At 60.4% G+C, this 115,343-nt stretch carries 105 protein-coding genes and 1 tRNA gene (2 of these 106 running past the window's edge); 59 read left to right on the forward strand and 47 right to left on the reverse strand.

All coding sequences use genetic code 11. The features are described from left to right. Positions 1-938, reverse strand: partial view of a tyrosine--tRNA ligase gene (gene tyrS / locus J3P79_RS24155; protein WP_434606149.1) — the 5' portion only. 262 nt of this gene lie to the left of the window's left edge; 938 of the gene's 1,200 nt are visible here — the first part of the coding sequence; it begins with the start codon at positions 936-938; the stop codon falls past the left edge of the window. A gap of 210 nt (positions 939-1,148) precedes the next feature. On the opposite strand from tyrS, the gene J3P79_RS24160 reads away from it, so the two are divergent. Together J3P79_RS24160 and J3P79_RS24165 are read left to right on the forward strand one after the other, a co-directional pair. Further along, positions 1,149-2,567, forward strand: coding sequence for a peptidoglycan DD-metalloendopeptidase family protein (locus tag J3P79_RS24160; RefSeq protein WP_434606152.1), 1,419 nt, complete (start codon positions 1,149-1,151; stop codon positions 2,565-2,567). 2 nt (positions 2,568-2,569) lie between these two features. Then, positions 2,570-3,661, forward strand: a complete 1,092-nt coding sequence (locus tag J3P79_RS24165; RefSeq protein WP_434606154.1) for an anhydro-N-acetylmuramic acid kinase — start codon at positions 2,570-2,572, stop codon at positions 3,659-3,661. Between the two features lie 68 nt (positions 3,662-3,729). Here the strand turns inward: J3P79_RS24165 and erpA are convergent, their stop codons facing one another. Both erpA and argC read right to left on the reverse strand, forming a co-directional pair. Next, on the reverse strand, positions 3,730-4,080 hold the full coding sequence (gene erpA / locus J3P79_RS24170) for an iron-sulfur cluster insertion protein ErpA (RefSeq protein ID WP_039590836.1): 351 nt from the start codon (positions 4,078-4,080) through the stop codon (positions 3,730-3,732). Positions 4,081-4,229: 149 nt separating this feature from the next. Next, positions 4,230-5,264, reverse strand: coding sequence for an N-acetyl-gamma-glutamyl-phosphate reductase (argC, locus tag J3P79_RS24175; protein ID WP_434606157.1), 1,035 nt, complete (start codon positions 5,262-5,264; stop codon positions 4,230-4,232). Between the two features lie 134 nt (positions 5,265-5,398). On the opposite strand from argC, the gene hemJ reads away from it, so the two are divergent. The 6 genes from hemJ (at position 5,399) to coq7 (ending at position 9,830) form a co-directional block, all read left to right on the forward strand. Beyond that, on the forward strand, positions 5,399-5,830 hold the full coding sequence (gene hemJ, locus J3P79_RS24180; protein WP_434606159.1) for a protoporphyrinogen oxidase HemJ: 432 nt from the start codon (positions 5,399-5,401) through the stop codon (positions 5,828-5,830). Between the two features lie 33 nt (positions 5,831-5,863). Continuing rightward, a complete protein-coding gene (locus tag J3P79_RS24185) occupies positions 5,864-6,832 on the forward strand; it encodes an NAD(P)H-dependent flavin oxidoreductase (protein WP_434606162.1) in 969 nt (322 codons plus the stop codon). Between the two features lie 42 nt (positions 6,833-6,874). Next, a complete protein-coding gene (locus J3P79_RS24190) occupies positions 6,875-7,837 on the forward strand; it encodes a DUF805 domain-containing protein (RefSeq protein WP_434606164.1) in 963 nt (320 codons plus the stop codon). 62 nt (positions 7,838-7,899) lie between these two features. Then, positions 7,900-8,688 carry an SDR family NAD(P)-dependent oxidoreductase gene (locus J3P79_RS24195; RefSeq protein ID WP_434606166.1) on the forward strand — a complete coding sequence of 263 codons (789 nt, stop codon included), beginning with the start codon at positions 7,900-7,902 and terminating at the stop codon, positions 8,686-8,688. A gap of 81 nt (positions 8,689-8,769) precedes the next feature. Then, the gene (locus tag J3P79_RS24200; protein ID WP_305498431.1) at positions 8,770-9,108 is read left to right on the forward strand and encodes a histidine triad nucleotide-binding protein; all 339 of its coding nucleotides are present in this window, start codon (positions 8,770-8,772) and stop codon (positions 9,106-9,108) included. A 74-nt stretch (positions 9,109-9,182) separates the two neighbouring features. Then, positions 9,183-9,830 (forward strand): 2-polyprenyl-3-methyl-6-methoxy-1,4-benzoquinone monooxygenase, encoded by a 648-nt coding sequence (gene coq7, locus J3P79_RS24205; protein WP_045157088.1) that lies wholly within the window; start codon positions 9,183-9,185, stop codon positions 9,828-9,830. A 73-nt stretch (positions 9,831-9,903) separates the two neighbouring features. Here the strand turns inward: coq7 and speD are convergent, their stop codons facing one another. Both speD and J3P79_RS24215 read right to left on the reverse strand, forming a co-directional pair. Continuing rightward, positions 9,904-10,698, reverse strand: a complete 795-nt coding sequence (gene speD / locus J3P79_RS24210; RefSeq protein ID WP_434606169.1) for an adenosylmethionine decarboxylase — start codon at positions 10,696-10,698, stop codon at positions 9,904-9,906. 238 nt (positions 10,699-10,936) lie between these two features. Beyond that, the gene (locus J3P79_RS24215; RefSeq protein ID WP_039590822.1) at positions 10,937-11,359 is read right to left on the reverse strand and encodes an OsmC family protein; all 423 of its coding nucleotides are present in this window, start codon (positions 11,357-11,359) and stop codon (positions 10,937-10,939) included. Positions 11,360-11,594: 235 nt separating this feature from the next. Here J3P79_RS24215 and crp point away from each other — a divergent pair, with 235 nt between their 5' ends. Then, complete coding sequence (gene crp, locus J3P79_RS24220; protein WP_434611598.1) at positions 11,595-12,239, forward strand: cAMP-activated global transcriptional regulator CRP; 645 nt, start codon at positions 11,595-11,597, stop codon at positions 12,237-12,239. On the opposite strand, the gene J3P79_RS24225 is transcribed toward crp, so the two are convergent. Genes J3P79_RS24225 through J3P79_RS24240 form a run of 4 tightly spaced genes read right to left on the reverse strand, consistent with a single transcriptional unit; the run spans position 12,236 to position 15,416 of the window. Beyond that, positions 12,236-12,928 (reverse strand): lipoate--protein ligase family protein, encoded by a 693-nt coding sequence (locus J3P79_RS24225; RefSeq protein ID WP_434606171.1) that lies wholly within the window; start codon positions 12,926-12,928, stop codon positions 12,236-12,238. The two genes, crp and J3P79_RS24225, sit on opposite strands and share 4 nt — an antisense overlap. A 2-nt stretch (positions 12,929-12,930) precedes the next feature. Beyond that, on the reverse strand, positions 12,931-13,767 hold the full coding sequence (gene trpC, locus J3P79_RS24230) for an indole-3-glycerol phosphate synthase TrpC (RefSeq protein ID WP_434606173.1): 837 nt from the start codon (positions 13,765-13,767) through the stop codon (positions 12,931-12,933). Further along, on the reverse strand, positions 13,764-14,813 hold the full coding sequence (gene trpD, locus J3P79_RS24235; protein WP_039590815.1) for an anthranilate phosphoribosyltransferase: 1,050 nt from the start codon (positions 14,811-14,813) through the stop codon (positions 13,764-13,766). The genes trpC and trpD overlap by 4 nt, the downstream gene beginning before the upstream one ends. A 9-nt stretch (positions 14,814-14,822) precedes the next feature. Continuing rightward, on the reverse strand, positions 14,823-15,416 hold the full coding sequence (locus J3P79_RS24240; protein ID WP_434606175.1) for an aminodeoxychorismate/anthranilate synthase component II: 594 nt from the start codon (positions 15,414-15,416) through the stop codon (positions 14,823-14,825). 409 nt (positions 15,417-15,825) lie between these two features. Here J3P79_RS24240 and estP point away from each other — a divergent pair, with 409 nt between their 5' ends. After that, the gene (estP, locus tag J3P79_RS24245) at positions 15,826-17,733 is read left to right on the forward strand and encodes an esterase EstP (RefSeq protein WP_434606177.1); all 1,908 of its coding nucleotides are present in this window, start codon (positions 15,826-15,828) and stop codon (positions 17,731-17,733) included. Positions 17,734-17,802: 69 nt separating this feature from the next. Here the strand turns inward: estP and trpE are convergent, their stop codons facing one another. The 10 genes from trpE to J3P79_RS24295 form a co-directional block, all read right to left on the reverse strand. Continuing rightward, complete coding sequence (gene trpE / locus J3P79_RS24250; RefSeq protein ID WP_434606179.1) at positions 17,803-19,284, reverse strand: anthranilate synthase component I; 1,482 nt, start codon at positions 19,282-19,284, stop codon at positions 17,803-17,805. 70 nt (positions 19,285-19,354) lie between these two features. Further along, positions 19,355-20,173, reverse strand: coding sequence for a phosphoglycolate phosphatase (locus tag J3P79_RS24255; protein WP_039590808.1), 819 nt, complete (start codon positions 20,171-20,173; stop codon positions 19,355-19,357). Continuing rightward, entirely contained in the window at positions 20,170-20,844 is a 675-nt protein-coding gene (gene rpe, locus J3P79_RS24260; RefSeq protein WP_039590807.1) for a ribulose-phosphate 3-epimerase, read from the reverse strand. Before rpe ends, J3P79_RS24255 begins: the two co-directional genes overlap by 4 nt. A gap of 78 nt (positions 20,845-20,922) precedes the next feature. Then, the gene (locus tag J3P79_RS24265) at positions 20,923-22,071 is read right to left on the reverse strand and encodes an iron-containing alcohol dehydrogenase (protein WP_039590804.1); all 1,149 of its coding nucleotides are present in this window, start codon (positions 22,069-22,071) and stop codon (positions 20,923-20,925) included. Between the two features lie 140 nt (positions 22,072-22,211). Continuing rightward, positions 22,212-23,036, reverse strand: coding sequence for an ABC transporter permease (locus tag J3P79_RS24270; protein WP_434606182.1), 825 nt, complete (start codon positions 23,034-23,036; stop codon positions 22,212-22,214). A 12-nt stretch (positions 23,037-23,048) separates the two neighbouring features. Continuing rightward, complete coding sequence (locus tag J3P79_RS24275) at positions 23,049-24,296, reverse strand: ABC transporter permease (protein WP_434606184.1); 1,248 nt, start codon at positions 24,294-24,296, stop codon at positions 23,049-23,051. 118 nt (positions 24,297-24,414) lie between these two features. Then, positions 24,415-25,458 (reverse strand): ABC transporter substrate-binding protein, encoded by a 1,044-nt coding sequence (locus tag J3P79_RS24280; protein WP_434606186.1) that lies wholly within the window; start codon positions 25,456-25,458, stop codon positions 24,415-24,417. 51 nt (positions 25,459-25,509) lie between these two features. Next, positions 25,510-26,634: an ABC transporter ATP-binding protein gene (locus J3P79_RS24285; protein ID WP_434606188.1), complete on the reverse strand. Its 1,125-nt coding sequence runs from the start codon at positions 26,632-26,634 to the stop codon at positions 25,510-25,512. A 259-nt stretch (positions 26,635-26,893) separates the two neighbouring features. After that, complete coding sequence (locus J3P79_RS24290) at positions 26,894-27,523, reverse strand: response regulator (RefSeq protein ID WP_003206156.1); 630 nt, start codon at positions 27,521-27,523, stop codon at positions 26,894-26,896. Positions 27,524-27,584: 61 nt separating this feature from the next. Continuing rightward, positions 27,585-29,990, reverse strand: coding sequence for a PAS domain-containing sensor histidine kinase (locus J3P79_RS24295; protein WP_434606190.1), 2,406 nt, complete (start codon positions 29,988-29,990; stop codon positions 27,585-27,587). Between the two features lie 74 nt (positions 29,991-30,064). Here J3P79_RS24295 and J3P79_RS24300 point away from each other — a divergent pair, with 74 nt between their 5' ends. Beyond that, positions 30,065-31,060, forward strand: a complete 996-nt coding sequence (locus J3P79_RS24300; RefSeq protein ID WP_434606192.1) for an alpha/beta hydrolase family protein — start codon at positions 30,065-30,067, stop codon at positions 31,058-31,060. 31 nt (positions 31,061-31,091) lie between these two features. Here the strand turns inward: J3P79_RS24300 and J3P79_RS24305 are convergent, their stop codons facing one another. The 3 genes from J3P79_RS24305 to J3P79_RS24315 are packed head-to-tail and all read right to left on the reverse strand — an operon-like array spanning position 31,092 to position 33,554. Then, a complete protein-coding gene (locus J3P79_RS24305) occupies positions 31,092-31,859 on the reverse strand; it encodes a TerB family tellurite resistance protein (RefSeq protein WP_434606194.1) in 768 nt (255 codons plus the stop codon). Between the two features lies 1 nt (position 31,860). Next, a complete protein-coding gene (gene murU / locus J3P79_RS24310; RefSeq protein WP_434606196.1) occupies positions 31,861-32,532 on the reverse strand; it encodes an N-acetylmuramate alpha-1-phosphate uridylyltransferase MurU in 672 nt (223 codons plus the stop codon). Next, entirely contained in the window at positions 32,529-33,554 is a 1,026-nt protein-coding gene (locus tag J3P79_RS24315; RefSeq protein ID WP_434606198.1) for an aminoglycoside phosphotransferase family protein, read from the reverse strand. The genes murU and J3P79_RS24315 overlap by 4 nt, the downstream gene beginning before the upstream one ends. Before the next feature lie 130 nt (positions 33,555-33,684). On the opposite strand from J3P79_RS24315, the gene J3P79_RS24320 reads away from it, so the two are divergent. The 11 genes from J3P79_RS24320 (at position 33,685) to J3P79_RS24370 (ending at position 47,776) form a co-directional block, all read left to right on the forward strand. Further along, the gene (locus J3P79_RS24320; RefSeq protein WP_434606200.1) at positions 33,685-36,483 is read left to right on the forward strand and encodes an LPS-assembly protein LptD; all 2,799 of its coding nucleotides are present in this window, start codon (positions 33,685-33,687) and stop codon (positions 36,481-36,483) included. After that, the gene (surA, locus tag J3P79_RS24325) at positions 36,464-37,780 is read left to right on the forward strand and encodes a peptidylprolyl isomerase SurA (protein ID WP_434606202.1); all 1,317 of its coding nucleotides are present in this window, start codon (positions 36,464-36,466) and stop codon (positions 37,778-37,780) included. The genes J3P79_RS24320 and surA overlap by 20 nt, the downstream gene beginning before the upstream one ends. Continuing rightward, positions 37,777-38,766 (forward strand): 4-hydroxythreonine-4-phosphate dehydrogenase PdxA, encoded by a 990-nt coding sequence (gene pdxA, locus J3P79_RS24330; protein ID WP_434606204.1) that lies wholly within the window; start codon positions 37,777-37,779, stop codon positions 38,764-38,766. The genes surA and pdxA overlap by 4 nt, the downstream gene beginning before the upstream one ends. After that, positions 38,763-39,581 carry a 16S rRNA (adenine(1518)-N(6)/adenine(1519)-N(6))-dimethyltransferase RsmA gene (gene rsmA, locus J3P79_RS24335; protein WP_434606206.1) on the forward strand — a complete coding sequence of 273 codons (819 nt, stop codon included), beginning with the start codon at positions 38,763-38,765 and terminating at the stop codon, positions 39,579-39,581. Before pdxA ends, rsmA begins: the two co-directional genes overlap by 4 nt. A 108-nt stretch (positions 39,582-39,689) precedes the next feature. Beyond that, positions 39,690-40,070 carry a Co2+/Mg2+ efflux protein ApaG gene (apaG, locus tag J3P79_RS24340; RefSeq protein WP_039590780.1) on the forward strand — a complete coding sequence of 127 codons (381 nt, stop codon included), beginning with the start codon at positions 39,690-39,692 and terminating at the stop codon, positions 40,068-40,070. Then, the gene (locus tag J3P79_RS24345) at positions 40,070-40,945 is read left to right on the forward strand and encodes a symmetrical bis(5'-nucleosyl)-tetraphosphatase (RefSeq protein WP_434606208.1); all 876 of its coding nucleotides are present in this window, start codon (positions 40,070-40,072) and stop codon (positions 40,943-40,945) included. Before apaG ends, J3P79_RS24345 begins: the two co-directional genes overlap by 1 nt. A 33-nt stretch (positions 40,946-40,978) precedes the next feature. Beyond that, on the forward strand, positions 40,979-41,308 hold the full coding sequence (gene glpE, locus J3P79_RS24350; protein WP_434606211.1) for a thiosulfate sulfurtransferase GlpE: 330 nt from the start codon (positions 40,979-40,981) through the stop codon (positions 41,306-41,308). 300 nt (positions 41,309-41,608) lie between these two features. Continuing rightward, positions 41,609-43,531 carry a PrkA family serine protein kinase gene (locus J3P79_RS24355; RefSeq protein WP_420764878.1) on the forward strand — a complete coding sequence of 641 codons (1,923 nt, stop codon included), beginning with the start codon at positions 41,609-41,611 and terminating at the stop codon, positions 43,529-43,531. A gap of 120 nt (positions 43,532-43,651) precedes the next feature. Beyond that, positions 43,652-44,923, forward strand: coding sequence for a YeaH/YhbH family protein (locus J3P79_RS24360; RefSeq protein ID WP_434606213.1), 1,272 nt, complete (start codon positions 43,652-43,654; stop codon positions 44,921-44,923). Continuing rightward, entirely contained in the window at positions 44,920-46,485 is a 1,566-nt protein-coding gene (locus J3P79_RS24365) for a SpoVR family protein (protein WP_434606216.1), read from the forward strand. Before J3P79_RS24360 ends, J3P79_RS24365 begins: the two co-directional genes overlap by 4 nt. A gap of 64 nt (positions 46,486-46,549) precedes the next feature. Continuing rightward, positions 46,550-47,776, forward strand: coding sequence for a multifunctional CCA addition/repair protein (locus tag J3P79_RS24370; RefSeq protein ID WP_434606219.1), 1,227 nt, complete (start codon positions 46,550-46,552; stop codon positions 47,774-47,776). Between the two features lie 113 nt (positions 47,777-47,889). Here J3P79_RS24370 and folK read toward each other — a convergent pair whose 3' ends face one another. Both folK and folB read right to left on the reverse strand, forming a co-directional pair. Beyond that, a complete protein-coding gene (gene folK / locus J3P79_RS24375; protein WP_434606222.1) occupies positions 47,890-48,408 on the reverse strand; it encodes a 2-amino-4-hydroxy-6-hydroxymethyldihydropteridine diphosphokinase in 519 nt (172 codons plus the stop codon). Beyond that, positions 48,399-48,752, reverse strand: a complete 354-nt coding sequence (gene folB / locus J3P79_RS24380) for a dihydroneopterin aldolase (RefSeq protein ID WP_039590767.1) — start codon at positions 48,750-48,752, stop codon at positions 48,399-48,401. The genes folK and folB overlap by 10 nt, the downstream gene beginning before the upstream one ends. Positions 48,753-48,826: 74 nt before the next feature. On the opposite strand from folB, the gene plsY reads away from it, so the two are divergent. Next, positions 48,827-49,396, forward strand: a complete 570-nt coding sequence (gene plsY / locus J3P79_RS24385; RefSeq protein ID WP_434606224.1) for a glycerol-3-phosphate 1-O-acyltransferase PlsY — start codon at positions 48,827-48,829, stop codon at positions 49,394-49,396. A 7-nt stretch (positions 49,397-49,403) separates the two neighbouring features. On the opposite strand, the gene tsaD is transcribed toward plsY, so the two are convergent. Next, on the reverse strand, positions 49,404-50,429 hold the full coding sequence (tsaD, locus tag J3P79_RS24390) for a tRNA (adenosine(37)-N6)-threonylcarbamoyltransferase complex transferase subunit TsaD (protein ID WP_434606226.1): 1,026 nt from the start codon (positions 50,427-50,429) through the stop codon (positions 49,404-49,406). Positions 50,430-50,627: 198 nt separating this feature from the next. On the opposite strand from tsaD, the gene rpsU reads away from it, so the two are divergent. From rpsU to J3P79_RS24425, 7 genes are all read left to right on the forward strand, one after another. Further along, the gene (gene rpsU / locus J3P79_RS24395; protein WP_002551877.1) at positions 50,628-50,843 is read left to right on the forward strand and encodes a 30S ribosomal protein S21; all 216 of its coding nucleotides are present in this window, start codon (positions 50,628-50,630) and stop codon (positions 50,841-50,843) included. Positions 50,844-51,322: 479 nt separating this feature from the next. After that, positions 51,323-53,281, forward strand: a complete 1,959-nt coding sequence (gene dnaG, locus J3P79_RS24400) for a DNA primase (protein WP_434606228.1) — start codon at positions 51,323-51,325, stop codon at positions 53,279-53,281. A 67-nt stretch (positions 53,282-53,348) separates the two neighbouring features. Continuing rightward, positions 53,349-55,196 carry an RNA polymerase sigma factor RpoD gene (gene rpoD, locus J3P79_RS24405; RefSeq protein ID WP_434606230.1) on the forward strand — a complete coding sequence of 616 codons (1,848 nt, stop codon included), beginning with the start codon at positions 53,349-53,351 and terminating at the stop codon, positions 55,194-55,196. Positions 55,197-55,320: 124 nt separating this feature from the next. Then, entirely contained in the window at positions 55,321-59,064 is a 3,744-nt protein-coding gene (locus J3P79_RS24410; RefSeq protein WP_434606233.1) for a bifunctional diguanylate cyclase/phosphodiesterase, read from the forward strand. 15 nt (positions 59,065-59,079) lie between these two features. Continuing rightward, positions 59,080-59,156 (forward strand) — tRNA-Ile (locus J3P79_RS24415). Between the two features lie 384 nt (positions 59,157-59,540). Then, positions 59,541-60,041: a hypothetical protein gene (locus J3P79_RS24420; RefSeq protein WP_434606236.1), complete on the forward strand. Its 501-nt coding sequence runs from the start codon at positions 59,541-59,543 to the stop codon at positions 60,039-60,041. Between the two features lie 10 nt (positions 60,042-60,051). Further along, complete coding sequence (locus J3P79_RS24425; RefSeq protein WP_054594326.1) at positions 60,052-60,294, forward strand: hypothetical protein; 243 nt, start codon at positions 60,052-60,054, stop codon at positions 60,292-60,294. A gap of 333 nt (positions 60,295-60,627) precedes the next feature. Here J3P79_RS24425 and J3P79_RS24430 read toward each other — a convergent pair whose 3' ends face one another. From J3P79_RS24430 to J3P79_RS24445, 4 genes are read right to left on the reverse strand one after another with little or no spacing between them, the layout of a single operon-like run. Continuing rightward, on the reverse strand, positions 60,628-61,101 hold the full coding sequence (locus tag J3P79_RS24430; RefSeq protein ID WP_434606239.1) for a DoxX family protein: 474 nt from the start codon (positions 61,099-61,101) through the stop codon (positions 60,628-60,630). 26 nt (positions 61,102-61,127) lie between these two features. After that, positions 61,128-61,883, reverse strand: a complete 756-nt coding sequence (locus tag J3P79_RS24435) for an HvfC/BufC family peptide modification chaperone (RefSeq protein WP_434606242.1) — start codon at positions 61,881-61,883, stop codon at positions 61,128-61,130. After that, positions 61,880-62,734: an MNIO family bufferin maturase gene (gene bufB / locus J3P79_RS24440; protein WP_434606244.1), complete on the reverse strand. Its 855-nt coding sequence runs from the start codon at positions 62,732-62,734 to the stop codon at positions 61,880-61,882. The genes J3P79_RS24435 and bufB overlap by 4 nt, the downstream gene beginning before the upstream one ends. A gap of 26 nt (positions 62,735-62,760) precedes the next feature. Beyond that, entirely contained in the window at positions 62,761-63,033 is a 273-nt protein-coding gene (locus J3P79_RS24445; protein ID WP_039590731.1) for a BufA1 family periplasmic bufferin-type metallophore, read from the reverse strand. Between the two features lie 230 nt (positions 63,034-63,263). Here J3P79_RS24445 and J3P79_RS24450 point away from each other — a divergent pair, with 230 nt between their 5' ends. From J3P79_RS24450 to J3P79_RS24515, 14 genes are all read left to right on the forward strand, one after another. Further along, positions 63,264-63,836 (forward strand): sigma-70 family RNA polymerase sigma factor, encoded by a 573-nt coding sequence (locus J3P79_RS24450; protein ID WP_434606247.1) that lies wholly within the window; start codon positions 63,264-63,266, stop codon positions 63,834-63,836. Next, a complete protein-coding gene (locus J3P79_RS24455) occupies positions 63,833-64,474 on the forward strand; it encodes a DUF1109 domain-containing protein (protein WP_434606250.1) in 642 nt (213 codons plus the stop codon). The genes J3P79_RS24450 and J3P79_RS24455 overlap by 4 nt, the downstream gene beginning before the upstream one ends. Positions 64,475-64,715: 241 nt before the next feature. Continuing rightward, a complete protein-coding gene (locus tag J3P79_RS24460; RefSeq protein ID WP_434606252.1) occupies positions 64,716-65,528 on the forward strand; it encodes a hypothetical protein in 813 nt (270 codons plus the stop codon). 35 nt (positions 65,529-65,563) lie between these two features. Then, entirely contained in the window at positions 65,564-66,025 is a 462-nt protein-coding gene (locus J3P79_RS24465) for an Lrp/AsnC family transcriptional regulator (protein WP_434606254.1), read from the forward strand. Between the two features lie 301 nt (positions 66,026-66,326). Beyond that, positions 66,327-67,274, forward strand: a complete 948-nt coding sequence (locus J3P79_RS24470; protein ID WP_434604829.1) for an IS110 family transposase — start codon at positions 66,327-66,329, stop codon at positions 67,272-67,274. Between the two features lie 200 nt (positions 67,275-67,474). Continuing rightward, complete coding sequence (locus tag J3P79_RS24475; RefSeq protein WP_434606256.1) at positions 67,475-69,157, forward strand: flavin monoamine oxidase family protein; 1,683 nt, start codon at positions 67,475-67,477, stop codon at positions 69,155-69,157. Between the two features lie 10 nt (positions 69,158-69,167). Further along, on the forward strand, positions 69,168-69,962 hold the full coding sequence (locus J3P79_RS24480; protein ID WP_039590723.1) for a carbon-nitrogen hydrolase family protein: 795 nt from the start codon (positions 69,168-69,170) through the stop codon (positions 69,960-69,962). A gap of 48 nt (positions 69,963-70,010) precedes the next feature. Then, positions 70,011-72,455, forward strand: a complete 2,445-nt coding sequence (pqqF, locus tag J3P79_RS24485) for a pyrroloquinoline quinone biosynthesis protein PqqF (protein WP_434606259.1) — start codon at positions 70,011-70,013, stop codon at positions 72,453-72,455. Between the two features lie 157 nt (positions 72,456-72,612). Beyond that, positions 72,613-72,687, forward strand: coding sequence for a pyrroloquinoline quinone precursor peptide PqqA (gene pqqA, locus J3P79_RS24490; protein ID WP_003177660.1), 75 nt, complete (start codon positions 72,613-72,615; stop codon positions 72,685-72,687). Positions 72,688-72,766: 79 nt separating this feature from the next. Further along, positions 72,767-73,678 carry a pyrroloquinoline quinone biosynthesis protein PqqB gene (pqqB, locus tag J3P79_RS24495; RefSeq protein WP_434606262.1) on the forward strand — a complete coding sequence of 304 codons (912 nt, stop codon included), beginning with the start codon at positions 72,767-72,769 and terminating at the stop codon, positions 73,676-73,678. 11 nt (positions 73,679-73,689) lie between these two features. Next, on the forward strand, positions 73,690-74,442 hold the full coding sequence (gene pqqC, locus J3P79_RS24500) for a pyrroloquinoline-quinone synthase PqqC (protein WP_434606264.1): 753 nt from the start codon (positions 73,690-73,692) through the stop codon (positions 74,440-74,442). After that, positions 74,439-74,714, forward strand: a complete 276-nt coding sequence (gene pqqD / locus J3P79_RS24505; RefSeq protein ID WP_434606266.1) for a pyrroloquinoline quinone biosynthesis peptide chaperone PqqD — start codon at positions 74,439-74,441, stop codon at positions 74,712-74,714. The genes pqqC and pqqD overlap by 4 nt, the downstream gene beginning before the upstream one ends. Further along, a complete protein-coding gene (pqqE, locus tag J3P79_RS24510; protein WP_434611600.1) occupies positions 74,707-75,837 on the forward strand; it encodes a pyrroloquinoline quinone biosynthesis protein PqqE in 1,131 nt (376 codons plus the stop codon). The genes pqqD and pqqE overlap by 8 nt, the downstream gene beginning before the upstream one ends. Further along, positions 75,803-77,629, forward strand: coding sequence for a prolyl oligopeptidase family serine peptidase (locus J3P79_RS24515; protein WP_434606268.1), 1,827 nt, complete (start codon positions 75,803-75,805; stop codon positions 77,627-77,629). The genes pqqE and J3P79_RS24515 overlap by 35 nt, the downstream gene beginning before the upstream one ends. A 131-nt stretch (positions 77,630-77,760) precedes the next feature. On the opposite strand, the gene J3P79_RS24520 is transcribed toward J3P79_RS24515, so the two are convergent. From J3P79_RS24520 to bioB, 11 genes are all read right to left on the reverse strand, one after another. Next, positions 77,761-77,919 carry a YqaE/Pmp3 family membrane protein gene (locus tag J3P79_RS24520; protein WP_003177654.1) on the reverse strand — a complete coding sequence of 53 codons (159 nt, stop codon included), beginning with the start codon at positions 77,917-77,919 and terminating at the stop codon, positions 77,761-77,763. 344 nt (positions 77,920-78,263) lie between these two features. After that, positions 78,264-80,042: an acyl-CoA dehydrogenase C-terminal domain-containing protein gene (locus tag J3P79_RS24525; protein WP_434606273.1), complete on the reverse strand. Its 1,779-nt coding sequence runs from the start codon at positions 80,040-80,042 to the stop codon at positions 78,264-78,266. Between the two features lie 173 nt (positions 80,043-80,215). Continuing rightward, complete coding sequence (locus J3P79_RS24530) at positions 80,216-82,012, reverse strand: acyl-CoA dehydrogenase C-terminal domain-containing protein (RefSeq protein WP_434606275.1); 1,797 nt, start codon at positions 82,010-82,012, stop codon at positions 80,216-80,218. A 92-nt stretch (positions 82,013-82,104) separates the two neighbouring features. Beyond that, positions 82,105-83,394, reverse strand: coding sequence for a diguanylate cyclase (locus tag J3P79_RS24535; protein WP_434606277.1), 1,290 nt, complete (start codon positions 83,392-83,394; stop codon positions 82,105-82,107). Positions 83,395-83,616: 222 nt separating this feature from the next. Continuing rightward, the gene (locus tag J3P79_RS24540; protein WP_039590703.1) at positions 83,617-85,422 is read right to left on the reverse strand and encodes a phenylacyl-CoA dehydrogenase; all 1,806 of its coding nucleotides are present in this window, start codon (positions 85,420-85,422) and stop codon (positions 83,617-83,619) included. Positions 85,423-85,698: 276 nt separating this feature from the next. Further along, positions 85,699-85,995, reverse strand: coding sequence for a hypothetical protein (locus J3P79_RS24545; RefSeq protein WP_039590701.1), 297 nt, complete (start codon positions 85,993-85,995; stop codon positions 85,699-85,701). A 118-nt stretch (positions 85,996-86,113) separates the two neighbouring features. Continuing rightward, positions 86,114-86,794 carry a dethiobiotin synthase gene (gene bioD, locus J3P79_RS24550; RefSeq protein ID WP_434606282.1) on the reverse strand — a complete coding sequence of 227 codons (681 nt, stop codon included), beginning with the start codon at positions 86,792-86,794 and terminating at the stop codon, positions 86,114-86,116. Continuing rightward, the gene (gene bioC, locus J3P79_RS24555) at positions 86,791-87,603 is read right to left on the reverse strand and encodes a malonyl-ACP O-methyltransferase BioC (protein WP_434606285.1); all 813 of its coding nucleotides are present in this window, start codon (positions 87,601-87,603) and stop codon (positions 86,791-86,793) included. The genes bioD and bioC overlap by 4 nt, the downstream gene beginning before the upstream one ends. Further along, complete coding sequence (locus J3P79_RS24560; protein ID WP_434606288.1) at positions 87,596-88,327, reverse strand: alpha/beta fold hydrolase; 732 nt, start codon at positions 88,325-88,327, stop codon at positions 87,596-87,598. Before J3P79_RS24560 ends, bioC begins: the two co-directional genes overlap by 8 nt. Beyond that, entirely contained in the window at positions 88,320-89,498 is a 1,179-nt protein-coding gene (gene bioF, locus J3P79_RS24565) for an 8-amino-7-oxononanoate synthase (protein WP_434606291.1), read from the reverse strand. Before bioF ends, J3P79_RS24560 begins: the two co-directional genes overlap by 8 nt. Before the next feature lie 185 nt (positions 89,499-89,683). Beyond that, on the reverse strand, positions 89,684-90,739 hold the full coding sequence (gene bioB / locus J3P79_RS24570) for a biotin synthase BioB (RefSeq protein ID WP_039590691.1): 1,056 nt from the start codon (positions 90,737-90,739) through the stop codon (positions 89,684-89,686). Between the two features lie 90 nt (positions 90,740-90,829). On the opposite strand from bioB, the gene J3P79_RS24575 reads away from it, so the two are divergent. The 5 genes from J3P79_RS24575 to rarD all read left to right on the forward strand — a co-directional run bounded on the left by J3P79_RS24575 (position 90,830) and on the right by rarD (position 96,536). After that, positions 90,830-91,570 carry a double zinc ribbon domain-containing protein gene (locus J3P79_RS24575; RefSeq protein ID WP_434606295.1) on the forward strand — a complete coding sequence of 247 codons (741 nt, stop codon included), beginning with the start codon at positions 90,830-90,832 and terminating at the stop codon, positions 91,568-91,570. 56 nt (positions 91,571-91,626) lie between these two features. After that, positions 91,627-92,391 carry a TOBE domain-containing protein gene (locus tag J3P79_RS24580; protein ID WP_434606297.1) on the forward strand — a complete coding sequence of 255 codons (765 nt, stop codon included), beginning with the start codon at positions 91,627-91,629 and terminating at the stop codon, positions 92,389-92,391. Between the two features lie 67 nt (positions 92,392-92,458). Continuing rightward, the gene (locus tag J3P79_RS24585; RefSeq protein ID WP_434606300.1) at positions 92,459-94,354 is read left to right on the forward strand and encodes a PhoX family protein; all 1,896 of its coding nucleotides are present in this window, start codon (positions 92,459-92,461) and stop codon (positions 94,352-94,354) included. A 182-nt stretch (positions 94,355-94,536) separates the two neighbouring features. Next, on the forward strand, positions 94,537-95,511 hold the full coding sequence (locus tag J3P79_RS24590; protein ID WP_039590683.1) for a serine/threonine protein kinase: 975 nt from the start codon (positions 94,537-94,539) through the stop codon (positions 95,509-95,511). 137 nt (positions 95,512-95,648) lie between these two features. Further along, positions 95,649-96,536, forward strand: coding sequence for an EamA family transporter RarD (gene rarD, locus J3P79_RS24595; RefSeq protein WP_434606303.1), 888 nt, complete (start codon positions 95,649-95,651; stop codon positions 96,534-96,536). A gap of 217 nt (positions 96,537-96,753) precedes the next feature. Here rarD and J3P79_RS24600 read toward each other — a convergent pair whose 3' ends face one another. Then, positions 96,754-97,272, reverse strand: coding sequence for a glycine cleavage system protein R (locus tag J3P79_RS24600; RefSeq protein WP_434606305.1), 519 nt, complete (start codon positions 97,270-97,272; stop codon positions 96,754-96,756). Between the two features lie 439 nt (positions 97,273-97,711). Between J3P79_RS24600 and J3P79_RS24605 the strand changes: the two genes are divergently transcribed. Then, positions 97,712-99,889, forward strand: coding sequence for a malate synthase G (locus tag J3P79_RS24605; RefSeq protein WP_434606308.1), 2,178 nt, complete (start codon positions 97,712-97,714; stop codon positions 99,887-99,889). 78 nt (positions 99,890-99,967) lie between these two features. On the opposite strand, the gene J3P79_RS24610 is transcribed toward J3P79_RS24605, so the two are convergent. Further along, positions 99,968-100,414, reverse strand: a complete 447-nt coding sequence (locus J3P79_RS24610) for a response regulator (RefSeq protein WP_434606310.1) — start codon at positions 100,412-100,414, stop codon at positions 99,968-99,970. Between the two features lie 252 nt (positions 100,415-100,666). Between J3P79_RS24610 and J3P79_RS24615 the strand changes: the two genes are divergently transcribed. The 8 genes from J3P79_RS24615 (at position 100,667) to J3P79_RS24650 (ending at position 109,770) form a co-directional block, all read left to right on the forward strand. Beyond that, entirely contained in the window at positions 100,667-102,607 is a 1,941-nt protein-coding gene (locus J3P79_RS24615) for a putative nucleotidyltransferase substrate binding domain-containing protein (protein ID WP_434606313.1), read from the forward strand. Then, positions 102,604-103,311, forward strand: a complete 708-nt coding sequence (locus J3P79_RS24620; protein ID WP_434606316.1) for a 3'-5' exonuclease — start codon at positions 102,604-102,606, stop codon at positions 103,309-103,311. The genes J3P79_RS24615 and J3P79_RS24620 overlap by 4 nt, the downstream gene beginning before the upstream one ends. Before the next feature lie 150 nt (positions 103,312-103,461). After that, on the forward strand, positions 103,462-103,980 hold the full coding sequence (locus J3P79_RS24625) for an RNA polymerase sigma factor (RefSeq protein WP_434606319.1): 519 nt from the start codon (positions 103,462-103,464) through the stop codon (positions 103,978-103,980). After that, the gene (locus J3P79_RS24630; RefSeq protein ID WP_434606322.1) at positions 103,977-104,957 is read left to right on the forward strand and encodes a FecR domain-containing protein; all 981 of its coding nucleotides are present in this window, start codon (positions 103,977-103,979) and stop codon (positions 104,955-104,957) included. The genes J3P79_RS24625 and J3P79_RS24630 overlap by 4 nt, the downstream gene beginning before the upstream one ends. 176 nt (positions 104,958-105,133) lie before the next feature. Further along, positions 105,134-107,572: a TonB-dependent siderophore receptor gene (locus tag J3P79_RS24635; RefSeq protein ID WP_434606324.1), complete on the forward strand. Its 2,439-nt coding sequence runs from the start codon at positions 105,134-105,136 to the stop codon at positions 107,570-107,572. Positions 107,573-107,720: 148 nt separating this feature from the next. Then, a complete protein-coding gene (locus J3P79_RS24640) occupies positions 107,721-108,851 on the forward strand; it encodes a PepSY-associated TM helix domain-containing protein (RefSeq protein WP_434606327.1) in 1,131 nt (376 codons plus the stop codon). Then, a complete protein-coding gene (locus J3P79_RS24645; RefSeq protein WP_225936074.1) occupies positions 108,848-109,027 on the forward strand; it encodes a hypothetical protein in 180 nt (59 codons plus the stop codon). Before J3P79_RS24640 ends, J3P79_RS24645 begins: the two co-directional genes overlap by 4 nt. Positions 109,028-109,140: 113 nt before the next feature. Beyond that, complete coding sequence (locus J3P79_RS24650) at positions 109,141-109,770, forward strand: glutathione S-transferase (RefSeq protein WP_434606330.1); 630 nt, start codon at positions 109,141-109,143, stop codon at positions 109,768-109,770. A gap of 181 nt (positions 109,771-109,951) precedes the next feature. Here J3P79_RS24650 and creD read toward each other — a convergent pair whose 3' ends face one another. The 4 genes from creD to J3P79_RS24670 all read right to left on the reverse strand — a co-directional run bounded on the left by creD (position 109,952) and on the right by J3P79_RS24670 (position 114,109). Continuing rightward, a complete protein-coding gene (gene creD / locus J3P79_RS24655) occupies positions 109,952-111,325 on the reverse strand; it encodes a cell envelope integrity protein CreD (protein ID WP_434606332.1) in 1,374 nt (457 codons plus the stop codon). A gap of 109 nt (positions 111,326-111,434) precedes the next feature. Then, entirely contained in the window at positions 111,435-112,853 is a 1,419-nt protein-coding gene (gene creC / locus J3P79_RS24660) for a two-component system sensor histidine kinase CreC (protein ID WP_434606335.1), read from the reverse strand. Further along, entirely contained in the window at positions 112,853-113,533 is a 681-nt protein-coding gene (gene creB / locus J3P79_RS24665) for a two-component system response regulator CreB (RefSeq protein WP_434606337.1), read from the reverse strand. Before creB ends, creC begins: the two co-directional genes overlap by 1 nt. A gap of 69 nt (positions 113,534-113,602) precedes the next feature. Beyond that, a complete protein-coding gene (locus tag J3P79_RS24670) occupies positions 113,603-114,109 on the reverse strand; it encodes an ATP-dependent zinc protease family protein (RefSeq protein ID WP_434606339.1) in 507 nt (168 codons plus the stop codon). Positions 114,110-114,375: 266 nt separating this feature from the next. On the opposite strand from J3P79_RS24670, the gene J3P79_RS24675 reads away from it, so the two are divergent. Beyond that, the gene (locus J3P79_RS24675; protein WP_434606341.1) at positions 114,376-115,263 is read left to right on the forward strand and encodes an acyltransferase; all 888 of its coding nucleotides are present in this window, start codon (positions 114,376-114,378) and stop codon (positions 115,261-115,263) included. On the opposite strand, the gene J3P79_RS24680 is transcribed toward J3P79_RS24675, so the two are convergent. Continuing rightward, positions 115,264-115,343 carry the 3' end of a DUF2780 domain-containing protein gene (locus tag J3P79_RS24680; RefSeq protein ID WP_434606343.1) on the reverse strand. 490 nt of this gene lie beyond the right edge of the window, so only the last 80 of its 570 coding nucleotides appear in the window; its start codon lies beyond the right edge, outside the window — the gene reads right to left on this strand; its stop codon occupies positions 115,264-115,266.

Raw genomic sequence — 115,343 nt, forward strand, 5'->3', positions numbered from 1 at the left:
CCCGCTGCACGATGAGCATTGGCCGCAGCTTCTTCGCCATGGAAACGAGCAACGATTTCCTCAGCCAGCTTGATCTTGATATCTCGCGGATTCGCCCCCGCCTCAACATCGGCACGGAACGCATTGATCTCATCCATGGACCGGAAGCTCAGCAGCTCGAAGTAGCGCCACATCAGCGCATCGGGAATCGAGACCAACTTGCTGTACATGACGCCCGGCGCTTCCTGGATGCCCACATAATTGCCCAGGGACTTGGACATCTTCTTCACGCCATCCAGCCCTTCCAGCAGAGGCATGGTCAGGATGCATTGCGCCTCCTGGCCATAACCACGCTGCAGTTCTCGCCCCATCAACAGGTTGAACTTCTGGTCAGTACCGCCGAGCTCGACGTCCGCCCGCAGCGCAACCGAGTCATAACCCTGAACAAGCGGGTACAGGAATTCATGGATGGCGATTGGCTGGTTGCTGGTATAGCGCTTATCGAAATCATCACGCTCGAGCATACGAGCGACCGTGTATTGAGACGTCAGCCGGATGAAATCAGCCGGCCCCATCTGATCCATCCAGGTGGAGTTGAAAGCCACCTCGGTCTTGGCCGGATCCAGGATCTTGAAAACCTGGGTCTTATAGGTCTCGGCATTATCAAGAACCTGCTCGCGGGTCAGCGGCGGGCGCGTCGCGCTCTTGCCGCTCGGATCACCGATCATCCCCGTGAAGTCGCCTATAAGGAAGATGACCTGATGCCCTAGATCCTGGAACTGACGCAGCTTATTAATAAGCACGGTATGCCCCAGGTGCAGGTCGGGCGCAGTTGGATCGAAACCAGCCTTGATGCGCAGCGGCTGCCCGCGCTTGAGCTTCTCGATCAGCTCGGACTCCACCAACAATTCTTCCGCACCACGCTTGATCAGCGCTAGCTGCTCTTCAACCGACTTCATAACAGACCCGTAAGGCTCAGATTCAAAGGGCCCCAACCATACAAGATCGCTCACCAAATACAAGGTTCGCCGGGCGCGCAGGCGCCAATCCACAGAACAGAAGGGTCGCGGGCTTGCTTCGCAGGGGTTTTGGTTATATTTTATACAGTTATTTCATCTTCATCATGTCATTCATCTTTTCCAATTCATTTTTTAAAAGTCAAATTACTTATGATCACAAAACCGTCTAAAGCGCCGCCGCTTTACCCGAAGACCCACCTGCTCGCCGCAAGCGGTATCGCAGCCCTCCTTAGCCTGGCACTCCTGGTATTTCCCTCCAGCGATGTTGAAGCCAAAAAGACGACCCTGAGTCTTGAACTGGAAAGCCCCGCTGAACAACTGACACAAGAACAAGACGCCGCTGAAGCCACTCAAGCCACAAACGAAGCGGCAGCGTCTCCATTTGCCCAGATTGAAAACAGCACGGAAGACACTGCCCAAGCCGCCGCCCAGGCAGAAGCACCTGTTGCCGAAGAAAAGAAAGGACCTGACCATCGTGAAGTGATCGTCGCCAAGGGCGACACACTTTCCACCCTGTTCGAAAAAGTTGGCCTGCCCTCGACCTCGGTCCATGAAGTCTTGGCCAGCGACAAGCAAGCCAAGCAATTCGCTCAATTGCAGCGCGGCCAGAAGCTTGAATTCGAGATCAATACCGAAGGCCTGTTGACCAACCTGCACACAAAGCTGAGCGAGCTGGAAAGCATTACCCTGACCAAGAACGGCACGGGTTATGTATTCAACCGTATTACCGCCAAGCCTACCGTTCGCTCAGCTTACGCCCATGGCGTCATCAACAATTCGCTGTCCCAGTCGGCCGCACGCGCCGGCCTTTCCCATAGCCTGACCATGGACATGGCCAATGTATTCGGGTACGACATCGATTTCGCTCAGGACATACGCCAGGGTGACGAGTTCGACGTGATCTATGAGCAGAAAGTCGTGAACGGAAAGAGCGTCGGCAACGGTCCGATCCTTTCCGCGCGCTTCACCAACCGCGGCAAGACGTATACCGCCGTGCGCTACACCAACAAGCAAGGCAATAGCAGTTACTACACCGCCGACGGTAACAGCATGCGCAAGGCATTCATCCGCACACCGGTTGATTTCGCCCGCATCAGCTCGAAGTTTTCCGCCGGACGCAAGCACCCGATCCTGAACAAGATTCGCGCCCATAAAGGTGTCGACTACGCCGCCCCCCGTGGCACGCCAATCAAGGCCGCCGGCGACGGCAAAGTGTTGCTGGCCGGACGTCGGGGCGGTTATGGCAACACCGTGATCATCCAGCACGGCAATACCTATCGTACGCTGTACGGTCACATGCAGGGCTTCGCCAAAGGCGTGAAGACAGGCGGCACCGTCAAGCAGGGTCAGGTTATTGGGTACATCGGGACAACCGGCCTGTCCACTGGACCGCACCTGCACTATGAATTCCAGGTCAATGGCGTCCACGTCGACCCGCTTGGGCAGAAACTGCCGATGGCCGACCCGATCGCCAAGACCGAGCGCGCGCGCTTCCTGGCTCAAAGCCAACCCCTGATGGCTCGCATGGATCAAGAAAAAGCCACCATGCTGGCCTCGAGCAAGCGCTGAGCATGGCGTTCTATATCGGTGTGATGTCCGGAACCAGCCTCGATGGCCTGGATATCGCACTGGTCGACCTGAGCCCGGCGATCAGATTGATCGCCACCCATTACATCCCTATGCCCGCCGCCCTGCGCACCGAACTGCTTGAACTGTGCAGCAGCGGGCCCGATGAGATTGCCCGCTCTGCCATTGCCCAGCAAAGCTGGGTCAAATTGGCTGCACAAGGCATCCATGCCCTGCTCAACGAACAGCAACTCAAGCCTGCAGACATCACGGCAATTGGCAGCCACGGTCAGACAATTCGCCATGAACCAGCCCGCGGATTTACCGTGCAGATCGGCAATCCAGCGCTATTGAGCGAATTGACCGGCATCACCGTCGTCGGCGACTTCCGCAGCCGTGACGTTGCTGCCGGCGGACAAGGCGCCCCTCTGGTCCCGGCGTTTCACGAAGCGCTGTTCGAAGAGCGGGTCGGTAATCGCGCCGTTCTGAACGTAGGCGGTTTCAGCAATCTCAGCCTGATAGAGCCCGCGAAACCTGTAACCGGTTTCGACTGCGGCCCAGGTAACGTACTGCTCGATGCCTGGATATATCAGCAACGAGGCGAACATTTTGATCGCGATGGCCAATGGGCGGCCACCGGGAAAGTCGAACCGATCCTACTCAACACACTGCTCAGCGACCCCTTCTTCGTCACCAAGGGACCGAAAAGCACCGGCCGCGAAGTCTTCAACCTGCCGTGGCTGAGCCATCATTTGTCGAAGCTGCAGCCCTTCGCTCCGGAAGACGTACAGGCGACGTTGCTCGAGCTGACTGCGCTGACCATCGTTGAATCACTGCAGCATGCCCAATCAAATACTCAGGAATTGCTGGTCTGCGGCGGCGGCGCGCACAACCAGACGCTCATGAAGCGCCTGGCTGACTTACTGCCCGATACCAACGTCAGCAGCACCGCGGCGTACGGCGTGGACCCGGACTGGGTTGAAGCGATGGCTTTCGCCTGGCTTGCCTATTGCTGCCTTGAAGGCATCCCAGGCAATCGTCCAAGCGTCACGGGTGCCCGGGGCCTGCGCGTGCTCGGCGCCATCTACCCGGCCTGAGAGCTGATCACTGCAGGCAAGAAAAAACCGCAGGGCCGTGAGGCACTGCGGTTTTTTTGTTGAAGCACTTAGATCGAAAACGAAGAACCGCAACCACAAGTAGTAGTCGCGTTGGGATTCTTGATCACGAAACGCGACCCTTCCAAGCCTTCCTGGTAATCCACCTCTGCACCCGCCAGGTACTGGAAGCTCATCGGATCGACTACCAGGCTGACGCCTTCGCGCTCGACAATGGTGTCATCCTCAGCCACGTCTTCATCGAAGGTGAAGCCGTACTGGAAACCTGAACAACCGCCGCCCGTCACGAATACGCGCAGCTTCAAACGATCATTGCCCTCTTCATCGACCAGGCTCTTCACCTTGTGCGCAGCACCTTGGGTGAATTGCAAAGCCGTGGGGGTGAAGGTTTCGACGCTCATGCTGAATATCTCCCGGCGTTTACGCCGCCATAATGCGTAATGGCGGGCATTATCCGCTTCTCCTACAAAATTGGTCAACTATTTAGAAGAGCCGCGGCGAGCTACAAGCTTCAAGCCTGGAGCCGCCAACGTAACGCTTATGGCTGCCGTTACGGCAGCATCCCCGCGTGTGACAGCCCCAGGCGCTCATCCAGCCCGAACAGGATGTTCAAGTTCTGGACTGCCTGCCCGGACGCGCCCTTGACCAGGTTATCGATGACCGACAACACCACCACCAGATCACCATCCTGCGGACGATGCACGGCGATGCGGCAAACGTTCGCACCACGCACGCTGCGGGTCTCAGGGTGGCTGCCGGCGGGCATCACGTCGACGAACGGTTCGTTGGCGTAACGCTTTTCGAACAACGCCTGCAGGTCCACCGAACGGTCGACCACCGTTGCATAAAGAGTGGAATGGATGCCACGTATCATCGGGGTCAGGTGCGGCACAAAGGTCAGGCCGACATCCTTGCCCGCTGCCCGGCGCAATCCCTGGCGAATTTCAGGCAGGTGACGGTGCCCCTTGACCGCGTAGGCCTTCATGCTTTCCGAGGTTTCGGAATACAGCGAACCTACACTGGCGCCACGCCCGGCACCGCTGACACCGGACTTGCAGTCGGCAATCAGCCGCGAAGCATCGGCAAGACCGGCTTCCAACAATGGAAGGAATCCCAGCTGCGTTGCAGTCGGGTAGCAACCCGGAACCGCGATCAAGCGCGCCTGCCTGATTTTTTCCCGATTGACTTCGGGCAAGCCATAGACCGCTTCATCAAGCAGCTCTGGTGCTCCGTGAGGCTGGCCGTACCACTTGGCCCATTCCTGGGCATCCTGCAGTCGGAAGTCCGCCGACAAGTCGATGACCTTGGTCCTGGCGGCCAGCAATTCGCCGGCCAGGGCGTGAGCAACACCATGGGGCGTGGCGAAGAACACCACGTCGCACGCGCCTAGGGTCTTGATGTCCGGGACGCTGAATGCCAGGCCATCGTAATGACCTCGCAGGTTCGGATACATGTCGGCGACGGCCAGTCCAGCCTCTGATCGGGAAGTGATGACCACCACCTCAGCCTGCGGATGCTGTGCCAGCAGACGCAGCAGTTCGACACCGGTGTAACCCGTGCCGCCGACGATACCGACCTTGACCATAAACCTGCCCTCACCGAACCCACTGGAAAGCCGTCGATGATAGGGGCCGCGGGGCGCCGCGACAACCGTCAAGGTGACGTGTGGCCGCTCTAACCTCTACTATCGGGCTACCGTGAATCTGGGAATAACTAAAAATGCTCTATCTGTGGCTCAAAGCGCTTCACATTGTCAGCATGGTCTGCTGGTTCGCCGGCCTGTTCTACTTGCCTCGCCTGTTCGTCTATCACGCCCAAAGCGAGGACAGCGTCAGCAAAGAGCGTTTCAGTGTCATGGAGCGCAAGTTGTATCGCGGCATCATGGGGCCGGCGATGATTGCCACCTTGGTATTCGGCATCTGGCTGCTCAGCCTCAACGCCAGTGCCTACTTCACTCAAGGAGGCTGGATGCACGCCAAGCTGACCCTGGTCGTGCTGCTGATCGGTTACCACCATATGTGCGGCGCACAGCTGAAGCGCTTCGCCCGTGGCGAAAACACCCGCAGCCATGTCTTTTATCGCTGGTTCAACGAAGTGCCGGTTCTTATATTGCTGGCTATCGTAATTCTCGTCGTGGTCCGGCCGTTCTAATTCCAACCGCATACTGACCAGGGGTGCCATCCAATGTCGCTGCCCGCTTTGCTTGAACAACGTCTGCGACTGCCCGTCGTGGCCGCACCGATGTTTCTCATTTCCAACCCCCAGTTGGTGCTGGCCTGCTGTCGCAATGGTGTTGTCGGCAGCTTCCCGGCACTGAACCAACGCGAAAGCAGTGGTTTCAAGGCGTGGCTGGAAGAAATCGAAGCAGGCCTGGCCAAGCTGGAAAACCCGGCACCCTATGCGGTCAACCTGATCGTCCATAACAGTAATCCGCGACTTCAGGCCGACCTGGCGATCTGCATCGAACATAAGGTGCCGATCGTCATCACCAGCCTGGGCGCGGTGAAAGAACTGGTCGACGCAGTCCACAGCTATGGCGGACTGGTATTCCACGACGTGACCACCCGCCGCCATGCCGAAAAAGCCGCCGAGGCAGGCGTCGATGGCCTGATCGCCGTTGCAGCCGGCGCCGGTGGACATGCCGGCACTTGGAGCCCGTTCGCATTGCTCGCGGAAATCCGGCAGTTCTTTGATAGAACCCTGCTGCTCGCAGGATGCTTGAACCATGGCCATCAGATATTGGCGGCTCAACTGCTCGGCGCGGATTTGGCCTACTTCGGAACGCGCTTTATCGGCACGATCGAAAGTCACGCGCCCGACGCTTATAAAGAGATGTTGCTCACATCCAGAGCTGCCGACATCGTGCATACTCCCGCTGTGTCCGGAGTGCCCGCCAGCTTCATGCGCCAGAGCCTGGAAAATGCCGGCTTCGACCTTTCCGCCCTGCACGGCAAGGACACGACGGACTCCGGCTCGAAACTCAAACCGCTGAATGATGAAGCCAAGGCCTGGAAAACCGTATGGTCCGCAGGTCAAGGCGTGGGTGAGATCCATGATTTGCCAAGCGTCGATCAGTTGATCGCACGCCTGGATGAAGAATACCGCCAGGCGCAAGCAAGGGCGGCACAGCTTGGCGGCCATTGGCCCCGCTGAAACCAACCAAAAAAACCAACTTGAAAGACAAGGATGCCAGGCATGAGCGAAAACCGTTTCAACATTGTATTCGACGGGGCTTTGCTGCCTGGCGTTGATACGACGACCGCCAAGCTCAATCTCGCCGAACTGTTCAAAAGCGATGTCAGCGCGATAGAGCGCCTGTTCAGTGGCCGCAAAGTGTCCCTGAAAAACAACCTGTCCCAGAATGAAGCGCAGCAGTATCTCGAAGCGCTCCATAAAACCGGGATTGATGCACGGATCGAAACCGAACCGTCCCTCCAGTTGAATCTTGGCGAAGTGCAGGAATCGCCCCAGCCGAGTGCTCGGCATCCTGAGTCGGTCATCGACCCTGCCTCTCCCTACGCGCCTCCACGAGCACAAGTAGGCGAGGCATTGGCCGAATATGGCACGCTAAAGCCCTTCAGCTTCGAAGGACGTATTGGGCGCCTCCGCTACCTGGCCTGGACCATGACTCTGACCCTGGCCATGCTGCCACTTGTCGGCCTGGGCTTCTGGCTCGCCACAACCTGGCTCCTCGTTTCCGACTCGATAGCGGGGCTGATCGTCGGCGGCCTGGTCGCAGCGGTCGTCGTGCTGGCGTTTGCCTTCGTGAGCATCCAGTTCAACGTCCAACGCTTGCATGACCTCGGCTGGTCAGGGTGGTTGTGGCTGATCAACCTTGTGCCATTCGTGGGCAGCATCTTCCCGTTCATCCTCATCATCGCTCCAGGCAATACCGGCGCTAACCAGTACGGCCCGCCGCCTCCGCGCAATACCACAGGGGTCAAAGTGCTGGCGTCGCTTTGGCTGGTGATGATTGTCTTGATTTTCATGGCCACGTTCGCCGGTATCTTCGGAGCCCTCCAGGAGGATTACGACAGCAGCGACGTGAGCAGCTATGAAAGCAGCGAATATAGCGACCAGAGCGCCGAAGAACCCGCCGCGGAGGCAGCCGAGCCCGCCTCGCCTTCTGTAGACTACCAAGAAGAAGAGGAACAATAAGCGTACTTCGCGCCGGTGACTGCCCCGTCCACCGGCGCGAAGCCGTTGCGATGGAGAACTGCATGACCCGTTACGCTCTAATCACTGGCGCCTCCAGTGGTATCGGCCTGGCCATGGCCGAAGCACTGGCTCGGCGCGGGCGCAACCTGTTACTGGTAGCTCGACAGCGTGATCGGCTGGAAAGCATTGCAATCGAACTGACCCAACGATTTGGCGTAGAAGTTCTGTTTCGGGCTTGCGACCTGAGCGAGCCCTTGCGGCTCTCAGGTTTCCTCCTGGAATTGGAGGACGGCGAGCGCCAGATCGACCTGCTGGTCAATTGCGCCGGCATCGGCACCTGCGGTCCGTTCCTGGGCCAGGACTGGATGACCGAACAAGACCTGATCGAAGTGAATATCCTTGCCCTGACCCGCCTCTGTCATGCAGTAGGCAACAGCATGGCGCTGCACGGAGGCGGTCAGATCCTTAACGTCGCCTCTATCGCGGCGTTCCAGCCCGGGCCCTGGATGAGCACCTATCACGCCAGCAAGGCCTATGTGTTGCACTTCTCCGAAGCCTTGCGGATAGAGCTGAAAAAATGCGCAATCAAGGTATCGGTTCTTTGCCCGGGTCCAAACCATGCAGCTTTTTTCGCCAAGGCCCAGCCGGACGAGCAGAACCAGCGTAGTAGCGAAAAGTCGATGAGCCCTGAAGAAATTGCGCTGTATGCCGTCCGCGCGTTGGACCGGGACCGCGCCATTATCATACCTGGGCGTCGCAATCGCTTGATCGCCATGCTGCCACGACTCGCGCCGCGCTGGCTGGTTCGAACCCTTGCCGGCATAGTCAATAAAGCCTGCTACTCACGTTGAACCCCTCCGAACTTAAAACCCGGGCTCGCTGACCGAGCCGGCGGTACACTCGAACTCAAACAATCCAATGGAGATACTGCTGTGGATACTCTGTTCACCAAGATCATCAACCGGGAAATCCCGGCCAGGATCATCTACGAGGATGATCAGGTCCTGGCCTTCCATGACATTGCTCCGCAGGCACCGGTGCACTTCCTGGTCATCCCGAAAAAGCCGATCCGCACCCTCAACGACCTGACCGAGGAAGACAAGGGACTGGCCGGACACATCCTGTTCACCGCCCAGCGCCTGGCGCTAGAACTTGGTTGCGAGGAAGGCTTCCGCGTGGTGATGAACTGCAATGAACTTGGCGGGCAGACTGTCTATCACATTCATATGCATGTGCTGGGACAGCGCCAGATGAACTGGCCGCCGGGTTGATACCCTGACCCAACGCAAATCCTCAGCGGCCGATTGAGTTAAACTGGCCGCCGTGATTTTTTCCGGAGGTACGCATGACTACCCAACGTCACTACTCGCCCATTGACCGTTTGCTGCTGCAGGCCGATACCGCGATGCGCACGCTGCTGCCCTTCAGTGGCCAGCCGTACCGCCCATCGCCGGCAATCGTGCAGCCGGACGTGCAGATGAGCGACGAAGAGACTCGCCATGTCGCTGGGCTGATGCGCATCAACCACACCGGTGAAGTTTGCGCCCAGGCCCTTTATCAAGGGCAGGCGCTGACGGCAAAACTGCCGCAGGTCCGCGAGGCGATGGAACAGGCCGCCGAAGAAGAAATCGATCACCTGGTCTGGTGTGAGCAACGCATCCGCCAGCTGGGCAGCCATACCAGCGTGCTGAATCCGTTGTTCTATGGGATGTCTTTCGGGATCGGCGCGGTCGCCGGTTTGATCAGCGATAAAGTCAGCCTCGGTTTCGTAGCGGCAACCGAGCATCAAGTGTGCAAGCATTTGAATGAACACCTGCAGCAGTTGCCGGCCGAGGACGAGAAATCCAGGGCGATTCTCGAACAGATGCGCCAGGACGAGGAACACCACGCGGAAAGCGCGCTCGATGCAGGTGGCTTCCGCTTCCCCGCCCCCGTCAAGTTCGGCATGAGTCTGTTGGCCAAGGTGATGACCAAGAGCACCTATCGGATCTGACAGCGGAACCAGCCTCCAAAACCAAAAAAGGCGACCGTCCCCAAGGGCAGTCGCCTTTTTTCGTAGCCGAAACTTATCGCGGCATGTTACGCGCGTAGAAGATTTCCAGCATTTCGTGTTTCACACGCTCTTCCACCTGCCCACGCTGCTCGAGAGACAGGTTGCTGGTGGCGTCACCGAACAGGTAGTTATCCAGTTCGAAATCCTTGAGGAGCATTTTCGTGTGGAACAGGTTTTCCTGGTACACGTTCACGTCGGTCATCTGGTACGCGTCGCGAGTGTCTTCGGACAGGTAGTTCTGAATCGAGTTGATCTCATGATCGATGAAGTGCTTGTGCCCTTCCACGTCCCGGGTAAACCCACGCACGCGATAATCCACGGTCACAATATCGGAATCGAACTGGTGAATCAGGAAGTTGAGTGCCTTGAGCGGTGAAATGACGCCACAGGTAGACACATCGATGTCCACTCGGAACGTCGCGATACCGTCCACCGGATGGATTTCCGGATAGGTATGGACCGTGATGTGGCTCTTGTCGAGGTGTGCCAGGATAATTTCAGGCAACGGACCCGGCGACTCTTCGATCTGGCTGTCGGTCGGTGTCACCGGCTCTTCCGAGATCAGAATGGTCACGCTGGCGCCCTGGGGTTCATAGTCCTGACTCGCGATGTTCAGGATGTTGGCACCAATGATATCGACAACTTCAGTGAGGATCTGCGTGAGGCGCTTGGCGTTGTACTCTTTATTGATGTACTCGACGTAGGCCTGCTGGTCTTGCGGGGTTTCCGCATAGCAGATGTCATAGATGTTGAAGCTCAAGGTCTTTGTCAGGTTATTGAACCCATGGAGCTTGAGTTTGCTTTTCACCGTTTGAAAACTCTCTGTGTATTGCGGCCCGGCCGCGTGATCAAGCATGCCCGTCAGATGCGAACGACGCACCTGCGTAGGACGGTTAACACCTCTTCGCGATGGCGATTTTGGTTGTCTGTCCAGGCATATGACCGACCACTGGCCGATCACCGCCCTGAAAAAAGTGGCGCATTATGCAGACGTCAGCTTCTGATCGCCAGAGCTTGCACCGCTTTTGTGATGGTTGGATGTCGATTCAACCCAATTCGATGATTTCATAATCGTGAGTGATTTCAACACCTGCTGCGCCGAGCATGATCGAAGCCGAGCAGTACTTCTCCGCCGACAACTCAATGGCGCGCTTGACCTGGGCTTCTTTCAGCCCCCGTCCCTTAACCACGAAATGCATGTGGATCTTGGTAAATACTTTTGGGTCTTCGGTCGCACGCTCTGCTTCAAGGAACGCTTCGCAACTCTCGACCGCCTGGCGCGATTTCTTGAGGATGCTGACCACGTCGAAGTTACTGCAGCCACCCACACCCAGCAGCAGCATTTCCATCGGCCGAACACCCAGGTTACGACCTCCGGCTTCTGGCGGGCCATCCATGACGACCACATGACCGCTGCCCGATTCACCGAGGAACATGGCTTCGCCAGCCCATTGGATGCGTGCCTTCATCGCCAAGACTCCACTGTCAAAAAAAGGGGGCGTCAGCTTAGCACACCCCCCTGCCAGGGCAGCTGTCGCCTTGGGACAGCGTGAGCGGATACAGCTAAGTAAATTCTCGAATCAATTTTGGACGCCTCTGTTAAGCTGGCGCCCACTCACTGGCGTATTGCCAGCTTTTAGCGAAAGCTATTCGCATCCACAAAAAATCAAACCAACACACCGCGCAGTTTTCCGGGACACAACCATGGTTGCCATTACTCCCACGTCCAAGATCAAGAACCTCGACAAGCTCTTGATGCATTGCCAGCGTCGCCGCTACCCCGCCAAGCACAACATCATCTGCGCGGGCGATCGTTCCGACACGCTGTTTTTTATCATCAAGGGCTCGGTCACTATCCTGATCGAGGATGATGAGGGACGAGAGATGATCATTGCCTACCTCAACTCCGGGGATTTTTTTGGCGAGCTGGGGTTGTTTGAGCAGGCGGGGAGAGAGCAGGTACGCAGTGCCTGGGTGCGAGCCAAAATCGAATGCGATGTTGCAGAAATCAGCTACAGCAAATTCCGGGAACTGTCACAGCAGGACCCGGATATCCTTTACGTCCTCAGCGGACAAATCGCACAGCGCCTGCGCAACACCACGCGCAAAGTCGGCGACCTCGCCTTCTTTGACGTCACCGGCCGCGTCGCTCGCTGCTTATTGGAGTTGTGCAAGCAGCCCGACGCGATGACCCATCCGGACGGCATGCAAATCAAGGTGACCCGCCAGGAAATCGGCCGGATCGTAGGCTGTTCGCGGGAAATGGTTGGCCGTGTGCTCAAGGATCTTGAAGAACGCAACCTGGTCAGCGTCAAAGGCAAGACCATGGTGGTGTTCGGAACCCGCTAAAGGCTGTCGAGCAGGTCCTGGTATAGCGTTTCGAGCCGCTCCAGCGCATGAGGTGCCGGGTATTTTTCATGGAGGGCGATGTGGCTCTCGGCGCGCACGCGCTGCTCCAGGCCACACGCCTCGTTGAAACGATTGACCGCCGCGACCATGCTCTCGCGTTCGTCCTCCAGCAGGAGCGCGCCATGGACCAGCCCTACCGGGCGTTGCCCGCCTTTGCTCTGTCGCCAGCGCTGCGCGGTGCCGACCATCTTCCGCCCGTCAAGATTGACGTTGAAACGCCCGTCACAAAACGCGCCCTCCACTTCACCCAGCGAAGCGACCCCGCCCAGCTCATCGAGCAACTGGCAGATGGGATCACACAACCGACGATAGCCGGTTTCGATACGACCGTGGTCACCCTCGCTTCGCGGTGGTGCATAGACCAGGGCGATATTGACGGTAGCGGCTGACTGAGGCACCGGCTCACCACCGGTTTCGCGCAGAAGCACCGGCCACCCATTGGCGGCCGAAACCTCACAGGCCAGTTCGAAGCCCGGCAAGCGGCTCAAGCGCCGCGGCATGACCAACGCACGGTCGCTGGGCTGCCAGAACAGCAAGCCGAATTCCGCGTCGCCGGCGCAAATGCTGGCTAGCAGATCCTGTTCGGCTTGCAGGCCGTTTTCGACTGTGAAGGCAATGGCTGGAGGCATCATCAGTCCAGCGTCGAACCGCTCACCGGAACGCCGCGCTCGGGAAAAAACAACCGCTGCAGCTCCATGCCAGGGCTTTCGGCCCGCATGAACGCTTCGCCTACCAGGAACGAATAGACATCACTGACTTCCATCAACTCGACATCGGCCCGGTTAAGGATGCCGCTCTCCGTGATGACCAGACGATCACGCGGAATGCGTGGCAGCAGGTCCAACGTGGTTTCCAGGCTGACTTCAAAAGTATGCAGATTGCGATTATTCACCCCTACCAGCTTGGTATCCAGGGTCTTGAGGGCCCGTTCCAACTCGTCGCCGTCATGGACTTCCACCAGTACATCCAGTCCGACGTCCTTGGCGACCGCAGCCAACTCGGCCATTTTCACGTCGTCCAGCGCAGAGACGATCAACAGCACGCAATCGGCGCCCAACGCCCGGGCCTCGACGATCTGGTAGGGATCGATCATGAAGTCCTTGCGGATCACCGGCAGCCTGCATGCAGCCCGAGCCTGCTTGAGGTAATCGTCGGCACCCTGGAAAAAATCGACATCGGTCAGCACCGAAAGACAGGTCGCGCCGCCTTTTTCGTAGCTCTTGGCAATGTCGGCCGGGACGAAGTTCTCTCGGATCACGCCCTTGCTGGGAGAAGCCTTTTTTATCTCGGCAATCACCGCCGGCTGCTTTCTTTTCGCCTGGTCGATCAGTGCCTGGGCAAAGCCGCGAGGCGCATCTGCCGAACGCGCGAGGGTTTCCAACTCGGCCAGACTGACCCGGGCACTGCGCTCGGCGACCTCCTGCCTTTTGCGAGCCAGAATGTTTTCCAGAACTGTTGGCACGCTCATCCTTCATTCTCCACTTTGAATACGGCGGTAAACGCGCCCAATTCTTCCAGTTTTTCCCTGGCCAGGCCGGTGTGCAACGCATCGTGGGCGAGTTCTACACCTTGCTTGAGGCTGCTGGCGTGATCGGCGGCATACAACGCGGCACCCGCGTTGAGCATGATCATTTCCGCAGCTTTCTGGCCATTCTCGGTTTTACGGCGCCCCAAGGCGTCGCGAATCAACTCCAGCGACTGGGCCGGCCCATCCACTGCCAGGCCATGCAGGCTCTGGCTCTTCATGCCCAGGTCTTCAGGTTCGACCCAATATTCGGTGATCTGATCATTTTTCAGCTCAGCCACGAAGGTCGGCGCCGCCAGGCTGAATTCATCCAGGCCATCCTTCGAATGGACCACCAGCACATGCTTGCTGCCCAGGCGCTGCAGGACCTCGGCCAAAGGGCGGCACAACGCCTGGCTGAATACCCCGACGACCTGGTGCTTCACACCGGCCGGATTCGTAAGCGGGCCGAGCATGTTGAACAGTGTGCGCAAACCCAGTTCGCGACGGGGCGCAGCGGCGTGTTTCATGGCGCTATGGTGGGTCTGGGCGAACATGAAGCCGATGCCGACGTTATCGATACACCGGGCCACCTGGACCGGCGTCAGATTCAGGTAGATACCGGCAGCCTCCAGTAGGTCGGCGCTGCCGCTCTTGCCCGAGACCGCTCGGTTGCCATGCTTGGCGACGGTGCAACCAGCTGCTGCAACGACAAACGACGCGGCGGTGGAAACGTTGAAGATATTGGCGCCATCACCGCCGGTACCCACCACGTCCACCACGCCGTCCAGCGTCTTGAGTTCGACCTTGTCTGCCAGCTCTCGCATGGTCGTGACCGCACCGACGATTTCATCGATGCTCTCGCTCTTCATGCGCATGGCCATCATGAACGCGCCGATCTGCGCGTCTGTACACTGGCCAGTCATGATCTCGCGCATCACGTCGCGCATCTCGTCGGTACTCAGGTCGAGCTGGCCGACGATACGGTTCAGGGCTGTCTTGATGTCCATGAAAAGTCCTTAGCGCGTGCCGCCGGTTTGTTTGAGGAAGTTGGCGAACAGCTCGTGGCCCTGTTCAGTGAGGATAGACTCGGGGTGGAATTGCACACCTTCGATATTTAACGTCTTGTGTCGCAGGCCCATGATTTCATCCACCGAGCCGTCTTCGAGCTGGGTCCAGGCGGTCAACTCCAGGCAATCCGGCAACGTCTCACGCTTGACGATCAGGGAATGGTAGCGCGTGACGGTAAGCGGATGGTTCAGGCCCTCGAAAACACCCTTGTCTTCGTGGAAAACCGGACTGGTCTTGCCATGCATGACTTGTCGGGCGCGCACGACGTCGCCACCAAACGCCTGGCCGATGGACTGATGGCCCAGGCAGACGCCGAGTATTGGCAACTTGCCGGCAAAATACTTGATAGCCTCGATGGAGACGCCCGCTTCGGTCGGCGTGCATGGGCCAGGCGAGACCACGATGCGCTCAGGCTTGAGGGCCTCGATTTCAGCGATGGTGAGCTCGTCATTGCGCACTACCTTGACCTCGGAGCCCAGCTCGCCGAGGTACTGCACAACGTTGTAGGTAAAGGAGTCGTAGTTATCGATCATCAGCAACATGGCGTAAACAACCTATTGAATACACTGACTTGGAATACAGCCTTCGAAGAGTGACCCGCACGGTGCTGCGCTGGGCAGGACAGCGATGTGCCTGCAAAGCGGCTTTCAAGCGGGTAAAGAAGGCAAATCGGTACAAGTCCGGCTTGGCCGGCATGGAACGTTCAGGCGCGCCAACGCCAGCGGGCGTGAGCCTTGATCAATTGATTCAGAAGTTTGCTGACAATCGACACGGGGGAAGTCTCGTTCATACGTTCCGGCACAGTAACTTAGCTGGGCGGAGCACGCAATAAGACGGGCCCGCAGGGACTCTAAACAATCACGATGCCAGCCGACGGGTGGCAGAGCGCGGGAAGCATTTGGTACTGTCGTTTCGTTTTTCTATAAAAACAAGATTGAAAAGGACCTTCTCATGATCAAACAGACGTTGTTCGTACCGCTTGCCGGTTGCCTGCTGGCGGTAGCGTGTGCCCAGGCAGGCGCCGCTCCCAATCCTTATTCCAAGTTCATTGTGTTCGGGGACAGTCTCAACGACGCCGGCCAATTCACCGATGCCGGTGGCCCACCCGGCTCGACCGAGCGCTATACCAACCGAACCGGCCCGATCTACACGGACGGCAGCGGCGAGGCCTACTCGGCCAACTCCACCCAACTACTCGGCGGGCGCCTGGGCTACTCCAGTGACGAGACCGCCGCCTCCACTTCGGCTGTGCGCGCCGGCCAGGGGCTGGCAGATGGCAATAACTGGGCGGTGGGTGGTTATCGCACCGACCAGATCCTCGAATCGATTACCGGCATTTCCGACACCGGTGAGCGCAGCCGTCCCGGTTATTTACAATCCAATGGCCTGCGTGCCGATCCGGATGCGCTGTACTACATCTCCGGTGGTGGTAACGATTTCCTTCAAGGCCTGGTGCTGACTCCCGCACAAGCGAACGCCGCCGCGGACCGCCTGGCCGACAGCGTCCAAGTCCTGCAAACCGCCGGTGCCCGCTATGTAATGGTCTGGTTGTTGCCCGACCTGGGGCTTACACCAGCCCTCAATGGCACGCCACTGCAAGGCGCTGTGTCGCAGCTGGGCAACCAGTTCAACCAACAACTGATCACGCGACTGCAGGGCATCGACGCTGAAATCATTCCGTTGAACGTACCGCTGTTGCTAAAGGAAAGCTTCGCTGATCCGGCACGATTCGGCCTCGCCACCGGAGAGAATCTTACCGCCACGTGCTTCAGCGGCAACGGCTGCACGGAAAACCCTACTTACGGCATCAACAGCGCCACGCCCGATCCCAGCAAACTGATCTATAACGACGCGGTCCACCCCACCGAATCCGGGCAGAAGCTGATTGCCGACTACGCCTATTCCCTATTGGCGGCTCCGTGGGAACTGACATTGCTGCCGGAAATGGCCCATTCGACCTTACGCGCCCATCAGGATGAACTGCGCAGCCAATGGCAATCGGACTGGGAGGACTGGCAGGCGGTCGGCCAATGGCGCGCCATCGTCGCAGGCGGCGGCCAGCACATGGACCTGGACAGCCAGGACAGCGGCGCCAGTGCCGACGGCAGCGGCTACAGCCTCAACGTCGGCGGCAGCTATCGCCTCAACGAGGCCTGGCGCGTGGGTGTAGCTGCCGGGTTGTACCGCCAAGACATGGACGCAGGCGCTAACGATTCGACGTACAAGCTCAACAGCTACCTGGCGACCGCTTTCGCCCAGTTCCAGCAGAACCGCTGGTGGGCCGATGCAGCGCTGACCGGCGGCAAGCTCGACTACGACAACCTGGAACGCAAATTCGACCTGGGTGTCAACGAAGCCCAGGAAAAAGGCGACACGGACGGCCATCTGTGGGCCTTCAGCACGCGGGTGGGCTACGACATTGCCCAGCCGGGCAGCGAATGGCATCTCTCGCCGTTCGTCAGCGCGGACTATGCAAAGGTTGAGGTGGACGGATATTCGGAAAAGAGCAACCGTTCCACGGCCCTGACCTTCGATGACCAGACCCGCGACTCGAAACGCCTGGGCATTGGCTTGCAGGGCAAATACAACATCACCCGGCAGACCCAGCTGTTTGGCGAATATGCCCACGAACGCGAGTACGAAGACGACACGCAAAAGGTCAACATCGCCCTCAACAGCTTGCCAGCCAACGACTTCACGCTTGAAGGCTACACACCACAGAGCCACTTGAATCGCCTGAGCCTGGGCGTCCGTCACAAGTTGACCAATGACCTGGCGCTGCGGGGCGGTTATACGTTGCGCAAGGATGATGACCTGACCCAGCAAGGCGTGAGCCTGGGGGTCAGCCTGGATTTCTGACTGGAGTTGCCTGAAGGACTTGTGGCGAGGGAGCTTGCTCCCTCGCCACAGTTGTTTGTAGCAGGCCTATCAGTCGTTCGAGGTCTGCTCAGCCAACGCCACGGCGCGGAACATGGCCCGACGCTTGTTCAGGGTTTCTTCCCATTCCAGCGCAGGCACCGAGTCGGCGACGATGCCGCCGCCGGCCTGCACGTGCAGCTCGCCGTTCTTGATGACCGCAGTGCGAATGGCAATCGCAGTGTCCATGTTGCCGTTCCAGGCAAAATAACCCACGGCCCCGCCGTACACACCTCGCTTGACCGGCTCCAATTCGTCGATAATTTCCATCGCGCGGATTTTCGGCGCGCCGGACAAGGTGCCCGCCGGCAGTATCGCCCGCAAAGCGTCCATTGCCGTCAGCCCGGCCTTCAACTGGCCGGTGACGTTGGAGACGATATGCATCACGTTTGAATAGCGCTCGATCACCATTTTCTCGGTGAGCTTCACCGACCCCACTTCCGAGGCCCGCCCGGTGTCGTTGCGCCCCAGGTCGATCAGCATCAAGTGCTCGGCGATTTCCTTGTCGTCCGACAGCAGGTCCTCTTCCAGCGCCCGGTCAGCCTCCTCCGTGGCGCCACGGGGACGAGTGCCGGCAATCGGTCGAACGGTAATCAAGTTGTCTTCGACGCGCACCAGTACTTCCGGCGAACTGCCCACGACGTGGAAGTCGCCGAAGTTGAAGAAGTACATGTACGGCGTGGGGTTGAAGCAGCGCAGCGCCCGGTAGAGGTCGATGGGCGCTGCCTTGAAGTCGATGGACATCCGTTGCGACGGCACGACCTGCATGCAGTCGCCGGCGAGGATGTATTCCTTGATGGTATCGACGGCCCGTTCGTAATCGTCCTGGGTGAAGCTGGAACGGAACACCGGGTCGGCCGCCGACTGCTTGCTGAAGTCCAGGCCGGGGCGCGGGGTGATTGGCTGGCGAAGTTTTTCCAGCAGCGCCTGCAGGCTTTCCTGACCTTGCTCGTAGGCATCTTCCCGGGACGGGTCGGCGAGGACGATGGCGTGCATCTTGCCGGCGAGGTTATCGAAGACCACGACCGCGTCGGAGACCATCAGCAAAATGTCCGGCACCCCAAGCGGATCAGGGTTCGGACAGGTGCCGAGGCGTTTCTCCACATAGCGCACGCAGTCATAGCCGAAATACCCCACCAGGCCACCGTTGAAACGCGGCAGGCCCGGAATGGTTGGCACGTTGTAGCGGGCCTTGAAGGACTCGACGAACGCCAGCGGATCCTCGACTTCGAGGCTTTCGATCTCAACATCGTCCTGGGTTACGCTGATGCGATGGCCATGAACCCGCAATACGGTGCGGCACGGCAAGCCAATGATGGAGTAACGCCCCCACTTCTCTCCGCCCTGAACCGATTCGAGCAGGTAGGAGTTGGGCTGGTCGGCCAGCTTGAGGTAGATCGACAACGGCGTGTCGAAGTCGGCCAGGGTTTCGCAGGCAAGCGGGATACGGTTGTAGCCGGCAGCGGCTAGACGCAGGAATTCTTCGCGGATCATGGTGTGCCTCGTGGCAAGAGGAGCTGACAGTCAGGTATGCAAACGCGCCGGATAACCGGCCAGGATCACGTCAGGCGCGCCAACGCCAGCGGGCCAGGGCCTTCATGACTTTCATCCAGAGTTTGCGAGTGACCACCACGATGGCGTTTCCAGAAGAGGATTGAACAGCGTCGGGCAACGTTATCTCAGCGGCCGGGTCCAGGCAACCGGGAATTAACAGGCGCAAATCATCGATCACCAGCGTCGGAAACTCTTCGGCGATGGGCCGGCCGTGGTTGTAGCCGTAACTCAGGGCCACGCACTTGACCCCTGCCGCCTTGGCCGCCAGCACATCGCTGCGCGAATCGCCGACGAACAAGGATTGGGAGGCTGGGATGTTGGCCATTTTCATGACGAAGAACAGCGCGGCCGGATCCGGTTTTTTCTGCGGCAAGGTATCGCCGCCGATGATCCAGCGGAAATAGCGGCCGATCTTCATCTGGTCCAGCAGCGGCGCGACGAAGCGTTCCGGCTTGTTGGTGATCAGGGCCATTTCCACGCCCTGCTTTTTCAGCCACTTGAGGGTGGAGCGCACGCCGGGATAGACCACCGTCAGCTGGTGATTGTCTTCATAGGCTTCATTGAACAACGCCAGCGCCTGCTCGGCCTCGGCGTCATCGACGCCTTGGGCATCAATGTCGTTGGCCAGGGCCCGGCGCACCAGCATGGGCGCGCCATTGCCGACCCAGTGGCGCACCGCATCGATGCCGGCGGGCGGGCGTCCGAGCTTGAGCAGCATCGTGTCCACAGCCGCCGCGAGATCCGGAACCGAATCGACCAATGTGCCATCAAGGTCGAACATCACCAGACGCGGCAAGCTGCCGGGAAACAGCTGCTCGAAGCCGCTCATGGACGAGCCAGGGCCAGTTCAGAACGCATCTTTTCAATCACTTCTGCATAGTTCGGCGCGTTGAAGATCGCAGAGCCGGCGACAAAGGTGTCGGCGCCGGCCGCGGCGATTTCACGAATATTGTTCACATTCACGCCACCATCGATTTCCAGGCGGATGTCACGGCCCGAGGCATCGATCAGCGCACGGGCTTCGCGCAGCTTGTCGAGGGTGCCCGGGATGAACTTCTGCCCGCCGAAGCCAGGGTTGACGCTCATCAGCAGGACCATGTCGACCTTGTCCATCACGTACTTGAGCACGTCCAAGGGCGTGGCCGGGTTGAACACCAGGCCGGCCTTGCACCCGCCTTCGCGGATCAACTGCAAGGAACGGTCGACATGCAGCGTAGCTTCCGGATGGAAGGTGATGTAGGTCGCGCCAGCCTCGATGAAATCACCAACGATGCGATCCACCGGACTGACCATCAGGTGCGCATCGATCGGCGCGGTGATGCCGTATTTGCGCAGCGCCGCGCAGACCATCGGGCCGATGGTCAGGTTGGGTACGTAGTGGTTGTCCATGACATCGAAGTGCACGATGTCGGCCCCGGCGGCCAGAACGTTGTCCACTTCCTCGCCCAGGCGGGCGAAGTCGGCGGAGAGAATCGACGGAGCAATAGCGAAGGGCTGCATGACGCACCTGTTTTGAGCGAAATCACGATGGCGCGCATTGTATACCTCAAGATTTGGCGCGCCCACCGTGACAATCGATCAATACGCCGCGCGGTAGATCTTCTCGATATCGGCGGCGCTCAGTTGGCGCGGGTTGTTTCGCATCAGGCGCTCGATCCCCGCGGCTTCCACCGCCATGGAAGGGATCACGTCCTCGGTCACGCCCAGTCCGCTCAGGCCCTGGGGAATCTGCACGGCGGCGCACAAGGCGACCATCGCCTCCACGGCTTCGTCGGCCGCTTCGAGATCACTCAGGTGGGCGGTCCTGAGGCCCATGGCCTCGGCGATGTCGCGCATGCGCTCGACGCAGGCCATCTTGTTCCACGCCATCACATACGGCAGCAACAAGGCATTCGCCACACCATGGGACACATGGAAGCGACCGCCCAATGGATAGGCCAGCGCATGCACGGCCCCGACCCCGGCATTACCAAAGGCCATGCCGGCCATCAGGCTGGCCGTGGCCATGTCTTCACGGGCCTGCAGATGATTAGGATTGGCGTAGGCCTTGGGCAACGCGCGGGTAATCAGCTTGATTGCACCGATGGCCAGGGCATCGGTAATCGGCGAAGCATTGAGGGACAGGTAGGCCTCGATGGCGTGCACCAGCGCATCCACGCCACTGGCAGCCGTTACGCCGCGTGGGCAGGTGAGCGTCATTTGCGGGCTGACCAGCGCCACGTCCGGCAACAGGTAATCGCTGACGATGCCTTTTTTCAGTTGCGCGGCCTTGTCGGAGAGAATTGCCACGTTGGTAACTTCCGACCCGGTTCCGGCCGTGGTCGGGATGGCGATCATCGGCGGGCCTTTGCGCGGCACCTGGTCGACGCCGAACATATCCTGCAACTCGCCGTGGTATCCGGCATAGACGCCCACGCACTTGGCGATGTCGATGGCACTGCCGCCGCCCAGGCCAATCAGGCCGTCATGCCCACCGTCGCGGTAGGCTTGCATGCAGTCTTCGACGATGGCGATTTCCGGATCGGGCATGACCCGGTCGAAGATCTCGTAGTCGCGCCCGCCCAGGTGCTGCAAGGCCAAGTCGACGGTGCCGGACTTGACCAGCGCCGCATCGGTCACGATCAACGGATTGTCGACGTCCAGGCGCGTCAGCTCGGCGGCCAGTTGCTCGATGGCAGCGGCGCCAGTGATGAGTTTGTGGGCGATCTTGAACGAGGAAAGACTCATTGTGCGCGGCCTCTTGTTCGAGAATGGGCTGGCACAAGGATAGCTTGGGATTGACGGTTAGCTTGTCATTCAGCGCGTGAATGCGATGAGGAATCATTGTTGGAGCAGGCTCGCACCCACAATGGTTCCTCAGCAGGCCGTCAGACTTGGGTAGTGCGCAGCTTCTCGCTACGCCCACGCAACCATTCCAATGTCAGCAACAGGATCACCGAGAAGGCAATCAGCAGCGTCGCCGCCGCCGCGATGGTGGGGCTGAGGTTTTCGCGGATGCCGCTGAACATCTGCCGTGGCAGAGTTGCCTGCTCAGGGCCAGCGAGGAACAGGGTCACTACCACCTCGTCGAACGATGTCGCGAAGGCGAACAGCGCGCCGGAAATCACGCCAGGGGCGATCAGCGGCAGGGTCACCCGGCGAAACGCCGTCAGTGGCGAGGCTCCGAGGCTGGCGGCGGCGCGAACCAGGTTGTGATTGAAGCCCTGCAAGGTCGCCGATACCGTGATGATGACGAACGGTACGCCCAGTACCGCGTGGACCACGATCAACGAGAAGAAACTGTTGCCCATTCCCAGCGGTGCGAAAAACAGGTAGCTGGCAACCCCGATGATCACGACCGGCACCACCATGGGCGAAATGACCAGGGCCATCACCAGCGCCTTGCCCGGGAAGTCGCCACGGGTCAGGCCAATCGCCGCCAGCGTACCGAAGATCATCGCCAGCAACGTCGCCGCCGGGGCAACAATGATGCTGTTCTTCAAGGCCCGCATCCACTCCGCCGAAGCGAAGAAGTCGTGGTACCACTGCAGCGAAAAACCTTGCAGCGGGTACACCAGGAAGCTGCCGGAGTTGAACGACAACGGGATGATCACCAGCACCGGCAGGATCAGGAACAACAGGATCAGCCCGCAGAGTATGCGCAAGCTGTAGAACCACACCCGTTCGACGGGGGACATGTAAGGACTCAGCATTTCGATCTCCCCTTAGCTCAGGCGCAGGCGGCTGGCGCCCACCAGCCAGCTGTAAATCAGATAAAGCACGATGGTCGCCAGCAACAGCAGCCCGCCGAGCGCCGTGGCCATGCCCCAGTTGATGCTGGTGTTGGTGTAGAACGCGACGAAGTAGCTGACCATCTGGTCGTTCGGGCTGCCTAGCAGCGCCGGCGTGATGTAGTAGCCGATGGCAAGGATGAACACCAACAGGCAACCGGCGCCGACACCGGCATAGGTTTGTGGGAAGTACACCCGCCAGAAACTGGCGAACGGGTGGCACCCCAGGGAAATCGCTGCCCGCATGTAAGTGGGCGAGATGCCCTTCATCACGCTGTAGATCGGCAGGATCATGAACGGCAGCAGGATGTGGACCATGGAGATGTACACGCCGACGCGGTTGAACACCAGCTCCAGGGGCTTATCGATGATGCCGATGGCCATCAAGGCGCTGTTGATCAAGCCACCCGATTGCAGCAACACGATCCACGCCGCCACCCGCACCAGGATCGAGGTCCAGAACGGCAACAACACCAGGATCATCAACAGGTTGCTTTGGCGCGATGGCAGGTTCGCCAGCAAGTAGGCCAGCGGATAGGCCAGCACCAGGCAGATCGAGGTGATCACCAGGCCCATCCAGAAGGTCCGGGTGAAGATGTCGAGATAGATCGCCTGGTCTGGGGTGGCCGGGGCCAGCTCGCCGAGGTCATCGATGCGGTGATCGACTGCCGCCAGCAAGTAATACGGGGTGACGTCGCTGGTGTTGCGGCGGATCACCTGCCAGTACGCCGGGTCGCCCCAACGCTCATCGAGGTTCTCCAACGCTTCTTTATAAGAGGTCGGCTCGGAGGCAAACGGCAACGCCCGAGCGGTCTTGGTCAGCAGGCTGCGATAGCCGGCCAGTTCCATGTTCAGGCGCTTGGACAAGTCACCCAGGGTCTGATTCTTGCGGGCTTCGGCCAAGTCTTCACTGGCAGCCTTGTACACCGGCTCGCCCGGCAAACCGCGTCCGTCCCATGCAGCGACGGCAGCGACGGTGCGCGGCATGGCGCCCACCACTTCCGGGTTGCTGACGCTTTTGAATAGCAGCGCGACGATGGGCACCAGGAACACCAGCAACAAAAACAGCACCAACGGCGCGATCAGGGCCTGGGCCTTCCAGCGGTTGACCCGCTCGGCGCGCTTGAGCCGCTGCTTGAGGGTGGGGCTGGTGCCCGCGTTCAGTGGAACGGCGATGGCCATGGCGAACTCCGCAAATCTTTTATCGTTACAGGGGCGGCGGGCCGCCTCTGTTCTTTCGAAACGGTGGCTTCTGAACCGATCGTTCCCACGCGGAGCGTGGGACGATCTCTATCAGCGGTTACTTCGCCGCCCAGGAGTTGAAACGCTGCTCCAGTTGCTCGCCGTTGTCAGCCCAGAAGCTGACGTCGATCTGCACCTGGTTGGCGATGTTTTCCGGGGTGGTCGGCATGTCCTTCAAGACATCCTTGGCCAGCAACGGCACTGCCTGGGTGTTGGCCGGACCGTAGGCGATGTTTTCCGAGTAGGTCTTCTGCTGCTGTGGCGCCACAGAGAAGGCGATGAATTTCTTCGCCGCCTCGGCGCGGTCCTTGTCCAGGCCGCGCGGGATGGCCCAGGCGTCGAAGTCGTAGATGCCGCCGTTCCACACCACTTTCAGATTGCTTTCCTTCTGCACCGCGGCGATCCGGCCGTTGTACGCCGAGCTCATGACCACGTCACCGGAAGCGAGGTATTGCGGCGGTTGGGCGCCAGCTTCCCACCATTGGATGTTCGGCTTGAGCTCGTCGAGCTTCTTGAACGCGCGGTCCTGGCCATCTTTGCCGGCCAGCACTTTGTAGACGTCTTTCGGCGCTACGCCGTCGGCCATCAGGGCGAATTCCAAGGTGTACTTGGCGCCCTTGCGCAGGCCGCGCTTGCCTGGGAATTGCTTGGTGTCCCAGAAGTCCACCCAGCTGGTCGGTGCGGTCTTGAGCTTGTCGGCATTGTAGGCCAACACGGTCGACCATACGAAGAAGCCTACGCCGCAAGGTTGGATAGCGCCCTTGACGTAATCCTCGGCCTTGCCGAACAGCGCCGGATCGAGTTGCTCGAACATGTCTTCGTCGCAACCACGGGACAGTTCCGGGGACTCGACTTCAACCAGGTCCCAGGAAACGCTCTTGGTATCGACCATGGCCTTGACCTTGGCCATTTCGCCGTTGTATTCGCCGGCCACGATCTTGCCGTTGCCGGCCGCTTCCCACGGTGCGTAGAAGGCTTTGACCTGAGCCGCCTTGTTCGCCCCGCCGAAAGACACCACGGTCAGGTCCGGGCCCGCCGCCATCGCGCTTGCCGCACCCATCATGCCCAGTGTCAGGGCTGTGAACTTCAGGGATCTCAACATTTATTGTTCTCTCCACGTGCAGGGTTGGTGTTGGTTACAGCAGGGGGGCGATCAATTCGCCTCTAGAAGGGGATCGAGCGCACGCACATGCTCGACTTGCCAGCCAAGCGGAACCACGTCCCCGACGGCGAGCCCGGGATCGAGCTCGGCAATCGGCTGTTTCACGAAGAAGTCGTTCTTGCCGCAGACTTCCAGGCGAACCCGGACGTGGTCGCCCAGATAGATGAATTCCGCCACCCTCCCTGAGAAGCGGTTGACACATTGTTCGCTGGAACCGTTGAGGCTGACCCGCTCCGGCCGGATCGACAGCGTGACCGGCTCCCCAGGCTGGCCGACATTGACGGCCAGCGCCTCGACTTTCTCGCCGCGCCCCAGTTCCACCAGGCAGCGATCACCGGTCTGACTGTGCAGGCGGCCGTTGAGGCGGTTGTTTTCACCGATGAAGTTGGCGACGAAGGTGTTCTTCGGTTCTTCGTACAAGGTACGCGGAGGCGCGATCTGCTGGATCTCGCCTTGGTGGAACACGGCCACGCGGTCGGACATGGTCAGGGCTTCGCCCTGGTCGTGGGTCACGTAGACAACGGTGACGCCGAGGCGCTGGTGCAGGTGCTTGATTTCCATCTGCATGTGTTCGCGCAATTGTTTGTCCAGTGCGCCGAGGGGTTCGTCCATCAACACCAGTTGCGGTTCGAACACCAGCGCCCGCGCCAGGGCTACCCGCTGTTGCTGTCCACCGGACAATTGCGCTGGGTAGCGTTGGGCGAAGGTATCCAACTGCACCATGCTCAGGACACGCTTGACCCGATCACCGACGTCGCTCTTGTTCAGGCCGCGCACGGTCAGCGGGAAGGCCAGGTTCTCGGCGACGGTCATGTGTGGGAACAAGGCGTAGTTCTGGAACACCATGCCGATGTCGCGCTTGTGCGGCGGCACGTTATTGATCGAGCGACCGGCCAATTGGATCTCGCCGGCGGTCGGGGTCTCGAAACCGGCGAGCATCATCAGGCTGGTGGTCTTGCCGGAGCCGGAAGGCCCGAGCAGGGTCAGGAACTCGCCTTTGCGAATGTCCAGGTTGAGGTCCTTGACGATCAGGTTCTCGCCGTCGTAGCTCTTTTGCACACCACGAAAGCTGACCAGCACATCACTGGTCCCCGCGCTTGAATCGACCTGGCTCATACCCGCACCTTTTGTATTGATGACTGCTTGTGAGTCCAAGCCTAGTGGAGCCCGGGACCCACGCAAATCGGGGCGCAGGAGAGAATCGCCTCAGCCGGGTGGAAGAGCCGGGGTAGGGATTTCCCTACAAGGATGGCGGGATTGGATAAATGCAGCTGCGGGTTTCAAGCGGCACGCTGCAAGTAGGGGCAAATGCAGTAGTGAGGCGTGTCGTAAATGGATATGCCGACACGAAACCCTGTGGGAACGGCGTGGAGGTTCAGAGCAACTTGTGCTCCATGGCGTACTTCACCAGTTCGGCCAGCGAGGTGATGTTGAGCTTTTGCATCAACCGCGCCTTATGGGTACTGATGGTCTTGCTGCTCAGGGCTAACTGCTGGGCGATGTCATTGACGTTGGCGCCTTGCGCGAGGCGTTCGAAGACCGAGAATTCGCGCTCCGATAACAGCGAGTGCAGTGGCCGCGTATCGGTCAGGCCCACTTCGAAGACCATGCGATCAGCCAGGTCCGGATCAATATATCGGCCACCGGCCGCGACCTTGCGAATCGCCATGAGCAGCAAGGCTGGGTCGCTGTCCTTGGTGGCGTAGCCGGCGGCACCGACCTTCAGGGCGCGAGCGGCCATTTGCGCCTCGTCATGCATCGACAGCACCAGGATGGCCGGCGGATTGTTCAGTGCCCGGATCCGCGGGATCGCCTCCAGGCCGTTGACGCCCGGCATGGAAATATCCAGCAGCACCACTTCGCACGGCACGTGCCGCAAGGTCTCGAGCAATTGCTCACCATTGCTCGCCTCCCCCACCACCACCAGATCCTTGGCCAGGCCGATCAATTGCTTGATACCTTCACGGACGATGGTGTGGTCTTCGGCTACCAGTACACGGATCACGGTTCTTCTCCAGGTTTGGAATCATCGCGAGCAAGCTCGCCCACACAGGTTTTCGTGCACATCAATCGAGTTGCGGCTTGTCCAGCGGTACCCACACGGCGAGGGTCGTCCCCTCGCCCGGCTCACTTTCCAGGGTCAACCGCCCTCCCATGATCAACACTCGCTCGCGCATGCCGACCAGGCCGAACGATGTCGGCCGCCCGGTATCAGCGATAAATCCTACACCGTCGTCGCTGACCGTCAGACACAACTGGTGGCCTTGCTGAGTCAGCGTCAGTTCCACAGTATGCGCCTGGGCATGGCGCATCACATTGGTCAGGGCTTCCTGGAGAATCCGGAACAGGCCGATGGCCTTGGCGTCGCTCAATGGCGGCAAGTTGTCAGGAACCTGCACCAGACAGGGAATCTGCGTGCGCGCCTCGAAGCGCCGGGCCTGCCATTCAATGGCCGAGGCGATACCGGCATCGAGAATTGGCGGGCGCAAAGCCGTCGCCACGTCCCGCACCAACTGGAACAATTGGGCGATCAGGCGTTTCATGCTGTTGAGCCGCTCTTGCAGGCCAGGATCCAGCTGAGCGTAGGCCAATTCACACATGGACGTCTCCAGCTTCAGCACCGTCAGCATCTGACCCAGCTCATCGTGAACCTCCCGGGCAATGCGCGCTTTTTCCTCCTCCCGCACGCTTTCCAGGTGCGCCGACAATTCACGCAACTGCTCCCGAGAGCTGGCCAGTTCCAGTTCGATGCGCTTGCTTTCGGTGATGTCCCAGACGATTCCGTCCCAGACGTAGGCGCCATCCTCGAGACGGCGTGTGATTGCCTTGATCTCGGCCCAGCGTTGCTGACCGTCGCGGGTGAGGATGCGGCCTTGCCATGACCAGTCGCTATCGCTGTCCAGCGCCTGGTCCTGGGTGCGGTGATAGTCAGCCTTGTCTTCCGGGTGCACCAGGCTGCGCAGCCCGGTATCGCTGCGGGCCAGGGTCGCCGGAGAGTAGCCCACCAGACTTTCGCTGCCTTCGCTGATGTAGGCAAAATCGATCTGCCCGGTCACCGGCGCCCGCTCCAGGCGAAAGACCAAGCCCGGCACGTTGGCGGCGATGCCTTGCAGCCGCGCCTCGCTTTCGCGCAAAGCCGCCAATGCGCGTCGCCGCTCGGTCACGTCGTTGAGGTAGACCACCAGGTATTCGGCATCACGAAAGCGCAAGAAGCTCAGGGAAACGTCGGCCGGCAGGATACTGCCATCGGCTCGCACGCATTCGGTCTCGAAACTCTGCGGCCCGTCTTCACTGGCGCGGGCGCGCTTCCATAAATTCAACCAGCGGTCCATGTGCAAGCCCGGCTCGAAATCGATCAGCGGCCGGTCGATGATCGCGCCCGAGGCGTAGCCCAACATGGTTTCAGCGGCGCGGTTGGCGTAGCGCACATGACTGTCCCAGTTGACCCAGAGGATGCCGACCGTGCTCTGGTCGATGGAAAACTGCGTCAGGCGCAAGGCTTCTTCGCTGGCGGTACGCTGAACGATGTCCTCGCGCGCGGTACGCAAGCGGCGCTCCAGTGCGCGTTGCTGACGGCGTTGCCAGAACACGATGGCCACGCTGGCGAGCAGCATCGCCAGCAAGAGCAAGGTCAGGTTCTGCCAGAAACCCGGGGTTTCGGTCAGGCGCGGGTATTTGGGCTTGAGCCAACGACTGTGCAGTTGCTCCAGCTCCTTGGCCGGGATCGCTTGAAGGCCTGTGTCAATAATCTGCGCCAGCTGGGGCCAGTCCCGGCGCGTGGCGACCCGTAGCAACTGTGGTGAACCAATATCGCCCACCACGGCCAGCTCGGAGAATTCGGGCTCGACCATCAACCGTCCAAGCTGCGCCTCATCGACCACTGCGTATCGGGCCTGCTGGGTCAGCAATAGTTGCAGCGCCTCACGCTCCATCGGCACGCCTTGCAGGTTCAGCGCCGGATAATTGCCGCGCAGATAATCGGCCGTGGCGCTGGGCATGCGCACCGCAACTCGGACCTGGCCGTCGAGCTTCTCCAACTCCACGCCCTCAGCGCCCTTTTGCGCGCCGACGATCAATTGCGGCACGCGCATGTAAGGGTCGGAAAACTGCCAGAGCCTGAGCCCGACCGGGGTCTGGGTCAGGCCGGGAGCGACATCGATTTCGCCGTCGCGCACCGCTGCTTCCAGCTGCGCGACGTCTTGGAAATTGCGCCACGTCAGCTCGACGTTCAGCGCCCTGCCCAGCCATTGCATCAACTCGACGTTGGTGCCGGACAAACGTTGCACACGCCGGTCGTACTGCGCATAAGGCGCCTGCAGTACCAGGCCGACACGCAGCGGTTGATGCTGTGTCAACCATTGGCGCTGTTCTGCGCTCAATTGCACTCCATGGGTCTGCGGCCCGGGCGCAGCCCATGCCATCAAGGGAAGCCATAAACAGCCGATAACCCACAGGCAGCAAAAACGCATCATAGAAGTCTCATGCACTGACAAATACTGACCAACCCATTAGGCTGCCGGAAATACTTCTGGTCATGGAATATCCGATGCCCTCTGTTTATCGCCTGGCGTTGCCAGCATTGTGCCTGTCGCTGATCCTGCCGAGTGCATTTTCTGTACAGGCTGGCGAAACGGCGCCCGCCGCGGCGGAGCAACCCGCCGGGGACAAACCGGTCGAACGCCAACCTTTGCTCGAGCGTAGCCAGGAAGAAGCCGCGGCGCTCGTAAGAAAAGTGCCTGCCCAGGAACAGCAACAGCTCCAAACCGGCAGCGATGCTTTTCTCGCGCTGTGGAAGCCTGCCAATACCAGCGAGCCCAAGGGTGCAGTCATCATAATCCCCGGTGCCGGTGAAACCGCTGATTGGCCTCAAGCAGTCGGCCCCCTGCGCAAGAAACTGCCTGATGTCGAATGGAGCAGCCTGAGTATTACGCTACCGGACCTGCAAAGCGACGTCATCGCTCCGCGCACAGTGGAAACACCCCCCGAAACCAAGCCCGCGGATGTCGCTGCCGCGGCACCAGACACCACGACTGCGGCACCGATCGAGCAAGTGACCGGGGGCGAAGCCGAGGCGGCGGATGCGGTCATCGCTGAAACCGGCGAAGAACATGCCAAGGCCGATGCCGAGCGTATTTTCGCCCGCATCGACGCAGCCCTGGCCTACGCCGAACAGCAGAGCGCCCGCAGCATTGTGCTGCTGGGCCATGGCACGGGCGCCTATTGGGCAGCGCGCTACCTTAGCGAAAAGCAGCCTTCGCAGATCGAGCGCTTCGTGATGGTCGCAGCCCAGGCCCCGGTCACCGCTAAACCTGGCCTGGCAGAGCTGACGCCAACCCTGAAGCTGGCGACCGCCGATATCTTCTACATGGACAAACCGCAGGACCGCAACGCGGCGCTGGAACGCCTGCAAGCGAGCAAACGCTTGAAAGGCTCGACCTTCAGCCAGGTAGCCCTCAAGGCCCTGCCAAACCGGTCGGCGGAACAAGAGCAACTGTTCCGTCGGATTCGGGGCTGGTTGAATCCGCAGAATCCGGGGGAGTGAGACTAAGCTCCCTCGCCACAGGTGCCGCGATCTAGCGGAAATCCCTTCGCTCGCGAATCAAGCGATAGGCATTGTGCAACTCCCGGGTCTTGTCGGTGGCCTCACGAACCTGCGAAGGCGTGGCTCCGCTGCCGGCGATCTTGTCCGGGTGATGGCGGCTGAGCAAGCGGCGGTAGGCCCGCTTGATTTGAGGCGGTTCACTGGCGCCCGAAACCCCCAGCAATCGCAATGCCTCCTGATAAGTCATGCCAGTCGTGGGTTGCGACAGTTTCTGCGGTTCGTAGTCCATCGCCAGCGCCTGGACCTGCTGCGGCGTCCAGCCGAGCCACTTGCCCCATTGGGCAAGCAGCTCGCGCTCGCTGGCTCCCGCACGGCCATCGGCCCAGACCATTCGCCAGCAGGCGCGTAGCACGCCTTCGGCCGCATGAGGTTGGGTGGCGAGGCGACGCAGATAACCGCGCAGGCGATCATGCTCGGACTTGCCCCGGTTGAACGCCGCGATGGCACGACGTTGCGCCGGCTCGCTCAAATCAAGCGCGCGCATTTCCTGGCGAGCCTGCTGAATATGGCCGTCAACAACGCGGCCATCGCTTTTCGCCAAGCGTCCGAGCAACACAAACAACAATTCATCGTTGCGCAACGCCGGGCGCCCGCCCAGGCGTTCACGCACTTGTGCCCAGCTGTGCACGTTCAGGCGCCTGTCCAGCGCCTGCCCCAGCAACGCGCCAAGCATGGCCCCCGGGATGCTGGCTATGGCAAAGCCTGCTCCCGCTCCGATCAGAGTCCCTGGCCACCACATATCAACGGCTCGCTTCTATCAATTTTTCAACCTGTGCCAAACGTTCAAGTGTCCCCACATCGACCCAATGCCCTTGCAAGCGTTCGCCGCTGGCCTGCCCTTGATCCATGGCCTTGCGCAGCAACGGTGCGAGCTTGAACGCGCCGTCCGCGCAGCCGTCGAACAATCGCGGATGCAGGACGGCAATGCCGCTATAGGTCAGTTTGTCGGCCGTCGACGCGCCTTCATGAACCTTTCCGTCGGTCAGGATGAAATCGCCGCCTGGGTGGTGTTCAGGATTGTCCACCAGCACCAGATGAACCAAGGCGTCGAGCGGACGGTGCAGGCTGCTGAAATCGAAGTCAGTCCATATGTCGCCATTGACCACGAGGAACGCTTCATCGCCCAGCAGCGGCAGGGCCCGGAAAATCCCGCCGCCGGTTTCCAGCGGCTCGCCTTCCGGCGAATAGATAATGCGCACGCCGAACCGCGAGCCGTCCCCCAGGTAGTCTTCGATCTGCTGGCCGAGCCAGGCGTGATTGATGACAATCTCGTCAAACCCGGCGGCGACCAATGCCCGCAGGTGATATTCGATCAAGGGAGTGCCGGCGACACGGATCAATGGCTTGGGCGTGGTGAGCGTCAGAGGGCGCATGCGCTCGCCCTTGCCCGCCGCCAGGATCATGGCCTTCATGCATCCACTCCGGCCGAGGGGCGCAGGCTGCGAAGGAGTTCGTCCAGCGGCGCCAACTCAGGGCGGCGGACAATCACCGCTTCTATATAGTCGAAGAAGCGCGGCACATCGCCCAAGTAGCGCGGCTTGCCATCACGATGGCAAATGCGCGCGAAGATGCCGATCACCTTGAGATGACGCTGCACGCCCATCAAGTCGCTGGCTCGCAGGAAATCTTCGAAATCTGGCTGGACCGGAATGCCAAGCGAGCCGGCCTGCTGCCAGTAATCCTCCAACCAACTGCGCACGCGCGCCTCGGGCCAACTGAGGAAGGCGTCCTTGAACAGGCACGTCACATCGTAGGTCACCGGTCCATAGACCGCATCCTGGAAATCCAGCACACCTGGATTGGGTTCGCTGAGCATGAGGTTGCGCGGCATGTAGTCGCGGTGCACCAGCACTTTCGGCTGGGCCAGGGCGCTGCTGATCAACAGCTCTGAAGCCTGCTGCCAGAGCTGGCGCTGGGTCGCATCGAACTCGATGCCCAACTCGCGCTTGACGTACCACTCGGGGAAGAGCTCCAACTCACGACGCAACAACGCGACGTCATAACTGGGCAGCGGTGCGACCATCGGCAATTGCTGGAAAGCCAACAGCGCTTGCAGGGCATCGCGGAATAAATCGTCGGCATTTTCGCCGTTGATCACATCCAGATAGGTCTGGTTGCCCAGGTCGTTGAGCAAAAGAAAACCGCGTTCGAGGTCCTCGGCATAAATTTTTGGCACGTTGATCCCGGATTTCGCCAGCAAAAACGCGATATCCACGAAGGGTTTGCAGTTTTCCTGGGGCGGCGGGGCATCCATCACGATCAGGCTACGGCCCTCGCCTTCCCAGCGGAAATACCGCCGGAAACTCGCGTCACTGCTGGCGGCGGTCAACGTGGCCGGGGGTACGGCGCCCCAGCCCTGTTGAGTGAAAAGAATCGGTAGCTGCTCATCGAGCCAAACTTTCAGGTGTTGCAAGCGTACATCTTGGTCAGGCATTGCAAGGGTCTCCGACGGCGCTAGCCGTCAAGCGGGTCATGCTTTATTATCCAGCATCTTTTTCAGACCATCGAGAGGCGTGCGGCCCACACCGCGGGCAGATGGCACGCAGGAAGCCCGGACTAATAAGATGGCATTGAAATCCCCCGCGTTTCGTAAAAAATTTCCGTTGCTGGTCACCGGCAGTCTGCTGGCCCTGCAACCCCTGGCCTCTTCATTCGTCGTTGCGGCGCAGCAGTATGACTGTTCCGTCTCCGCTTCGGGTGCCTGGGACTGTTCGCCCAAGACGCCGGCCGCTGCATTGCCGCCACGTCCCGTGCACGAAGGCAGCGCGGTTGCCGATAGCGGCAGCGCTCCGGCCGACAGCGATTCGGGCGAGGTAGCCGGCGACAAGCCGATGCTCGTCACCGAAGCCAAGGGCCGCGGCCTAAAGACGCGCAGTGAAGACTACAGCCACCTCGACTGGGTTCCTCGCGAGAATCTCACGCCCGCTCAACTGGCCGAGACCGGTCCGTACTGCGCTGGCGCGTACATCGAGCCGACGCGCCCGGGCATGAACGACAAGACCGCCAAGAGCGATGCCCCGACCTTCCTCGGTGCCAAGGCTTCGCGCTACGAGCAGGAGCAGCAGGTGGCGACCCTGGCCGGTGACGTGGTCATGCGCCAGGGCAGCATGCAGGTCGAGGCCGACGAGGCCAGCCTGTACCAGGCCGAGAACCGCGGCGAGCTGAGCGGCAACGTGCGCGTTCGCGACAACGGCGCGCTGATCGTCGGCGACCATGCCGATGTTCAACTGGACACCGGCGAAGCCAAGGTCGACAACGCCGAATACGTGATGCACAAATCTCGCATCCGCGGTAACGCGCTGTATGCCAAGCGCGCCGAGAACGCGATCATCCGCCTCAAGGACGGTACGTACACCACGTGCGAACCGGGCAGCAACGCCTGGACACTCAAGGGCAACAACATCACCTTGAACCCGGCCACCGGCTTCGGCACCGCGACCAACGTGACACTGCGGGTCAAGGACATTCCGGTCCTGTACACGCCCTATATCTACTTCCCGATCGATGACCGCCGCCAGTCCGGCTTCCTGCCGCCGACCATCGGCAGCGGCAGCGACACCGGCTTCCTGCTGGTCACTCCGTACTACTTCAACCTGGCGCCGAACTACGACGCCACGTTGTACCCGCGTTACATGAGCAAGCGCGGCATGTTGATGGAAGGCGAATTCCGCTACCTGACCAAGTCCAGCGAAGGTCAGTTCGGCGCGGCGTACCTCAACGATGAAGACGATGAGCGTAGTGGCCAGACCGACTACGACAAGACTCGCTACATGTACAACTGGCAGCACAAGGGCGGCCTGGATTCGCGTGTATTCACAGAAGTCGATTACACAAAGATCAGCGATCCGTACTATTTCCAGGATTTGCAGACCGACCAGATCGGCGTCGAATCGCGGGACTATGTGAACCAGCAAGGCGCTGTCAGCTATCGCGGCGATACCTATACCGCACGGCTGAATGTTCAGGCCACACAGATGGCCACCATCTCGAATATCACACCGTATGACCGGTTGCCGCAGATCACCTTCAACGGTGCGCTGCCGCAGCATCCGGGCGGTCTGGATTTCGCCTACAAGACTGAGTTCGTGCGCTTCGATCGTGATCTACGTACGGGTAATTACGTCGATGAAAACGGGGTGCCCGACCCATTCCTTGACACTAACGTCAGAGGATTGGCCCGTGCTACTGGCGACAGGATGAATCTGGCACCTGTGGTCAGCCTGCCGATGAACGCAAGTTATGGCTTCATCAAGCCATCGCTCAAGTATCAATACACTCAGTACGATCTGGACCTCGACAGCAGAGGCAAAGCCGACATTGCCGCCCAGGGCCCAGAGGGCGATCGCCTGAACGGTACGTATAGCAGCAGCCAGAACCGCGGCGTCCCAATCGCCAGCATCGACAGCGGCCTGTACTTCGACCGCGATACCCAGTGGTTCGGCAAGAACTATCGCCAGACCCTGGAACCGCGCCTGTTCTACCTCTATGTGCCAGATGAAGACCAGAGCGACATCCCAGTCTTTGACACCAGCGAATATACCTTCAGCTATGCATCGCTGTTCCGTGACAACCGATTCTCGGGCTCCGACCGCGTAGGGGACGAGAACAAGCTCTCCCTGGGCGTCACGAGCCGCTGGATCGAAGAAAACGGCTTCGAGCGTCAACGCATCAGTGTCGGCCAGGCCCTATACTTCAAGGACCGCGAGGTCCAGTTGCCAGGTATCGATGCCCGAACCCGGGACGATGCGCATTCCGACGTTTCGCCCTATGCCCTGGAATACGAATATCGCTGGAACCGCGACTGGCGCACCACAGCCGAATACAACTGGGACCCGGACACCCATAGCCCGCGTTCGGGCAGTGCCATGTTCCACTACCAGCCGGAAGACAACCCGAACAAGGTTATCAACGCCGGTTATCGCTATCGCAACGACCAGATCCGGTACGACGAGAACACTGGCCAATGGCAAGTGGGCGGCGGCGACTACGGCACCCCGGGTTCGCCTGGCTACGTGAAGGACTACTACAAGATCAAACAGCACGACTTCTCGGTCATCTGGCCGATCGTGCCGCAGTGGAACGCAATCAGCCGCTGGCAGTATGACTACAACCGCAACCGTACTCTGGAAGCCTTCGGTGGTTTCGAATACGACAACTGCTGTTGGAAACTGCGCCTGATCAACCGTTACTGGGTCGACTACGAAGAATTCAGTCAAGCCGCCCCGGAAAACGAAAAAGGCGACCACGGCGTCTTCCTCCAAATTGTTCTGAAGGGACTCGGCGGCCTCACCGGCGCCAAGGTAGAGAGCTTCCTCGACAAAGGCATTCAAGGTTATCGTGAACGTGAAGACCAAGCTTTCTGATTGTCTGCGCCCGCTGATGCTGGGCGCGCTGTTCCTGGGTACTGCGGCGAACGCCGCGGTACAGTCCATCGACAAGGTCGTGGCCATCGTCGACAACGACGTGGTCATGCAAAGCCAGCTGGACCAGCGCGTCCATGAAGTGCAGCAAACCATCGCCAAGCGTGGCGGCGGCCTGCCACCACCGGGCGTGCTGGACCAACAAGTGCTCGAGCGCCTGATCGTCGAAAATCTGCAACTGCAGATTGGCGAACGTTCCGGTATTCGTATCACCGACGAGGAACTGAACCAGGCCGTCGGTACCATTGCCCAGCGCAACAACATGACCATCGATCAGTTCCGCGCCGCCCTGGCTCGCGACGGCCTATCCTTCGACGACGCCCGCGACCAGATCCGCCGCGAGATGGTCATCAGCCGGGTACGTCAGCGCAGAGTGGCCGAACGCATCCAGGTGTCCGAGCAGGAAGTGAAGAATTTCCTCGCCTCCGACCTGGGCAAGATGCAGCTGTCTGAAGAACTGCATCTGGCGAACATCCTGATTCCTACCCCCGAAAGCGCCAACTCCGAAGCGATTCAGAGTGCTTATCGCCAGGCCATGGATGTCTACCAGCAGCTCAAGCAAGGCGCTGACTTCGGCCAGATGGCTGTGGCACGTTCGGGCAGTGAAAACGCCCTGGAAGGCGGCGACATGGGCTGGCGCAAAGCCGCTCAACTGCCACCACCGTTCGACCGTGAGCTCAGTGCCATGGCCGTCGGCGACATCACCCAGCCCGCCCGTACCCCCGGCGGCTTCATCATCCTGAAGCTGTTGGAGAAACGCGGTGGCGGTACCCAGGTGCGCGACGAAGTCCATGTTCGCCATATCCTGATCAAACCGAGTGAAATCCGCAGCGAAGCCGAGACCAAGCGGCTGGCCGAGAAGCTCTACGAGCGGATCACCTCCGGCGAAGACTTCGCCGAGCTGGCCAAGAGCTTCTCGGAAGACCCTGGGTCGGCCCTCAATGGTGGCGACCTGAACTGGGTCGATCCGAATGCGCTGGTTCCCGAGTTCCGCCAGGTCATGGCCGAGACCCCGCAGGGTCAACTGTCCAAGCCGTTCAAGAGCCCTTATGGCTGGCACGTACTGGAAGTCCTTGGCCGTCGCGCCACTGACAGCACCACCCAGGCGCGCGAACAGCAGGCGATGACGGTATTGCGTAACCGCAAGTACGACGAAGAGTTGCAAACCTGGCTTCGCCAGATTCGCGATGAAGCCTACGTCGAGATCAAACTCCCTGGTGCAGACCAGGCAGCGCAGTGAAACCCAAGCGTTTCGCGCTGACCCCCGGCGAGCCTGCCGGCATCGGTCCTGACCTGTGCCTGCTGCTCGCCTCGCAAGCCCAGCCGCACCCTCTGATTGCCATCACCAGCCGCGACCTGCTCCTCGAGCGGGCCGCGCAGCTGGGGGTGGTCGTCGATCTGCGCCCGGTCACCCCAGACGCCTGGCCTGATGCCCCGGCACCTGCGGGCAGCCTGTATGTCTGGGATACACCGCTGGGCGCCCCGGTCGTTGCGGGCCAACTGGATACCGCCAACGCTGCTTTTGTCCTGCAAACCCTTACCCGCGCCGGCGAAGGCTGCCTGGACGGGGCTTTCGCCGGCATGATTACTGCGCCGGTACACAAGGGTGTCATCAATGAATCCGGCATTCAGTTTTCCGGACACACGGAATTCCTGGCCGACCTGACGGGAACCGCGCAAGTCGTGATGATGCTCGCCACCCGCGGCCTGCGCGTGGCCCTGGTCACCACTCACCTGCCCCTGCGAGACATCGCCGACGCTATTACCCCGGAACGCATCGAGCGAGTCGCGCGGATATTGCACACCGACCTTCAGAACAAATTCGGCATCGCCCGGCCACGTATCCTGGTGTGCGGGCTGAACCCACATGCAGGGGAAGGCGGACACCTGGGCCGTGAAGAAATCGACATCATCGAACCCACATTGGAGCGCTTGCGCAGCGAGGGCATGGACCTGCGTGGCCCGCTACCTGCCGACACTCTATTTACCCCCAAATATCTGGAGCACTGCGATGCGGTGCTGGCGATGTACCACGACCAGGGCCTGCCCGTGTTGAAGTACAAAGGCTTCGGCGCAGCGGTCAACGTGACCCTGGGCTTGCCGATCATCCGCACCTCCGTGGACCACGGCACCGCCCTGGACCTGGCTGGCAGCGGAAGGATTGACACCGGCAGCCTTCAAGTTGCATTGGAAACCGCCTATCAGATGGCCGAGACTCATTTATGACCGAGCAATACCAACACCGCGCGCGCAAGCGCTTCGGCCAGAATTTCCTGCACGATGCCGGTGTGATCGATCGCATCCTGCGCTCCATCAATGCCAAACCTGAAGATCGTCTGCTCGAGATCGGTCCGGGCCAGGGCGCACTGACCCAGGGTCTGCTCGGTAGCGGCGCGCAACTGGACGTGGTGGAGTTGGACAAGGATCTGGTTCCGATTCTCAACCAGCAATTTGCTGGCAAAAGCAATTTCAACCTGCATCAAGGCGATGCGCTGAAATTCGATTTCAACAGCCTGGAAGCCGCACCGGGCAGCCTTCGGGTCGTGGGCAACCTGCCCTACAACATCTCCACCCCGTTGATCTTCCATCTGCTGAACAATGCGGGCCTGATCCGCGACATGCACTTCATGCTCCAGAAAGAGGTGGTCGAGCGGCTCGCCGCCGGTCCTGGCGGCGGCGATTGGGGACGTCTGTCGATCATGGTCCAGTACCATTGCCGGGTGGATCATCTGTTCAACGTGGGTCCGGGGGCATTCAACCCACCACCCAAAGTCGATTCCGCGATCGTCCGCCTTGTACCCCATGCGGTTCTGCCGCATCCGGCCAAGGACCACCGCCTGCTCGAACGCGTGGTACGTGAAGCTTTCAATCAGCGTCGCAAAACCCTGCGTAACACCTTGAAACTTTTGCTCAGCAACGCTGAAATCGAAGCCGCCGGCGTCGACGGCAGCCTGCGCCCCGAGCAACTGGACCTGGCGGCCTTTGTGCGCCTGGCCGACAAGCTCAGCGAACAGGTCGCGCCAAAAGACAACGCCATCTGACACGCGATGATCGTTATCGGGCAGTACGCCAGTCTGGTTTACTACCCGATACTTGGCCTAGACTGACTTCCTCAGTGACTCCCGCGTCCCGCTTCCAAGGCCTTTTGCATGTCCGATCCTCGTTACCAGGTCGACGTCAGCGTCGCCACCCGCTTCCTCGCTGAACAGTCGCAACCCGAGCACAACCGCTTCGCCTTCGCCTATACCATTACCGTGCGCAACAACGGCTCGCTGCCAGCCAGGTTGCTGTCCCGGCACTGGGTCATCACCGACGGCGACGGCCATGTCGAAGAAGTGCGTGGCGAAGGTGTGGTTGGCCAACAGCCGCTCATCGATGCAGGCAAGAGCCACAGCTACAGCAGCGGGACGGTGATGACGACCAAGGTCGGCACCATGCAAGGCACTTACCAGATGCTTGCCGAGGACGGTAAGCGCTTCGATGCGATCATCAAGCCTTTCCGCCTCGCGGTGCCGGGAGCACTGCACTGATGGCCACGTATGCGGTGGGCGACCTGCAGGGCTGTCTGGACCCGCTCAAATGCCTGCTGGAACAGGTAGCGTTCGACCCGTGCAAAGACACGTTGTGGTTGGTGGGCGACCTGGTCAACCGTGGCCCGCAATCGCTGGAGACCCTTCGTTTCCTCTACGGCATCCGCGATTCGTTGGTGTGCGTGCTTGGCAATCACGATTTGCACCTGCTGGCCGCCTGGCAAAACATCGAACGCCTGAAAAAGTCCGATACCTTGAGCGAGATCCTGGACGCGCCTGATTGCGTCGAACTGCTCGAATGGTTGCGCCAGCAAAAACTCATGCATTACGACGAGGCGCGACACCTTGCGCTGGTACATGCCGGCATCCCGCCCCAGTGGTCGCTGCGCAGAGCACTGAAGTGCGCGGGCGAAGTGGAGCAAGCATTGCGCGACGATAACCTGTTCGGTCCCTACCTGGACGGCATGTATGGCAACGAACCCGTCAAATGGGACAACGACCTCACCGGAACGGCCCGCCTGCGGGTAATCACCAACTATTTCACCCGCATGCGCTTCTGCACCCGCGACGGCAAGCTCGACCTCAAGGGCAAGGAAGGCATCGAGACCGCCCCGCCCGGCTACGCGCCCTGGTTCAAGCACAAGGAGCGCAAGACCCGCGACCTGAAGATCATTTTCGGACACTGGGCAGCGCTTGAGGGCAAAACTGGCGAAGCCGGGGTCATTGCCCTCGATACCGGCTGCGTCTGGGGTAGCGCGATGACTCTGATGAACGTCGACACCGGCGAGTTGCTGCGCTGCGATTGCGACGAGAAAGGCCACGCCAAACCCCATCAACCGACTACTGAATCATTGCCGGCCGGCACCGCCGTTTGAACGGCGCCACGCTTGAGGCCAGAGGAGTTTTTCATGACCGAATTCAAACGTATCCCTCCCGAAGCGGCCCACGCACTTCGCGAGAAAGGGGCTGTCGTCGTCGATGTGCGCGACCCGGCTACTTTCGCAGCCCTGCATATCAGCGGCTCCAAGCATTTGGATAACCATTCCCTCCACGCTTTCATCCAGGGCGCTGATCTCGATGCGCCTACCGTAGTGGTCTGCTACCACGGCAACTCCAGCCAGAGCGCGGCGGCTTACCTGGTCAGCCAGGGCTTCAGCGACGTCTACAGCCTGGACGGCGGTTTCGAGCTATGGCGCACGGTTTATCCCGATGAAACAGAGCAAGGAACCCACGAATAATTTTTTATGACGCCCAATCCCGCGAGAACCGCGGGCTTGAGCGATGGCAGACGAACGGTCTGCCACAACTAATTACGTATTCAACCTTTACCTCTCGGATTCCGAACTATCCTTAGCCTCAGGCCATCCAAAACAGGGGAGAGCCGGTACACCGGCGCGCGGATCATCGGGAGTCAGCTTTCAGGAGCCCACATTCTTGAAAGCATTCTGGGGGGTAAAACGGCAACTGGGTTCCCAGCGGCTGTCCAGCATCGACTGATTGATCCGACACCGGCTCCACGTATCGAGCGAGGTGACGTCATGAGTATTTTTAGCCACTTCCAGCAACGTTTCGAGTCCACGCGGCAAGAGGAGTACTCGCTGCAGGAATACCTCGAACTCTGCAAGCAAGACCGCAGTGCCTATGCATCGGCCGCGGAGCGCCTGTTGCTGGCAATCGGAGAACCGGAGCTGCTGGATACCTCGACCAACTCGAGGCTCTCGCGGATTTTTTCCAACAAAGTGATTCGACGCTATCCGGCCTTTGCAGACTTCCACGGGATGGAGGAATGCATCGAACAGATCGTGTCTTATTTCCGCCATGCCGCCCAAGGCCTGGAAGAGAAGAAGCAGATTCTCTATCTGCTCGGCCCCGTCGGTGGCGGTAAATCGTCCCTGGCCGAGAAGCTCAAGCAACTGATCGAAAAGGTACCCTTCTACGCCATCAAGGGCTCCCCGGTTTTCGAATCGCCCCTGGGGCTGTTCAACGCGACCGAGGACGGCGCGATCCTCGAAGAAGACTTCGGTATCCCGCGCCGATACCTCAATACCATCATGTCGCCATGGGCCACCAAGCGCCTGGCGGAGTTCGGCGGCGACATCAGCCAGTTTCGCGTGGTCAAGCTCTACCCTTCGATCCTCAACCAGATCGCAGTGGCCAAGACCGAACCGGGCGACGAAAACAACCAGGACATCTCGGCCCTCGTGGGCAAGGTCGATATTCGCAAACTGGAGGAATTCCCACAGAACGACGCCGACGCTTATAGCTATTCGGGCGCACTGTGCCGGGCCAACCAGGGCCTGATGGAATTCGTCGAGATGTTCAAGGCACCCATCAAGGTGCTCCATCCATTGCTGACCGCCACCCAGGAAGGTAACTACAACAGCACCGAGGGGCTGGGGGCGATTCCGTTCAGCGGCATCCTGCTGGCGCACTCCAACGAGTCGGAATGGCATACCTTCCGCAACAACAAGAACAACGAAGCCTTCATCGACCGGATCTACATCGTCAAGGTTCCTTACTGCCTGCGGGTCAGCGACGAGGTGAAGATCTACGACAAGCTGTTGTTCAACAGCTCGCTGTCCAAGGCTCATTGCGCGCCCGACACGCTGAAGATGCTTGCCCAGTTCACCGTGTTGTCGCGTCTGAAGGAGCCGGAAAACTCCAACATCTATTCGAAGATGCGGGTGTATGACGGCGAAAACCTCAAGGACACCGATCCGAAGGCCAAGTCTATCCAGGAATACCGCGACAACGCGGGCGTGGACGAAGGCATGAATGGCTTGTCCACGCGTTTCGCGTTCAAGATCCTGTCCAAGGTCTTCAACTTCGACCCCCACGAAATCGCCGCCAACCCGGTCCACTTGTTGTATGTGCTCGAGCAACAAATCGAGCAGGAGCAGTTCCAGGCAGAGACCCGCGAGCGCTACCTGCGCTTCCTCAAGGAATACCTGGCGCCACGCTACATCGAGTTCATCGGCAAGGAGATCCAGACCGCGTACCTGGAATCCTACAGCGAATACGGCCAGAACATTTTCGACCGCTACGTGCTGTACGCGGACTTCTGGATTCAGGACCAGGAATATCGAGATCCGGAAACGGGCGAGATCCTCAATCGCGTAGCGCTCAACGAGGAACTGGAAAAGATCGAAAAACCGGCGGGTATCAGCAATCCGAAGGACTTCCGCAACGAGATCGTCAACTTCGTACTGCGCGCCCGAGCCAACAACAACGGCAAGAATCCGACCTGGCTCAGCTATGAGAAGCTGCGGGTGGTCATCGAGAAGAAAATGTTCTCCAACACTGAAGACCTGCTGCCTGTCATCAGCTTCAACGCCAAGGCCAGCAAGGAGGACCAGCAAAAACACAACGACTTCGTTACACGCATGGTCGAACGTGGCTACACCGACAAACAGGTACGACTGCTCTCCGAGTGGTATCTGCGGGTCCGTAAATCACAGTAGCGCAGCTACAAGCCGCAAGCGACAAGCTGTAAGAAGACAGCGCGCAAAACCCGGGGGTCCGGGCAACCGCTTCTACTTGCAGCTTGCAGCTCATAACTTGAAGCTGCCCGGAGGGCCCCCATGAGCTATGTGATCGACCGACGCCTGAATGGCAAGAACAAGAGCACGGTAAACCGCCAGCGTTTCTTGCGGCGCTACCGTGACCACATCAAAAAGGCCGTCGAGGAGGCGGTCAGCCGTCGCTCCATTACGGACATGGAACATGGCGAGCAGATCAGCATCCCCGGCCGCGACATCGACGAGCCGGTGCTCCACCATGGTCGCGGCGGCAAGCAGACCGTCGTACACCCCGGAAACAAGGAATTCACCAGCGGCGAGCATATCCCACGCCCACCGGGTGGAGGCGGTGGCAAGGGCCCCGGCAAGGCCGGCAATTCCGGCGAGGGCATGGACGAGTTCGTCTTCCAGATCACCCAGGAAGAGTTCCTTGAATTCATGTTCGAGGACCTGGAGCTACCGAACCTGGTCAAGCGCAACCTGACCGGCACCGACACCTTCAAGACCGTGCGCGCCGGTATCAGCAACGAAGGCAATCCAGCGCGTATCAATATCATCCGCACCCTTCGCTCAGCCCATGCGCGTCGCATCGCCCTTTCAGGCAGCAGCCGGGCGAAACTGCGCGAGGCCAAGGAAGAGCTGGCCCGCCTCAAACAGGAAGAACCTGACAATTTTGGCGATATCCAGGCGCTGGAAGCAGAGATCGAACGGCTAAGCGCACGCATCCATCGCGTGCCCTTCCTCGACACCTTCGACCTCAAGTACAACCTTCTGGTCAAACAGCCGAATCCCAGCTCGAAAGCGGTCATGTTCTGCCTGATGGACGTCTCCGGGTCCATGACCCAGGCCACCAAGGACATTGCCAAGCGGTTCTTCATCCTGCTGTACCTGTTCCTCAAGAGGAATTACGACAAGATCGATGTGGTATTCATCCGCCACCACACCAGCGCCAGGGAAGTCGACGAAGAAGAGTTTTTCTATTCGCGGGAGACCGGTGGCACCATCGTTTCCAGTGCCCTGAAGCTGATGCAGGAGATCATGGCCGAACGCTACCCAGCCAACGAATGGAACATCTATGCGGCCCAGGCGTCCGACGGCGACAACTGGAACGACGACTCGCCGATTTGCCGGGACATCCTGATCAACCAGATCATGCCGTTCGTCCAGTACTACACGTACGTCGAGATTACGCCGCGCGAACATCAAGCGCTGTGGTATGAATACGAACGCGTCGCCGAAGCGTTTTCCGACACTTTCGCCCAGCAGCAACTGGTCTCGGCCGGGGATATCTACCCGGTCTTCCGTGAACTCTTCCAGCGCAGGTTAGTGACATGACCGCCAAAAAAGAGCAGAAACGCCAGCCGATCTCCACCGGCTCCGAATGGACATTCGAGCTGATACAGGCCTACGACCGCGAGATCAGCCGTATCGCGGATCGCTATGCCCTGGACACTTATCCCAACCAGATCGAAGTGATCACCGCCGAGCAAATGATGGACGCCTACGCGTCCGTCGGGATGCCGCTGGGTTACCACCACTGGTCGTACGGCAAGCATTTTCTCAGTACCGAGAAATCCTACAGTCGCGGCCAGATGGGGCTGGCCTATGAAATCGTGATCAACTCCGACCCGTGCATCGCCTACCTGATGGAAGAAAACACGATCTGCATGCAGGCGTTGGTGGTGGCGCACGCCTGTTATGGCCATAACAGCTTCTTCAAGGGCAACTATCTGTTCCGCACCTGGACCGATGCCAGCTCGATCATCGATTACCTTGTGTTCGCCAAGCAGTACATCATGCAGTGCGAAGAGCGCCATGGCATCGATGCGGTGGAGGATCTCCTCGACTCTTGCCACGCCTTGATGAACTACGGTGTGGACCGCTACAAGCGGCCCTATCCAATCTCCGCCGAAGAAGAACGACGGCGGCAGAAGGATCGGGAAGAGCACCTACAGAAGCAGATCAATGACCTGTGGCGCACCATTCCCAAAGGCGCCGACAAGTACAACGAGAAGGACAACGCACGCTTCCCTGCCGAGCCCCAGGAAAACATTCTCTACTTCATCGAAAAACATGCGCCGCTGCTGGAGCCGTGGCAGCGGGAAATCGTGCGTATCGTGCGCAAGATTGCCCAGTATTTCTATCCGCAACGCCAGACGCAGGTGATGAACGAGGGATGGGCGACGTTCTGGCACTACACCTTGATGAACGATCTGTACGATGAGGGCCTGGTCACGGACGGCTTCATGATGGAGTTCCTGACCTCCCATACCAGCGTAGTGTTCCAGCCCGGCTTTGACAGCCCCTATTACAGCGGTATCAATCCTTATGCGCTGGGCTTTGCCATGTACCGTGACATCCGGCGCATGTGCGAAAACCCCACCGAGGAAGATCGCCGCTGGTTCCCGGAAATCGCCGGTTCGGACTGGCTGTCGACAATAAAATTCGCGATGAGCAGCTTCAAGGATGAGAGTTTTATTCTGCAATACCTGTCGCCCAAGGTGATCCGCGACCTCAAGCTGTTCAGCATCCTCGACGACGACCAGAAAGACGATCTACTGGTGCCCGCCATCCATGACGAGGGCGGTTATCGCATCATCCGGGAAACGCTGGCGGCGCAATACAACCTGGGTAATCGCGAGCCCAACGTGCAGATCTATAGCATCGATCGCCGCGGGGATCGCTCCCTGACCCTGCGTCATCAGCAGCACAACCGCAAACCGCTAGGCGAATCGACGGATGAGGTACTCAAACACCTGCACCGCCTGTGGGGGTTCGACATCCATCTGGAAACCCTGCAAGGCGACCAGGTAATGAAAACCCACCATGTGCCTCCACGGACCGAACAAGCCGAAGGAGACTATGGACGCCTGGATCTGGCCGTCATTCACCTTTGATCACGCTTTCGCCTCCGAACGTCCGACGTAAAGGTTTATCCTGTCGGCCCAACGGAGGTTTTTTATGCAGATCTACAAAGTCGGCGGCGCTGTGCGTGATCGCCTGCTAGGCATCCCGGTCACCGACGTTGACCGAGTGGTGGTGGGCGCCACCGCCGAGGAAATGCTGGCCAAGGGTTTCCGTCCCGTGGGGGCTGATTTCCCGGTATTCCTCGATCCGAGGACAGGCGAGGAATATGCTCTCGCCCGCACGGAGCGCAAGAGCGGCAGGGGTTACGGTGGTTTCGTGTTCCATGCCAGCCCTGAGGTCACGCTCGAAGAAGACCTGATCCGCCGGGACTTGACGATCAACGCGATGGCCGAGGACGATCACGGCAACCTTACCGACCCCTACCACGGGCAGCGCGATCTTGAAGCTCGCCTGCTTCGCCACGTTTCCCCCGCATTCGCCGAAGATCCGCTCAGAGTCCTGCGTGTTGCGCGCTTCGCTGCGCGCTATGCCCCCCTGGGTTTCAAGGTAGCTGACGAGACGCTCGAGCTGATGCGCCAACTGAGCGACTCCGGCGAGCTGGAGGCATTGACGGCCGAACGCAGCTGGAAAGAAATTTCCCGGGCTCTGATGGAGAGTCAGCCGCAGGTATTTATCCAAGTGTTGCGCGACTGCAATGCCTTGAAGACCCTGATGCCTGAGGTCGACGCACTGTTTGGTGTGCCACAACCTGAAGCGCATCACCCCGAAATCGATACAGGCGCTCACACACTGAGCGTGCTGGAACAGTCAGCAAAACATGTCCAGCCCCTGACTGTGCGCTGGGCTTGCCTGCTCCACGATTTGGGCAAGGGCCTGACACCTGAACATGAATGGCCGAGACACATCGCCCATGAGCACAAGGGGCTGAAGCTGATCAAGGCGGTCAACGAACGCTTCAAGGTGCCTCGCGACTGTCAGGAACTGGCGCTGCTGGTTGGCCAATACCACACCCATGGCCATCGCGCGCTTGAACTCAAGGCATCCACGCTGCTTGAACTGCTGCAAAGCTTCGATGCGTACCGCCGACCCCAGCGCTTCGAGGAGTTCATCGCCGCCTGCGAGATGGATGCACGCGGTCGCAAGGGACTCGAACAGCGGAGTTATCCACAGGCCGATTACTTGCGGGGCGCAGCGGCAGCAGCACGGGCGGTGGCAGTCCAGCCGTTGCTGGAGAAAGGCTTCAAGGGACCGGAACTCGGTGAAGCGATCAAGCGTGAGCGTCTCAGGGCACTGAAGGCTTACAAGGAAGCGGCGAGCTGACGGGGGCTGCGTCAGTTTGCCTGTGCGGTGGATATCCCGCTGTCATCGCGAGCAAGCTGGCTCTCACAGGACTTGTGCACACCATAAGCTTGCTCGCGATGACCGCAGGCGCCCTACAGCAGACCCGGTGGCGTAAGCTGCTCCCCTCGCCACTCGAAAGCCACCGGAGCCAATACCTGATCGATCTGCGTTTCTTCCCACAGCGTGGCAAAACTTTTGCCCACGCCTGGATGAGTCCGATCCGGCGCGATCAAGGATAAGGGCCACAGCACAAAGGCATTCTTGAGAATTTCGGCACGCGGCAGGATCAAGCCATCGAAGTTGCCGACCTGTTCGCCGTACAGCAACACGTCGATATCCAGCGGCAGGCCCTTCCGGTCCGGTGCATAGCGACCATTGTCGGCCTCGATGAACTTGAGACGACGGTCCAGCTCCATCAGCGACAGGTCAGTGAAGGCAGAGACGACGAAGTTGAAAAACGGTCCACTCTTGATCCCCACCGGCTGGCTCTCGAACACAGCCGAGCAGCGCATATCCACCAGGAAGCCGGACAGCGCTTCCAGCCCGGCACACAAATGGGTTTCGCGCTCGATATTGCTACCAAGCCCTAGGAAAACCTGGGTCAACGACATCCGCGCTCGATCTCCACGCCCACACCACTGGCAGCCGGTACGGCGCCAGGCTTGGTCACTTTCAGGCGCAGCCAGGTGATCTTGAACTCATCCATGAGTTCCTGGGCCAGTCGTTCGGCGAAGGTCTCGACCAATTGGAACTGCGCCTGCTCCGCGAACGCCTGGATGCGTGACGACACGCTGGCGTAGTCGAGCGCCAGTGTCAGGTCGTCGCCTGCGGCAGCCGGACGGTTATCCCAGGCGAAGCTCAGGTCAAGCCGCAGGCACTGTCGGATGCCTCGCTCCCAGTCGTAGGCACCGATTACCGTGTCGACTTCAAGGCCTTCGATAAACACTCTGTCCAAGCACTCTTCTCCGCAGCACGACAAGGGCGCATTGCGCCGTTAGAATCAGGGCGTCCCCGCCCGGAATGGTTAGCATGTTTTGGTTACTGGCGATTCTCGCCTACCTGCTCGGCTCACTGTCCTTCGCCATTTTGCTCAGCCGCCTGACCGGTCGCCCGGATCCGCGAATGAGTGGCTCGGGCAATGCCGGCGCCACCAATATGCTGCGCCTGGCCGGACGCAAACTGGCCATCCTGACCCTGCTCGGCGACCTCTGCAAAGGCCTGTTCCCGGTACTGATCGCCAGCCTTGCAGGGCTCTCGTTGCAGCAACAGGCCTGGATCGGCGTCTGTGCCGTCATCGGCCATCTGTTTCCATTGTACTTTCGCTTTCGCGGCGGCAAGGGTGTCGCCACTGCCGCCGGCATGCTACTGGGCCTGTATCCACCGGCCGCCCTGCTTGCCGTCTGCGCCTGGCTGCTGACCTTCTACCTGACCCGCACCAGCTCCCTGGCCGCACTGATCGCCACGCCGCTCACCCTGCCGTTACTGGCCTGGCAGGAGCCGGCGGCCTTGCTGCCCATGACAGCCCTCGTCGCGCTGATCGTCTGGCGCCACCGGGGCAATCTACGCGACCTGTTCGCCGGGCGCGAACGGCATTTTTAATGCCGCTTCATAGCGGCGACAACTGCTCCATGGGCCAACGGGCCTGCACGCTGATCGCCAGGCTCTCATGTTGGCCCGCCTGCAGGCGCTGGCAACCGGCAAAGGCAATCATCGCGCCGTTATCCGTGCAGAACTGTGGCCGGGCGTAGTAAACATCCCCTTTCATATCACCGAGCATTTTTTCCAGGGATGTCCGCAAGGCCTTGTTCGCGCTCACGCCGCCAGCGATCACCAGGCGCTTGAGCCCGGCCTGCTTCAAGGCGCGCTTGCACTTGATGGTCAGAGTCTCTACCACGGCCTGCTGGAACGCCAGGGAGATGTCGCAACGGGCTTGCTCGCTGTCGTCCCCGGCGTTGACACACTGCTGCCAGGTGTTGAGCGCGAAGGTTTTCAGGCCGCTGAAGCTGAAATCCAGGCCCGGTCGATCGCACATCGGACGCGGAAAGACGAAACGTCCTTCAACCCCCTGGGTTGCCAGCCGTGCGATTTCCGGCCCACCGGGATAGTTGAGGCCCATCATCTTCGCGGTTTTGTCGAAAGCCTCACCGGCGGCATCGTCGAGCGACTCCCCCATGAGCTCGTATTGACCGATCCCATCCACGCGGACCAGCTGGGTGTGACCACCCGATACCAACAAAGCGACGAACGGGAATTGCGGCGGTTGCGGCTCCAGCATCGGTGCCAGCAGATGGCCTTCCATATGATGCACGCCCAAGGCTGGAATGCCCCAGGCGAAGGCCAGCGCCTGAGCGCAGGAAGCACCGACCAGCAGCGCGCCTACCAGGCCCGGCCCGGCCGTATAGGCGATGCCATCAATCTCCGTCGGCACACAGCCGGCTTCGGCCAGGACCTGGCGGATCAAGGGCAGCATGCGCTTGACGTGGTCGCGGGACGCAAGCTCGGGCACGACGCCACCATAGGCACGATGCAAGTCGATTTGACTGAACAAAGCGTCGGCCAGCAGGCCGCGCTCACTGTCGTAGAGTGCAACGCCGGTTTCGTCGCAGGACGTTTCTAATCCCAGTACTAGCATGGGTTTGCGCCTTTATAGGCTGAATTCGAAGGCGCGCATAATAGTCGCCGCGTTGTGCCCCGACCAGCGGTTTTCGATCAGAGGCTTTGCATTCCGAGCGATGAGGGGTTAACATCCGCAACCCTTAAAAACCGACGTCTTCAAGTGCTCTTTTGCCGCGAGGATGTTGACCCCGGTAATGAATGAAGGTAGCTCTGGATGCCAGCCGTCAAAGTAAAAGAGAACGAACCCTTCGACGTAGCTCTGCGTCGTTTCAAGCGCTCCTGCGAAAAAGCCGGTGTTCTGGCTGAAGTTCGTAGCCGCGAATTCTACGAGAAGCCGACTTCCGAGCGTAAGCGCAAAGCAGCAGCCGCTGTTAAGCGTCACGCCAAGAAAGTTCAGCGCGAACAGCGCCGCGCCGTACGTCTGTACTAATACACAGACGTCCGTCGCAAGCTTCTTGCCAAGCCCGGCCCTCAAGCCGGGCTTATGGCATTTGCGGAACAACGCTTGATGCTTCACCGTCAAAGCCGCAGACGCGACCTAGACAAACCGCTTCACCGCGTCAGACCTGGCTCTTTTGCCAGCGGTGCACGTCTTTTCTGACGAGCCTTCCAAGGCTACTGACGAGCACACCCTGATTCCTCTAACGACGATCAGCCCAAGGCACCTCCTTGCGTGCCCGCTTAATGAGCTATCCGTGGCCAGATCGGCGGTTACCGGACTCAGCGCAACACATTCATACAGTCGAGTACTGATGGTAATTAACGTCAGTGGACAATCGGCAGATACACTTCCGACAGCAATGAAGCAGACAATCCGGTCGAGCCATCTTTTTGAGTGCCTCGAAACCAGGAATCAATCACGCCTGCTGATTTCGGGCCCCTATTTCGCGCAGTGATGATGAGAACGCCATGGCCGGGCTAATTCCCCAGAGCTTTATTGACGACCTCCTGAACCGCACCGACATCGTCGACGTGGTCAGCTCTCGCGTGCAAATGAAGAAAGCGGGCAAGAACTACACAGCCTGCTGCCCATTTCACAAAGAAAAAACCCCGTCTTTCAGCGTCAGCCCCGACAAGCAGTTCTACTACTGCTTTGGCTGCGGCGCGGGCGGCAACGCCCTCGGCTTCCTGATGGACCACGACAACCTGGACTTCCCCCAGGCCGTCGAAGAACTGGCCAAAGCCGCCGGCATGGAGATTCCCCGCGAGGAAAGCGGTCGGGCGCACAAGCCGCGCCAGCCGACCGATTCTCCGCTTTACCCACTGCTGACGGCAGCAGCGGATTTTTATCGCCAGGCGCTTAAAAGCCACCCAGCCCGCAAGGCGGCGGTGGATTATCTCAAGGGACGCGGCCTGACCGGGGAAATCGCCCGGGATTTCGGCCTCGGCTTCGCCCCGCCCGGCTGGGACAATCTCTACAAGCACCTGAGCAGCGACACGCTACAGCAACGCGCCATGATCGACGCCGGCCTGCTGATCGAGAATGCCGAGACCGGCAAGCGCTACGACCGCTTCCGGGACCGGGTGATGTTCCCGATCCGCGATACACGCGGGCGAATCATCGCCTTTGGCGGCCGAGTACTGGGCGACGACAAGCCCAAGTACCTGAACTCCCCGGAAACCCCGGTTTTCCATAAAGGCCAGGAACTCTACGGCCTTTACGAGGCGCGCAAGAATAACCGCAACCTCGACGAGATTATTGTCGTCGAAGGCTACATGGACGTTATCGCACTGGCCCAGCAAGGCTTGCGCAACGCCGTCGCAACCCTGGGCACGGCCACTAGCGAAGAACACATGAAACGCCTGTTTCGCGTGGTGCCCAGCGTGCTGTTCTGCTTCGACGGCGACCAGGCCGGGCGCAACGCCGCCTGGCGCGCACTGGAGGCAACATTGCCCTGCCTGCAGGATGGGCGACGCGCACGCTTTCTGTTCCTGCCCGAAGGCGAGGACCCGGACACCCTGGTGCGCTCCGAGGGCACCGACGCATTTCGTGCGCGGATCAACCAGCACGCGCAACCGCTGGCCGATTATTTTTTCCAGCAACTGACCGAAGAAGCCGATCCACGCTCCCTCGAAGGCAAGGCCCACATGGCCACCCTCGCGGCACCGTTGATCGACAAGGTGCCTGGCGCCAACCTGCGAACGCTCATGCGCCAGCGCCTCAGTGAAATCACCGGCCTGAACAACGAAGCGATGAACCAACTGGTGCACAGCGCTCCGCAGGAAGCGCCGCCAGCGTATGACCCAGGTATCGATTACGACGCGATGCCGGATTTCGCCGACTATCATCAACCCCAGCAGGATTACGCCCCCCAGCAGGAATGGACGCCGAAAAAAAACGCCGGCGGCGGCAAGAAATGGGACAAGAAACCCTGGGACAAGAATGGCAAGCGGGGCGATCGCGACCAGCCACGTGTCCCGCGCGTACCGGCCGCCGTCGAACCACCAACACTGGCCGCCCTGCGCACCTTGCTGCATCACCCGCAATTGGCTGAAAAGGTCGAGGACGCAGGACATTTTGCCGCCGAGGACCACAGCAACACGCAATTGCTGGTCGCACTCCTTGAAGCCGTGCAGAAGAACCCCAAGCTAAACTCATTCCAGTTGATCGCGCGGTGGCATGGCACCGAGCAGGGGCGCCTCTTGAAGGCGCTGGCCGAGAAGGAATGGCTGATAGAGGGAGACAACCTTGAACAACAGTTTTTCGACACCATTACTAGCTTGTCCGCCCGCCAACGCGAGCGAAACCTGGAACAACTTCTGCGCAAAGCTCGCCAGAGCGAGTTGACCAGCGAAGAGAAAAACCAATTGCGGGATTTACTCAGCCGCAATGTTTGCGCATCAAACCCGACCTCAACTGGCGCGTGAGGTCACAGCTCAGGTATAATCCTCGGCTTGTTTTTTGCCCGCCAAGACCTTCAGTGGATAGGGTGTTATGTCCGGAAAAGCGCAACAGCAGTCTCGTATCAAAGAGTTGATCCTATTGGGTCGTGAGCAGGGCTACCTGACTTACGCGGAGGTCAACGACCACCTGCCGGAGGATATTTCAGATCCGGAACAGGTGGAAGACATCATCCGCATGATCAACGACATGGGGATCAACGTATTCGAGGTTGCTCCAGATAAGGATGCCCTTATGCTGGCCGACGCCGATACCGACGAGGCGGCCGCTGAAGAAGCGGCCGCAGCGTTGGCGGCGGTCGAGACCGACATTGGTCGCACCACGGACCCCGTGCGCATGTACATGCGTGAAATGGGTACGGTAGAGCTCCTCACGCGTGAAGGCGAAATCGAAATCGCCAAGCGTATTGAAGAGGGCATCCGTGAAGTGATGGGCGCAATCGCGCACTTCCCTGGCACGGTCGAGCATATTCTCTCCGAGTACACCCGCGTGACCACCGAAGGTGGCCGCCTGTCCGACGTCCTGAGCGGCTACATCGACCCGGACGACGGCATCGCGCCGCCTGCCGCCGAAGTGCCGCCGCCGATCGACGCGAAAGCCGCCAAGGCCGACGACGACACCGATGACGACGACGCCGAAGCCAGCGACGACGAAGAGGAAGCCGAAAGTGGTCCTGATCCGGTCATCGCCGCCCAGCGTTTCGGCGCTGTGGCCGACCAGATGGAGATCACCCGCAAGGCGCTGAAGAAGCATGGTCGCAACAACAAGCAGGCAATTGCCGAGCTGTTGGCGCTGGCCGAGCTGTTCATGCCGATCAAACTGGTGCCCAAGCAATTCGAAGGCCTGGTGGAACGTGTTCGCAGTGCCTTGGATCGCTTGCGTCAGCAAGAGCGCGCGATCATGCAGCTCTGCGTACGTGATGCCCGCATGCCGCGCGCCGATTTCCTGCGCCAGTTCCCAGGCAACGAAGTCGACGAAAGCTGGACCGATGCACTGGCCAAGGGCAAGAGCAAATACGCTGAAGCCATTGCCCGCCTGCAACCGGACATCATTCGTTGCCAGCAGAAACTCAGCGCGCTTGAGGCCGAGACCGGCCTGAGCATTGCCGAGATCAAGGACATCAACCGTCGCATGTCGATCGGCGAGGCCAAGGCCCGCCGCGCGAAGAAAGAGATGGTCGAAGCGAACTTGCGTCTGGTGATCTCGATTGCCAAGAAGTACACCAACCGCGGCCTGCAATTCCTGGACTTGATCCAGGAAGGCAACATCGGCCTGATGAAGGCGGTGGACAAGTTCGAATACCGTCGCGGCTACAAGTTCTCGACTTATGCCACCTGGTGGATCCGTCAAGCGATCACTCGCTCGATCGCCGACCAGGCCCGCACCATCCGTATTCCGGTGCACATGATCGAGACGATCAACAAGCTCAACCGTATTTCCCGCCAGATGCTGCAGGAAATGGGCCGCGAACCGACCCCGGAAGAGCTGGGCGAACGCATGGAAATGCCTGAGGACAAGATCCGCAAGGTACTGAAGATCGCCAAAGAGCCGATCTCCATGGAAACCCCGATCGGCGATGACGAAGACTCGCATCTGGGTGACTTCATCGAAGACTCCACCATGCAGTCGCCGATCGATGTCGCCACCGTTGAGAGCCTCAAGGAAGCGACCCGCGAAGTACTTTCCGGCCTCACGGCCCGTGAAGCCAAGGTACTGCGCATGCGTTTCGGCATCGACATGAATACCGACCACACTCTTGAGGAAGTCGGTAAGCAGTTCGATGTGACCCGTGAGCGGATTCGCCAGATCGAAGCCAAGGCGTTGCGCAAATTGCGCCACCCGACGCGAAGCGAGCATCTACGCTCCTTCCTCGACGAGTGACCTTCAAAACCCCCGGCCCTGCCGGGGGTTTTGTTATGTGCAGATAAAACGCCTTTCGTTGCCACCCCCGCCCTTTTGCCCGTCTACACTCGAAACATCCTCCCCACGCCAAGACGAGACCGTGATGCCCAGACTGACGGCCATGCTTTTGCTGTCACTGATGACCTGGACCACAACGGCCGGCGCGTTGACGCTCACCGATGAAGAGCGCCGCTGGCTCAAGGACCACCCCGACCTGCGCTTGGGCGTCGATGCCTCATGGCCGCCGTTCGAATTCCGCGACGACCAGGGTCGTTACCAAGGCTTGGCGGCCGACTACGTCGATATCATCCGCCAGCGACTGGCGATCACATTGACACCCATCGAACCAGTCAGCTGGACCGCGGTGTTGGAGCAGGTCGCGCAGGGCAAAATTGATCTTCTGCCGGGCATCATGTCTACACCTGAGCGACAGAATTACTTGGCTTTCACCCGTCCTTACCTGGACTTTCCGATCGTCATCCTCGCTCATCACGGCGGCGCCCAACCGCGCAAGCTCGAAGATCTGTATGGCTTGAAGATCGCCGTGGTGGAGAACTATGCCCCGCACGAACTGTTGCGCAATCACCATCCCGACCTGAACCTGGTTGCGCTGCCCAACGTCAGCTCGGCCTTGCAGGCGCTGGCAACCGATCAGGTGGACGCCGTGGTGGGCGACCTCGCTTCCAGCGTCTGGAGCCTGCGCCAACTCAAGCTCGATGGGCTCTACGTAAGCGGGGAAACCCCTTACCGTTATCAGTTGGCCATGGCCGTCCCGCAGGAAAACCAGGTGCTCGTCGGCATCCTGGATAAAGTGATGGCGGACATGTCTGCGACAGAAATCAGCGAGATCCAGGAAAAGTGGATCGGCAATGTGCGAGATTATCGGCAGTTCTGGTCAGACCTGTTGCTGTATGGCCTGCCTGGGCTACTTTTGCTGGTCGGCATCCTGGCGGTGGTGATTCGCATCAATCGCCGCCTCAGCTCGGAAATTGCTCGAAGAGTCGACTTGGAACAGGAGCTGCGCAGCAGCGAATACCATTACCGCGGACTGGTCGAGAGCCTTTCCGCCATCGCATGGGAAGCGAAGGTCAGCGACTACACCTACAGCTACGTCTCGCCCCACGCCGAAGAACTGCTGGGGTATCCCCTTACCCATTGGCTCATCCCCGGTTTCTGGCGCAACATCATCCATCCGGCCGACCTCACCCGCGCCCAGACTTATTGCGATCATGAGGTACTCGCCGGACGCGATCATTGTGTCGATTACCGGGTGATCACCGCTGACGGCCGCTGCTTGTGGGTACGGGATATTGTCAGCCTGATCCAGCACGGCCATGAACCGCTGATGCGTGGCTTGATGATCGACATCAGTGAAGCCAAGCACACCGAGGAAGCGTTGCGTCTCTCCGAACAAAAGTTCGCCTCGGTGTTTCGTCAATGCCCGGACATCCTGGTGATTGCACGCTTGCACGACGGCTGCCTACTGGAAGTCAACAAAGCCTTTGAAGAGCAGATCGGCATCAGTGCCGATCAAGTCATTGGCAAAAACGCTACGGATCTGAAAATCTGGGGCATCCAGGGCGTGGGCCCGGGCCTGCTGCAGCGTCTGCAGGCCGGAAGCATTCGCAATCTGGAGATGCCCTTTCGACGCAGTAATGGCCAGATTTTTACCGGGTTGATTTCGGCCGAACCCTTCGATCTCGACACGACACCCGCCCTGGTGGTAGTTGTGCGAGATATCAGCCAGCTCAAGGAAACCCAACAACAGCTGCAGACATCCGAAGAGAAGTTTGCCAAGGCCTTTCATGCCTCTCCGGACGGCCTCCTGCTGTCCCGGCAAAGCGACGGCCTGCTGATAGAAGTCAACGAAGGGTTCAGCCGCATCACCGGTTTCAACAGCGCCCTGTCCGTCGACCGCTCTACGTTGGACCTGGGCATCTGGGTCAATCTCAACGAACGCAAACAGATGCTCGACCTGCTGCAGCGGGACGGTTTCGTAAAGGATTTCAGTTGCCATATCCGCCGCAACGACGGACAGATCCGACTCTGCGAAGTGTCCAGCCGGCCCCTGCCCATTGGCAATGAAGATTGCATGCTGACTATCGCCCGGGACATCACCGAGCGCCACATCATGCAGGAAAAACTACAACAGGCGGCCACGGTGTTCGAAAGCACCGCCGAGGGCGTCCTGATCACCGACACACAACAGCACATCAACGCCGTGAACCGTGCCTTCACCGAAATCACCGGCTATAGCGAAAGCGAAGCGTTGGGGCACACGCCTCGTTTACTGGCCTCCGGCCTGCATGACAGCGCCTTCTATGCCGCGATGTGGCATCAGCTGACGGCGGAAGGCCACTGGCAGGGGGAGATTTCCAACCGGCGCAAAAATGGCGAGCTGTACCCCAGCTGGTTGACCATCAGCGCCGTGCGCAATCGGGACCAGCAGATCACTCACTTCGTTGCGGTTTTTGCCGACATCTCCAGCCTCAAGCATGCCCAGGCCCGACTCGATTACCAGGCCCATCACGACCCGCTCACCGGCCTGCCGAATCGCACCCTGTTCGAAAGCCGCCTGCTCACAGCCCTGAACAACCAGCAGGAAAACGGCGGCCAGGGCGCGGTGTTGTTCCTCGACCTGGACCGCTTCAAGCACATCAACGACAGCCTCGGGCACCCGGTCGGCGACTTGCTCCTCAAGGGCATCGCCGTGCGGCTGCGCGAGCAGCTACGTGATATCGACACAGTTGCGCGCCTGGGGGGTGACGAGTTCATCATCCTGCTGCCCGGCCTGCAACAGCCCAGCGACGCCGAGCACATCGCCCAAAAACTCCTGAACTGTTTTGCAGCGCCGTTCCAGGCCGGTGAACACGAGTTTTTCATCAGCGCCAGTATCGGCACCAGCCTGTATCCGCAAGATGGTTGTGACGTGGCCACGCTGGTCAAGAATGCCGACGCGGCGATGTACCGATCCAAGGCCAAGGGTCGTAACCGGGTAGAAAGCTACACCCGCGACCTCACGGCCCAAGCCAGCGAGCGCGTGGCGCTGGAGCATGAACTGCGACGGGCGATCGAGCGCAACGAGTTGTCGCTGTCCTTCCAGCCAAAGATCAGCCTGGCCGACAACCGTCTGGTAGGTGCCGAAGCGCTTATTCGCTGGACCCACCCGACCTTTGGCGACGTGCCCCCCGAACACTTCATTCCCCTGGCCGAAGAAAACGGGATGATCCTGCAGATCGGCGATTGGGTGCTGGAAACCGCCTGCCGGCAGCTCAGCGAATGGAACAGCATCCACGAGAGCCTCGGCCCGCTGTCCGTGAACCTGGCAGGCGTCCAACTGCGGCAACCCAACCTGCTGGGTCGCATAGAACAACTTCTGCGGGAAAACCATCTCGAGCCGGGCTTATTGCAACTGGAGATTACCGAAAACTTCATCATGAGCCAGGCCGAAGAAGCCTTGGCAGTTTTGCATCAACTGAAAAAACTCGGCGTGCAACTGGCTATCGATGACTTCGGTACCGGCTATTCCTCCCTGAGCTATCTCAAGCGCCTGCCGCTGGACATCCTCAAGATCGACCAGTCCTTCGTCCGCGGCTTGCCCGATGACCCCCATGATGCGGCCATCGTACGGGCAATTATCGCCCTGGGTCGCAGCATGCAATTCACTATCATCGCCGAAGGCGTAGAAACCCTCGCCCAACAACAATTCCTCGCCGATGAAGGCTGCGAACAGATCCAGGGCTACATCGTCAGTCTGCCCCTGTGTGCCGAAGAATTCGCCGCAACGTTTCTGCGTGTAACCGTATCGGATTTTTCGGATGGCACAGCCGAGAAACCGTCGCTATAATCCGCGGCCTACTGAGGGCCCATAGCTCAGTTGGTTAGAGCAGAGGACTCATAATCCTTTGGTCCACGGTTCGAGTCCGTGTGGGCCCACCAAATTGAAAGCCGCGCATTGCGCGGCTTTCGTATTTTTCTCCCTGAGAAAAAGTGACACTTTGAATCGCCCCGGATTCTCTAGACACCTTACGGCGGGATTCCGCGATTGCAGCTTGATTGCACGCCCTACCCTCAGCGCAATGCAGGAGTTGTCGAAGGAGCTTTTCACGGTCACAGCATACCCCGGCCAGTGCCTCGTGCCGAGGCGCCTCAGCCTACGTCTCCAAAACCGACGCGCTCGATGTGTTGTTACCGGGGAGTTGGCTCGCTGGCGATGAGACCCGTGCAGACGTCAAATTGCCCGGGGCCTCACATCGAAGACCGTTTGCATCTTAGTCACCGCTTGTAGAAAATCATCGTCTTTTTGCACGAATGGATACGCGCATGAAGTTCGAAAAGACCACGCAGTATAGGTCCGCGGAAGGGATCGTCTTCAATCTGTCTCGAATCACCCTCACGGAAAGCGACCGAGGTCGCCTGCGCGAGCTGCACTTTGGCGAAGCGAAACGCGCCCATTACCAAGTCAACAGCATGGTCGTCGATATGTACGACCGAATGCAGGCTCGAAACCTGCCATGCCTGCTGACAGTCTGCATTTCCAATCCCCTCACCCGGCAGCAGGCCGATGCTGTCAGTACTATGCGCGGCAACGTCGCCAAGGGAATTGCTGCGGCCTCAGGTGGCGTTGCCGGGAGGGTCGGTGCGTTGGGCGGGCCGCTCATTGGCTGGGCTTCAGGTGCAGCCGTGACGACAGGTGTCAACTGGTACCTCAAAGGGGCCTTGCCGAACCTGCATGCAGGTGACGTGCTGGTCAGCATCGAGGGAGAGGTCCATGGCGGGATTGGCCCACAGCGCTCTGTCGTGACGCTGGTCATCAAGGTCTGAGGAACTGCACATGCCCTACATCATGCAAACTGTCGTCCTTCTGGTGCTGGGCGCGATCCTCGTTCAGTTTCTGAAACCATACCCGCTGCGCAAGTGGCTGGGTTTGGCGCTGCTGGCAACGGGCTTGGTCAGCATCTTCAAGGTTGGTGAGCAGCAGGTGCTGGGCTTTGACCTGGAGCTGCTAGCACTGCTGGCCGTGCCGCTGGGCGTGGTGCTTTTCCTGACGCGGCGGCGGTTCACGGAGGGGGACTGAAGCCCGGGCACGATTTCTCGGTGCCGTCTCTAACCCAAAATCATATGGGACAACGATCGATCAATAGCGCGTTGATCGATGACCTTAGCGTTGGAGCTTGCCGACGGATTGGGGGTTACTTTGAACATACTGGTAACTCCTAACGTAGGTTAGATGCCGGGCCCTCCAGCTATGCCAACCTACGTTCACCTTCGAACGACTTCTCTAGGCATACCTGCTCGCCCAGCAACTCGCAATCCTTTGGTCCACGGTTCGAGTCCGTGTGGGCCCACAAAATTGAAAGCCGCGCATTGCGCGGCTTTCGTCGTTTCCGGGGGCACAAAATTTAATGGATCACTTGATGCCAAGTGGCCGATCCAGCGACATCGCACCACCGCCACGGGCGGCGATGAGCAATAGCAGGCCTGCCCAGGAAAGGTGGGTTGGCCAGGCATCAGGGTAGACAAATACCTGGATTACCAAAGTCATGCCCAGTAATGCCAATGCGGACAACCGCGAGAACAGGCCAAGCACCAGTAGCAATGGAAAAAGATGCTCGCTGTAGGTTGCCAGGTGCGCGGCCAGTTCCGGCGTGATTAACGGCAGCGAGTATTCGGTGCGAAACAACTCATAGGTACTGGGCGTGACCGTCAAAAAGCCACTGACCTTGGTGCGCCCAGACATCAGGAAAATGGCCGCAATGGCTAGACGGGCAACCAGCACCAACAGCGAATCACCCACCATCAAGCCAAGTCGGTCTGCAATACGGTTCCAGATACTTCTCAAGGATTTGTCGGCTGTGGACGAAGTTTTTCGTATCGCGTCCATGATGGGCTCCGCTGGGCAGGTGGGTGTTATGGGATGCTTACAGAGGCGAACGCGTCGGCTCTGAATAAGCGGGCAATGAGTTCTGAAAAATCCAGGTCAGGCTGAACTTCAAGGGCCTTTTCTGCGGCCTGTCCAAGCGGTAGGTGTGCCGCGCAGGCATCCAGGAACCTGCAATCCGCGACGCTGGCGGCTTGCCAACACACCTGGGCTTGCTTGCGCGTCAGGAGCGCGCCTTCGCCGCGCCAGTCGAGTTCGTCAGGTATGTCCCGCTCTTCGCGATTGAAACGCCAGAGGGTATAGGCGGGGTTGTCCGGGAACCACGCCCAACGGCAAGCAGCCTTCGGTGTGAGTCGACTGCGGGCCAAGTCCGTTGGGGATAGATTCGCAAGTTCGCTCGGATCGATGCCGGACTCATCCGCCGCACAATGGACCTGGGTCCAAAGCAGATCCAGGCGGGCGACATCGCCCAGATAAGGCAACTCTCGCGCATGTTCAAAAGCATGGAGAAAGTCCGGGAAGCCCGCTCCGTATTGCAGCAACCGGGAATCCGTCGGGGGCGACTGCCGGACGTGGATAGTCCCAGCAGCCTTAAGCCACTCGGTACCAACCAAGCGCTCGACGGTGGGAAAGTTCGCAACTAATGCGTCCACCGATCCTTTCAACACCGTATTGCGGTACACCAAAAAACCGGGCTGTTCGATCAGTGTGGTCATTCCAGCCGAGTTTCGCTCATATAACGCGTCGACGAATGCATCCTGAAAGCCTGCAAGTGAGGTGTTCATATCGTCACCTCCGATACTCGTCGGTTCCCGATGTTCAACAACATCTGCGCCCTGGCTCGTTCAGCCAGCAAGACATCGAATCCAGGAATATTGTCGTCGCGCTCGATCAAGGTCGGACGCATACCGATCCGTTCGATAACGCGTCGATACAACAGCCAGACATCTTCAGCGATGGGTGCATCGTGCGTGTCTATCAGCAATTGCGTGTTTCCCGGGTCCACCGCGTGGCCTGCCAGGTGGATTTCCATGATCGCCTTGGCCGGGAAGGCATCCAGATAACTCGACGCATCAAAGCCCAAGTTATGCGCGCTGATATGGACGTTATTGATATCCAGCAGCAACCCGCAGCCAGTCCTTATGCTCAGTTCGGTCAAGAACTCTATTTCGCTGAATTCATGCCCCGGCAAACTCAAATAGTGAGTGGGATTCTCAATGGCAATCGAACGCCCAAGGGCTTCTTGTGTTCGTTGGATATTGCTTGCGATGCGCTGCAATGCCTCGACTGTACGAGGGAATGGCAGCAAGTCGGGATGATATTGGCCACGCCATGCAGACCAGGCCAGATGTTCGGAAATCAGTGCAGGCTGTACCCGGTCGATCAATGCCTTGAAGCGCTTCAGATGGCTTTCGTCCGGTGGACAATCGGCAGCCAGTGAAAGTGAAACACCGTGTAGCGACAACGGATGTTGGCTACCAATTGCCTCCAGCCACGCGAGACGGGGGCCACCTTCTACCATGTAGTTTTCCGGATGAACTTCGAACCAAAGCCCCTCGGCAGTGCAATCAAGCGCATCAGGGTAATGGTTCGGTTTCAGGCCAAGTCCGGCCCCCATCTGGAATACAGTTTTCATGATCGGTGAGCCCCTTGGTATTGCGATTACATAGGTGTGAGGGAGCCCATGCCTTTTGGTGTCTTGATGGAGGTGCACGTACCGGCAGGAACGTTTTTCCAGGCATTAGCCTGATAATCCGTTTTCGAGGTGCCTGCACAGGTGGTGCCTGCGCCCGCTTTGCAATCGTTCTTTCCGGCAAGGGAAACGCCGTAGCATTTCTCCATGGCGCCTGCTGCTGCAGGCGTTTCGGCTGCGATGGCACCGGCGGCGAACGACGAGAAGGCAATGGCGAGGGTGGCAAGTTTCAGGTTGTTCATGATTCTCTCCAGAAGATGGGTTGGTCGCCGCATCAGTGCTGGGGCACTGTGTTTGCGATCCAACAAGTAGTTCGATGTCGTTCCAGATTCGGTTACAGCGACCGCAAAATATTTCTCAGGCCAGCAAACATGATTGCCTGTTACCTTACGGCGGGAAGTCGGATGTAAGATTCGCTGCCGCCAGCAGCAGGAACGAGATATTTTTCCCTTTCGTGTAACCAGAGCGAACGATGGAACGAACTACGGATAACGATGCTTTGCGCAGCCGAGAACTCCACCTCCAGGCCTTGTTTCTCTCAGGCTTGGATGGAGACGAACGGGCTTATCGCACGTTTTTATCTGAGCTAAGCGGTCATCTTCGCGGCTTTCTGCGCTCGAGGCTTCAACAGCGCCCCGGTGAAATCGAGGATTTGCTGCAAGAGGTTTTACTGGCCGTTCATAATGCGCGCCAGACTTACCAGGCAGATCAACCGCTGACGGCATGGGTCTTTGCCATTGCGCGCTACAAGCTCATCGACTTTTTTCGTGGGAGGTCACGCCATGACGTGTTCAACGACTCCCTCGACGATGCGGCAGAACTGTTTGCCGAACCACATCTTGAACCTGCGCAGGCCAGTCGCGACCTGGGCAAGTTGCTTGAGCAACTGCCGGAACGCCAACGTCTACCTATCGTACGCGTGAAACTGGAAGGGCTGTCTGTTACTGAAGCCGCTCAAACGACGGGCTTATCCGAGTCTGCGGTGAAGATAGGGATACACCGAGGGCTTAAAGCCCTGGCGTTGAGAGTGAGAGGTGCACCATGAAGACTGACGATTTGATTTCCCTGCTCGCCTCGGGTGTTGCCCCGGTCGATCGCAGGGCACCCGCCAAGCGATTCAGCATTGCGGTTCTAGCCGGCCTTCTGGGCGCCATTTTGCTAATGGTCACATTGAAGGGCGTGCGGCCAGACTTGGGCGAAGTCATGGCGACACCAATTTTTTGGGCCAAGATCGCGTTTCCGCTCTGCCTGATGATCGGTGCGCTGGGCATGGTCATGAGGCTGGCTAGACCTGGAGCAACCTCGGGGCCCGGCAAGATCCTGATTGTCGCCGCTGTCACGGCGGTGTGGGTTGGCGCGATCTACGTACTCATGGCGACCGCACCTGATGACCGCGTTGCGATCATTCTGGGCAATACCTGGCGGGTATGCGCGCTCAATATTGCCTTGCTGTCGATTCCGGGATTTGTCGCGGTGTTCTGGGCGCTACGCGGTCTCGCCCCCACCAACCTGACACTTTCAGGCGCCTGCGGCGGACTACTGGCCGGCTCGATGGCGACGATTGCCTACTCCTTTCATTGCCCCGAGATGCAGGTCACATTTTGGGCAGTGTGGTATTTGTTGGGCATGCTGGTCCCGACGATACTGGGCGCCCTGCTCGGTCGACGCTGGCTGCGCTGGTAGAGGCCCTTCGGCTTTTCCAAGGCCCTGGGACTACGCAGCCACGCATTCAAGTCATCGTCTTTCACAGTGTCGACTCACCTACGATAGAAAAATCTCCTCCCTCCGAGACCTCCATCATCGTACATCGACGCAGCCGCTGCAGGACGGCGTCTGCGGACGCCTGACCTGGCTGGGCGACAACGCCGAAGGACTTGGCGGTTATCGCTGCCAGATCGGCGACTGGCTCCTGCCGGGGCACTGGTTGCTGGATCATCGGGATGGCCGGTTGAGCCTGGCGGTGGTCGAGGGGCGTCTCGACAATGACCTGGAAAGCAGCGTGCTACAGCGTTTCAACGTCGCGGCTCCAGAGGTCGGCAGCGGCGCGTCCTTCTGTCGTCCCGATGAGCAATCCCGACTGTTCTACAACACGGTGCAGTTGCAGCCGACGGACTCACAACCAAGCATCGTCCCCCCATGGCGCTTGGTGGATAGGCCGCAAGCGGCGACCGCCGATGGCGACTTCATCCAACCCGCACCGAATGATCAGGACGCCGCCTGGCTGTTCGGCAGCGAGACCGAATACGCCGACAGTTGGGTGCGGGCCGGTACGCCTCGGCTCGGCGGACACCTGCTCACTGCTTCGGGCTGCGCCTTGGTCGATCTGGCGCCTTCGATGATCTGGTCAAAGGATGGCCGCTACCTGGCCCTGACCTGCATGGCAACCGACGTGACAGAACTGTGCGGTAGCTACCGGGGTTGGCAACTGCTGCTCCTCGATGTCCAGGCGCACACGCTGCGGATACATCCGCGATGGCTGGGTAATCGGCCCGAGTTCGAGGGTTTCGACGAAGGAAAGCTGCGAGTGCGGTGTTTCGACCACGACTGGGAAACCGAAGGTGATGAGGATAAAGGCACGGTGCAATCGTTCTCACTGGAGGATTTGCTGCAACTGCCCACTGAACAGCTGACCGGCGAGGACGGCCTCTGGTTCAGGGCCTCGCAAGCGCACCTGGCCCCAGCCTGGCGAGCGCTGGCCTTGCCCGCCATCAGCTACTTCGAACGCCGAAGCCTGTAAGATGCCGGCCATTGATGCCTGCGCCGGAGCTGACCTTGACTGATACTCGCCCTCCCGTCCTCGACGAAATCGATCGCCAACTGATTGCAGCGCTGCAAATCAACGCCCGGGAAAGTGTCGCCATGCTTGCCCGACAATTGGGTATAGCCCGCACTACAGTGACGTCGCGCCTGGCTCGCCTGGAAAAGACCAAGGTGATTACCGGATACGGCGTGCGTCTCGGGCAGCGCGTTATCGACGGTGGCTTGCAAGCTTACGTCGGAATCAAGGTCCAGCCACGTTCGGGGAAAGACGTACTGCGACGTTTGAGTACGATGGCCCAGGTCCAGCAGTTGTGTGCGGTCAGCGGCGAATTCGACTATGTCGCCTGGCTGCGCACGGACTCACCGGAGCAGCTGGATCAGTTGCTGGACCAGATCGGCAGCGTGGACGGCGTGGAGAAAACCACCACTTCGATCATCCTCAGCAGCAAGATCGACCGGGGACAGCCGGTCTAACGCCAACCCAAAACCCTGTGGGAGCGAGCTTGCTCGCGATGGCGGTGGATCAGTCGACATCTCCATGGCCGTTAGTCCGCTATCGCGAGCAAGCTCGCTTGTATGGTAGGACTTGAAGGGAGGAGGAGGGACAAGGCTCGATTCTGACTGTTCGCGCAGTACAGACCGTGGGAGATTTCGCCCCTCCTCCTTTCACCCAAGCGCCGATAAAGAATGCTTCGGCCTGGATCGACGATAGAGACAAGCCTGCGCCTCTGGGTGACCCCTTCAAGTGTTCAAACCTTAGCCCGGAGGATTTTCAATGGCAATGCCGGTTTCTGTCACAAAGCCGATCGTGGGCGTGGATGTCGCCAAGAACGAGCTGGTGATCTATCACGCAGAGCTTGATGTGTTGGAAGCGATTCCCAACGACAAGGCGGCCATCAAACGGTGGTTGAAAGTACTGCCGGGCCCCGTCGATGTGGCCATTGAGTCGACCAATACTTATCACTTGGACTTTGCTGATTTGGCCTATGAGGCCGGTTGCACAATCTACATGATGGGCGGTTATGAACTTCATCATTACCGCAAAGGCGTAAAAATCCGCGCCAAAACCGATGCGTTGGACGCCAAGCTGTTGGCTCGTTACCTGAAGAACGAAGGGCACGAGCTTCATCCATGGGCGCCGCCATCTCCGTTGTATCGCCAGCTTCTAAGCCTTTTCCGCCGTCGCGCTGCCTTGGTTCAGGCTCGAGTCGCCCTGGTACAAAGCTGGGCCAATGAGCCGCTGCTCAAGACCGCTTTCGCCGAGCAAATCGCAGCTATGCAAAGGCTTGAGGCATTGATCGAGAAAACGATCAAGGATCATCTGAAAAATGCTGGTTTGCTAGGGCAACTGAACCGTTGCCTGAAGGTCGAGGGCATCGGGTTTCTGACCGGAGCCCGCTTGCTTACGGCGTTTCAGCGGGGCGACTTCAAAAATGCAGACGCCTTTATTGCCTTCTTGGGGATGGATTTGCGAGTGTCCCAATCAGGACAAAAAGACGACCGCCGAAGCTTGAGCAAACGAGGCGATCCGGAAGTTCGTCGGCTTTTGCACAACGCAGCCATGTCGGCCAGCCGTACGCCTGCCTGGAAAGGCTTTTATGAAAGACTAAGAGCTCGAGGCTTCGCTACCACCCAGGCGTTAGTGATACTGGCACGCAAGCTTGCTCGGATCGTATTCGCTCTGCTGAAAGGGCAAAGCGAATACCAACCAAAAGCGGCTTGAGGGCTTCCCCTCAACCATAGAATCTCCCACAGGGCCAGGGTTTCGTCATTAAGCCTGTTAAGCGCTCAGAAATGACGGGGACCCGCTCAAAACGACGACACATTGCGTCTTATTAACGTGTTTCACCCTCTCTAGAATGGCTGGCATCTTTCCTATACTCAGACGCGAACACCGCGTCGAGTCGCCCCTCAAGGTCAGCCATGAACAAGAACAATCGCCACCCCGCCAACGGCAAGAAACCCATCACCATTTTCGGCCCGGACTTTCCGTTCGCCTTTGACGACTGGATCGAACACCCGGCCGGCCTGGGTATGATCCCGAAGCACAACCACGGCGCCGAAGTGGCGATCGTCGGAGCCGGGATCGCCGGCCTGGTGGCAGCCTATGAGCTGATGAAAATGGGCCTCAAGCCAGTCGTGTACGAGGCGTCGAAGTTGGGTGGGCGCCTGCGCTCCCAGGCGTTCAACGGCGCCGAAGGCATCGTTGCCGAACTCGGTGGCATGCGGTTCCCGGTGTCGTCCACGGCGTTCTATCACTACGTCGACAAGCTGGGCCTGGAAACAAAACCCTTCCCCAACCCGTTGACCTCGGCCTCGGGCAGCACGGTCATCGATCTCGAAGGCCAGACCTACTACGCAGAAAGCATGGCCGATCTTCCTGCGCTATTTCAGGAGGTGGCCGACGCTTGGGCCGACGCACTGGAGGCTGGCTCACGCTTCAGCGAAATCCAGCAAGCGATCCGTGACCGCGACGTGCCGCGCCTCAAGGAACTGTGGAACACCCTGGTGCCACTGTGGGATGACCGCACCTTCTACGATTTTGTCGCCACGTCCAAGGCTTTCGCCAAGCTCTCGTTCCAGCACCGCGAAGTGTTCGGCCAGGTTGGCTTCGGCACTGGCGGCTGGGATTCGGACTTTCCCAACTCGATGCTGGAAATCTTCCGCGTGGTGATGACCAACTGCGACGACCATCAGCACTTGGTAGTCGGCGGTGTCGAGCAAGTGCCTCACGGCATCTGGAAACACGTGCCGGAGCGCTGCGTGCATTGGCCACAAGGCACCAGCCTGAATTCTTTGCACCTGGGCGCGCCCCGCAGCGGCGTGAAGCGCATCGCCCGCGCCGACAATGATCGGTTCAGCGTCACCGACGTCTGGGGCGACACCCGGGAATACGCCGCCGTGCTGGTGACTTGCCAGACCTGGCTGCTGACCACCCAGATCGAATGCGAAGAAGCGCTGTTCTCGCAAAAAATGTGGATGGCCCTGGACCGTACCCGCTACATGCAAGCATCGAAGACCTTCGTGATGGTCGACCGCCCCTTCTGGAAGGACAAGGACCCGGAAACCGGCCGTGACCTGATGAGCATGACCCTCACCGACCGACTGACCCGCGGCACTTACCTGTTCGACAATGGCGACGACAAGCCAGGCGTCATCTGCCTGTCCTACTCGTGGATGAGCGATGCGTTGAAAATGCTGCCGTATCCCGTGGAAAAACGCGTGAAGCTGGCACTGGATGCGCTGAAGAAAATCTATCCGAACGTCGACATCGCCGCACGGATCATCGGCGATCCGATCACCGTGTCCTGGGAAGCCGACCCGTATTTTCTCGGTGCCTTCAAAGGCGCCTTGCCGGGTCACTATCGTTACAACCAGCGCATGTACGCGCATTTCATGCAGGACAACCTGCCGGCCGAACAAAAAGGGATCTTTATCGCTGGCGATGACGTCTCATGGACACCCGCCTGGGTTGAAGGCGCGGTCCAGACCTCGCTCAATGCCGTGTGGGGGATCATGAAACACTTCGGCGGTGAAACTCACCCCGAGAACCCGGGTCCAGGTGATGTGTTCGACGAAATCGGTCCGATCGCCTTGCCCGAATAAGGAGTTGTCGATGCGCGTAGCCCTTTACCAATGCCCGCCGCTGCCCATGGATCCGGCCGGCAACCTGCAGCGCCTGCATCAAGTCGCGCTGGAGGCCAGGGGCGCCGATGTGCTGGTGGTGCCGGAGATGTTCCTCACCGGCTACAACATCGGCGTCGATGCGGTGAATGTACTGGCCGAGGTCTACAACGGCGAATGGGCGCAGCAAATCGGCCGCATCGCCAAGGCGGCTGGCCTGGCCATTCTCTATGGCTACCCTGAACGCAGCGAAGACGGGCAGATCTATAACGCCGTCCAACTGATCGATGCCCACGGCGAACGCCTGGCCAACTACCGCAAGAGCCACTTGTTCGGCGACCTCGACCACACGATGTTCAGCGCTGGCAACGCAGCACTCCCTATCGTGGAGCTCAACGGTTGGAAGCTCGGTTTCCTGATCTGCTATGACCTGGAATTTCCCGAGAATGCCCGACGCCTGGCGCTGGCCGGCGCCGAGCTGATCCTGGTGCCGACCGCCAATATGCAGCCCTATGAGTTCATTGCCGATGTCACCGTGCGCGCTCGGGCCATCGAAAATCAATGTTTCGTGGCGTACGCCAACTACTGCGGCCACGAAGGTGAACTGCAGTATTGCGGGCAAAGCAGCATCGCCGCCCCGGACGGCAGCCGTCCGGCACTGGCTGGGCTGGATGAAGCGTTGATCGTGGGTGAGTTGGACCGGCAACTGATCGAGCAGTCGCGGGCGGCCTACAACTACCTGCACGACCGGCGTCCGGCGCTCTACGGCGACTTGCATAAACACTGATCCGGGCGAATCCGCTAGCATGAGCACATCCCAGTCCTGGAAGCGCTCATGCCCGCCCCCGATTCCCTCCGACCCTCCACCGAAACCCTGGCCAACGGCCTGCAAGTGACGTTGCGTCATGCTCCCGGCCTCAAGCGTAGCGCTGCGGTGTTGCGCGTGGAGGCCGGCAGCCACGATGCACCCGGGGCCTGGCCGGGGCTGGCGCACTTTCTCGAACACCTGTTCTTCCTGGGGACGGAACGTTTTCCCGCTGGGCGGGACCTGATGGCCTACGTGCGGGCCCACGGCGGACAAGTCAATGCGCGCACCAGTGAACGCATGACTGAGTTTTTCCTGGAGCTGTCCCCTGCCGCCCTGCCCGGGGGGCTTGAACGGTTGGCAGACATGCTCGCACACCCGCGCCTGGATGAAACCGATCAGATGCGCGAACGGGAAGTGCTGCATGCGGAGTTCATCGCCTGGTCCCAGGACGCGATGGCCCAGCGGCAGGTGGCCCTGTACGAAGGATTGTCGGAGCAACACCCGCTGCGGGGCTTCCACGCGGGCAATCGCGACAGCCTCGCCGTACCTGAGCCTGGATTCCAGCTGGCGCTGCGCGATTTCTTTCAGCGGTTCTATCACAGCGGCCAGATGAGCTTGAGCCTGGCCGGCCCGCAAGGTACCGATGCCCTGGCGGCGCTGGCCACCCAGTTCGGTAACAGCATACCCAGCAGCAAAACTCAGGTCAGACAGGTGCCGCCGAAGCTCATGACATCGACCGAGACCGGCTATCAGTTGGCCCGGCAAGGCTCGCTCGATGCGCTGTTCGCTTTTGAGAACTTGCCCGCAGCCTCGCCCCAAACCTTTGATTTCCTCTGCCACTGGCTGAACACCCATAAACCAGGAGGGCTGCTCGCGACGTTGCGCCAGCGTGGCCTGGCTGACAGCCTCAAAGCCGCGCCGCTGTACGATTTTTCCGGACAGGCACTGCTTCACATCGAGTTCAAGCTCGACAGTGACCGCGTTCCAACGGACAGCCCACCCCTGCTACGCGACTGGCTGGGGTTCTTTGCCGCTCAGGATGACTGGGCATCGATGCGCCAGGAGTTCGCTGCCTTTCGCCAGCGTCAGCAAGAGACCGCAACAGCGCTGCAATTGGCTCGCTGGGACAGCGAAGGACGCGGTGGTCCACTGTCGGAAAACGACTTGATGCGCCTCAGGGAAGTCCTCAAGCAATTGCACGCTGTGGATCAGGCCGTCGAACCGTGGCGATTGCCCTCGCCCAACCCATTTCTGCAAACCACCCGCGAACCATCCCGCGCCGGATTGATCCGCGGCCAGACCAGCGCCCACCGAGGCCTGCGAACATTCGCACAGGACCGAAGCCGGGGCCGGCGGGAACGTTCGCCCATGCAGTTCAGCCAGGCATTGCCGGATAACTCGCCTGAAGGCGCGGTGTATCTGCGTTGGCAATTCGCGGCACCCGCATCGCCCGACCTCCAATCCAGGCTCGATCGTCACTTGGCGGATCTGCGCGAAGATGCCCGACAGGCCGGCGTGGACGTCGTCTTCGAGTCCGGTGCCGAACAATGCCTGCTGAAACTGATCGGCTTGCAGCCGCCGATACCGTTGGTACTTGAGCATCTGATGGAAAAACTGGGCCAGCCACTGCCGCCGGTCCTCGCCGATCACGAGGCGCCCCTGATACCGATTCGACAGTTGTTGCGGGAATTGCCAATTCTCTTCCAGCAAAACCCACGACACGCCTCGCTGTCGTTGCCCGGCAGCGATCGAAGCGTCTGGATGACCGCCGAATGGGACGGTTTGGCCGTCGGCCTGACGGCGGCCACTCAAGCGGCGCTGGGCCCCGTGTTGGCGCGAATTCCAGGCGTTGCCCGGGAAGAGTCGAAGTCAACGGTCGCGCCTGCTCCGGTACGCACCTGGCATACGCTCAAGACCCTAGGTGATGACCACGCCTTACTCATGTTCTGCCCCACGCCAACCGAGGATTTGTCCGACGAGGCTGGATGGCGCTTGCTCGCCCATCTGTGCCAAACCCCTTACTACCAGCGCCTACGGGTCGAGCTGCAGTTGGGCTATGCGGTGTTCAGTGGCTTGAAGCAGATTCATGGTCGGACCGGCTTGTTGCTCGGTGCGCAGTCACCCGGTGCCTCTGCGGCGCAGTTGGCTGAACATATGGAACAGTTCCTGGAAACCTTGCCGAAGCTGGTCGAGCAGATTGACGACTCGAGCCTGGCCAGCCAACAGCAAGCCCTGGCCAGCCAGATGCACAACGCTGCAATGCCCATCGCCCAGGCAGCCGAACTGCTCTGGCAGGGCAAACTGGCCGGTCGCCCATCGGATTACTTGCAGCGGTTACCCGACGCCATAACGTCTATGACACGCGAACAACTGATCGACTCAGCCTACCGTTTGGTCCAAGCCCACGGCGGACGTTTGTGTTTGAGCAACGCGCCGTGCCCGGGAATGCCTTGGCAAGCAGCAGCGAGATGATCGTTACCAGTCGTGCAATGAGCTTTCTCAAAGATTCGCGGCGAACGAATTTGTCAGATTTAGTAACATAGCCGCCTAAGCATCTGAACATCTCCTAACGGAGGTGGACTATATGTATAGATCCAAACCGTTCCACCCCAACCAAAGGAGTATTCCCATGTCCTGGTCCAAACCCGCATATATCGATCTGCGTATCGGCTTCGAAGTCACCATGTACTTCGCCAGCCGTTGATTGCTGCAGGCGGTAGTACGCAACACCACGCCTCGGTCATCCGGGGCGTTTTTCATTTTGGTTTGCAGATGGAGCGACCATGTTCGTCCAGATTCTAGGTTCCGCCGCCGGCGGCGGTTTCCCCCAGTGGAACTGCAACTGCGCCAATTGCGCAGGTTTTCGCGACGGCAGCCTGCGGGCCCAGGCGCGCACCCAGTCGTCCATCGCGATTTCCGATGATGGCGTGAGCTGGGTGTTGTGCAACGCCTCCCCCGACATCCGCGCCCAACTCCAGGGATTCGCCCCGATGCAACCCGGCCGGGCACTGAGGGACACGGGCATCGGCGCGATCATCCTGATGGACAGCCAGATCGACCACACCACCGGCCTGCTCAGCCTGCGCGAGGGTTGCCCGCACCAGGTCTGGTGCACCGACATGGTCCATGAAGACTTGAGCACCGGCTTCCCGCTGTTCAACATGCTGACCCACTGGCACGGCGGGTTGAGCTGGAACCGCATCGAACTCGACCAGAGCTTCACGATCGCCGCCTGCCCGAACCTGCGCTTCACCCCACTGCCCCTGCGCAGCGCCGCCCCTCCTTATTCCCCGCACCGCTTCGACCCGCACCCGGGCGATAACATCGGGCTGATCGTCGAAGACCTGCGCACCGGCGGCAAGCTGTTCTACGCGCCGGGCCTGGGCAAGGTCGACGAACCGCTGCTGGACATCATGGCCAGCAGCGACTGCTTGCTGGTGGACGGCACGATGTGGGACGACGATGAAATGCAGCGCCGTGGCGTCGGCACCCGCACCGGTCGGGAAATGGGCCACCTGGCCCAGAATGGCCCTGGCGGCATGCTTGAAGTACTGGAGCGGCTGCCAGAGCAGCGCAAGGTCCTTATTCATATCAACAACACCAATCCGATCCTGGACGAGGATTCACCCGAGCGGGCCGAGCTGGTGCGACGCAATGTCGAAGTCGCCTACGACGGCATGAGCATCGAACTGTAGGAGGGCCCGAAATGACTGACACGCCATTGACCACCGCAGAATTTGAAGCAGCCTTGCGCGCCAAGGGCGCCTTCTACCATATCCATCACCCGTACCACGTGGCGATGTACGAAGGCCGTGCCACTCGCGAGCAGATCCAGGGCTGGGTCGCGAACCGCTTCTATTATCAAGTGAACATCCCACTCAAGGACGCCGCGATCCTGGGCAATTGCCCGGACCGGGAGATCCGCCGCGAGTGGATCCAGCGCCTGCTCGACCATGACGGCGCACCCGGTGAAGATGGCGGCATCGAAGCCTGGCTGCGGCTGGGCCAGGCGGTGGGCCTGGACCCCGACCAGTTGCGTTCCCAGGAACTGGTGCTGCCGGGCGTGCGCTTCGCCGTAGACGCCTACGTCAACTTCGCCCGCCGGGCCAGTTGGCAGGAAGCCGCCAGCAGCTCACTGACCGAGCTGTTCGCCCCGCAGATCCATCAATCGCGCCTGGATAGCTGGCCGCAGCATTATCCGTGGATCGACCCGACCGGCTACGAGTACTTCCGCACTCGCCTGGGCCAGGCCCGGCGTGACGTGGAACATGGGTTGGCGATCACCTTGCAGCACTACACCACTCGGGCAGGCCAGGAGCGCATGCTGGAGATCCTCCAGTTCAAACTGGATATTCTCTGGAGCATGCTCGACGCCATGAGCATGGCCTACGAACTGAACCGCCCGCCCTATCACACCGTGACTGACCAACGGGTCTGGCACAAAGGAATCGCGTTATGAGTTTCGATCGCCGTAAAAAACCCAACTGGCGCCCTGGCTATCGCTTCCAGTACGAACCGGCCCAGAAAGGCCACGTGCTGCTCTATCCTGAAGGCATGATCAAGCTGAACGACAGCGCGGCGCTGATCGGTGGCCTGATCGATGGCGAGCGCGATGTCGCGGCAATCATCGCTGAACTGGACAAACAATTTCCCGGTGTGCCTGAGCTCGGTGACGACATCGAGCAATTCATGGAGGTCGCCCGTGCTGAGCACTGGATCACCCTTGCCTGAAAAGCCCGCCGTTGGCCTGCCGCTGTGGCTGCTGGCCGAGCTGACCTATCGCTGCCCGCTGCAATGCCCGTACTGCTCCAATCCGCTGGACTTTGCCGAGCAAGGCAAGGAACTGAGTACCGAGCAGTGGTTCAAGGTGTTCCGCGAAGCGCGAGAAATGGGCGCCGCGCAGCTGGGCTTTTCCGGCGGTGAGCCGCTGGTGCGCCAGGACCTGGCGGAGCTGATTGGCGAGGCGCGCAGGCTGGGTTTCTACACCAATCTGATTACCTCCGGCATCGGCTTGACCGAACAGAAGATCAGCGACTTCAAGAAGGCTGGCCTGGACCACATCCAGATCAGTTTCCAGGCCAGCGACGAGCAGGTGAACAACCTGCTCGCCGGCTCGAAGAAAGCCTTCGCGCAAAAACTGGAAATGGCCCGGGCAGTGAAAGCCCATGGTTATCCGATGGTGCTGAACTTCGTCACCCATCGGCACAACATCGACAAGATCGACCGCATCATCGAGCTGTGCATCGCCCTGGAAGCCGACTTCGTCGAACTCGCCACGTGCCAGTTCTACGGCTGGGCACACCTCAACCGCGTCGGCCTGCTACCCACCCGGGAACAACTGGTGCGTGCCGAGCGCATTACCAATGAGTACCGGGCCAAGCTTGAGGCCGAAGGCAACCCGTGCAAGTTGATCTTCGTGACCCCGGATTACTATGAGGAACGCCCCAAAGCCTGCATGAACGGCTGGGGCAGCATTTTCCTGACCGTCACACCGGACGGCACGGCCCTGCCCTGTCACGGCGCCCGGCAGATGCCAGTGCGGTTTCCGAATGTGCGCGACCACAGCATGCAGCACATCTGGTACGACTCGTTCGGCTTCAACCGCTTCCGCGGTTATGACTGGATGCCCGAGCCCTGCCGCTCGTGCGATGAGAAGGAAAAGGACTTTGGCGGCTGCCGTTGCCAGGCGTTCATGCTCACGGGCGACGCCAGCAATGCCGACCCGGTGTGCAGCAAATCCGAACACCACGGGATGATTCTGCAGGCTCGCGAAGACGCCGAGCATGCCACGCAAACCATCGAGCAATTGGCCTTTCGCAATGAACGAAACTCACGCCTCATCGTTAAAGGCTGATCCGCTCAGCGCCGCACAGGCTGTCGCGGCAGGCATCGACTTTGCCGAACTGCAACTCGGGCCCCTGGGCCTGTTCTGGAATGAATACCGCCCCGCGGACGGCGCCTGCCGGATCTGGCATCGGCGAGATGGCGAGATCCATTGCCTGACCCCGGACGGCTTCAGCGTACGCAGCCGGGTCTATGAGTATGGCGGCGGGGCGTTCTGCCTGAGCGATGACGGCGTGCTGTTTGTCAACGAGGCCGACCAGCAGGTGTATCACCAGTCGCTGGACACAGGTCGCCCCGTGGCGCTGACCTCGGGCGACTGTCGATATGGCGACCTGAATTTTTCCCCAGGGCATGTGCTGGCGGTGGAAGAACACGCCAATGAGCATCGCCTGGTGTCGATCGGGCTGGCCGATCGTCAACGATGCGTATTGGCCGAAGGCGCGGACTTCTACGCTGCGCCGATCCTGAGTCCGGATCAGAAGCGTCTCGCCTGGATCGAGTGGAGTCGCCCGCACCAGCCCTGGACAGCCACGCGGCTGATGCTCGCCGAGCGCAACGATGCAGGCTGGGGCAAACCGGTCTGCGTGGCCGGTCATGGTGCGGAGGAGTCGATCCAGCAACCGCGCTTCGATGCTTCCAATCGTCTTTATTGCCTGACCGATCGAGGTGGCTACTGGCAGCCCTGGGGAGAGGATGCAGGCGTCCTGAGGCCGTTGGCTGCCGCCGAAGCCGACCACGCCCCCGCGCCCTGGCAACTAGGCGGTTGTACCTGGCTGCCCATCGACGGAGAGACTTTCCTGGCAAGCTGGACCGAGGCGGGTTTTGGTCGGCTGGGCCTGCGCCATGGCGACGCAACCGAAGATTTTGCCGAAACCTACAGCCGCTTTCGCAGCCTGGCGCAAGATGAGCGTTTCATCTATGCCATTGCCGGCTCGCCAACCAGCCCGTCGGCGGTCATTGCCATCGAACGACAAAGCCACCACATCGCCGTGCTGGCTGGCGGCATTGCACCGCTATCCGCCGAACAGATCAGCCACCCACAGACCCTGCGCTACCCCGTTGCTTCAAGTGAAGCCCACGGGTTCTTTTATCCCGCCATGGACGCCAAGGCTAAACCGCCGCTGGTGGTGTTCATCCATGGCGGGCCGACGTCGGCCTGCTACCCCATGTTTGACCCGCGCATCCAATACTGGACCCAGCGCGGCTTTGCCGTGGCCGATCTCAATTATCGTGGCAGCAGCGGCTATGGCCGGGCCTATCGTCAGGCATTGCATCTGAATTGGGGCGTGGTAGATGTCGAGGATGCCTGCGCCGTCGTTGCGTATCTGGACGAGCGGGGCCTGATCGATGGCCGCCTTGCGTTCATTCGCGGCGGCAGCGCCGGTGGTTACACGACCCTTTGCGCCTTGGCGTTCCGGGATGTGTTCCGTGCCGGCGCCAGCCTCTACGGGGTCAGCGACCCCGTTGCCCTGGGGCGCGCGACGCACAAGTTCGAAGGCGACTACCTGGACTGGCTGATCGGCGACCCGCAAGTGGATGCCGAGCGCTACAGGGCCCGCACTCCGTTGCTTCACGCCGACCGGATCCGCGCGCCGATGATATTTTTCCAAGGCGAGCTGGATGCCGTGGTCGTGCCGCAGCAGACCCGCGATATGGTCGAGGCCTTGAAAGACAACGGGGTTCCAGTCGAGGCGCACTACTACTCGGACGAGCGCCACGGCTTTCGCAAGGCGGTGAACCAGGCCCATGCGCTGGAGCATGAGTGGTTGTTTTATCGAAAGGTAATGGAGGCTAGCTTATAAAAGCGGCGAGCTTTTGTGGCGAGGGAGCTTGCTCCCGCTGGGTCGCGGAGCGGCCCCAGGCTTTGCGATTGCTGCGCAATCGAGCGGGAGCAAGCGTCCTCACCACAGGGGCAATCCTCTATCTGCAGACTTCAGCGCTTGGCGATGATGTACACCGCATGCACGATGCCGGGGATATAACCCAACAGCGTCAGCAAAATATTCAGCCAGAAAGCCCCGCCGAAACCAACTTGCAGGAACACGCCCAGTGGCGGCAGGAGGATGGCGATGATGATGCGAATGAAATCCATGGATGACTCCCTGTTTGACGATGGCCATATTGCCATATAGCTCATGGACACCTGACCACTCGTCACGGTTCAGTGCGGGCCATCGAGAGGCGGCGAAAGGGACAAAGGCCTTGCGTGGAAAAAAACGCGGGCAAAAGAAAACCCCGCCGAAGCGGGGCTTTGCAGACTGTTTCCCTGACATCCATTTCACTCCGCCTTCCTGGCAGAATCCTACGTGTCCGTGTTGTTACTTTTGCGCGTCCTGCGCTACGTCCATGGAAGCTAGATTAGCCGTGGATCCAATTGGCCGATAGAGGGAAATCGCCAGCACGTCATGTAAGCATTTGCTTACACGACGACCTGATTCAAAACTGGCCCGGCTCCAGCAGGAACAGCGACTCACTGCCTGCCTTCACCGAAGCGCTCAAGGAATGGATCCGTGGCAACAGGCGAGCGAAGTAGAACCGCGCCGTGCCCAGCTTGCCCGCGTAGAAATCATCCTGGCTTTCCTTGCCCAAGGCCGCCCGGGCCATCAATGCCCACATGTAGGCATAAGCGGTGTAGCCGAACGCTTGCAAGTATTCCACCGAAGCCGCGCCGATTTCGTTCGGGTTGCTTTTCGATCGATCAAGCAGCCACTCGGTCAGTTCGTCCAGCGTGCCGACGGCATCGTTCAATGGCTTGGTGAACTCCGACAATTCGCTGCCTGCCGTGGCGGTGAAATGGCGTATTTCATCGGCGAACAATTTATAGAACGCCCCGCCACTACCGACAATCTTGCGCCCCACCAGGTCCAGCGCCTGGATACCGTTGGTGCCTTCGTAGATCTGGGTAATGCGCACATCGCGCACCAGTTGCTCCTGGCCCCATTCGCGGATGTAACCGTGACCGCCAAAAATCTGCTGGCCATGGACGGTGGTTTCCAGGCCCAGGTCGGTGAGGAAAGCCTTTGCCACTGGCGTCAGCAGCGCGACCAGGTCTTCCGCACGCTTGCGGGTGGCGGGTTCTTCGCTGAACTTCGCGGTATCCAGTTGCATCGCCACGTAGGTGGAAAAAGCGCGGCCACCTTCGTTAGAGGCTTTCATGGTCAGCAGCATACGGCGCACGTCAGGGTGGACGATGATCGGGTCGGCGATCTTGTCCTTGTTCTGCGCGCCGGTCGGCGAACGGCTTTGCAGGCGGTCGCGGGCGTATTCGATGGCGTTCTGGTAGGAGCGCTCGCCGGTGGCCAGGCCCTGGATACCAACGCCCAGGCGCTCGTAATTCATCATGGTGAACATCGCCGCCAGGCCTTTGTTCGGCTCGCCGACCAGATAACCTACGGCCTCGTCGAAGTTCATCACGCAGGTGGCGGACGCCTGGATACCCATCTTGTGCTCGATCGAACCGCAGTTGGCTGCGTTTCGCGCGCCCAGGCTGCCGTCGGCATTGACCATGAACTTCGGCACCAGGAACAACGAGATGCCTTTCGGGCCGGCCGGTGCGTCCGGCAGTTTTGCCAGCACGAGGTGGATGATGTTTTCGGTGAGGTCGTGCTCGCCGCCGGTGATGAAAATCTTCGTGCCGCTGACTTTGTAGGAACCGTCGGCCTGAGGTTCAGCCTTGGTCCGGATGATCCCCAAGTCGGTGCCGGCGTGCGGCTCGGTCAGGCACATCGAACCGGCCCAGACGCCGGCATACATGTTCGGCAGGTATGCGGCCTTCAATTCTTCGCTGGCGTGGGCATTGATCGACAGGCAGGCGCCGGCGGTCAGCATCGGGTACAGGCCAAAGGAGAGGCTGGCGGAGTTGACCATTTCCTCGACCTGGGCCGAAACAGCCTTGGGCATGCCCATGCCACCGTACGCCGGATCTCCGCCGACACCCACCCATCCGCCTTCGGCATAGGTCTTATAGGCCTGAGGGAAACCTGCCGGAGTCGCCACGGCGCCGTCAGCCCAGTGGCAACCTTCTTCGTCAGCCGCGCGGCTGAGGGGCGCGACGCTCTTGCTGGTGACCTTGCCGGCCTCCTCCAGGATCGCTTCGACAGTTTCAGCGTCTACGGTATCGGCCAGCGCCGGCAATTGGGCCCAGAGTTTTGCGACCTCGAACACTTCATTGAGGACGAAGCGCATATCGCGCAGGGGCGCTTTGTAGTCAGCCATGGCAAACCTCGCAAGATCTAAACAATTGGTTCGTAGGAAAGCGGTTTCGCAATGGTCCAGAGTGTACCCCAACAACTTTTGCGACACATAGGGTCAACCCATGACTGTTTTGTTATTTTTAGTCACCGACAAAGCTTGGGTGTCTATCGTGACCAGGAGGGTGTTTGAGCCCATCAAAGCGCAAACAACTCCGCCGGCAACTTCATCAGGCATTCGCTTCCCGCCTCGATTGCAGCCTGATGACTGGCCGTGCGCGGTAGCAGACGCTTGAAGTAAAACTCACAGGTCACCAGCTTCGCCCGGCAAAAATCCGCGTCGCCGTCGCCACCGTCGAGTTGCGCCTGGGCCACCAACGCCATGCGCAACCACAGGTAAGCCAGGATGATATAGCCGCTGTACATCAGGTAATCCACCGAGGCAGCGCCCACCTCGTCGGGATTTTTCATGGCAGCCATGCCGACCTGGGCCGTCAGTTCGCCCCATTGCTGGTTGAGCCCGTCCAGTTGCGCAATGTATCCCTGGAGCTGCGGATGCCCGGCGTTGGCGGCGCAGAACTTATGGACGATTTTGGTGAACCCGCGCAGTAACTTGCCTTGGCTGCCCAGCACCTTGCGTCCCAGCAAGTCCAAGGCCTGGATACCATTGGTGCCTTCGTAGATCGGCGCGATCCGACAATCGCGCACCAGTTGCTCCATACCCCACTCGCGGATAAAACCGTGGCCGCCGAAAACCTGCATGCCGTGGTTGGTCACCTCCAGCCCCGTGTCGGTCATGAAGGCTTTGCAAATTGGCGTGAGGAAGGCCAACAGGTCTTCAGCTTCCTGACGGGCGGTTTCGTCGCGGCTCAGGTGCGCGGTGTCGAGCAATTGCGCAGTGAAATACGTCAGCGCCCGGTTGCCTTCGTTGAAGGCCTTCATCGTCAGCAGCATCCTGCGCACATCAGGGTGAACAATGATCGGGTCGGCGGCTTTTTCCGGCGCCTTGGGGCCGGTCAGCGAGCGCATCTGCAAACGATCGTTGGCGTACTTGATCGCCCCCTGGAAACTCGCCTCGCCCAGGCAAAGTCCCTGCATGCCCGTGCCGAGGCGGGCATGGTTCATCATTGTGAACATGCAGTTGAGGCCCTTGTTCGCCTCGCCGATCAGGAAGCCCTTGGCACCGTCGAAGTTCAGCACGCAGGTAGCCGAAGCCTTGATACCCATCTTGTGCTCGATCGACCCGCAGGAAACGCCGTTGCGCTCTCCGGCCTCACCCGCGGCGTCAGGAAGGAACTTTGGCACGATGAACAGCGAGATGCCCTTGGTCCCGGCGGGCGCATCCGGCAGTTTGGCGAGCACCAGATGAATGATGTTGTCGCTCATGTCGTGCTCGCCGGCGCTGATGAAGATCTTGCTGCCGGTCACCGCGTAGCTGCCGTCGGCCTGGGGCACGGCGCGGGTCTTGATGATGCCAAGGTCAGTGCCACAGTGGGCTTCGGTCAGGCACATGGTGCCGGTCCACTGGCCTGCGGTGAGTTTGCTGAGGTAGGTCTGCTTCTGCTCCTCCGTCCCGTGGGCGTGGATGGCCGACATCGCACCGTGGGTCAGCCCGGGGTACATGCCCCAGGACGTGTTGCTAGAACCAATCATCTCGCTGATAACCAGGCCCAGGGAACTGGGCAGGCCCTGGCCGCCGTACGCCGGGTCCGCCGCCAGGCCGTGCCAGCCGCCTTCCACGTATTGAGCAAACGCCTGCTTGAAGCCAGCAGGCGTCGTCACCACGCCGTTGTCGAAATGGCAACCCTCTTCATCACCCGGGCGATTGAGAGGCGCCAGCACGTTCTCACAGAACCGAGCGCCTTCCTCCAGAATGGCGCTGACCATGTCCGGGCTGGCATCGCTGGCACCCAGTTCGGCATAGCGGCCATGGAAATCGAAGACGTGGTCGATCAGAAAGCGCATGTCGCGCAGCGGAGCTTTGTACTCGGGCATGGTGGTTTTCTCCGGTAGCAGATTCATTCCAACCTACTGCCGGCCATCGTGGCCCACAATCACAGTCCAGGCGCTGAATGCGCCATCATCACTCAACCCGCGGCGGCTTCCATGCGCACTGCGCCGCGACGATTCTGTCCATAGGCGATCACACAGTTTCGCCCCGCGCCCTTGGCGTTATAGAGCGCTTGGTCCGCTGATTTGAGCACCTCTTCGGGCGTACGCTGCTCGATGCGCTCGGCCACGCCGATGCTGACGGTCACCGATACGCTGGAGGCCCCAGCGCCGGCCCTACGCTGGCGACCTTGTTGATCGTCCTGGGGACGGCTGTCGGGGTTACGCAGTTGAATCGCGTAGGTCTCGATGGACTGGCGGATGATTTCCAGATGGGGCATGCACTCATCGATGGTCTTGCCCGCGAACACCAGGGCGAATTCCTCGCCGCCATAGCGATACGCCCTGCCGCCACCGCCGATCTTCGACAGCTTGCTGGCCACCAGGCGCAGCACTTGGTCACCGACATCGTGGCCATGGGTGTCGTTGAACTTCTTGAAATGGTCCACGTCGCTCATCGCCAACACATAATTGCGACCCAGGCGCTGCATGCGTTCATTCAATGCACGACGCCCCGGCAGGCCGGTGAGTTCGTCACGAAAGGCCATTTGATACGCCTCGTGGGCGACCGCCGCGGCAATCATCAACATCACCTGGCTGCACATGATATTCAGGGTGAATGGCAGGATGAAGGTTTTCGGCAGCATCCAGAACAACCCGAGCAGCCCCACCAATTGCGCCGCGTGCAGCGGCCGGGGGTTGCGCCAGTATTGCCAGGCCAGGAGCAGGAATGCGGCGGCGAACATTGGGTAGGACAACTGGATCAGGCTCATCCAGGTGCCATGCAACGCGGGCCAGCGGATCTCCGACAGCCACAACAGCAACGCCTGCGGAAAACTTTGCTCCAAGGCCAGCGCCACGCTGCCGAAAACCAGCAACACCGCGAACCGCGCCACCATGTCCTGGAACAGGTGGGTGCGCTCCTGCCACGCCGCGAACAACCCGAACAGCAGCGGCAGCAACAGGCAGACGAGATGGAACACCACCGCCGCGTCTTCGCGCACCTTGCCGTTATCACGATAGAAGTCGGTCTGGGTGTCCAGGAGGAAGTAGGCGATGTACACCGTGACCATCAGAAACAGCTCGCGTTGACGTCGGTAGACGGCGCAATACGCCCCGCCCAATAGCAACACCAAGGTAGGAAGCACGTTGAACAGGGAGGTAAAGAAGACGTTGAGATCCTTGACGTAGGCAGCCGCAAGCCCCGACAACAACAGCAGCAGTGACGGTAGGAAATGGCTCAGGCGTACAGCGGAAGAACGCGGCAAGGGTAAAGCTCCGACCCGACTGATCAAAGAGGGCATTGTGCACGTGAGATGTGACCGATGTCACACTGCCATCGCTGTAACGGCAGAGGCCGGAGTTTTCTTAAGGCTCTGTTGGATGAATATTGTTTCAGGACCGCTATCGATCTCTTTGGGCATTTAGGGCAGCCATGAAAAAGCCGCTGCTCCCGAAGAAGCAGCGGCTTGTGAAGAACCGCCTAAGGCTTAGTAGCCCAGCGCGAAGTCTTCTTCTTTCATGTCCATCAGGTTGTTGGCGCCCGACAGCATGGTTGCCACATGGGTACGAGTGCGCGGCAGGATGCGCTGGAAGTAGAAGCGCGCGGTCTGCAGCTTGGCCGTGTAGAACGCTTCCTCACTGGTGCCGGCTGCGAGTTTTTCCGCCGCCAGGCGCGCCATGTCGGCCCAGAAGTAAGCCAGGCAGGCGTAGCCGGAGTACATCAGGTAATCGACCGACGCGGCGCCGACTTCTTCGCGATCCTTCATGGCCGCCATGCCGACCTTCATGGTCAGCTCGCCCCATTCCTTGTTCAACGCAGCCAGGGGTTCGACGAACTCTTTGACCGCTTCGTTGCCTTCGTTGCCCTGGCAGAATTTGTGGACGATCTTGGTGAAGCCCTTGAGCGCTTCGCCCTGGGTCATCAGCACTTTACGGCCCAGCAGGTCCAAGGCCTGGATACCCGTGGTGCCTTCGTACAGCATCGAGATACGGCTGTCGCGTACGTTCTGCTCCATGCCCCACTCGGCAATGAAGCCGTGGCCGCCGTAGATCTGCACGCCGTGGTTGGCCGACTCAAAGCCGACTTCGGTCATGAAGGCCTTGGCGATCGGGGTCATGAACGCCAGCAGCGCATCAGCTTTCTTCTTCTCTTCTTCATCCACGCCGTACTTGACGATGTCGACCTGCTTGGCGGTGAAGTAGACCATCGCCCGGTTACCTTCGGCGAAGGCTTTCATGGTCAGCAGCATGCGACGCACGTCAGGGTGCACGATGATCGGGTCGGCGGCCTTGTCCGGCGCTTTCGGACCGGTCAGGGAGCGCATTTGCAGGCGGTCACGGGCATATTTCAGGCCGCCCTGGAAGCCGATTTCGGCGTGGGCCAGGCCTTGCAGTGCGGTCCCCAAGCGTGCGGTGTTCATGAAGGTGAACATGCAGTTCAGGCCTTTGTTCGCCGGGCCGATCAGGAAACCGGTGGCCGCGTCGAAGTTCATCACGCAGGTGGCGTTGCCGTGGATGCCCATCTTGTGTTCCAGGGAACCGCAGCTCACGGCGTTGCGCTGACCCACGGTGCCATCGGCGTTAGGCAGGAATTTTGGCACGATGAACAGCGAGATGCCCTTGGTGCCAGCCGGTGCGTCCGGCAGGCGTGCCAGCACGATGTGGACGATGTTGTCGGCCATGTCGTGTTCGCCAGCCGAAATGAAGATCTTGGTGCCGGTTACTTTGTAGGAGCCGTCAGCCTGAGGCTCGGCCTTGGTACGCAGCATGCCCAGGTCGGTGCCGCAGTGTGGTTCGGTCAGGCACATGGTGCCGGTCCACTCGCCGGACACCAACTTGGTCAGGTAGGCCTCTTGCTGCTCGGGCGTACCGTGCTCCGAAATGGTGTTCATCGCGCCATGGGACAGGCCCGGGTACATGCCCCACGACCAGTTGGCTTCGCCGACCATCTCGCTGATCGCCAGGCCCAGGGACTCCGGCAGACCTTGACCGCCGTGCTCTACGTCGTGGGCAAGGCTTGGCCAGCCGCCTTCGACGAACTGCTTGTAGGCTTCCTTGAAGCCGGTCGGGGTTTTCACACCGGACTCGCTCCAGGTGCAACCTTCAAGGTCACCCACGCGATTCAGCGGCGCCAGTACCTGCTCACAAAACTTGGCGCCTTCTTCGAGAATGGCGTCAACCATGTCCGGAGTTGCGTCCTGGCAAGCCGGAAGGCTCTGATAATGCGCTTCGTAGCCAAGCAGTTCGTCACGAACGAAGCGAATATCACGCAAGGGGGCCTTGTAGTCAGGCATAGCGATAAACCTCTGCTGATGTAACCGGGAATGAATGACCGCGGCGAATTGTTGTAGCGGTCAAACAGGTGTTTGAAACATACGTTTACGCCCAAATCTTGTCAAGCGTCGATCTTTTGCCGTTCGTCATCAGCCTAAAAAAATGTCGTTCACGGAAAATCCATCGCAATGAAGAATCCGCGATGCGCGCAGGAAAAGATTAGTTGAGCAATAAGACGTTAGAGACAAGAACGCCGCGAATAATCGCGGCGTTTTCGTAAATCTGGAAGAGCAGGATCAGGCAAAGGTATCGATCAACGTACCGAGCATTTCGTCGGATGCCTTGGCAACGTTCACACCCAATTGCACTTGGAACTTGCCCTGGGCCAAGTCGACCATGTTGCTGGCCAGGTCTGATTGCTGGCTGCGATCCACTGACCGCAAGCGATCGACCTGGACTTCGGACGACTGGCTGGTGACCGAACGCTCGATCGTGTTGTTGGCGATCTGGCTGGAGGCCTGATCGACACGGTTCTGCCCTGTCTGAATCGTGCTCAGACCGGCATAGAACGCGGTGTTTCCTGAGATTTCCATGGCAAGGCTCGTCTTCTTGAAGGGTCGACACGGCCATTGAATCAGATGGCTAGGCAAAAGGCCCGACAAAAACACTAATGGCACAGTGCCTTGTCATAGGCAAAACCTTGGCGAGATGTCAGTCGAGCAGATCCAATTGCAGGTGTCCGGCCACCGCTTCGGCCGTCACGCTCTGGATTCGCGCCACCCTGCCCAGGCAAGGCGCTGGAAGTCGTTCGGCCAGGGTTGCGAGGTTTTCCTCCAGGCGTGAGGTGGCCGGGTCGATGATGTTCGCGACCCAACCGGCAAGCGGCAAGCCGTCACGGGCGATAGCCTCGGCGGTCAGCAACGCATGGCTGATACACCCCAGGCGCACGCCCACCACCAGGATCACTGGCAAGTCCAACGCAATTGCCAGGTCGGAAAGATTGTCCTGGCCTGATAGCGGCACGCGCCAACCGCCGGCGCCCTCAATCAAGGTGAAATCGGCGCCCAGCGCCAGCACTTCGCGCATCGGACTTAGCAGCGACTGCACCGTCAATGCAACACCCGCCTCCCGGGCAGCCAAGTGCGGCGCTATGGCCGGTTCGAACGCCACCGGATTGACCTGTGCATAAGTCAACGGCACCGAGCATTCGGCCAGCAGCGCCAAGGCATCAGCGTTGCGCAGGCCCTTGGGGGTCACGTTGCAGCCAGAGGCCACAGGCTTTCCGGCTGCCGTGCTCATGCCGGCTTGTCGCGCTGCGTGCAGCAGGCCCGCCGCAACGGTGGTCTTGCCTACATCGGTGTCGGTGCCGGTAATGAAATAGGCCTGGCTCATAGCGGTTTCTCCAATACGGCATAGACCACTTGGTAGGTCGCCGGCAGCCCTTGTGCCTGACGAAACTGCTCATAGGCTTCAACCAGCGCGAGGATCCGCGCCCTGCCCGTCAAGCCGCCAGGGCGGCCAGGGTTCAGATTATGAGCGCCCAATGCTTTCAATTCGTGGGTCAGACTGCGCACATCAGGGTAATGCAACACATGGGGCCGGTTTTCAAGGCTGACGACATTCAGTCCGCTATTCGCGCAGAGCTGTTGATACGTCTCGAACCCACGGAAACGGTTGACGTGCACCATGCCATCCACCTGACGCCAGCTGTCGCGCAGTTCGTACAAAGTGCCCACGCAGAGACTGCTGAAGGCAAACACTCCCCCCGGTTTCAAGACCCGACAGGCCTCGCTCAGCACCGAGGCAAAATCGGCACACCACTGCACCGCCAGGCTGGAGAAAACCAGCTCGCAGCTCGCCGACCGCAAAGGCAAACGCTCCGCGTCTCCAGCGATGAAGTGCGCAGCACCGCCTTGGGGGCGGGCATGGAGGAGCATGCCTTCGGCGATATCCAGCGCCAGGCCGCTGTCTTCGCCGAAACGAGCACCCAACGCGCGGGTGAAGTGGCCGGTGCCACAACCCAGGTCCAGCCAACGTTGCGGCATGAACGAAGGCGGTAGGCGGTCAAGCAGTTGCTGGCCGACGTCGCGCTGTAATTCGGCCACGCTGTCATAGCTGGCTGCCGCCCGGGAAAACGAAGCCGCTACCTGGCGCTTGTCGGGCAAGGCGCCGGGCAAATGGGGAAGAGACAAATCAGTCATCACCGGACTCATGCAAAAAAGCCTGGATCGCCGCCGCTACACCGTGCGGGTCCTCCAGAAGGAATCCGTGGCCGGCCTGTTCGATCAGACCGATTTCGACATCCGGCAGCAACGCCAGCAACTCGCCCGCCGCCTCGGCCGGCACCAAGGCGTCGAGCCCGGCAAACAGATGCAGTTGCGGACCACGAAAACTCTGCAACGCGGCGCGAGTGTCCAATTGCGCGAGCAGTTCGAGCCCGGCCATCAATACTTGCGGCGGAGTGCCCGGCGCCCCGGCCAGCAGCAGTCGTGACAACCCGCGCGGGTCGCTGCAGCCCTGGGCACAGAGCAGGCTGAAGCGCTTGAGGGTCTGGCGTGGGTCGGCCGCACACCCTGCAAGAAATCCGTCGAAGGTCTCGCCGGCCATTGCGCTCGGCCATTGTTCTTGTGCGACGAAAGACGGATTACTGGCCAAAGTCAGCAAGCCGCAACAGCGCTCGCCCCGACGCGCCGCCAATGCCGAGGCCAACATGCCGCCCAAGGACCAGCCGCCGAGCCAGGCGTCCTGAGGCACGGTGGCGTCCAATTCGTCGAGCCACTCATCAGGATCGCTCGACAGCAATGCCGGCAGCGGCTCGACCTCCACGCGCAAGTGTTCGTCGAGCCCTTGCAGTGCCGCCGCCAGGGGCTCCAGCGGAGAAACACCCAAACCCCAACCGGGCAACAGGATCAGTCGGTCACGCATGGCTTGGCTCCGGTCCCAACAGGGCACAACACTCGGAGAGTGCGTTTAACAATAGCTGCACCTGGGCTTCGCTGTGTGCGGCCGTCAAGGTGACCCGCAGGCGGGCGCTGCCGGCCGGCACGGTGGGCGGACGGATTGCCGTGACCATCAGCCCGCGCTCACGCAACATCTGCGACAAGCGCATGGCCCGCCCCGCATCGCCAATCAGGATCGGCTGGATCGGCGTGAAACTGTCCATCAGTTGCAACCCGATCTGCTCGGCGCCTTGGCGGAACTGACGGATCAGCCGCTGCAAATGCTCTCGTCGCCAATGTTCGCTGCGCAGCAGTTCCAGGCTCTTGAGGGTCGCGCAGGCCAGTGCTGGCGGTTGGCTGGTGGTGTAAATGTAGGGACGCGCGAACTGGATCAGGCTTTCGATCAGTTCTTCACTGCCTGCCACAAACGCGCCGGCGGTTCCAAAGGCCTTGCCCAGCGTGCCAACCAGCACGGGCACGTCTTCCTGGCTCATGCCGAAATGTTCGACGACACCGCCACCAGTAACGCCCAACGTGCCGAAACCGTGGGCATCGTCGACCATCAGCCAGGCGCCCTTGGCCTTGGCTTCACGGGCGAGGGCCGGCAGGTCGGCGATGTCGCCATCCATGCTGAACACCCCATCGGTGACCACCAGGGTGTCGCCCACGGCTTTTTCCAAGCGTTGGGCCAGGCTTCGGGGGTCATTGTGCAGGTAGCGATTGAAACGCGCGCCGGATAGCAGCCCGGCGTCGAGCAGCGAGGCGTGGTTAAGGCGATCTTCCAGCACCGTATCGCCCTGCCCCACCAGCGCCGTGACCGCGCCAAGGTTGGCCATGTAACCCGTGGTGAACAGCAACGCCCGAGGACGCCCCGTCAGCTCGGCCAGGGCTTCCTCCAAGGCGTGATGCGGCCCGCTGTGGCCGACCACCAGATGAGACGCCCCGCCGCCAACGCCCCAACGCGTAGCACCGGCGCGCCAGGCCTCTATCACCTGCGGATGATTGGCCAGGCCCAGGTAATCGTTGTTGCAGAATGCCAACAACGGCTGGCCGTCCACCACCACTTCCGGCCCTTGGGGGCTTTCGAGCAGCGGGCGCTGGCGATAGAGATTGTCGGCACGACGGGCAGCCAGGCGTGCGGCGAGATCGAAGGGCATGCAGGCCTCGGGGTGAACCGCTATTGAAAAACCGAATGAGATCTACTGTGAGCGCGAGTTTGCTCCGAGCGGCGATCCGACGATGAGGCCATCACATTCAACATTTCGGTCGACTGTAATACCGCATCGCGAGCAAGCTCGCTCCCACAGTGTCTTGCATTCCAATCAGGAGAACTGGCGAGCGATCAAACAGCCGCGTTATAGAACTGCTCGCTGCTCTTCTGCTCCACCAGCGCCTGTTCGATTGCCGCCTGGTGCACTTCATCGGCATGCTCTTCGCGGGCTTCGGGCTGGATGCCCAGGCGCGCGAACAACTGCATGTCCTTGTCGGCTTGCGGGTTGGCGGTGGTCAGCAGCTTATCGCCGTAGAAAATCGAGTTCGCGCCGGCGAAAAACGCCAGGGCCTGCATCTGCTCGTTCATCGCTTCGCGGCCGGCGGAGAGGCGTACGTGAGACTTAGGCATCAGGATCCGCGCCACGGCGAGCATGCGGATGAAATCGAACGGATCGACGTCCTCGGCATTCTCCAGCGGCGTGCCGGCGACCTTCACCAGCATGTTGATCGGCACCGATTCCGGGTGCTCCGGCAGGTTCGCCAGTTGGATCAACAGATTGGCGCGGTCGTCCAGGGACTCGCCCATGCCCAGGATGCCGCCGGAGCAGATCTTCATCCCCGAGTCGCGCACGTAGGCCAGGGTTTGCAGGCGCTCGCTGTAGGTGCGCGTGGTGATGATGCTGCCGTAGAACTCAGGCGAGGTGTCGAGGTTGTGGTTGTAGTAATCCAGGCCGGCCTGGGCCAGTGCTTCGGTCTGCTCCTGGTCGAGGCGACCCAAGGTCATGCAGGTTTCCAAGCCCATGGCCTTCACGCCCTTGACCATCTCCAGCACGTAAGGCATGTCCTTGGCCGACGGGTGCTTCCACGCCGCGCCCATGCAGAACCGGGTCGAACCGATGGCCTTGGCGCGCGCGGCCTCTTCGAGGACCTTCTGCACTTCCAATAACTTCTCTTTTTCCAGCCCGGTGTTGTAGTGGCCGGACTGCGGACAATATTTGCAATCTTCCGGGCAAGCGCCGGTCTTGATCGACAGCAGCGTGGAAACCTGGACGCGATTGGCGTCGAAGTGCGCGCGGTGCACGGTCTGCGCCTGGAACAGCAGGTCATTGAATGGCTGAACGAAGAGTGCTTTGACTTCGGCCAAAGACCAGTCATGACGCAGGTTGGCAGTGGTGCTGGCGCTCATGGGCATTTCCTTGATTATGCTTGGCTGGCGCCTTGGGAATCGAATACCCACAGGCGCGACACGGATGTTCGGCATATTTAAGGAAGAGTCATGCGCTGTCAACCACGATACAAACTACCGGTTTACATCTGGTCAAAAAACAAACAACCCTGCCTTTTATGCGGTGAGTCCACCGACACACCGCAACCCATCTGCACGCCGTGCGAAAGCGAACTGCCTTGGCTCGGCGATCAGTGCAGCGTCTGTGCAGTTCCGCTGCCCACGCCCGCACTTCGCTGCGGCCAATGTGCGTCGCGTCTTCCGGCCTTCGAACGGGTCGTGGCGCCGTGGATCTATGACTTCCCGGTGGACACCCTGGTCACCCACTTCAAGCATCAGGCGAAGTGGCCGCTTGGACGCTTGCTCGGCGAACTGTTGGCGCAGTCGGTCCAGCATCATTTTGATGAAGGGCTGGAGCGACCCGATGCGCTGGTGCCGGTGCCATTGGCGGCTCGACGACTGCGCCAGCGCGGGTTCAACCAGGCGACATTGCTGGCCCGCTGGCTCAGCGGGCCGCTGGGAATCCCTTGCGAAGAGAACCTGCTGCAACGCGTCCAGGACACGCCTGCGCAACAAGCTCTCGACGCCCCGGCAAGACGTCGAAACCTGCGCCACGCCTTCGCCCTGGCGCCTGGCGCCACCTTGCGAAACCGTCACCTGGCGCTGGTGGACGATGTGCTCACCACAGGCGCGACGGCCCAGACGCTTGCACGCCTGCTGCTAGACGCTGGCGCCGCCCGGGTCGATGTGTATTGCCTGGCTCGAACGCCGAAACCCGGCGACCCGGCTTGACGGGCAGCGGCCGAGGCGCCAACGTCCAGGCATCAAATCCTTGCGCAGCTCTTGTCATGTCATTGCCTACACTGCTGACCCAGCACATCGTCCGCCGACCACAACGCATTGCGCTGTTGCAGCACATTGCCGAACAGGGCTCGATCACCCGGGCTGCCAAGAGCGCCGGGCTGAGCTACAAGGGAGCATGGGATGCGATCGATGAGTTGAATAACCTGGCGGAACGGCCACTGGTCGAGCGCAGCGTTGGCGGCAAGGGCGGAGGTGGCGCAAAGCTGTCGGAGGAAGGCTTGCGCGTGTTGCGTCTTTACCAGCGCCTGCAAACCTTGCAGGCGCAACTTCTGGAAGCCAGCGAGGACGCTGGCGACCTGGGCTTGCTCAGTCGCCTGATGCTGCGCACCAGCGCCCGAAACCAATTGCATGGCAAAGTCTTGGCCATCACAGCCCAGGGCCACAATGATTATGTGCGCCTGGAGCTGGCCCGCGGCCTGGTCATCGAAGCGCAGATCACCCAAGACAGTACATTGCGCCTGGAATTGGAGATCGGCACCGAGGTGGTCGCCCTCATCAAGGCCGGCTGGCTGGAGCTGTACCCCGCCGATCAGCCGGAGGATTCGTCGACCAATAACCTCCAGGGAATCATCGAACACATTGCGATTGCCGAGGACGGCCCCAGCGAAGTGCGTATCGGCCTGCCAAACGGCCAGACCCTTTGCGCACTTGCCGCCCCTCTTCAATTGGCGGAACGAAACCTGGCCGCAGGTTCAGCGGTGCAGGTGCGGTTTTCTTCGACAAATGTGCTGCTCGGCACACCGCTGTAGAGCGCTGAAACATAATCTTCATCGACCCGCTTTAAGGTGACTGCCAAAACCAGCAGGGAGCCTGATGATGAGCCTATTAGAAGAAAACCAATCCACCGACCTGGAAAAGATCGTCGGCCTGAGCCGTCGCCGCTTCATCGGTGCGGGCGCCTTGTGCGGCGCGGCGATGTTCCTGGGCGGCAACCTGCTGAGCCGCAGCGTCATGGCCGCCGCCGTGAGTGAAGGCAACAAAAGCATGCTGGGCTTCAACAGCATTGCTGCCTCCACCGCCGACACCATTACCTTGCCGCCAGGCTACAAGGCCTCGGTGCTGATCAGTTGGGGCCAGCCACTGAAGAAAAATGCACCGGCGTTCGACCCCAGCGGCAATGGCACCGCCCGTGCACAGGAAGTGCAGTTTGGCGACAACAACGACGGCATGAGCCTGTTCGAATTCCCCGGTGACAAAAACCGGGCGCTGTTGGCAATCAACAACGAATACACCAACTACCAATACCTGTTCCCTCACGGTGGCCAGCCGCAATCGGCCGAAGACGTGCGCAAGGCTCAGGCCAGCGAAGGCGTGTCGGTGATCGAAATCCAGCGCCGTCGCGGCCAGTGGCAGTTCGTCCAGGACTCGCGTTACAACCGCAGGATCCATGGCAACACGCCGATTCGCCTGCGTGGCCCGGCAGCCGGGCACGACCTGCTGAAGACCAGTGCCGACAAGAGTGGCAAGAAAGTGCTCGGCACTTTCCAGAACTGTGCCAACGGCATGACCCCGTGGGGCACCTACCTGACCTGCGAAGAAAACTTCACTGACTGCTTCGGCAGCAGCAAGGCGGACCTGCAATTCGACGCGGCACAGAAACGCTATGGTGCCACCGTCACCAGCAGTGAAATCAACTGGCACTTGCACGACCCGCGTTTTGACCTGGCGAAGAACCCCAACGAACTCAATCGCCACGGCTGGGTGGTGGAAATCGATCCGTTCGATCCAGAATCCACCCCGGTAAAACGCACCGCCCTGGGGCGTTTCAAACATGAAAACGCGGCCCTGGCACAAACCAACGACGGTCGTGCCGTGGTGTACATGGGCGACGACGAACGTGGCGAGTTCATCTACAAGTTCGTCAGCCGCGAGCGCATCAACCATCGCAACGCCAAGGCCAACCGCAACCTGCTGGACCACGGCACGTTGTATGTGGCGCGCTTCGATGCCGGCGACGGCAACCCGGACCACCCCAAAGGCAAAGGCCAATGGATCGAACTGACCCATGGCAAGAACGGCATCGACGCCAGCAGCGGTTTCGCTGATCAGGCCGAGGTGTTGATCCATGCACGCCTGGCCGCCACGGCCGTGGGCGCCACACGCATGGACCGTCCGGAGTGGATCGTGGTCAGCCCCAAGGACGGCCAGGTCTATTGCACCCTGACCAACAACTCCAAGCGCGGCGAAGCTGGCCAGCCGGTGGATGGGCCGAACCCTCGGGCCAAGAACGTCTACGGGCAGATCCTGCGCTGGCGCACCGACCGCGACGACCATGCTTCCAAGACCTTCGACTGGGACCTGTTCGTGGTCGCCGGCAACCCGACGGTACACGCCGGCACGCCGAAAGCCGGGTCGTCCAACATCAACCCGCAAAACATGTTCAACAGCCCCGATGGCCTGGGCTTCGACAAGGCCGGGCGGTTGTGGATCCAGACCGACGGAGACTCGAGCAACGCGGGCGACTTCGCGGGCATGGGCAACAACCAGATGCTTTGCGCCGACCCCAACAGCGGCGAAATCCGTCGCTTCATGGTCGGGCCGGTAGGCTGCGAAGTCACCGGTATCAGCTTCGCGCCGGACTACAAGACCCTGTTCGTCGGGATCCAGCATCCTAGCGGTGGCTCGACCTTCCCTGAGCACCTGCCCAACGGCAAGCCGCGCTCTTCGGTGATGGTGATTACCCGGGAAGATGGCGGAGTCATCGGCGCCTGATTGGGCCTCATCGCGAGCAAGCTCGCTCCCACAGTGGATCTTCGGCGTACCGTCTATCCATGTGGGAGCGAGCTTGCTCGCGATAGCTTCAGTACAGCCACCACAGCCACCACCTATCTGCCTCCGTCTGCGCTACCATGCTGGGCCGGACGCGGCAGCCCTGCCGCTGCGCAGGAGTCAGCATGTCCCATCCGTTCGAAACCCTCACGCCCGACCTGGTCCTGGATGCCGTCGAAAGCATCGGCTTCCTCAGCGACGCCCGGGTGCTGGCGCTCAACAGCTATGAAAACCGCGTATATCAAGTGGGCATCGAAGATGCCGAGCCGTTGATCGCCAAGTTTTATCGTCCGCAGCGCTGGACCAACGAAGCCATCCTGGAAGAGCACCGGTTTACCTTCGAACTGGCTGACCACGAAGTGCCGGTGGTGGCGCCGCTGATCCACAACGGTGCCAGCCTGCATGAGCATGCCGGGTTTCGTTTCACCCTGTTTCCCCGTCGAGGTGGCCGGGCACCGGAGCCGGGCAATCTCGATCAGCTCTATCGCCTGGGCCAACTGCTCGGGCGCCTGCATGCGATTGGAGCCACCCGACCGTTCGAGCACCGTGAAGCACTGGGCGTGAAGAATTTCGGCCATGACTCTCTGGAAACGGTGTTGAACAGTGGTTTCGTCCCCACCAGCCTGCTACCCGCCTACGAGTCGGTGGCCAGGGATCTGCTCAAGCGTGTCGAAGATGCCTACGCCGCCACGCCGCACCGGAACATTCGCATGCATGGTGATTGCCATCCCGGAAACATGATGTGCCGGGACGAGGTGTTCCACATCGTCGACCTGGACGATTGCCGCATGGGCCCGGCGGTTCAGGATTTGTGGATGATGCTCGCGGGTGATCGCCAGGAGTGCCTGGGGCAGCTATCGGAATTGATGGACGGTTACCAGGAATTCCATGACTTCGACCCGCGCGAACTGGCGCTGATCGAACCCCTGCGCGCCCTGCGCCTGATGCATTACAGCGCCTGGCTGGCTCGCCGCTGGGATGACCCGGCATTTCCCCGCAGCTTCCCGTGGTTTGGCAGCGAGCGTTATTGGGGTGACCAGGTGTTGGCGTTGCGCGAGCAACTGGCGGCGCTGAATGAAGAGCCATTGAAGTTGTTCTGATTGGGTTCGGTTCCAACAGCCACCGCAAATCCCTGTAGGGGCCTGCGGTGGAACTACGTCCTAGCAAGGTTCACAGCAAAACCAGAAGAATCTCCATACAATCACTCCTTTGTTAGCTGCCTAAGCAAGGATTCTGCATGCAAGCCGCCAACCCGCGTCGCGGGTACATCCTGGGCCTGAGTGCCTACATCATCTGGGGTCTTTTCCCGATCTATTTCAAAGCCATCGCCAGCGTCCCGTCGGTGGAAATCATCATCCACCGAGTGCTCTGGTCCGCCCTGTTCGGCGCGGCTTTGCTGATGGTCTGGAAACACCCGGGCTGGTGGCGGGAGTTACGGGACAATCCGCGGCGCCTGGCGATCCTGGCCCTGAGCGGCACGCTGATCGCCGCCAACTGGCTGACCTATGTCTGGGCTGTGAACAACGGGCGAATGCTCGAAGCCAGCCTGGGTTACTACATCAATCCGCTGGTCAACGTGTTGCTGGGCATGTTGATCCTCGGTGAGCGGCTGCGGCGCATGCAATGGCTGGCGGTAGGATTGGCGGCGGTCGGCGTGGCCCAGCAGGTCTGGCAAGTGGGCAGCCTGCCGTGGGTGTCGCTGGTGCTGGCGCTGACTTTCGGCTTCTACGGGCTGATCCGCAAGCAAGCGCCGGTCAAGGCCTTGCCCGGGCTGGTGGTGGAAACCTGGATGCTGGTACCGATCGCCATCGCCTGGCTGCTCTTCAACCCGACCGCCACCAGCGCCCAAGCCGCGTTCTGGACCACTTCCGAAGCGTGGTGGCTGGTGGCGGCCGGTCCGGTAACGCTGGTGCCGCTGGTGTGCTTCAACGCCGCGGCGCGACACCTGCCGTACACCACGTTGGGTTTCTTGCAGTACATCGCCCCGACCCTCGTGCTGCTGCTCGCTGTGCTGCTGTTCGATGAACACTTGTCCTCCAGCACGCTGGTGGCATTCCTATTCATCTGGGCCGGCCTGGCGGTGTACAGCATCGACGCCGTGGTCGGCATGCGCCGCCGCAGCTGATCAAAAAACGTACACATCTCTACAGGCCACGCCCAGCGTGGCCTGCGCTCATCGCTCCCAAGGTTATCCACAGCGTGATCCCCGCCGTTTGTGCACAAGCCGTTGAAAACTGGTGATTTTTTGACCATTACCCGCTAAGGCCCTACCGGCCTGGGCTGGCGACGGGTCTCTACAGGTTATCCACAGGCAGGCGCAGTTTTTCCTTGGATAACCCGCGTCATGTTTCGTCGCTGAGTTTCAACTCGACCATCAATTCATCAGCCAGGGTTTCCAGGCATTCCTGCAACGTGTCCAACGACAGGGTCAACGGCACGCCAAGGATCGCCTCGGCATGAAACAGCAGCTCGCTGCTCATGGGCGCGGGTCGGACATGAGTGATCAAGCGCTCGACGTTTACGCCCTGCTCGCTTAGCAGGCGGGTGATATCGCGCACGATACCCGGACGGTCATTGCCAACCAGTTCCATCGCGATAGGTTTCCAGGTGCAAGACTCTTCGATCGCATTCTCAGCGATCAACACTCGAATGCCGTGGGCCGAAAGGCCTTGCAGGGCTTCGATCAGCTCTTCATGGGATTCGGCCGGAGCGCTCAGACGCAGGATTCCAGCAAACTGCCCGGCGAGGTGAGACATGCGGCTCTCTAGCCAGTTTCCGCCATGCTCGGCGATGCATTGGGCGATTCGCTCGACCTGCCCAGGTTTATCTGGGGCGAAAATGGTGATGACGAGATGGTCCATGACGCAGCCCTGTGATGGATGGAAAAGACAGTATAGGCAAGGCTGCCCGCGACGGAGGCGGAGCCATATTCAAATGAATGTGTACAGTTATTGAGATTTATCTGGAACAATCCATCTGTTTTTTGAGAACATCCCGTTCCGCGCTGTGACTGTACTGCTTTGGTCGGTCGCAGAACGACGCAATTAGTCTAATTTTCACAAGCGCAACTGATCATGTAGTATGCCGCAGCGTGCACTACATAACGGTAGCGCATGCTGTTTTACCGATGTCTGCCCAGGCAGGTCGCATCCCTGTAAAGCCCCGTCAGCAAGGCTTGATCACCCAGCCGCCAGCGATGGCATGTACTGGTCCAGGGGTTTGTGGTTTAAATGTCCCGAGGCTTCATTGTCAAAATCGAAGAGCTGAAAAGCGAAATAGCTGAGCAGAGTGAGGCAAGCAATGACTGAACACGTTCAAGTCGGTGGCCTGCAGGTCGCCAAAGTCCTGTTCGACTTCGTGAATAACGAAGCCATTCCCGGAACCGGCCTCACCGCCGACGCATTCTGGGCCGGTGCCGACAAGGTCATCCATGACCTGGCTCCGAAGAACAAAGCCCTACTCGCCAAACGCGACGACTTCCAGGCGCGGATCGACGCCTGGCACCAGGCCCGTGCCGGCCAGGCCCACGATGCCGTGGCTTACAAAGCCTTCCTGCAAGACATTGGATACCTGCTGCCAGAAGCGGCGGACTTCCAGGCCACGACTCAAAACGTCGATGACGAAATCGCCCGCATGGCCGGCCCGCAACTGGTGGTGCCGGTGATGAATGCCCGCTTCGCCCTCAACGCCTCCAACGCCCGCTGGGGTTCGTTGTACGACGCGTTGTACGGCACCGATGCCATCAGCGAAGCCGACGGCGCGGAAAAAGGCAAAGGCTACAACAAGGTCCGTGGCGACAAGGTCATCGCCTTCGCCCGCGCCTTCCTCGACGAAGCCGCGCCGCTGGCCGCTGGCTCCCACGTGGACTCCACTGCCTACAAAATCGTCGACGGCAAGCTGGTGGTCACCCTCAAGGGCGGCAGCAACAGCGGCCTGCGTGACGATGCCCAGTTGATCGGCTTCCAGGGCGATGCCTCGGCACCGACCACCGTACTGTTGAAACACAACGGCCTGCACTTCGAAATCCAGATCGATGCCAGCACCCCGGTCGGCCAGACCGACGCCGCCGGTGTCAAGGACATCCTGATGGAAGCCGCGCTGACCACCATCATGGACTGCGAAGACTCGGTCGCCGCCGTCGATGCCGCTGACAAAGTGGTGATCTACCGCAACTGGCTCGGCCTGATGAAAGGCGACCTGGCTGAAGAAGTCGCCAAGGGCGGCCAGACGTTCACCCGCACCATGAATCCTGACCGCGTCTACACCGCCGTCGACGGCTCGAGCGTGACGCTGCACGGCCGTTCACTGCTATTCGTGCGCAACGTTGGCCATCTGATGACCATCGACGCGCTCCTGGACAAGGACGGCAACGAAGTGCCGGAAGGCATCCTCGATGGCCTGGTCACCAGCCTGGCAGCGGTCCACAGCCTCAACGGCAACACCTCGCGCCGCAACAGCCGCACCGGCTCGGTGTACATCGTCAAGCCGAAGATGCACGGCCCGGAAGAAGCCGCATTCACCAACGAGCTGTTCGGCCGCGTCGAAGATGTGCTGAACCTGCCGCGCAACACCCTCAAGGTCGGGATCATGGACGAGGAGCGCCGCACCACGGTCAACCTCAAGGCCTGCATCAAGGCCGCCAGCGAGCGCGTGGTGTTCATCAATACGGGCTTCCTCGACCGTACCGGTGACGAGATCCACACCTCCATGGAAGCCGGCCCGATGGTGCGCAAGGCCGACATGAAAGCCGAGAAGTGGATCGGCGCGTATGAAAACTGGAACGTCGACATCGGCTTGAGCACCGGCCTGCAAGGTCGCGCGCAAATCGGCAAGGGCATGTGGGCGATGCCGGACCTGATGGCGGCGATGCTTGAGCAGAAAATCGCTCACCCGATGGCCGGCGCCAACACTGCCTGGGTGCCGTCACCGACCGCCGCCGCGCTGCACGCGCTGCATTACCACAAGGTCGACGTGTTCGCCCGCCAGGCCGAACTGGCCAAGCGCGCCCGCGCGTCGGTGGATGACATCCTGAGCATCCCGCTGGCCGTCAACCCGAACTGGACACCGGAGCAGATCAAAAACGAACTGGACAACAACGCCCAGGGCATCCTTGGCTACGTGGTGCGTTGGATCGACCAGGGCGTCGGCTGCTCCAAGGTGCCGGACATCAACGACATCGGCTTGATGGAAGACCGTGCAACGCTGCGTATCTCCAGCCAGCACATCGCCAACTGGCTGCGCCACGGCATCGTCACCCAGGACCAGGTGATGGAAAGCCTCAAGCGCATGGCACCGGTGGTGGATCGCCAGAACGCCAGCGACCCGCTGTATCGCCCGCTGGCGCCAGACTTCGACAGCAACATCGCCTTCCAGGCGGCGGTCGAGCTGGTGATCGAAGGCACGAAGCAGCCGAACGGCTACACCGAGCCAGTGCTGCACCGTCGCCGTCGCGAGTTCAAGGCCGCCAATGGGTTGTGATTGAGCGGTAACAGCTGCAAAAAAGCCCTGATCGAAAGACCAGGGCTTTTTCATTTGGCCAAACAGACGTACAGCAGGCTAGAGATCCATCCCCAACTCATGCTTGACCAACCCCAGCAGTTGGTCGGTATCGATCGGCTTGAGCAGGAAATCCACTACGCTCAGGTGCATGGCTTCAATGGCGTCCTTCACATCGGCGTCGCCCGAGACGATGATGATCGGCAACGCCGCACGCTCGGACTCACGCACCAGACGCACCAGTTCCAGGCCATCGACATTGCCCATGCGCAAGTCGGTAATCAGCAGGCCTATGGACGGCCTGGTTTCCAGCATCTTGAGCGCCGTTTCGCCACTGGCAGCGGTCATGCAGTGAATCCCGTCCAATGCCAGGATTTCCGACAACAGCTCACGAGCGTCCTTGTCGTCGTCGACGATGAGGACGCGCTGCGGCGGCAGGTCAGGTTCCAGCATGACGGCACTCAGCGCCTCGCGCTCGGCGTCACTCAAAATATCGTGGTCGGACATGGTGCTCTCTATGTTCTTGAATCGATCCCCTGGCACAGTGGTCAGACATCGTTCTGCGGCGCTTCAATGTGCACTTCGTCGGATTTTTTTCCAAGGGTCTTCCAAGAAGAATTTTCCGAGGCAAGGCGTAGGATATTTCTGTAGTTCCGGCCCGGTTGCGCCGACCTAGACTTACGTCCAATGGGCACTCCACCTTCAGAGGCCGACCATGGCGAAGAGATCCGACCACAACAATTCGAAAAAGATTGCGCAATGGTTATGAAAAAAGCGGACGCCTTCATCCAGGCAGGGAAAACCGCGGTGTTGCAGAACATCCAGGGGACGTTGCAATTCCTCCAGCGCTTCCCCCCGTTCAACCAGATGGAAAACGCCCACCTGGCCTATCTGGTGGAGCAATGCCTGCTGCGCTTCTATGGGCCGGGTGAAACGATCATCAAGCCGGCCGACGGCCCGGTAGAGCACTTCTACATCGTCAAGCAGGGCCGTGTGGTGGGCGAGCGTCCCCATTCGGCGAAGGGCGGCACCGAGACCACCTTTGAAATCACGACCGGCGAATGCTTTCCCCTCGCCGCCCTGCTGGGGGAGCGGGCGACCCGCACCGAGCACCGGGCCGGTGAAGACACGTTCTGCCTGCAATTGAACAAGGTGGCGTTCATCAAGCTGTTTGCCTTGTCCGGCCCGTTTCGCGACTTTGCCTTGCGCGGCGTCAGCAGCCTGCTCGACCAGGTCAACCAGCAAGTGCAGCAAAAATCCGCCCAGACCCTGGGTACGCAGTATTCACTCAACACCCGCCTGGGCGAACTGGCGATGCGTCATCCGGTCAGTTGTTCCCCTGAAACGCCGTTGCGCGAAGCCGTCAAGCTGATGCACGAGCAACAAGTCGGCAGCATCGTGGTGGTGAATGAACAGAAAGCGCTGCTAGGGATTTTCACCCTGCGCGACCTGCGGCACGTCGTGGCCGATGGTACTGGGGATTTTTCCGAGCCAATTGCGATGCACATGACCCAGGCGCCGTTTTTCCTTTCGCCGGACCACAGCGCCTTCGATGCCGCCATTGCCATGACCGAGCGCCACATCGCCCATGTCTGCCTGGTCAAGGAGCATCGCCTGTGTGGCGTTGTCTCGGAGCGGGATCTGTTTTCCCTGCAACGTGTCGACCTGGTGCACCTGGCGCGGACGATTCGCAATGCGCCACGGGTGGAAAACCTGGTTACCCTGCGCGGCGAGATCGGCCAATTGGTGGAGCGCATGCTGGCCCACGGCGCGTCATCGACCCAGATCACCCATATCATCACCCTGCTCAATGACCACACCGTCTGCCGAGTCATCGAACTGACCCTCGCCGACAAGGGCGACCCGGGCGTGCCGTTCAGCTGGCTGTGTTTCGGCAGCGAAGGCCGCCGCGAGCAGACCCTGCATACCGACCAGGACAACGGCATCCTGTTCGAAGCCCGGGACGCCGCCCACGCTGCGCAGATCCGCGGCCTGCTGCTGCCCATCGCCCAACAGATCAACCAGAGCCTGGCCCTGTGCGGCTTCACGTTGTGCAAAGGCAACATCATGGCCGGCAATCCCGAACTGTGCCTGTCCCGCGCCGAATGGGCACGGCGCTTCGCGGCCTTCATCCGCGAGGCGACGCCGGAAAACCTGCTGGGCTCAAGCATCTATTTCGACCTGCGGGTGGTCTGGGGGGACGAGCAAGGCTGCGAGCAACTGCGTCAGCAGATTCTCGATCAAGTGGCCGACAATCGCTTGTTCCAGCGCATGATGGCCGAGAATGCCCTGCGCCATCGCCCGCCCGTTGGGCGTTTCAGGGATTTCGTGCTCAGCCGCAAGAACGGCGAAAAGGCCACCCTCGACCTGAAAGTCCAAGGGCTGACGCCTTTCGTTGATGGTGCACGTTTGTTGGCCCTGGCCAATGGCATCGAAGCCAACAACACCCTCGAACGCTTGCGACAACTGGTTGTCAAGGAAGTCATCGAACCGCTGGATGGCGCAGCTTACGAAGAGGCCTACCACTTCATCCAGCAGACCCGGATGCAACAACATCAATTGCAGACCCGGGAAAACCAGCCCTACTCCAACCGAGTCGACCCGGACAGCCTCAACCACCTCGACCGGCGGATTCTGCGCGAGTCCCTGCGCCAGGCCCAACGCCTGCAAAGCAGCCTGACGTTGAGGTATCAACTGTGAGCCTGTTTTCCTGGCTGCGCCCGGTCCAGCCGACGTTGCCCGAGGCTTTGCAACAACGCCTGGAAGCCCTGCCCGTAGCGGCCCAACTGACTGAATGCAGCCTGCGGGAACAGCGTTGGGTCGTGGTCGACCTGGAAACCACCGGCCTGAACCTGAACAAAGACCAAGTGTTGTCCATCGGTGCAGTGGTCATAGAAGACGGCGCAATCGACTTCAGCCAGCAGTTCGAGCGGACCTTGCAATGCGACAAGCAAAAGCTCGGGCCGAGCGTGTTGATCCATGGCCTGGCGCCGAGCGCCATCGCCGCCGGCAGCGACCCGGCCGAGGCCCTGTTGGCGTTCATGGAATTCGTCGGCGACAGCCCGCTGCTGGCGTTCCATGCGCCTTTCGACAGCCACATGCTCGGACGAGCATTGAAGGATTACCTGGGCTATCGCTTGCAGCATCCCTTCCTCGACGTAGCCGACCTCGCTCCGATGCTTTGCCCACAGGCCCACATCCGCCAGGCGGGCCTGGACGACTGGATCGACTGGTTCAAGTTGCAAGTCTTCGACCGCCACAACGCCAGCGCCGACGCCCTGGCCACGGCGGAGCTGGCGTTGATCCTGTTCAGCCGCGCCCGCCAGAAGGACATCCACAGTCCGCTGGATCTGCAACAACGCCTCGGGCATTGGAAACGGCGGCAGCAGGCGCCATCGCTATAAGCCAAGGACTTGAATGCACCGGGCCCTGTGGGAGCGAGCATGCTCGCTCCCACAGGGGTGCATAGCCCGACCAGCGCCAATTGCTTTCCCTCCCCCGCCTCTGCGACAATCGCGAACAATTCTCGTTACTTAAAACATCGGTGATGCTTCGTGTCGTCAGTCCCCAGTCCCCACAGTGACCTGGTTGGTGCGTTGTACCGTGACCATCGCGGATGGCTATTGGCATGGCTGCGACGCAACGTAGCCTGTGCGCAACGGGCCGAGGACCTGAGCCAGGACACTTTCGTGCGGCTGCTGGGCCGCGAAGAGTTGAAGGCGCCCCGCGAGCCGCGCGCGTTCCTGGTGGCGATCGCCAAGGGACTGTTGTTCGATTACTTCCGTCGGGCCGCTCTCGAACAGGCCTACCTCACCGAGCTGATGCTGGTCCCTGTAGACGAGCAGCCGTCGGTGGAAGAGCAACAACTGATTCTCGAAGACCTGAAAAACATCGATCGCCTGCTTGGAAAGTTGTCCAGCAAGGCCCGGGCAGCTTTCCTCTATAACCGCCTCGACGGCCTCGGCCACGCTGAAATCGCCGAGCACCTGGGGGTTTCGGTCCCGCGGGTACGGCAATACCTGGCCCAAGGCATGCGGCAATGCTACATCGCGCTTTATGGTGAACCGACATGAGTGCGACGCTTGGCAAACCGGTCTCGGCCCGCGTCTTGGACGCGGCCATCGCCTGGCAACTGTCCCTGGACTCTGGTTGCGGCGGTCCCCACGAGCGCGAAGCCTTCGCCCAATGGCACGCCGCCGATGAGGAACACGCCCGCGCCTGGCAACAACTGGGCATGCTCGACCAGCGCTTCAACATCGCCAGCGGGCCTGCCCGGGCCGCGTTGCTGCAATCAAAGGCCAACATTCGTCGACGGGTGCGCAAGGTCGGCAGCGGCCTGGCCAGTATCGTCGCGGTCATCGGCCTGGCGCTGTTCGTCGGCGATCGTTACCTGCCGCTGGATTATTGGCTGGCCGACCAGCGCACCGCCACGGGCGAACAGCGCACGTTGCGCCTGGCGGACGGGACATTGATCAACCTCAACACCCACAGCGCGCTGGACGTTCGTTTCGACGACAAGCAGCGGCGTATCGTCCTGCAGGAAGGCGAGATCCTGGTGGAAACCGGCCACAACGATCCGCGCCCTTTCATCGTCGAGACGCGCGAAGGCAGCATGCGCGCCTTGGGCACGCGTTTCCTGGTCAAGCTTGAGGATCAGGGCACACGCTTGAGCGTATTGAAATCCGCAGTGGCGGCGCATCCGCAGCGCAGCGATGAAGAGCAGATCCTGCGGGAAGGCCAGCAGGCGCTGATGCGCCGGGATGGACTCGGGCCGACCTTGGCCTTGAACCCAGGCGCCGATGCCTGGACCCGCGGCATGCTGGTGGTGGATAACGCGCGCCTTGAAGACCTGGTCCGGGAGCTGGGACGCTACCGGCGGGGTTACCTGGGCGTCGAGCCCCAAGTGGCCGACTTGCGGATTACCGGCAGCTTTCCACTGCACGACACCGACCTGGCACTGACCGCCCTTCTGCCGACATTGCCGGTTCAGGTCGAGCATCACACGCGCTGGTGGGTGATGGTCGGGCCTCGGGCTGAAGCCAAGCCCTGAAGCATTGTTGCCAGTGATGGCCTCATCGCGAATTTGCTCGCGATGAGGCCATTCGCCCCGCCATAAAGCCGCCGACCTCAATCTGAATCTAAATTATTTTCATCCAGCCCTATCACTTTTCGGATTTCATCCGGCACACAGGCAATTGAGAAATATTTCCATTCAGGAGCCGCCGTATGTCCCGCCCGTTTGAGACCCTGTTGCGCCCCAGCCTGTTGGCCGTTGCCATCGCCCTGGCCACTCCGTTGGCCTGCGGTCCGTTGCTTGCCGCCGAACAGGCATCCGCCGTTCGCGTCTACAATCTGCCGGCCGCGCCATTGGCCGGCGCCCTGAACCAGATCGCCAGCCAGGCTGGCCTCGCCCTGAGCCTGAACCCGTCCCTGGCGTCGGGCAAGACCTCGGCCCCGGTCCAGGGTCAATTCGATGCCACTGGTGCGTTGCGTGAAGCCTTGCGCGGCACCGGCCTGCAACTGGAACAAAGCAGCGCCGGGACCTACAGCCTGGTGGCCGTGCCCGAAGGTGTCATGGTCCTGCCGGAAACCAGCGTGATCGGCGCGGGCGTCAGCGAAAGCGCCTGGGGCCCGACCGATGGCTACGCGGTCACCCGCACTGCCGCCGGCACCAAGACCGATACGCCGATCGTCGAGCTGCCGCGCTCGGTCTCGGTGGTCACGCGCCAGCAGATGGAAGACCGCTCCGTACTCAACCTCAATGATGCGCTGCGCTACACCGCCGGGGTGCAGAGCAGCGGCTACGGTTCAGACTCCCGCAACGACTGGCTGCTGGTGCGCGGCTTCGTACCCACTCAATTCCTCGATGGGCTGCCGCTGCCCAAGGGCAACTATGTCACGCCGAAAATCGAGCCCTGGAACCTCGAACGCATCGCCGTGCTTCGCGGCCCGGCCTCGTCGGTCTACGGCCAGACGCCACCCGGCGGCATGCTCGACATGGTCAGCCGCCGTCCACAGGCTGAAAGCAGCAACGAAGTTGAATTGCAGGCGGGCAGCAACGAGCACAAGCAGATCAACTTCGACAGCACCGGCAAGGTCGATGACGAAGGCCAGTTCCTGTACCGACTCAGCGGCACCGTGCGCGACAGTAACGCCCAAGTCGATCACATCCCGGACAAGCGCTACAACATCGCCCCCAGCGTGACCTGGAATATCAACGACGACACTCGCCTGACGCTCCTGTCGCAATACACTCGCGACGACACCGGCATCACCGGGCAATTCCTGCCGCTGCAAGGCACCAAGCTGTCTTCGCCGGCGGGCAAGATTTCCCATCACAAGAACCTGGGTGATCCGGACTGGGAATTCTACGACCGCACCTACTACGCACTCGGTTATGCGTTCGAGCACCGTCTGAACGACACCTGGCAGTTCCGCCAGAACCTGCGCTATACCAAGAGCGACCTGGAAACCCAAGGCATCTCCGCCGGTGGCCAATTCTGGCCGGATGGCCCGGATCAATCGGTGGACGCCAACGGCAACGTCAAGCGCAGCGCCAGCGTCATCGACGAGGACATCAGCCAGTTCGCCGTGGACAACAATTTCCAGGCCGACTTCCAGACCGGGGCTCTGAGCCACACGCTGCTGCTGGGCCTGGATCACCAGCGCTCCAACAGCAATTCGCGCTGGGATTGGGGTTCGACCGGCGTACCGACCAGCAACATCAACAACCCGACCTACGGACAGGATTTTTCCAACGTCGAATACTTCACGATGTATGACTACAACCAGAAGACCAACCAGACCGGCCTGTATTTCCAGGACCAGATCGCCTTGGACAACTGGCGCCTGACGCTCGGCGGCCGTGAGGACTGGATTCACACCGGCACTGTGTTCCACAACCAGGGCGACGCGACCAACACCCAGCGCGACAAGAAATTCAGCGGCAACGCCGCATTGAGCTACGTGTTCGATAACGGGGTAACGCCGTATATCTCCTTCGCCCAGTCATTCCAGGCGGCGGCAGGTTCAACCGTCAACAGCACCGAAGCGTTCAAGCCCACTGAAGGTGAACAATACGAGGCCGGTATCAAATACCAACCGCCTGGCACCAAGACTTTGCTGACGGCTGCGGTGTTCGACCTGACCCAGAAAAACAACTCCGTCACCGAAAACAACGTCACCCGCCAAGTCGGCGAAGTCCAAGTGCGCGGCCTGGAGCTGGAAGCGTCCGGCAATGTCACCGACAACCTGAAACTCGTCGGCTCCTACACCTACACCGACAGCGAAATCACCAAGGGCACCGCCGCCGAAGAAGGCAAGCGCATGGCCCAGGTGCCGCGCAACCAGGCCACCGCATGGGCCGACTACACCTGGCACAACGGCCCCCTGGACGGGTTCGGCGTGGGTGCTGGCGTGCGCTATGTCGGCGACACCTATGGCAACACCACCAACACCGATTGGGGCCACGTCAGTTCCTACACCGTGTACGACGCCTCGGCCCACTACGACCTGGGCCGCCTGAACAAAACGCTCAAGGGCGTCACGGTGGCGGTGGATGCGAAGAACATCTTCAACAAGGACTACCTGTCCACCTGCGATGGCTTCTATTGCTACTACGGCGACCAGCGCAACGTCGTCGCCAGCGTGAATTACAAATGGTAAACGGTTAGCATTTGCGCAAACCTATTGAGGGTCCCTGTAGCTGAGATCGATCAGTCAGATGAAATCCCTGTGGGTGCGGGCTTGCTCGCCCCCACAGGTTTCGCGGCGGTTCTCAAGCATCGTGCCCCTTTATGCATTCGGATCGATCATGAAAAGCAAAACCATCCGCCGCTGGTCCTTCGTCCACACCTGGACCAGCCTGATCTGCACGGTGTTCCTGCTGATGCTGGCGATCACCGGGTTGCCGCTGATTTTCCATCACGAAATCGAGCACCTGCTGGGCGATGCGCCGCAGCTGCGGGAAATGCCGGCGGGCACGCCGCCGCTGGATCTCCAACAACTGGTGGAAAAAGCCAAGGCCCATCGCCCAGGTGAAGTGGTCCAGTATTTTGGCTGGGACGAGGACGATCCCAACGGCATCATCACCATCATGGCGCCGACGCCGGGCACCGAACCGAACTCCTCCCACACGTTCATGCTCGATGCGCGCACCGGCGATGCCCTGGAAATGCCCTCGGCCAATGGCGGTTTCATGATGGTCATGCTGCGCCTGCACGTCGACATGTTCGCCGGCTTGCCGGGCAAATTACTGCTGGCGTTCATGGGTTTCCTGTTCGTGACCGCCATCGTCTCCGGCGTGGTGTTGTACTTGCCATTCATGCGCCGCTTGAAGTTCGCCACGGTGCGCCAGGACAAATCCACGCGGCTGCGCTGGCTCGACCTGCACAACCTGATCGGCGTGGTCACGCTGGTGTGGGCGCTGACCGTCGGCGTTACCGGTGTGATCGCCGCTTGCGCCGACTTGATCATCGCCGCATGGCGCAACGACAGTCTCAGCGCCATGGTCGAGCCCTACCGCAACGCCCCGCCATTGACCGAACTGGCGCCGGCCACCCGCTTGCTGGACATCGCCAAGGACGTCGCGCCAGGCATGGAGCCGAGCTTCATCGCGTTCCCCGGCACGCTGTTTTCCAGCGAGCACCATTACAGCGTATTCATGAAAGGCAGCACTCACCTCACCTCTCATCTGCTGACGCCTGTGCTGATCGACGCCAGCACCCTGGACGTCACCGCCGTGGCCGAACGGCCGTGGTACATGGACATGATGAGCCTGTCCCTGCCCTTGCATTTCGGCGACTACGGTGGCCGGCCGATGCAGATCTTCTGGGCGACCCTGGACATCCTGACCATCATCGTCCTGGGCAGTGGCGTCTATTTGTGGGTGGTTCGGCGCAAGGCCGCCAAACGCGCGACCGTCGGCGCGGAGGTCGCTCCGTGAGGCCTCGACAGTCGAATTTCTGGAAGGTGTTTGGTATCCCCGTAGTCATTGGCGCATTGAGCGCGGCGGGGCTGTTTTCGGCGTTGTTGGGCGATGGCGCGTGGGATGCCGTGAGCTGGGTTGGATTGGGAGTCCCGACGGTGCTGGGGACTTGGGGCTTGATCAAGCGCGGATAATTCTGGCGCGGCAAAAATCTGTGGGAGCGGGCGGGCTGGCCCCACATTCGATACTCGCCAGCCGTCGCGTAACTGACTAGTCTAGGCCCAGCCCGTCAATCGAGGATATCTGCATGTCCAGCCCCAGCATGACCCTGTTCCACAACCCTGCTTCGCCTTTCGTCCGCAAGGTCCTGGTGCTGCTGCACGAAACCGGCCAGCAAGACCGCGTGGCGCTGCAACTGAGCCAGCTCACGCCGGTCAAGCCGGACCGGGCGTTGATCGACGACAACCCGTTGAGCAAGATCCCGGCCCTGCGCCTGGCCAACGGGACGGTGATCCATGACAGCCGCGTCATCCTCGACTACCTCGATCACCAGCACGTCGGCAATCCGCTGATCCCTCGTGAGGGCGCGGCTCGCTGGCGGCGGTTGACCCTGGCCTCCCTGGCCGACGGGATCATGGACGCGGCGGTGATGATCCGCTATGAGACCGCGCTACGCCCTGCGGAAAAACACTGGGCCGAATGGCTCGATGCGCAACGGGACAAGATTCGTCGCGCCGTGGGCATGCTCGAAGCCGAGGCGATTGCCGAACTGGCCAGCCATTTCGACGTCGCCTCCATCAGCGTCGCCTGCGCTCTGGGTTACCTGGACCTGCGCCATCCCGATCTGGAATGGCGCAAGGCCAATCCCCAATTGGCGGCGTGGTTTGCCGAGGTGAGCTTGCGGCCATCGATGGTCGAGACGGTGCCCAGGGTTTAATTTTGCAATGGCTGCACCGACCTCTTCGCGAGTAAGCCCGCTCCCCCAATGACTGCGCAATACCTGTGGGAGCGGGCTTGCTCGCGAATGGGCCAGCTCGGTTTCGAAGGAAACAACCCAGCAATCAGCGCCACCAACCGCTCGCCTTCACGTTGATCCTCCCGCAACCCCAACAACCGGCTCATTTCACCTCTCCCAGATCAAAGCTCATCGCCGCCCCAGGCTTCGCGCCCACCCCGTACCAGTCCAGCTTGCGGGTCAGCACCATGAACACGCCGAGCAGGCCGAACAGCAACAGCGAGCCCATCAACAGCGCGTAGTCTTCAGCACTCAACAGGCCATAGAGCAAGCCGTACAAGCCCGCCAACCCGGCTGAAAACCCCAGGCCGTGGCTGATGCTGCGCAGCACATGGCAGACATAAAAGCCGATCAACACCACGCAGGCACCGGCCGACACCAGGTACGCCAGGGTGAAGCCGATGTGTTCCGACAACGACAACAGCAGCAAGTAGAAGAAGGCCAGGGCTACGCCCACCAGTGCGTATTGGACCGGGTGCACCGCCAGGCTCTTGAGCACTTCGAAGAGGAAGAACCCGGCGAAGGTCAGCGCGATGAACAGCAGCGCATATTTGATCGCCCGATCGCTCTTGAGGTATTGGTCCACCGGATCGACAAAACTCACGCCGAATGCACGACTGCGGAACGCTTCGCAGCCATCGCTGGGCTCGCACGCTTGCAGCGTTTCCAAGAGGTTGGTGGAGAAAAACGAGGTCTGCCAATCGGCACTGAAGCCCTGTTCATTGATTTCGCGATCGACCGGCAGGTAGTTGCCGATGAAGCTGGGGTGCGGCCAGTCGGCGGACAAATGCACCTTGGTGGACTTGCCCACCGGAAGGATCTGCAGCTCGCCGGTGCCTTGCAGGCGCAGGTCGAAACCGAAGGTAAGCTCGGGGCTGCCTTGGGCAGTGATCATAGGCAACGGTACATGTACGCCCTGCCCCAGCCAGCCGAGCCGTGAGCCGGGAAGAAAATCGACGGTCTGCTGGTTCAGCGTCAGGGTCAAGGCATTCTCGATGCCGCGAATATCGCTGATGCCGACGCTCAGGTACGGCTCGTCAAAGCGATAGTCGGCGAAGTCCTTCGCCGCGATGCCGTAGCGCTCCGGCACCTTGAAGCGCCCGTCAATTCGATTGTCGGCGTGGAACAAGCGCGCTTCGTAGATCCCCCGGGCACGGGTTTCGGTGCGGACCTGGCCGTCGAGTTCGAATTGCTCCGGCAAAAAATACAACTCGCCACTTCGTTCGACGGTTTCCAGGAAACGCACGCCCGTCTTCTCGTTGGTATTCCAGACCTTTACGTCCTTGCGAAACGGCACGACGATCATCGGTCCGATCAGTTGCTGGCTGTGGCTGGAGCTGCGGGCGATGTCCTGCAACACCCCGTCGCGCAGTTCCTGGCGCTCATCAATAAGGCCGCTGATCATCAACAGCGGGATCATCAGCAAAAGGATCAAGAGGGCAATCATGCCCAGTTTTATAGCGAGACTGCGGTTCATGTGAGGCTCTCCCTGTTCGAATAGGGAGGAGTCTGGCGGGGCTGTGTGGGAGGTTTATGGGCGGAATGTGGAGATTGTGTGGAGATGGCAGCCCCTTCGCGCCTCGGCCTCAAGGCAACCGCAGCACCACTTCCACGCCACCTTCGACATTGCCGATGCTGAACGCCCCGCCATGCAACTGCACCACTTCCTCGACGAAGTTCAGCCCGAGACCGGTGCTCTTGCGTCCGGTGCCTGGGCGCGGCAGTGAGTAAAAGCGCTCGCTCAGGCGCGGCAAGGCATAGTCGGGAATAGGCTCGGCCTGGTTGAACAGGCGGATTTCGACGAGGTTGCCGATGCGCTCGGCGCTGATGCGCAGCAGTCCTTCGACGGGCGTGAAGTCCAAGGCGTTTTCCAACAGGTTGCCTAAAGCCTGGCGCAGCAAGAACGCCTCTCCCGTCAGCGTCAGGTCAGGCGCCATGTGCCGCTCGATCCGCAACTGACGATGTTCGATCCAGCCGCCGCGGGCTTCCAGCAGCGCCTCCATCAACGCTGCCACCGGCACCGTCACCACGTCTTCCAGGCCTTGGCGCTGCTCGACTTGCGCCAGGTTGAGCAAACGCTCGATCAATTGCTGCATGCGCACGCTTTCGCTGTCGATATTGCTGACGAAACGCTGGCGCTGGGCGGTGGGCATGTCGCTCTGCAGCAGCTCGGCGGCGCCGCGGATCGCGGCCAGCGGACTTTTGAGCTCATGGGTCAGGGTGTGCACATAACGCTCGACGTACGCCTTGCCTTCAAGCTGGGTGCGCATGTGCTCCACCGCACCCGCCAATTGCTCGAACTCGCCGCCGCGATAATGAGGCACTTCCACCCGACGGCCCTGGCTGACCGCCTGGGCATAAGCCGTCAAGCGCCGCAATGCCGCGCTCAGCCACCATGAGAGCAGCGCGCCCAGTAACAGGCCCAGGCCGATCAGACCGGCTCCGTAGGCGAGCAAACGCCGCTCAGTACGGTCGATGTAAGGCTGCAACGAGCTGTTGGGCTTGGCCACCGTCACCACGCCGATGATCCGTCCGTTGTCGCGGATCGGCGCCCCAACGTGCATCACCGAAGAGGCAGGGTCATCTGGATCGCTGCGGGTCGAGCGGGCGCCATAATGGCCGCGCAGGGTCAGATAGACGTCGTTCCAGCGCGAATAATCCTGGCCCACCGCCACGCCATTGGAGTCCAGCACCACAATCCCTCTGGCATCGGTGACGTAGATGCGATGGCTGACCTGGTTTTTCGGCAGGCCCCAGATCGTCGCCGCCGGCTGGCGCTCACCATAGGACTTGAGCAATTGCGGCCAACGGTTCTGGTTAAGCGTCCCGGCCTTGAAATCGTCCCGCAGGATCTCGGCCATCAGATTGGCCGTGTCCACCAGCGTTTCCTCGGTGGACTGGCGCACACCGGGGCGGATTTCCTCCATGACCGTGTTGAGCACGAAATACCCGGCCAAGCCAATAAACAGCACATACGCAAGGAAGATGCGAATACCCAGGGACATCAACTATGCCCCGGACTGTAGCTGTAGCCGAGGCCACGGTGGGTCTGGATCGGCTCGGCCTCGGCGCGGACCTGGCGCAACTTGGCGCGCAGGCTCTTGATGTGGCTGTCGACAGTGCGCTCGTAACCGGCGTCGCTGGCCACGCCGAGGGCATCGAGCAACTGTTCGCGGCTGAAGACCCGTTCGGGCTGCTCCAACAAACAGTTCAGCAACCGGAATTCGTGGCGAGTGAGGTTCAGCGGTTTGCCGCGATAGCTGATCTGCACGCGATCATGGTCGACCTGGAACAACGCCATGCCTGTCTCGGCGATTGGTCTTGGCGCCACTCGCTTGAGGATGGCGCGGACCCTGGCGGCCACTTCGCGCGGGCTGAAGGGCTTGACCACATAATCGTCGGCGCCGATCTCCAGGCCCACCACCCGATCGATCTCGCCATCCCGAGCTGTAAGAAAAATGACCGGAACGTCGCTGAAACGTCTGAGATTTTTACACGTCTCAAAACCGCTGATATCCGGCAAGCCTACATCGAGGATGATCAGGTCCGCCGGGGTGTTCTTCTGGTGCTCGAGGGCAGCTGCGCCAAGGCTCAACCAAGTGGTGTCAAAGCCCTCGCCCTGCAGCGCGAACACCAGCGTATCGGCGATGGCGGCTTCGTCTTCGACAATCAGAATATGAGGCATGGCGTCCGAGCCCGACAGGAAAGTTGCCGGAACGGTGCCCCAAGCCTCGGGGCACGTCAATCGCGAAAATCAACAGTTCGGTTTATCTGCCGTAAACCGCCGCGCCGGGTTCACCGCTGCTTTGAATTCGCGCAAGGCCTTGGCCCCGATCAGCAGCGGGTAGTTGAAACTGCTGCGGTCGGTCAGGTTGACCTCGACGGTGCGCTTGACGTTACCCAGGCACATTTCCAGCTCCACCACCGGACGCTTGCTGGGCGCGATCTTTTCATCGTCGTCCTCGTCCTCTTCGGAACGGGTCTTGATCTTGCTGATGCGGGCAATCTTGTGCTCGTAGATCTTGTTGCTCGCATCCTTGGTCGCCAGGCGGAACCGCACCCAGTCGTCGCCGTCACGGGTAAACGTCTCGATGTCCTTGGCCGACAGCGAAGCGGTCAGCGCACCCGTGTCCATTTTCGCCTTGAGCACTTCGCCGCCCATTTCCGGCAGCGCGATGTATTCATAGCGCCCGTACAACGTGGGTTCGGCGGCCAACACCGGAAGGGCCACCAGGGAGAGCAGGGCTAGAACGGATTTCATGTAGGAAGCTTCCATTGTGGGAGTGGGATTTTAGACCGTGGCCGGTGAATTCGTTCGGTTAAATGCATCCGAGGCCAGGGAGCTACTCCCGCTCGACTGCGCAGCAGTCGCGAATGGGCCCGGCCATCACGGCCTGGCGCGAGCAAGCTCTCTCGCCACAAAAGCCCCAACCTACCCTAGCCAAGGTGAACTTGCGTCCAAGTCGATTTGGCCTGTCGCTCGAAGCTGCTTATCATGACCCGCCCACCCGTTTGCAAGAGTCATCTATGCGCCGCCTGCTCACCGGCTGTCTCGTCACCCTGTTGCTGTTGCTCAACACCCTGGTGCTGTTCGGGCCGCTCATGGTGTTCGCATTGCTCAAGCTGATCCTGCCCGGGCGCTTTCGCGACTATGCCTCATCGGCAGTCATGTGGATCGCCGAAACGTGGGCCGAGATCGACAAACTGATCTTTGCCCTGTGCATCCCCACTCGCTGGGACATTCGCGGTGGCGAAGGCCTGCGCGGCGACACCTCCTACCTGGTGATCAGCAATCACCAATCCTGGGTGGACATCCCCGCGCTCGTCCAGGCACTCAACCGACGCACGCCATTCTTCAAGTTTTTCCTCAAGAAAGAACTGATCTGGGTGCCCTTCCTGGGGCTGGCCTGGTGGGCCTTGGACTATCCCTTCATGAAGCGCTACACCAAGGCGTTCCTGGCGAAGAACCCGGAGCTGGCCGGCAAAGACCTGGAAATCACCAAGGCCGCTTGCGAGTTGTTCAAGCGCCAGCCGGTCACCGTGGTGAATTATCTCGAAGGCACCCGTTACACACAGGCCAAAAGCCACGCGCAGCAATCGCCCTTCACCCATCTGCTCAAGCCCAAGGCCGGTGGAGTGGCGTTCGTGCTGGCGGCAATGGGCGAGCAATTGGACGCGGTGCTCGACGTGACGGTGGTCTATCCGCAGGAACGGATCCCCGGCTTCTGGGATTTGATCAGCGGCGCCGTCCCCAGGGTCATCATCGACATCAACACCCGCGAGCTTGACCCCAAGCTGTGGCAAGGCGACTACGAAAACGACCCGGTGTTTCGCCAGCACATCCAGGATTGGGTCAACCAGCTTTGGGCCGAGAAAGACCAGCGCATCGCCACATTGCACAATGAGCCCGAGTAATCAGATCCCGGCGCCGCTCCCCCAGATGCCGCCCAGGTTTTGCAGCAATGAACTGGCCACGCCCTGTTGACCAAGGTACT

This window comes from Pseudomonas sp. R1-7 (genome assembly GCF_051132105.1).
Classification (GTDB): Bacteria; Pseudomonadota; Gammaproteobacteria; order Pseudomonadales; family Pseudomonadaceae; genus Aquipseudomonas.

Coding starts and splice junctions, on each gene's coding strand:
- J3P79_RS24160 (WP_434606152.1), top strand. CDS start 1,149: ATGATCACAAAACCGTCTAAAGCGCCGCCGCTTTACCCGAAGACCCAC.
- J3P79_RS24165 (WP_434606154.1), top strand. CDS start 2,570: ATGGCGTTCTATATCGGTGTGATGTCCGGAACCAGCCTCGATGGCCTG.
- erpA (WP_039590836.1), bottom strand. CDS start 4,080: ATGAGCGTCGAAACCTTCACCCCCACGGCTTTGCAATTCACCCAAGGT.
- argC (WP_434606157.1), bottom strand. CDS start 5,264: ATGGTCAAGGTCGGTATCGTCGGCGGCACGGGTTACACCGGTGTCGAA.
- hemJ (WP_434606159.1), top strand. CDS start 5,399: ATGCTCTATCTGTGGCTCAAAGCGCTTCACATTGTCAGCATGGTCTGC.
- J3P79_RS24185 (WP_434606162.1), top strand. CDS start 5,864: ATGTCGCTGCCCGCTTTGCTTGAACAACGTCTGCGACTGCCCGTCGTG.
- J3P79_RS24190 (WP_434606164.1), top strand. CDS start 6,875: ATGAGCGAAAACCGTTTCAACATTGTATTCGACGGGGCTTTGCTGCCT.
- J3P79_RS24195 (WP_434606166.1), top strand. CDS start 7,900: ATGACCCGTTACGCTCTAATCACTGGCGCCTCCAGTGGTATCGGCCTG.
- coq7 (WP_045157088.1), top strand. CDS start 9,183: ATGACTACCCAACGTCACTACTCGCCCATTGACCGTTTGCTGCTGCAG.
- J3P79_RS24215 (WP_039590822.1), bottom strand. CDS start 11,359: ATGAAGGCACGCATCCAATGGGCTGGCGAAGCCATGTTCCTCGGTGAA.
- crp (WP_434611598.1), top strand. CDS start 11,595: ATGGTTGCCATTACTCCCACGTCCAAGATCAAGAACCTCGACAAGCTC.
- J3P79_RS24225 (WP_434606171.1), bottom strand. CDS start 12,928: ATGCCTCCAGCCATTGCCTTCACAGTCGAAAACGGCCTGCAAGCCGAA.
- trpC (WP_434606173.1), bottom strand. CDS start 13,767: ATGAGCGTGCCAACAGTTCTGGAAAACATTCTGGCTCGCAAAAGGCAG.
- trpD (WP_039590815.1), bottom strand. CDS start 14,813: ATGGACATCAAGACAGCCCTGAACCGTATCGTCGGCCAGCTCGACCTG.
- J3P79_RS24240 (WP_434606175.1), bottom strand. CDS start 15,416: ATGTTGCTGATGATCGATAACTACGACTCCTTTACCTACAACGTTGTG.
- estP (WP_434606177.1), top strand. CDS start 15,826: ATGATCAAACAGACGTTGTTCGTACCGCTTGCCGGTTGCCTGCTGGCG.
- trpE (WP_434606179.1), bottom strand. CDS start 19,284: ATGATCCGCGAAGAATTCCTGCGTCTAGCCGCTGCCGGCTACAACCGT.
- J3P79_RS24255 (WP_039590808.1), bottom strand. CDS start 20,173: ATGAGCGGCTTCGAGCAGCTGTTTCCCGGCAGCTTGCCGCGTCTGGTG.
- rpe (WP_039590807.1), bottom strand. CDS start 20,844: ATGCAGCCCTTCGCTATTGCTCCGTCGATTCTCTCCGCCGACTTCGCC.
- J3P79_RS24265 (WP_039590804.1), bottom strand. CDS start 22,071: ATGAGTCTTTCCTCGTTCAAGATCGCCCACAAACTCATCACTGGCGCC.
- J3P79_RS24270 (WP_434606182.1), bottom strand. CDS start 23,036: ATGCTGAGTCCTTACATGTCCCCCGTCGAACGGGTGTGGTTCTACAGC.
- J3P79_RS24275 (WP_434606184.1), bottom strand. CDS start 24,296: ATGGCCATCGCCGTTCCACTGAACGCGGGCACCAGCCCCACCCTCAAG.
- J3P79_RS24280 (WP_434606186.1), bottom strand. CDS start 25,458: ATGTTGAGATCCCTGAAGTTCACAGCCCTGACACTGGGCATGATGGGT.
- J3P79_RS24285 (WP_434606188.1), bottom strand. CDS start 26,634: ATGAGCCAGGTCGATTCAAGCGCGGGGACCAGTGATGTGCTGGTCAGC.
- J3P79_RS24295 (WP_434606190.1), bottom strand. CDS start 29,990: ATGATGCGTTTTTGCTGCCTGTGGGTTATCGGCTGTTTATGGCTTCCC.
- J3P79_RS24300 (WP_434606192.1), top strand. CDS start 30,065: ATGCCCTCTGTTTATCGCCTGGCGTTGCCAGCATTGTGCCTGTCGCTG.
- J3P79_RS24305 (WP_434606194.1), bottom strand. CDS start 31,859: ATGTGGTGGCCAGGGACTCTGATCGGAGCGGGAGCAGGCTTTGCCATA.
- murU (WP_434606196.1), bottom strand. CDS start 32,532: ATGAAGGCCATGATCCTGGCGGCGGGCAAGGGCGAGCGCATGCGCCCT.
- J3P79_RS24315 (WP_434606198.1), bottom strand. CDS start 33,554: ATGCCTGACCAAGATGTACGCTTGCAACACCTGAAAGTTTGGCTCGAT.
- J3P79_RS24320 (WP_434606200.1), top strand. CDS start 33,685: ATGGCATTGAAATCCCCCGCGTTTCGTAAAAAATTTCCGTTGCTGGTC.
- rsmA (WP_434606206.1), top strand. CDS start 38,763: ATGACCGAGCAATACCAACACCGCGCGCGCAAGCGCTTCGGCCAGAAT.
- apaG (WP_039590780.1), top strand. CDS start 39,690: ATGTCCGATCCTCGTTACCAGGTCGACGTCAGCGTCGCCACCCGCTTC.
- J3P79_RS24345 (WP_434606208.1), top strand. CDS start 40,070: ATGGCCACGTATGCGGTGGGCGACCTGCAGGGCTGTCTGGACCCGCTC.
- glpE (WP_434606211.1), top strand. CDS start 40,979: ATGACCGAATTCAAACGTATCCCTCCCGAAGCGGCCCACGCACTTCGC.
- J3P79_RS24355 (WP_420764878.1), top strand. CDS start 41,609: ATGAGTATTTTTAGCCACTTCCAGCAACGTTTCGAGTCCACGCGGCAA.
- J3P79_RS24360 (WP_434606213.1), top strand. CDS start 43,652: ATGAGCTATGTGATCGACCGACGCCTGAATGGCAAGAACAAGAGCACG.
- J3P79_RS24365 (WP_434606216.1), top strand. CDS start 44,920: ATGACCGCCAAAAAAGAGCAGAAACGCCAGCCGATCTCCACCGGCTCC.
- J3P79_RS24370 (WP_434606219.1), top strand. CDS start 46,550: ATGCAGATCTACAAAGTCGGCGGCGCTGTGCGTGATCGCCTGCTAGGC.
- folK (WP_434606222.1), bottom strand. CDS start 48,408: ATGTCGTTGACCCAGGTTTTCCTAGGGCTTGGTAGCAATATCGAGCGC.
- plsY (WP_434606224.1), top strand. CDS start 48,827: ATGTTTTGGTTACTGGCGATTCTCGCCTACCTGCTCGGCTCACTGTCC.
- tsaD (WP_434606226.1), bottom strand. CDS start 50,429: ATGCTAGTACTGGGATTAGAAACGTCCTGCGACGAAACCGGCGTTGCA.
- rpsU (WP_002551877.1), top strand. CDS start 50,628: ATGCCAGCCGTCAAAGTAAAAGAGAACGAACCCTTCGACGTAGCTCTG.
- dnaG (WP_434606228.1), top strand. CDS start 51,323: ATGGCCGGGCTAATTCCCCAGAGCTTTATTGACGACCTCCTGAACCGC.
- rpoD (WP_434606230.1), top strand. CDS start 53,349: ATGTCCGGAAAAGCGCAACAGCAGTCTCGTATCAAAGAGTTGATCCTA.
- J3P79_RS24410 (WP_434606233.1), top strand. CDS start 55,321: ATGCCCAGACTGACGGCCATGCTTTTGCTGTCACTGATGACCTGGACC.
- J3P79_RS24420 (WP_434606236.1), top strand. CDS start 59,541: ATGAAGTTCGAAAAGACCACGCAGTATAGGTCCGCGGAAGGGATCGTC.
- J3P79_RS24425 (WP_054594326.1), top strand. CDS start 60,052: ATGCCCTACATCATGCAAACTGTCGTCCTTCTGGTGCTGGGCGCGATC.
- J3P79_RS24430 (WP_434606239.1), bottom strand. CDS start 61,101: ATGGACGCGATACGAAAAACTTCGTCCACAGCCGACAAATCCTTGAGA.
- J3P79_RS24435 (WP_434606242.1), bottom strand. CDS start 61,883: ATGAACACCTCACTTGCAGGCTTTCAGGATGCATTCGTCGACGCGTTA.
- bufB (WP_434606244.1), bottom strand. CDS start 62,734: ATGAAAACTGTATTCCAGATGGGGGCCGGACTTGGCCTGAAACCGAAC.
- J3P79_RS24445 (WP_039590731.1), bottom strand. CDS start 63,033: ATGAACAACCTGAAACTTGCCACCCTCGCCATTGCCTTCTCGTCGTTC.
- J3P79_RS24450 (WP_434606247.1), top strand. CDS start 63,264: ATGGAACGAACTACGGATAACGATGCTTTGCGCAGCCGAGAACTCCAC.
- J3P79_RS24455 (WP_434606250.1), top strand. CDS start 63,833: ATGAAGACTGACGATTTGATTTCCCTGCTCGCCTCGGGTGTTGCCCCG.
- J3P79_RS24470 (WP_434604829.1), top strand. CDS start 66,327: ATGGCAATGCCGGTTTCTGTCACAAAGCCGATCGTGGGCGTGGATGTC.
- J3P79_RS24475 (WP_434606256.1), top strand. CDS start 67,475: ATGAACAAGAACAATCGCCACCCCGCCAACGGCAAGAAACCCATCACC.
- J3P79_RS24480 (WP_039590723.1), top strand. CDS start 69,168: ATGCGCGTAGCCCTTTACCAATGCCCGCCGCTGCCCATGGATCCGGCC.
- pqqF (WP_434606259.1), top strand. CDS start 70,011: ATGCCCGCCCCCGATTCCCTCCGACCCTCCACCGAAACCCTGGCCAAC.
- pqqB (WP_434606262.1), top strand. CDS start 72,767: ATGTTCGTCCAGATTCTAGGTTCCGCCGCCGGCGGCGGTTTCCCCCAG.
- pqqC (WP_434606264.1), top strand. CDS start 73,690: ATGACTGACACGCCATTGACCACCGCAGAATTTGAAGCAGCCTTGCGC.
- pqqD (WP_434606266.1), top strand. CDS start 74,439: ATGAGTTTCGATCGCCGTAAAAAACCCAACTGGCGCCCTGGCTATCGC.
- J3P79_RS24515 (WP_434606268.1), top strand. CDS start 75,803: ATGAACGAAACTCACGCCTCATCGTTAAAGGCTGATCCGCTCAGCGCC.
- J3P79_RS24520 (WP_003177654.1), bottom strand. CDS start 77,919: ATGGATTTCATTCGCATCATCATCGCCATCCTCCTGCCGCCACTGGGC.
- J3P79_RS24525 (WP_434606273.1), bottom strand. CDS start 80,042: ATGGCTGACTACAAAGCGCCCCTGCGCGATATGCGCTTCGTCCTCAAT.
- J3P79_RS24530 (WP_434606275.1), bottom strand. CDS start 82,012: ATGCCCGAGTACAAAGCTCCGCTGCGCGACATGCGCTTTCTGATCGAC.
- J3P79_RS24540 (WP_039590703.1), bottom strand. CDS start 85,422: ATGCCTGACTACAAGGCCCCCTTGCGTGATATTCGCTTCGTTCGTGAC.
- J3P79_RS24545 (WP_039590701.1), bottom strand. CDS start 85,995: ATGGAAATCTCAGGAAACACCGCGTTCTATGCCGGTCTGAGCACGATT.
- bioD (WP_434606282.1), bottom strand. CDS start 86,794: ATGAGCCAGGCCTATTTCATTACCGGCACCGACACCGATGTAGGCAAG.
- bioC (WP_434606285.1), bottom strand. CDS start 87,603: ATGACTGATTTGTCTCTTCCCCATTTGCCCGGCGCCTTGCCCGACAAG.
- J3P79_RS24560 (WP_434606288.1), bottom strand. CDS start 88,327: ATGCGTGACCGACTGATCCTGTTGCCCGGTTGGGGTTTGGGTGTTTCT.
- bioF (WP_434606291.1), bottom strand. CDS start 89,498: ATGCCCTTCGATCTCGCCGCACGCCTGGCTGCCCGTCGTGCCGACAAT.
- bioB (WP_039590691.1), bottom strand. CDS start 90,739: ATGAGCGCCAGCACCACTGCCAACCTGCGTCATGACTGGTCTTTGGCC.
- J3P79_RS24575 (WP_434606295.1), top strand. CDS start 90,830: ATGCGCTGTCAACCACGATACAAACTACCGGTTTACATCTGGTCAAAA.
- J3P79_RS24580 (WP_434606297.1), top strand. CDS start 91,627: ATGTCATTGCCTACACTGCTGACCCAGCACATCGTCCGCCGACCACAA.
- J3P79_RS24585 (WP_434606300.1), top strand. CDS start 92,459: ATGAGCCTATTAGAAGAAAACCAATCCACCGACCTGGAAAAGATCGTC.
- J3P79_RS24590 (WP_039590683.1), top strand. CDS start 94,537: ATGTCCCATCCGTTCGAAACCCTCACGCCCGACCTGGTCCTGGATGCC.
- rarD (WP_434606303.1), top strand. CDS start 95,649: ATGCAAGCCGCCAACCCGCGTCGCGGGTACATCCTGGGCCTGAGTGCC.
- J3P79_RS24600 (WP_434606305.1), bottom strand. CDS start 97,272: ATGGACCATCTCGTCATCACCATTTTCGCCCCAGATAAACCTGGGCAG.
- J3P79_RS24605 (WP_434606308.1), top strand. CDS start 97,712: ATGACTGAACACGTTCAAGTCGGTGGCCTGCAGGTCGCCAAAGTCCTG.
- J3P79_RS24610 (WP_434606310.1), bottom strand. CDS start 100,414: ATGTCCGACCACGATATTTTGAGTGACGCCGAGCGCGAGGCGCTGAGT.
- J3P79_RS24615 (WP_434606313.1), top strand. CDS start 100,667: ATGGTTATGAAAAAAGCGGACGCCTTCATCCAGGCAGGGAAAACCGCG.
- J3P79_RS24630 (WP_434606322.1), top strand. CDS start 103,977: ATGAGTGCGACGCTTGGCAAACCGGTCTCGGCCCGCGTCTTGGACGCG.
- J3P79_RS24635 (WP_434606324.1), top strand. CDS start 105,134: ATGTCCCGCCCGTTTGAGACCCTGTTGCGCCCCAGCCTGTTGGCCGTT.
- J3P79_RS24640 (WP_434606327.1), top strand. CDS start 107,721: ATGAAAAGCAAAACCATCCGCCGCTGGTCCTTCGTCCACACCTGGACC.
- J3P79_RS24650 (WP_434606330.1), top strand. CDS start 109,141: ATGTCCAGCCCCAGCATGACCCTGTTCCACAACCCTGCTTCGCCTTTC.
- creD (WP_434606332.1), bottom strand. CDS start 111,325: ATGAACCGCAGTCTCGCTATAAAACTGGGCATGATTGCCCTCTTGATC.
- creC (WP_434606335.1), bottom strand. CDS start 112,853: ATGTCCCTGGGTATTCGCATCTTCCTTGCGTATGTGCTGTTTATTGGC.
- creB (WP_434606337.1), bottom strand. CDS start 113,533: ATGCCTCATATTCTGATTGTCGAAGACGAAGCCGCCATCGCCGATACG.
- J3P79_RS24670 (WP_434606339.1), bottom strand. CDS start 114,109: ATGAAATCCGTTCTAGCCCTGCTCTCCCTGGTGGCCCTTCCGGTGTTG.
- J3P79_RS24675 (WP_434606341.1), top strand. CDS start 114,376: ATGCGCCGCCTGCTCACCGGCTGTCTCGTCACCCTGTTGCTGTTGCTC.